Consider the following 111,883-nt stretch of genomic DNA (forward strand, 5'->3'; position numbering starts at 1 on the left):
GCGCGGCATTTGAGCTTTCTCGAAACCGGCCGCGCGCGGCCGAGCCGCGACATGCTGCTGCATCTGGCCGAACTGCTCGATGTGCCCTTCCGCCAGCGCAACGAGCTGCTGCTCGCCGCCGGCTTCGCGCCGGTCTATTCCGAGGCCGGGCTCGACAGTCCGGATGCGGCCGCCGCGCGGCGCGCGGTCGATCTGGTGCTGAAGGGGAGCGAGCCCTATCCGGCGCTCGCCGTCGACCGGCACTGGAACCTCGTCGCCGCCAACGATGCCGCCGGTCTCTTCCTGCAAGGGGTCGATCCGGCACTCCTCGAAGCGCCGATCAATGTGCTGCGCCTCAGCCTCGACCCGCGCGGGCTGGCGCCGCGCATCGAAAATCTCGCCGGCTGGCGCAGCCATATCTTCATGCGGCTCGAACGCCAGGTGGCGCAGACGGCCGACGACGGACTGGCGGCATTGCTCGAAGAGTTGCAGGCGATGCCGGGCGGCACGGATGAAAGCGACGCGGACGAATATGGCGGGCTGATCGCACCGCTGAAGCTGCGGACGGAGGGGGGTACCCTGACTTTCTTTACCGCCACCACCGTTTTCGGCACGGCGGTCGATATTTCCTTCTCGGAACTGGTGATCGAGTCCTTCTTTCCGGGCGACGCCTTTACCGCCGCGGCAATGCGCGCGGCGATGGACGACGCCTGAACGACAGCAAAAGGGCCTCAAGACCCCCCCCTCTGTCACTAAACTGTCAAAAAACTGTCACAAATCTCCCACGGGACGACTTATCCCCGGGGGGCGGAGCCAGTTATCCCCGGGGCCGGCGGCAGATATCCCCGCCGGCAAAAAAACTTGTCCCCGGTTTTGGGGCCGCTTCGGACCTATTCAGCGGCCGCGACCGGCGTTCCGATGCCGTCGGCGTTGCCTTGCGCGCTCGCCGTCCGTGTACGGAGGTTGAACTCGGCGAAGTTCGGCCGCCGCACCCGCCACCAGTATTTGAAGGTGTAGTTGGCCCAGTTGTTGGTCACCTTGCCCGACGCCGTCTTGTACCAGCTCGTGCAGCCGCTCGCGAAAACCGAGTTGGCATTGTCGGCCTGCACGCTTTCGTTGGAGGCGCGCTGCACTTCCGGCTTCACGTCGAGATAAAGCAGGTCGTCGTTGCGCAGCTTCTTCACGCATTGCGTGATGTAGTTCGCCTGGCACTCGATCATGAAGATAATCGAGTTGTGACCGAGATTGGTGTTCGGTCCGTAGAGCATGAAGAAATTCGGGAAGCCCGCGACCGTCATGCCGTGATGGGCTTCGGCGCCGGTCTTCCAGGCATCTTTCAGGTCGCGGCCGGCCAGACCCTTCATCGTCATCGGCCCGAGGAAATGCGTCGTGTCGAAGCCGGTGCTGTAGATCACGACATCGAAGTCGCGTTGCGCGCCGTCCTTCGTGCGGATACCGGACGGCACGATTTCGTCGATTCCGTCGGTGACGACGTCGACATGATCCATGCCCATGGTCGGCCACCAGTCATTGGCGAACAACACGCGCTTGCAGCCGGGTTCGTAATCCGGCGTCAGTTTCCTCTGCTTTTCGGGATCGGAGAGGTAGAGCTTCATCTCGTCGATGCCCATCTGCTTCAGCTTGTCGCCGGAGGTGCGGAAGGAGCGAAACAGCAGCTCGCCGAACCAGTAGATCTTCCAGCGCTGAATGTTCATCGTCCAGGGCAGCGCCTTGTAGATGGCGCGTTCCCAACCGTAAAACTCGCGCTGCGGGCGCGGCAGCACCCAGCTCGCCGAACGCTGGAAGACAGTGACACTGCCCGCTTCCTTCGCGATCTCCGGTACGAACTGGATGGCGGAGGCGCCATTGCCGATGACGGCGATGCGCTTGCCCTTCAGGTCGACATTGTGGTTCCACTGCGCCGAATGCCAGCTGTCGCCGGCGAAGCTGTCGCGGCCCTTGATGTCGGGCCGGACCGGACGGTGCAACTGGCCGGTGCCCGCCGCCACGACATGGGCGGTGAAGCTGCGGTCGCCGGATTTCAATGTCCAGGCGCCGCTCGCCTCATCGAAACGCGCATCGTCGATTTCGGTGTTGAAGCGGATGTGACCGCGCAGACCGTATTTGTCGACGACGGATTCGAGATAGGCCTTGATGTCGGCTGAGAAGACGAACTTCTTCGTCCAGTCGGGCCGCATGTCGAAGGAGTATTGATACATGTGCAGCGGCACGTCGCAGGAACAGCCCGGATAGGTGTTGTCGCGCCAGGTACCGCCGATCTCGGCAGCCTTTTCATAGATGGTGAAATCGGTGAAGCCGGCCTGCTTCAGCTTGATCGCCGTGCAGATGCCGGCCACGCCCGCGCCGAGAATGGCGACCGTGGGGCCGGACGCCGGTTTTGCCTGAGCCAGTGCCATGGGTTCCTCCCGTCCGGTTCGGCAGCGGCTCCCTCAAACCCCTGCCATCCGGTGTTTTCCGATATTTGCGGCGGAAGCCTAGCGGGTTTCGGGCGCGCGCGGAACCGCCCGAAGGAAGGGCGACAAAGCCATGGCCTTCCGCCCCACCCTCTCGCTATAAGAGGCGCCGACATTGCCGCAAGGGAACCGCCACCGATGACGACCGCAGCCTCGCCCGCCACCACCGATCTTTCCGACGCCCATCCCGACCGCGTGCGCCACGCCGCGCCGGTCTTTCGCGACTATGGCGGACGGATCGCCTTTTCGGGACCGGTGGCGACGCTGCGCGTGCATAACGACAACGCGCTGGTGCGCAAGGCCGTCGAAGGCAAAGGCCACGGCCGCGTGCTGGTGGTCGACAATGCGGGATCGATGGAATGCGCGCTGTTCGGCGGCAATCTCGGCAAGCTTGCCGAAGAGAATGGCTGGGCCGGTGTTGTCGTCATCGGCTGCGTGCGCGACACGATGGAGTTGAAGGACTGTTCCATCGGCATCAAGGCGCTGGCCGCCCATCCGAAACGGAGCGCGCGTGCAGGGGCCGGCGAGGCCGATGTGCGGGTCGAAGCGGCCGGAACGGTCTTTGCGCCGGGCGATTGGCTTTATGCCGATGCCGACGGTATCATTCTTGCCGAAACAAAACTGACCTGAGGCCGGTCCGCGGACGGAGCATCTCCACCCGCTGCCGCGCCGGGCGACATTCCCAGGGGGCATGACATGTCGGACGCCGCAACCGCCGTCGAAATTCACGGCACCTGCGCCAGAGGTTTCGAGCCGGTGCGCGATACATTCGCCGCGCATTTCGTCGGCGCCGGCGAAGTGGGCGCGTCGGTTGCCGTCGTGCGCGACGGCGAGGTCGTGGTCGATCTCTGGGGCGGTGCGGCGGATCAGGCGCGCACGCGGCCCTGGAGGCGCGACACGCTGGCCAATGTGTGGTCGACGACCAAGGGAATGGGCGCGCTGGTCTGCGGCATGCTGGTCGAGCGCGGCCTCATTGCCTATTCGGACAAGGTGTCGAAGCACTGGCCGGAGTTTGCGGCGCAAGGCAAGGGCGACATCACCATCGGGCAGATGCTGTCGCATCAGGCCGGACTGTGCGGACCTGCCGTTCCGACCACGGCGGAAGAGATGTGCGATCACGCCTTGATGGCGCAGCGCCTTGCGGCACAGGCGCCGATCTGGGCGCCGGGTTCGCGGTCGGGGTATCACGCGCTCACCGTCGGCATTCTGGCCGGTGAACTCGTCAGCCGTGTCACCGGCAAGAGCATCGGCACCTGGTTTCGCGAGAATGTCGCGCAACCCTACAAGGTCGATTTTCACATCGGCCTGCCGGCCTCGGAGGATGTCCGCGTCGCCGAAATGATCCCGGCGGCAAAATCCAACATGCCGCCGCCCGAAACGCTCAACATTTCGCAGATCGCCGCTCTCGGCAATCCGGCGCCCGATGCGCGCGTTCCCAACGAGCGTTTCTGGCGCGGCGCCGAATTGTCGTCGGCCAACGGACAAGGCACGGCGGCGGCGATCGCGCGCGTCTATGGCGCACTGGCCGGCGACGGCCGGATCGACGGCAAAGTGCTGGTGAAACCGGAGACGATCCGTGCCATGACGGATCTGCAGATCGAGGGCCATGACGAGGTGCTGGCCATGCCGGCACGCTGGGGGGCGGGGTTCATTCTCAATGTCGGCGGACTTTACGGCCCCAATGACGCGGCCTTCGGCCATTCGGGCTGGGGCGGGTCGTTCGGGATGGCCGATCCCAAGACCGGCCTTGCCATCGCCTATGTCATGAACCAGATGGGACCCGATCTTGCCGGCGACGCGCGCGCCAATGCACTGATTGCAGCCAGCTACGCTGCGCTTTGAGGCCGGCTGGCAAAATCAGACGATAACCAGCTCGACCAGTTTCCAGAGGCCCAGCGCCGATATCGAGACCGAGGCGACGAGACCGGCACCGACGATCAGAAAATCGGATGTATACGGAGCTTCAACGGTGATGCGCGAGTCCTCCGACGGCCTCGCCTTCGACCGGTCGTAGCCGGTCGGATCGTTTCCGTCCCAAACCTGGGTCATCCTGCCCGAACTCCCTGTTTTAGTTGCCCGGCACACCCTCCGGACAAACGACGGGATTTATTGATCAGCGAATCATGGCTTGCCGATTCGTGCAAAAGAAAAATGGCACGAAGGGCATGACCGGTTACGCCGCCAGGCTCCATGCTGGCCGCAAGTCATTGCCAAAAGATGAATCGGGTTCAGGCGTTCTCGACCAGATCGAGCACATAACGCGGCAGCGCGAAAGCTGCCTTGTGCGTGTCGGGCGTGTAGTAGCGCGTTGCGAAGCCCGCAGCGGCAAAGCGTTTCGTCAACTCCTCGACCGTGAGCGCGGCAAGGCTCGCATCATCCGTACCCCAACCCATCGCCATCGGCCCGCCGACATAGGTCGGGATGGTGGCCATGTAGCAGGTGGCGACACGGAAGAGGCGGCGGAACTTGCCGATGGTGCTCGTCAGCTCGGCACCCTGCATGAAGGGCACGCCGTTCTGCGTGACGAGGACGCCGCCCGGCGTCAGGCGCGCCTTGATCGCGCGATAAAATTCCTCGCGGAACAGCACTTCGCCGGGGCCGATCGGGTCGGTCGAATCGACGATGACGACATCGTAGCTGTCGCCTGTTTGCTCAACGAATTTCGCGCCATCGGCGAAGATGAGTTCGAGGCGCGGGTCGTCGAAAGCGCCGGCCGAGACCTGCGGCATGTGCGCTTTCGCGAATTCGGTCACGGCCGGGTCGATCTCGACCATGGTGACTTTCCCGATGTCCTTGTGGCGCAGGACTTCACGCAGAATACCGCCGTCGCCGCCGCCGATGATCAGGACATGACGCGCGCGCCCATGGGCCAGGATCGGCACATGAGTCATCATCTCGTGATAGATGAATTCGTCGCGCGCCGTCACCTGGGTGATGCCGTCCAGCGTCATCATCCGGCCGAACAGCGCATTGTCGAAAATCACCAGATGCTGCTCGGCCGTGCGCTCTTCGTGCAGCACACGGTCGACGCGGAAGGCGCAGGTGAACCCTTCGCTCTTGTAAAGCGTTTCGGTCACCCAGCGCTCTTCCTTGTCGTCGCTCATCAGACCATGTCCTTGCCGCGCCGGTGCTCGCCGACACGGATGTCGGAGGGCGTGAAGGCCTCGCGCAGCACTTCGATGGCGTTGTGCGGTTCGGCTTCGCCGCACATGAAGATATCGAGCGCTGCATAATTGGCCTCCGGCCAGCTATGGATCGAGATATGGCTCTCCGACAGCACGGCAACGCCCGACACGCCGCCATTGGGTGTGAAATGATGCAGATGGATATGCAACAGCGTCGCCTTCGAGACCTCGACACAACGCCGGAGCGTTGCCTCGATATGCGCGAGATCGTCCAGGCGGCTGGCGCCGACCAGATCGATGATCAGATGCGTGCCGGCGAAACGCTCGCCGTCGCGCTCGATGAAAAAGTCCGTGCGTTCATCGGTCGAGGTGTAAGGCGCGGCCTTGACCTCTTTCGAATGGGCAATCGGGAACTCGAGTACTTCCGCCTGGGTGCTGCTTGAAACGCTGTTCAAGTCGATCCCCAATTGGAAGAGGGCATTGGATTCGGACATGTGCCTCTCCCCAACCAGTAGATGGACCGGGCGCCGGGTGCGGACAGTTTGTCCGCGGGTCCGAAGCCCCTGGATGTCATTGATACGTGAACTGAATATGCGAAGGCCCGAAGGCTTGCGCGCTCAAAGTGGCTGCCGATTGCGGGGCGATAGCTCGCCCGACATGCATGCGTTCGAATTTGCCTGGAAAGGCGCCTTCGCGACGTTGGCTCGGCTTGATCCGGGGCGTCAGCCCCTCGGACTAGAACCGGACATATGCAATCTCCCTCGAAACCCGGCGGAGGTACCTGAAACGATGTCCCGGGTGGGACATGCCGCCGAAATTGTCCAAAGAGACGCGTACGCCGTTACATAACCGGTTCGGCCAGTGGCACGTGCGATTGCGTTCGGGGCCGTGTGTAGAGGCCGCATTGCGGCATGTCAATAAAAACCAAGGCTTTCCGCGAAAATTTCACGTTCCCATAAGCCGGTACCCCGCCTCGGCCATTGTATTTTTTATTTGCGAGTCATTCGCATTTGCATCATCCTCCACTTCCGCAACTGTATTGCGATTGCCCGAGGACCATCATGAAACCAGCCGAAGCCGCCATTCCCGCCCGCTCCGTCTCCACCTACGCGCCCGACCAGCCGCTGGGCGAGCTCGGCTTTGCCGAGCAGTTCGTCGTCTGGTGCCTGCGGGTGCAGTGGCGCATCGCCGAGAACGGCGCGCCCCCTTCGCTGCTGGTGCAGCGGGCTTTCGACGCGCTGGAGCTGCCGGGCGGCGCCGAATTGGTGGCCGACCTCGCCGCGGCGCTGACGCGCAGCATCGGGCGGCCGCTCTCGATCCCCTGTCCGCATTGGCGCGTGCTGACCAATGACGAGGCGCGCATTCTCGACTTGATGGCCGGGTTGCAGGGCCAAACACCGATGGCGCCGGTCCGCTTCGGGCGCGGCGGGCACGCAGCACCCTGCGGTGCCTCGCCGGTCTGGGCGCCGGCGCAACGGCTGGCATTGGCGCTTTCCGCCGCCGGACTGACGCTCGGCAACGGCCTGCAGCCGGGCGCCGCCTTTCCCCAGGCGATGCCGCGGCTGCTGCATTGAGCTTCAGCCGAAATTCTTCGCCGTGCCGAGCGCGCCCATGCGCGCGGTGATGGCGAAGAATTCGGCCACCGTCTCCTCGATGATGTCCCTTGCCGATTTGATCGAGGTGATCAAGCCCGCCGTTTCGCCGGCCAGGCCGACGGCCGCTTCCATGTCGCCGCCGAAATAGAGATCGAGGATGCGCGCGAACGTATCCGGCGGCATCAGGCCTTCCTCGTGGATCGCCGCCGTGCGCTGTGTTTTCAACGCACGGATGCAGGGCGTCGACTTCTTGTTCAGCACATAGGTGCCGGTCTCTTTCGCGTCGACAATCGCCTGCTTGTAATTGATATGGACCGGGCTTTCGGCGCAGCTGACGAAGCGCGTTCCCATCTGCACCGCTTCGGCGCCGAGCGCAAAGGCGGCCGCCATGCCCTTGCCGTCACAGATGCCGCCGGCCGCGATCATCGGAATGTCGGATCTGGCGCGGATCGCCTGCAGCAGCACCAGCGTGCCGACTTCTTCGGGGTTCTTGAAGCCGCCGCCTTCCGTTCCCTCGACGACCAGACCGTCGATACCGGCATCGACGCATTTCATCGCCGCATCGACCGTCGGCACCGCGTGATAGACGGTGATGCCCGCATCGTGCAATGGCGCGATGAACTTCGCCGGGCTGCCGGCCGAGGTGGTGACGAATTTGACGCCGGCATCGCAGACGAAACGCAGCATCGCATCGTCCTTCAGGAAGCGGATCGGCAGGTTGACGCCGAAAGGCGCGTCGGTCAGCTCGCGCATCTTCAGGATTTCGGCCTTGCAGGCTTCGGTCTCACCCGAGGATGTCTCGATGATGCCGAGACCGCCGGCCTTGCAGACGGCGGATGCCAGTTGCGAGCGGGCAATCCAGCCCATCGGCGCCTGGACGATCGGATATTTCGCGCCGGTATGGGCGAGCACGCGGTTCATGGGTCACTCCCTGTTTGCGGTATTTCGGCAATAACGATGCCGGAAGTAGGCCCCAGCCGGTTGCCCGGCGCAAGAAGAGGGACAAGAAAAAGCGGCAAGAAAAAGGGCGGGCTCTCCTGCCCGCCCTCTGCCGAATTCGCAGCTCGATTATTTGAAGTGGCCGTAAGCCCGGACCACTGCGTCGGAGAGTTCCTTGTAGGCGCCTTCGACACCCGTCTTGATTTCGTCAAAGGCTCCCTCGCCCTGACGCGCGAGTTCGCCGGCACGCTTCACCAGACGGGCGCGATCGGTCTTCAACTGCTTCAACACGCCCGAATAGCGCTTCTCGGTTGCCTTGAGCGTCTTCTTTGCTTCCTTCTCGGCCTTGTCGACCTCGCGGGAAAGTGTGGCGATCTGCTTTTCGAGCTGTTTGCGCAAGGCTTCCCTTTCGGGTGTCAGTCCGGACGCCTTCTTCTTTTTGGCCGGGGCCTTTTTTGCAACCGCCTTGCGGGCAGGCGCCTTCCCTGCCGGGCGCGCGCTTGTCCGCCGCGCTGCGGCGCCGGCGCGGGGTGCCGATTTGCGGCCACCCGCCGTTCCACGTTTTCCAGTACTTCCTGCCATGATCCAGTGCCTCTCCATGAATATCGGCCAAATCGACCGCTTGCCGCCACAGCCCCTCGCCGATGCAGGGAGAGTGGCGCGATCGCCCGATCCGATCAAGGCCCTGCGTCGGCCGGCCGCCGGCTTCGTTATTGGTGATTTTGTAAGACCTTTGAGTGTTAATGCGAGACGGCGCCGCGGCGGGGCACAAGGCAACCGGCGCCACCTTCAGGGAGGCAGGGCCGTTTCGACAATGCGGATTTCAGACCATCAACAACCCATCGAGCGCGCGGCGGGCACCGTGATGCTCATTCACGGCATGTGGAGCCGGCCCCAGGTGTGGCAGGGTTTCAGGGAATTTCTCGAAGCACGCGGTTATCGCGTGTTGACGCCCGCGCTGCGCCACCATGACCGCGAACCGGGCGACGCGCCACATCCCGAGCTCGGGCAAACCAGCCTTGCCGACTATGTCGCCGATCTTGCCGCCGAAATCGCGACGCTCGGCCACAAGCCGCTCGCCGTCGGTCATTCGATGGGCGGCACGCTGGCACAGATGCTGGCTGCGCGCGGACTTGTCGAGGCCGCGGTCGCGCTGGCGCCGGCGCAATGTGCGGGTACATTCAATTTCGATCTGCGCTCAATCTGGATCTTCCGCCGCGAATTCGCACGCTACGGCTTCTGGCAGAAGCCGCAACTGCCCGCCTTCGATGCGATGCGCTTTGGCGTGTTGAACGGCTTGCCCGGCGACGAACAGGAACGGCTTTATGCGACGCTGGTCCCGGAATCGGGGCGGGCCGCCTTCGAGATCGGCTGGTGGTTTCTCGACCGCCAGCGGACCACGTGGATCAATCCGGCCGATGTCGCCTGCCCGATGCTGTTCCTGACCGGCGACCGCGACAAGCTGACGCCGCTCTGGCTGGCGCGCCGGACGGCCGCTATTTACGACGGCAAGGCCCGGTTCGAAGAACTGGGCGGCCACGCGCATTGGCTGATTTCCGAGCCCGGCTGGGAAGCTGTCGCCGAACGCTGCGCCGATTATTTCGAGCGCGAAGCCGGGGCCCATGCCACCGCGATCCGGGAGCGGCACGCCCCTTTCCGCGCCCCGTCCGTTCTCGCGCCCGCCGGCAACTAGAGCGGTTCATCGTTTCACGGAATCGATGAACCGCTCCAACCTTTTGTTTTTACGCAATTCCGGATGGAAAACCGGTTTCCACTTTTCCTGGAATTGCTCTAGGCGTCGATCTTCAATTCGCTTTTTGTGCGCTTGCCGGCCCAGTGGCTGGAAAAGTTCCGAAACTTTTCGGGCCTGTCGGTCAGGTGCGCGGTTTCGAGCCAGAGCCGCTTCAGATGGCGCTTGCGGTTGCGCTCGGGCCAATCCTCATAGGCCGTGCGCGCATGGAGCACGTGGTAGTTGTTGACGAACTGCATGTCGCCCGGCTCGAGATCCATATAGACATTGAAGTCGCGATCGGCACACATCGCATCGACGAGATCGAAGGCCTCGCGGGCCTTCGGGTTCAGGCGCGGCGCATCGGCATGGCGCTGGCTCGATTCGATGTAAGGGCGGATATAGCGCACGAACAGGCGGCCCGCATGTTCGGTGAAGACGGGCATGAAATAGAAAGGCTGACCGCCTTTCGGTTCCTCGCCGCGATAATCATAGGGCTGCGGTTCATAGAGAATTTCGGCCAGATCGGGCCTGGTGCGCACCAGCTCGTTGTGGATCGCCAGCGCATTGGCCACCGTCGAGATGCCGCCCGACTTCGCCTTGCGGAGACACATCAAGCCGACAAGGTCCGAGCCGTCGGAATGATAGGGGAAGGCAACGCCGCCGATTTCGTTGCCGCGCGAGGTCGGATCGGCGCCCGACTTTCCCTGATCGGTCACGTCGCCCAGAAGATGGCCGTGCCTGTTTTGCGGCCAGGGTTTGCCGAGATGCATGCCGATGCCCCAATAGATCAACGAGGCGTCGTCATCGGAATAGCGCTGCACCGGCAGGCCGCGAATGAGCGCGAAGCCGCGCCCGTCGATCAGTTGCGTTTCGACCTCGGCGAGCCGGGCGCCAAGCGTCGGCAGCGGAAAGTCCTCTTTCGTCACGTCGAGCAGATCGCCAGCGCGCGACTTCGCATGCGCCAGCGCCGCATCGAGTTCGGCGATGTCGCGCGGCGAAAGGCGAAGCGTCCAGGCACTTTCGTCGGCAATGTCGCCGGCGCGCCATTCACATCCAGGCTCCAGTACATGAACAGCCATATCCGGTCTCCCTATTCGGCGGCGGCGCGGACCGGCGCCCGCTGATGGCCGCGCACCAGTTTGCCCGGCAGCGCGCCTGTCGGCCGGCCGTCGCGATAGATCACCGCACCGCTGACGATGGTGGCGACGTAGCCCTCGGCTTCCTGCATCAACCGCCGCGCGCCGGCTGGCAGGTCGTAGACCATGCCCGGCGGCTTCAGGCGCAGGCGCTCGAAGTCGATCACGTTGACATCGGCCTTCATGCCCGGCGCGATCAACCCGCGATCGAGCAGGCCGATCGCCTCCGCCGTGTCGCGGGTCTGGCTCTTGACGACGAAAGGCAGATCCAGCCTTTCGCCGCGTGTGCGGTCGCGGCACCAATGGGTCAGCATGTAGGTCGGCACGCTGACATCGCAGATGACGCCGACATGTGCACCGCCATCCGACAGGCCGAACAATGTGTTCGGGTTTCTCAGCATGGTCAGCGCGTTGTCGAGATTGAAATCGTAATAGTTGTGGAGCGGGAAGAAGAGGAAGTTGCGGCCCTCGTTCGCGGTCAGCATGTCGTAGACGATTTCGTCAGGATTCCTGCCCTCGCGCTTTGCCCGCGCGCCGATGCTGTCCTCGGGCGCCGGCTCATAGTTCGGCGGATCGCCGAGCTCGAACATCTTGTGATAGGCGCCCGCGAGCGAATTGAGAAACGGATGACCGGGCTCAAGCTGTTCCGACAGCAACTTCGCGCGGAACGCGGGTTCGCGCATCAGCGCCACGCGCTCTGCGAGCGGTTTGTCGGCAATGGCGCGATAGCTCGGGCGTGTGAGAAAGGGATGCACCGAACCCTGAAGTCCGAGCATCAGGCCGACCGGCCGGCCCTGTACCTGCGCCTTGATCGGCAGGCCGCGGCCGGCGGCGCTGTCGAGACGGGTCAGCAGGTCGCGCCACTGGTCGGGGACCACGTCGGCCTGCACCAGCGAGAAGCTCAAGGGGCGGCCCGAGACCTCGACCAGCTTTTCGACCAGCGAGAATTCGTGATCGATGTCGCGGAAGTCGGAGACCCATTGCAGTACGCCGGCGCCCGCTTCCTTCAAGCCTTCGGCAATCGCGATCATTTCAGCATCGGCGGCGCCGATGGTCGGCGTCAGGTCGCCGTCGCTGGTGCGATGCGCCACCGTGCGCGAGGTCGAAAAGCCGATGGCGCCGGCCTTGATTGCATCGCGGACGATTTCACGCATCTCGGCGATCTCGGCATCGGTCGCCGCTTCGCGCTTCGCGCCGCGCTCGCCCATCACATAAACGCGCACCGCGCCATGCGGCACCTGCATGACGAGATCGATGTCGTGCGGCAGTGTTTCGACAGCGTCCATATAGTCGGCGAAGCTCTCCCACTTCCAGGACAGGCCTTCATGCAGCGCCGCCCCGGGAATGTCCTCGACGCCTTCCATCAGACGGATCAGACGATCGTGATCGGTCTTCTTCACCGGCGCGAAGCCGACGCCGCAATTGCCCATGACGACCGTCGTCGCGCCGTGGATCGAGGAGGGCGTCATGCGGCTGTCCCAGGTCACCTGGCCGTCGTAATGGGTGTGGATGTCGACCCAGCCCGGCGTGACCAGCAGGCCTTTCGCGTCGATCTCCTCGCGGCCGGATGCGGCGACCTTGCCGATCTCGACGATGACGCCCTTGTCGATCGCCACATCGGCTTCATAAGCCGCGCCGCCCGAACCGTCGACGATCGTGCCGCCGCGGATGACGAGATCCAGCTGTGCCATTCGTTTCCTCCCGATGTTCTGCATTTTCTGGTTGCAGGCATCCTAGCGCCGATAGCGGGCTTGCCAAACGGAAAGGTATTTTGCCACAGAATGCCGGGCGTTCCGCGCCTGTCGGGTCGCCCGGCGCGCGGTGCAGCACCTTGCCAAGGGTGCTGCGCTGCGCCAGTCTGTGCGCCCCTTCCGGACTGTCGCGGAGATTGGAATCGAAGGGCTGGGAAATCGAAGGGCTGGGGAATCGAGGGGCTGGATCGACGGATGACCGACACGACAACCGACACGAAGGATCTCTATCTCCTCATCCATCTGCCCAAATGCGCGGGCACAACCGCCGAGACCTATGTCCGGTCGACGTTTCCGGATGCTTTCGCATGGCCACTGCGGCGGCGCGCGCCGGGGCGTTATTTCAACCGACCCTATTACCGGATGACCGAAAACCCGGCACTCCAGACACAGCCGGCGGTGTTCGTGATCGGTCACTTTTTCGGGGAATCGATCGCAGCGAAATTTCCCGGGCGCCAGATCAAGCGCTCGGTGCTGCTGCGCGACCCGGTCGGATTTCTGCTGTCCTTCTACAATTTCCGGGTGCAGCGCTACATGGAGAAGGGCATGAAGTCCTTCCCGTTCGAGATGTGGTACAATTCCCAGGCATCCAATCCGATGAGCGACTTTCTGCTCAATCGCTATCTCGAACTGCCGTTCAGCCGTCTGCGCCTGATGCCGCCCGACGAACGGCTCGACATTCTCACCGAAACACTGCGCTCCTTCTGGCATGTCTCGTCCTACCGGGAATGCGGCAGCCTGATCGCCAAGATCGCGGCGGAGCGCAACGCGCCGGCCGACTTCGAGATTGCGAATGTGACGCGCACCCAGACGCTTGCCTTCGACGATCTCGCGCCGTCCATGCGCGAACGGATCGTCGCCGACAACCGGGTCGATGCGGCGCTGTTCGAGCGCTTCTGCGATGGCAACACGCAGCCGGTTTCGCTGCCCGACGACCGTCTGGCGAGTTTGCGCCGCGAAGTGCAGCGGCCGATCTATACGCTGCGCTACAGGGTCGCCCGGAGCTACGGCGTCTGAACCTCAGTCGGCCGAACGGTTGATCGCCGCTTCCTGCGCCAGCCGCAGATTGCGCCGCTCGATCAGCCCGCGCAGCCGCGCCTGTCGCGCCGCCGTCAGCGGATAGGTCCAGGTCAGCCAGAGCGCGGCGAGGAAGAAGATCGACGGGATCACCGCATAGCTGAAGGTCAGCCACCAGAATTCGTCGGGACCGTTGACGCCGGCCGCCCCTGTCGGGTTGAAGCCGAAAAAGGCCACGACGTTGAGCGAGATGCCGGTGCCGAAGGCGGTGGCGAGCTTGGTCGTCATGCCCGAGATGGCGAAGAAGGTGCCGGCGCGCTTGCCCTTGGAGCGCGCGGTGTCGACATCGACGACGTCGGCCAGCATGGCCAGCGGCAGAAACTGCAGGCCGCCGAAGCAAAGCCCCTTGGCAACGAACATGACCGTGAAAATCTGAGTCTGGCCAGGCTCAAGGAAGAAGGCGATGGTCGAGAGTGCGGCTGCCGCCGTCATGCAGACGGCGAAGGCCTTGTGCTTGCCCATCTGGCGGCCGAGCCAGAGCCAGCCCGGAATGGCCAGCAACCCGGCGCCGAAATAATAGAGATAGAGCATGCCGACGCCGGTGACGCCGATATAGTCGCGCATGAAGAAGAGCGAGAGCGCGTTGCGGAAGGCCTCGCCGCCGGTGACGATCAGCACGATCGCAAGCACGCGCACCATCGGCCCGTTGCGGCCGACATGGCGCAGGCCTTCAATCAGCGGCACCCGGCGCGCGACCTTCACATGCTCGGGCTCGGCGACGCGCCAGCAGACCAGCAGCACCAGCAGCGGCATCAGCAGGATGATCGCCCAGCCCATCGCCTCCAGCACCGGCTTGGGTCGTGCCGGCCCGTCGATGAAGAGCGGCAGCAGCGCCGGAATCAGCGCCGCCAGCATCAGCCCCACCAGCACATAGAATTCGCGCGAGGCGGTGATGCGGGAGCGCTCGTGATAGTCGGGCGACATTTCGGCGCCCCAAGCGAAATAGGGGATGTAGACCAGCGTCGAGCCGATGAACATGACGGCGAGCCAGGCCAGCAGATAGACGCTGCCGACGGACGAAAAGCCGAAAAGATACGGCATGAAGAGGAAGAGCACGCCGACCACCAGGATCGGCAGGCCGAGCAGCATGAAGGGTTTGCGGCGGCCGATGCGCGTATGGGTGTGGTCGGAGAGATAGCCGATCATCGGATCGGTGACGACATCGGTGAGGCGCGCCAGCATGATCATGGTGCCGACGGCCGCCAGCGAGACGCCGAGCTCGCCGGCATAGAAGGGCGGCAGCCAGACCGCCACCGGATAGCCGAACATCGCGATCGGCAGGCCGATCGAACCGTGAATATAGATCGAGGATCGCGATAGCGGCGCGGTCATGGTCTGATTTTCCCCCTGAGCGGCTTTCCCGTTTCGCGGAGAGGCCGCCCGTCGTTGTTCTTGTTCCGATGGCCCGCGAGTATAGAGACGGCGACCGCACGCCCAAGCGAAATCGGCCGCACATCAAGGTCTAAAAACGGAAGGTGAGTTTGCCGATCTCGTCGCGTTCTTCCGCCGTCATTTCCCATGTCCCGGCCTTGACGTTCTGCTCGACCTGTTCGGGCTTCGTCGCACCGGCGATCACGCTTGCCACATGATCCTGCGAGGCGAGCCAGCCGATGGCCGCGTCGAGCATCGTCTTGCCCTTCGCTTCGGCAAACGCCGTCACCTTGTCCACAAGGTCGAAATTGGCATCTGTCAGCAGGTTCTTGCCCATGGCGGCGGCGACCGTCAGCCGGCCATCCTCCGGGCCGTTGCCGCCGCGCCGGTATTTGCCGGTCAGCATGCCGCTCGCCAGCGGGAAATAGGGAAGGATGCTTGCGCCATACTTGTTTGCCGCCGGCACCAGTTCGAATTCGATCTTTCGGTCGAGCAGGTTGTAATGGTTCTGCGCGCTGACAAAGGGCGCAAGGCCGTGTTCCCGCGCGATGTAATGCGCCTCGACCAGCTGCCAGCCGGCGAAGTTCGAGCAGCCGACATAACGCACCTTGCCCGAACGGACGAGATCGTCGAGCGCCGAAATCGTTTCCTCGATCGGCGTTGCGGGGTCGGGGAAATGCATCTGGTAGAGGTCGATATAATCCGTGTTCAGACGTTTGAGGCTCGCCTCGACCGCCTGCATGATGTAGCGCCGCGAGCCGCCCTTCATGTATTCGCCGTCCTCCATCGCGAGGCCGAACTTGGTCGCCAGCACAATCTCCTTGCGCCGTCCGCCCAGCGCATGGCCGAGCATTCGCTCCGAACCGCCTTTGTTTCCATAAATATCGGCCGTATCGAACAGCGTGATGCCGAGGTCGAGCGCCTTGTGTACGACGGCATCGGCGGCGGCCTGATCGATCTTCATGCCGAAATTGTTGCAGCCGAGACCGACAACCGAAACCTTCAGGCCGGAATTTCCGAGTGTCTTGAAGCGCATGACGTCCTCCTGCCGGGTTCTGCTTTGAGCGTCACGATAAGTCGTTGCCGCGCCGCACGACAGCCCGGGCCTTTTACGCGACGTAACGTTTGCGTGAGACCGGCGAAATGGCTAGACTCCCTGCCTAGGGTGAACACCCTAAACAACGATGAGGGCCGGGCCGCCATGCAAGGGCGCGCCGAAAAGAGCCCCTTCCGGGAGGACCAAAATGAAATTCACCTGGTTCAATCTGATGCCGTGGCCCTATCTGCCGGACGATTTCCGGGAGAAGCATCGTTCGGTCTGGGTCGATATCGACTCGCGCCTGTTCGATCCGGCGAAAAGCCACGAAGTCTACAATTCCTACATGGACATGCTCGAATATGCGGGCACGCTGGGCTTCGACGGCATCGGCGTCAACGAGCATCACCAGAACGGCTACGGCATCATGCCGTCGCCCAACATCATCGCAGCGGGACTGGCGCGGCGCACGACCGATGTCGGGCTTGTCGTGCTCGGCAATTCGATCGCGCTCTACAACCCGCCGGTGCGCGTCGCCGAAGAATTTGCGATGCTCGACTGCATTTCGGGCGGGCGCCTGGTCGCCGGTTTCCCGGTCGGCACCTCGATGGACACCAATTACTGCTACGGGCAGATTCCGGCGCTGACGCGCGAGAAATACCAGGAGGCGCATGATTTGATCCGCCGCGCCTGGTCCGATCCCGATCCCTTCGCCTTCAACGGCCGCTACAACAAGCTGCGCCACGTCAATATCTGGCCGCGGCCGATCCAGGATCCGCCGCCGATCCATATTCCGGGCGGCGGCTCGGTCGAGACCTATGATTTCTGCATCGACAACACCTATTCCTATTCCTACCTCTCCTTCTCCGGTTACATCCGCGCCAAGGCGCTGTTGCAGGGCTATTGGGACCGCGTCGCCGAGCGCAATGCGCCCGACGAAAGCCCCTATCGTGCCGGCTTCGCGCAGACGATCTGCGTCGCCGACACCGACGAAGAGGCCGAACGTCTCTACTCGGAGCATGTCAGCTATTTCTACAATCGCTGCCTGCATGTCTATGGCGGCTTCGCCGACGCGCCCGGCTACCGCACCATCAAGACGATCCAGACCGGGGCGCTGTCGCAATATGCGCCGCCGATCGACGGCTACGGGCATCTGACCTGGAAGGACCTGACCGAACAGGGCCATGTGATCGCCGGCAGCCCGGAGACCGTGCGCCAGCGCATGGAAGAGCTGATCAAGGGGCTCAATGTCGGCAACATCTTCTGCCTGCTGCATGTCGGCAACATGCCGATGGACAAGTGCATGCACTCGACGAAGCTCTTCGCCGAAAAGGTGATGCCGCATCTGCGCGACATCTTCCCCGACTACAAGGACGACAACCGCTTCTGGTGCAAGCCGCTGGCCAAGCGCGTGACGCCGGGCAGCCTGCCGGCCGAGAAGGAAGTGGCAGCGATGGTCGGAGGCAAGGACTGATGGAAACGAAAACGATCAAGACCCACCACGTTCCGGTTCGCTATTTTGAAGGCGGAAAGGGAGAACCTCTCGTCTTCCTGCATGGCGCCGGCGGCGTCACGGCGGAAGACCCGCTGCTGACAAAGCTCGCCGAGACGCACCACGTCTATGCGCCGCTGCTGCCGGGCTATGGCGACTCGGAAGAATGCGGCGAACTTCGCGAGATGCTCGACATCACGCTCCACACCTGGGACGTGGTGGCGGCGCTCGGATTGAAAGACCCGATCCTCGCCGGTCATTCGATGGGCGGCATGATCGCCGCCGAGATGGCTGCCATCGCGCCCAACGACGTCAGCCGCCTCGGCCTGATCTGTCCGGCCGGCCTCTGGCTCGACGATCATCCGATCCCCGACATTTTCGCAATGCTGCCTTACGAGCTGCCGGCGGTTCTGTTCCACGATGTCGAAGCCGGCACCGCCTTGATGACGGCCGGCGTCGCGCTCAACGATCCGGAATGGCTGAAGGGCTTCCTCGTGCAGAATGCGCGGCAGATGGGGATGGCGGGCAAGATCCTGTTCCCCATCCCGGATCGCGGCCTCTCGCAACGGCTCTACCGCGTCAGGGCGAAGACGCTGCTGATCTGGGGCGACGGCGACAAGTTGATCGCGCCGGTCTATGCGCATGCATGGAAGAAGGCGATCACGGGCGCCGAACTCGTTTCGATCCCCGAGGCTGGCCATCTCGTAACAATGGAAAAACCCGGCCATGTGGCTGCCGCACTCGCGAAGCTCGGCTGACAACATTCAGGCATCGGCGTCCAACAACAAGAAACAGACGCGGATAGGAGCGAAGGGCCATTCCCGAAAGGGCGTGGCCCTTCTGCTTTTCGGGGACGACTGGCGCAACGGCGGGACTTCGCTCTATCCTGTGGCGAAAACCGGGAGGATGCGATGGAACTGGCGATCAACAAGGCCGACGAGACTTTCCGCGACGCGGTGCGGCAATTCCTGAAGGACAAGCTGCCGCGCGAGATCGCCGAGGCGAAATCGGTCGGCGTCTCGGTCGAGAAGCCCTTGCTGAAGAAATGGCATCGCGCGCTTTATGAACAGGGCTGGGTCGCACCGGCCTGGCCAAAGGAACATGGCGGCACCGGCTGGACCGCCACGCAGCGCCACATCTTCAACGAGGAAACGGCGCGCGCCGAAGCGCCGCGGCTGATGCCATTCGGCCTCGGCATGGTGGGGCCCGTCATCTACACATTCGGCAACGAGGCGCAGAAGGCCCAGCACCTGCCCGGCATCCTGACCGGCGACATCTGGTGGTGCCAGGGCTATTCGGAACCCGGCGCCGGCTCCGATCTCGCCGCGCTGAAGACGCGCGCGGTGCGCGACGGCGATCATTACGTCGTCAACGGCCAGAAGATCTGGACCTCCTATGCGCATGAGGCCGACTGGATCTTCTGCCTGGTGCGCACCGATGACACCTCGAAGCCGCAGGAAGGCATCTCCTTCCTGCTGATCGACATGAAGACGCCGGGCATCACGGTGCGGCCGCTGGTCTCGATCGATGAGCTGCATCACCTCAACGAAGTCTTTTTCGAGGATGTGCGCGTGCCGGTCGATAACCGCATCGGCGAAGAGAACAAGGGCTGGACCTATGCCAAGTTCCTGCTGACGCATGAGCGCACCGGCATTGCCGGCGTGCCGGAATCGAAAAAGGCGGTCGAGCGGCTGCACCGGATTTCGGAAGCGACGCAAGGAAGCGACGGCCGGCGTCTCGCCGACGACCCGGCGTTCCGCCGCAAGCTTGCCGAAATCGAGATCGATCTGGCCGGGCTCGAAATTACCAATGCGCGGATTCTGGCCGATGCGGCGGCGGGGCGGCAGGTCGGCGAGCGCTCCTCGATCCTGAAGATCGCCGGCACCGACATCCAGCAGGCCTTGCAGACGCTGGCGGTGGAAGCGATCGGCTATTACACGCTGCCTTCGCAGCGCGAGCGCCTCGAGGGCCTTCCCAATGCGCCGCGGGTCGGGCCCGATCATGCCGAAACGGTCTTCGCCAATTACGGTTTCGGCCGCGCCGCCACCATCTATGGCGGCTCGAACGAAATCCAGCGCAACGTGCTGGCGAAGGCGGTGCTGGGGCTTTAGCCCTCGCCCATCTTCTGGTCCGGGCGGCGATCGGCCAGCATCTTTTTCACAATCGGGCCGAGTTTCGCCGGATCGAAACGGGCCTCCTGTTCGACGGTCGGGCCGCGGTGCCAGCCTTCATAGACGCAGAGCCGGCCGCGCATCGATTCAAACACCTGGCCTGTCACCTCGCGCGCTTCGGCAGAGCCCAGCCAGACGACGATCGGCGCGACGTTCGAGGGATCGCGCGGGTTCCATTCGCCGGGCTTTAGCTCCTCCTGCGGCCCGAGATCTTCGGTCAGCCGCGTCAGCGCGCCGGGCGAGATCGCGTTCACCGTCACGCCGTAGCGGATCAGTTCCTTGGCCGCGATCAGCGACAGCGAGGCGATGCCGGCTTTCGCCGCGCCGTAATTGGTCTGCCCCGGATTGCAGAAAAGACCCGACACCGAAGTCGTGTTGATGATGCGCGCATCGTTCTGCTCGCCGGCCTTGGCGCGCTCGCGCCAATAGCCGACGGCATGGCGCATCGGGCAGAAGGTGCCGCGCAGATGCACCTTGATCACCGCGTCCCATTCGTCGATCGTCATGTTGAAAATCATGCGGTCGCGCAGGATGCCGGCATTGTTGACCAGCACGTCGAGCGTGCCGTAAGTCGAGATCGCCTGATCGATCATGCGCTTGGCGCCCTCCCAGTCGGAGACGTCGTCGCCGTTGGCCACCGCCTCGCCGCCCATCGCCTTGATCTCGTCGGCGACATCCTGCGCCGGCCCCGCCGAGCGGCCCTCGCCGTCGCGCGCGCCACCGAGATCGTTGACCACGACTTTCGCGCCCTGGCGCGCATATTCGAGGCAATATTCGCGGCCCAGCCCGCGCGCGCCGCCGGTGACGATCACCACGCGGCCTTCGCAAATGCCCGCCATTGTCTTCTCCCCTGTTCGTTTTCAGATTTTCTTGTCGCCCTGCCAATAGGCATCGCGGATCGTGCGCCTGAGCACCTTGCCGGACGGCATGCGCGGCAGCTCCTGCATGAAGTCCACCGAGCGCGGGCGCTGATAGCCCGGCAAATTGTCGGCGGCGAAGGCCAGCAGTTCCTTCGCCATCGCCGCGTCGGGCTTGTAGCCTTCGTTCAACTCGACGACGAGCTTCACTTCCTCGCCCCATTCCTCGTTGGGCACGCCGACGGCCGCCGCATCGGCCACCGCCGGATGTTTCAATATCTCCTGGTCGATTTCGGCCGGGTAGATGTTGACGCCGCCCGAGATGATCACCTCGGCGCTGCGGCCGGTTAGGAAGAGGAAGCCGTCCTCATCGATGAAGCCCATGTCGCCCATGGTGTAGAAGTCGCCGCGATAGGCGCCTTCGGTCTTTTCGGGCGCCTTGAAATATTCGAAGCGACCGCTGTCGGGCGCCTTGAAATAGATGGTGCCGACCTCGTTCGGCTTCACCGGCTTGCCGTCCTCGTCATGCACTTCGACGACGACGCCGGGCAGCGGCTTGCCGACCGTACCTTTCTTCTGCGGCCATTCATGGCTGTCGACGAAAATGCCGCCGCCTTCGGTCGCCGCGTAATATTCGAACACCACCGGTCCGAACCAGGCGATCGACCCTTCCTTCACATGCGCCGGGCAGGGCGCCGCGCCGTGCAATATCCAGCGCAGGGACGAGGTGTCGTATTTCGCCTTGGTCGTTTCCGGCAGTTGCAGCATCCGGTGCAGCATGGTCGGCACGACATGCGTATGCGTGATCTTGTATTCGGCGACAAGACGCAGCGTTTCTTCCGCGTCCCATTTGTCCATCAGCACGCAGCCGACGCCGGCATTGAGCGGGAAGCTCATGTTCAGCGCCAGGGGTGCGGCGTGATAGAGCGGGCCGGTGACCAGCGCCAGATCGCCGTCGCGGAAGGCGGCCGTCTCGGTCAGCTTCACGAGCAGCGGCGAGAGCGGTGCCGCCTGGCGGCGATAGACGCCTTTGGGATGGCCGGTCGTGCCCGAAGTGTACATCATCTGTGTACCGAGCACCGGGTCGGCGAGGTCGGCGCCGTCTTCCGCCGCAAGAGCGGTGTCATAGGAGGTGAAGCCCGGCAGCGCGCCGCCGACGGCGAGCTTTGCGACGAGGCCCGTCGCCTTGCCCGCCGCTTCGGCGGCCGAGGCCGGAAAGCGCGCATCGGCGACAAAGGCCTTCGCCTCGCAATTGTCGACGATATAGGCGACTTCCGAACCCTTCAGATGCCAGTTGACCGGCGTCAGGCGAAAGCCGCCGCGGGCGCAGGCCGCCACCGTCTCGACGAATTCCGGCCGGTTGGAACAGAGCAGCGCCACGGCGTCGCCCGCCTTCAGGCCTGCCCGCCGCAGCGCCCGCACCAGCCGGTTGGCCTGCGCGTTCAATTCGCCATAGGTCCGGTTGCCGGCCTCCGACACAATCGCCGGACGGTCCGGCGCCTGGCCTGCATGCCACGCCACCACCATGCCCGCTGCCGCCGCGTCCTCGCGGCTCCATGCGGACGCCGCTTGCGCCACCGCCATGATGTCTCCTCCCCGCCGGCGTCATTGCGCCATGTTTCTCTGTTCAGTCTTTGATAGTATTGGACAGGGGCAGGCTCCCCGGCGTCAAGCAGCTTCGCGGAGTTCATATCCGCATTTTAATGAAAGTCCGCCCGATGAAACTGCTCCCTGCCGTCCGACGCCTGCTGGCCGCGACGGCAATCGGCCTCTTCGCCCTCCCCGCCCATGCCGCGGACGAGGCCGTCGACAAGGCCTTCATCACTTTCCAGCTCGAGAACGACATGTTCGCCGGCTTCTCGAACACCGACCGCCACTACACCAACGGCCTGCAGGCGGCCTGGCTGTCGCGGCCGCGCAACGATCTGCCGAAATGGCTGGACGATTTTTCTTCGCCGCCCTTCTATTCGCTGTTCTTCCCGACCGGCAATTTCGACCAGAAGAACCACCGCGTCGGCATCGCGCTCGGTCACGCCATCTTCACGCCGGACAACACGGCCGCCGCCGCCTACCTGCCCAACGAGCGTCCTTACGCGGCCTGGCTGCATATGACCTTCGCGCTGCAGAGCGTGCGCTCGAGCACGATCACGGGCGAGGCGTGGCAGGACAACTGGAAGCTCGATCTGGGCGTCGTCGGCCCTGCGGCGCAGGGCGAATGGGTGCAGAACGAATGGCACGGCGTCATCGGCGCCGACAAGGCCAATGGCTGGCACAACCAAATTCGCGACGAGATCGGCGTCAATCTCAGCTTCGAGCGCGCCTGGCGCAGCCCGACCTTCGCGACCGAGCGGCTGTTCAGCATGGAAACCGATTTCATTCCCTACACGATCGTCTCGCTCGGCACCGTGCAGACCTATGCCGGCCTCGGCGGCACCTTCCGCATCGGCCCGGCGCTCCCCGACGATTTCGGCCCGACCCGCATCTATCCGGGCGTCGGCGGTTCGGAATGGTTCCGCCCGGCCGGTCCGGGCTGCAACTGCTATCTCTTTGCCGGGCTCGAAGGCCGCGGCATCGCGCGCGACATCTTTCTCGACGGCAACACGTTTCGCAGCAGCGTCAGCATCGACAAGGAATATTTCGTCTATGACGCCAAGCTCGGCGCCGTCGCCATCATCGGCCCGGCGCGGGTCAGCATCACCCATGTCTTCCGCAGCAAGGAATACAAGGGCCAGCCCAAGCCCGACCAGTTCGGCGCGCTGACGGTGACATTTGCTTACTGAGGCGCCTGTTGAGAGCGGCTTGCCTTCCGCCGCCCGCGCCGCATGATGGGCGCATTCGAATCGCGTGCTTCGGGGGAGCGCCATGGACCTGCCGCTGATTGCCGCCGACAACATGTTCGGCCTGATCTTCGCCTTTCTCGGCCTTGCCGCTTTCGGCTTCTGGTCGGAGCGCACGAAGCTCGGGCAATGGATATCCGGCGTCATCCTGACGATCTTCGCCGGCATGTTGCTGGCCAATCTGCGCATCGTGCCGTTCGCCTCGCCGTTTCACGACATGGTCTGGTCCTATGTCGTGCCGCTGGCGATCCCGCTGCTGCTCTTCAAGGCCGACCTCAAAAAGATCCTGCCCGAAAGCGGCAAGATGCTCGCGGCCTTCGTCATCGCCGTCATCGGCACGGTGGCGGGCGTCCTTGCGGGCTTCGCGCTGGTCGATATGGGCCCCTCGGGACATCTCGTCGCCGGCGCGCTCGGCGCCAGCTGGATCGGCGGCTCGATGAATTTCGCCGCCGTCTCGACCGCCAATGGCCTTGTTGCCGATGGCGCGCTGACGGCGGCCACCGCCGCGGCCGACAATGTGATGGCCGCCTTTTTCATCGCCTTCCTGCTGATGCTGCCGGGCCTTGCCTGGCTTGCGCGGCTGATCCCCTCGAAGATCATCGAGGCGGAGGTTCACGCCCATGAACATCCGGAAGAAGAAAAGAAGCCCGTGCTCGACATGGGGGCGCTGGCGCTGCAACTTTTCCTCGCCGCCGCCTGCTGCTTTGTCGGCTTCGAGATCGCCGCGCTTCTCGGCATCCCGAAATACGGCGTCCTCTTCGTCACCGTCAATGCGCTGCTGATCGCCAATCTCTTTCCGAAGCAGATGCACAGGCTCGAAGGCGGCTTCACGCTCGGCATGTTCTTCATGTATCTCTTCTTCGGCGTCATCGGGGCTGCCGCCGATATCGTGCTGATGGTCGAGACGGCGATGCCGATCTTCCTTTTCGTCTTCATCATGGCCGCCGTTCACATCGCCGTGGTGCTGGCGGGCGCCGCTCTTCCGCATCGACCTTGCCGAGGCGCTGGTCATCTCCAACACCGTCGCCGTCGGCCCGGCCACCGCCGCCGCCATGGCCGCCGGCAAGCGCTGGCACGGGCTTGTCACCCCCGGCGTCATGTTCGGCGTGCTCGGCTATGCGGTGGCGAATTTCATCGGCGTCGCGCTGACGCAATGGCTGGGGTGACGGGGCGGCGCCCATTTGCCCGCGCTTCCCGATCCCGATAGAACAGCGGCAACGCCATTCCATCGAGGAGAAACCCCATGTCCGAACCCGTCATTCTGGTCGAGAAAGCCGGCAGCATCGCCACCGTCACGCTGAACCGCCCCACCGCCATGAACGCGCTGTCGCGCGATCTGCGCCGCGCCATCGCCGAGACCTTCGAGGACCTCGAGGCGGACGAAAACATCCGCGTCGCGATCCTGACCGGCGCCGGCAAGGCTTTCTGCGCCGGGCTCGACCTCAAGGAACTGGGCGGCGATGCCAGCGCCGTCGGCGGCAGTGCGGGCGGCGTCAATTCGACCATCGGCGACAAGGACCCGGTCACCTCGATCGGCCGCTTCTCGGGCCCCGTCATCGGCGCGATCAACGGCGTCGCCATCACCGGCGGCTTCGAGCTCGCCATTGCCTGCGACGTGCTGATCTGTTCGGAAAATGCGCGCTTCGCCGATACCCATGCCCGCGTCGGCATCCTCCCCGGTTGGGGCCTCAGCCAGAAGCTCAGCCGCGCCATCGGCATCTACCGCGCCAAGGAACTCTCGCTGACCGGCAATTTCCTCTCGGCGCAACAGGCCTGCGACTGGGGCCTCGTCAACCGCGTGGTGCCGGCCGAGGAATTGCTGCCGACCGCGCGCAAGCTCGCAGACGACATGCTGTCGGTCGTGCCGCAATGCCTGCCGGCCTACAAGAAACTGATCGATGACGGCTTTGCGCAGGATTTCGGCAGCGCGCTGAAGACCGAGCGGCAGTTTTCCAACGCCGCCAACAAATCGGTCGCGCCGGAAGAAATCGCCGCGCGGCGCGAGGGGATACAGAACCGCGGCAAGCAGCAGACGGGGGGATGAATTTTTCAGCTGCAGTTTGGTAGCTCAAATCTCGTAACTTTAAGCGCGCGACTCTTCCGACCGATCGCCTCGAATGATCTCGATCAATCTTCTAAAGTTTTCATCTTCATCGTCGCACTTCCATCTATTGATAAAACGGCACACTATCTGAAGATTTCCCTCTTCGTAATGACGATCGCTATCGATGCGATCCAACGAAGGCAAGAATTCAACGTCATCATTCCTGCCGTCGAGTTGCAGAGGCAGGTCAGTCACGGCGCATAAATATTCCTGAGCTTTCAATAAATCTAAAAGATACTTCTCTAAAGCTTCTTTGGTGAAATGAACTTCCTTATTTTTTACCTTTCGACTGATGGCTTGGCCATTCGATTGGGACGCCGTCGCAAATGCCGCCATGGCCATTCTTACCGCTGCGCGTTGGGCAGCGTTGAAACTTGTGACTGGATGCCTCTTGGTAGTTTCAAGTTTTGTGCGCCACTGCGACCTACGATGCCAGGGCGAAAGATCATCACCGGCAACCAAAGCCCTTGCATAGTCAGCATTGTCATCACTGAGCTTCTGAAGAGTTCCCTCGGTAAACAGAAACTCTTGGGCTTTGGGATGTAACCCGTGCCACTCTAGTCGTCGCCCTTTCTTGCTGTGGTTAGACCACGACATGCAGGGCTTGTGACATATATATACCTGTTGTTCTCCCTCAGCTGTCGGTTCAACATCCAACGTTATATCGTGAGGTATATTGGTAGATTGAGTCCACCAAAGTTGATCTTTTTCGCGATGAATCCATATGTCTCCCTCAGTTTGAGTGATCACGGTCATTAGATTGAACCACCGCGAAGCAACAGGCCGCGTTACTACTAAACCTGTCGTTTTCTTTGCGTGCTCAATCTGGAATCTGATGAACCCCTCTCGGTCGTTGTTCACCCAAAATAGATGACTCGCTTCTGTGTTCATGGTCGCAACTGTTCCCTTTGCCAGGCATTGCGGCCACGCGTAGTTCTTGCGACCAAAATTGGCGATATAGACACGTTCCAAGATTGCCCCCGATTTATTTATTATCCATCGCCTCAGAATTATTTTTGATCTTGCATTATTTTAATTGATGCCAGTCCCGTGATCGATGTCGCCCATCAACGCAATTCAATCACAAGCTTCAGGTCAAAGCCCGTCTAAGCGCAAATATCTTCTGAGCAAACGGGGCGAAGAGTTGCAGATATACGTAAACTTGCTCCCGAGTCGGGCGCCCGGCGGTAGGGTGACCGGCTTGATTGCGCGCTACCCTAATAACGCCTTGGATAGTGTCAAAGTGCGCAGCCAAATCTTCAGTGACATGACGTGGCAGTTGGCTTTCGATGGGCGATAGCGCATTTCTGAAGCTTCGAATGGCTTCTGAAATTACTTTCTGTTTTCTGGCTGCATTGAAACGATGACCATGCGAGGGATGCTGGGCCGCAACATCGACTAGACGCAAGAACTCGGCCTCAGCACCAACTCCCAGCATAACGCTCGCAGCAAGAAGGTTGCCCGCATAGAAGGAGCTGACGGACTCGGCGAGATATTCGACTGTGATGTCGGAGACATCCGGCATTGCCGTTCTCACCATTTCTAAGTAGGTGGTACTGTCATGAAACCGCCACGGTTGCCCCGTCTCGATGAGGCGGCGACCCGCGATGCTAACCTTGAAAAACGGCCAATCAGGATTGCTATCGTTGATTCCAGGAATGATATAGCCTTGGCGGAACATGTCCCAGAACGCCTCTCTTACGATCTCCACATCGGCCGCCGGCAAGCCCCGTGCAATGGGTTGTGGGTCTCTTCCCGCGCGCCGATCGAGAGTGGTTTGCACAGCACCAAGGAGCGATAGCCATTGCTGTGGAAAGGGATTCGCTGCTTCCCTGCCCGAGAATATGTCGAAAATGACGTCTCTGGCCTCTTCGTAAGTTAATGCCATTGAATGCTCCCATGTATAGTCGATGACAGTGCCGCGAGAAGAAGCCTTTAGCTTTGAAGATAGCGGCTTAACTTCTACGAAAACAAAGTCTGCACATTCGCCTGTTCCAGCTCGTTGAGTTCGTCGCGCGTCGTCACGTGGCGAAAGCGCAGGCCCTCGCGCTCGTCGGGATCGAGCGGCGTCGCGCCGTCGGGCGCGTCCGCGGCGCCGCTCATTTCTCCGACCAGAAGCCCGGCGGCGGGTCTTCCATCAGCGCGCGGGCAACCCGCTCCACCTCCGCCCGGTTCTTCTTCTCCGGCAGCGCCTGGCGTTCGAGCGCCATATGGGTGCTGGCGCGCGCCACCAGCGCCTCCGCCTTCTTGCGCGCCTGCGCGGCGACGACGCCTTCGATGCGGCCTTCCGCCGGCACGATCGCATAGACGAAGCGGCAGCCCATGGCTTCGGCCATCGCCTGCATCGTCTTCAGGCTGACGCCGCCCTCGCGCTCGGCCTGTTCGGCCTGCGAAACGCGCGCCCGCGTCACGCCGAGGCGGCGCGCCAGTTCGGCGCCCGACATGCCGAGCGCCTTGCGCACCGTCGCGATCCAGCCCTCGCTCGGCAGGTCGATCTGTCGTCCGGGCGGCGCGGCGCGGTCGGCCAGGGCGCGATATTGCTTTGCTACAAGGCTTTTCATGGCTCTGTCGTCAGGCTGCGTGGTGATCGCAAGGATTTGTGTCAACTTTTTCATATACATCTATCTCATGTTTGTCAATATATTCATTTACGTTACTGCAAGCCCTCGCGCGCTGCCGCCGCTATGTCGGCACCGGCCCATTTCCGCTATCCTCTCTCCAAACGCCATTCAGAGCATTTCCGGGAGGGAGACCCCCAATGAGCCATTCAACGAGCAGCACGTCTCGCCAGCATGACATCGTGATCCGCGGCGGCACCGTTTATGACGGCACCGGCGCGGCCCCCTTCGCGGCCGATATCGCCATCGACGGCGGCGTCATCGCCGCGGTCGGCAAGGTCGCGGGCACGGGCGCCGAGGAGATCGACGCGACCGGGCAGATCGTCACGCCGGGCTTCATCGACGTCCACACCCATTACGACGGCCAGGTCACCTGGGATCCCTTCCTGCAGCCTTCGACCTTTCACGGCATCACCACCGCCGTGATGGGCAATTGCGGCGTCGGCTTTGCGCCCTGCAAGCCCGAGCAACGCGAATGGCTGCTGGGCCTCATGGAAGGCGTCGAGGATATTCCGGGTACGGCGCTTGCCGAAGGCATCAAGTGGAACTGGGAGAGCTTCGCCGAATATATGGATGCGGTCGCGGCCTCGCCGCTGGCGCTCGATGTCGGCTTGCAAATTCCCCATGCCGCCGTGCGCGCCTATGTGATGGGCGAACGCGCGCCGGCGCTGGAGCCCGCCACCGAAGCCGAAACGGAAGAGATGGGCCGCCTCGTCGTCGAGGCGCTCGAAGCCGGCGCGCTCGGCTTCTCGACCTCGCGCACGGTGAAACATAAAGACGTCAAGGGCGGTTCGACGCCGACCCTGAAAGCCGAAGCGATGGAGCTGCATGGCATTGCGCGTGCCATGGGCAAGGCCGGCAAGGGCGTCTTGCAGCTGATCGCCGACTTCAAGGATACCGACGCCGAATTCGCGATGCTCAGGCGCATGGTCGAGCTTTCGGGCCGGCCGATGTCGATCACCATCGAACAGGACGACCGCTGGCCCGATGTCTGGGCCCGCGTACTCGACAATATCGCGGCGGCCAATGCCGCCGGCCTGCCGATCAAGGGCCAGGTGCCGCCGCGCGCCACCGGCCTCCTGCTCGGGCTGACCGCCTCGCTCAATCCCTTCGTGATGCACCAGACCTTCCGGCAGATCTGGGGGGCGCCGCTCGAGACGCAATTGAAGGCGCTGCGCGACCCCGAGTTCCGCGCCAAATTGCTGGCCGAGGAACCGGAATATCCGGCCGGCGAAATCATCGAGATGATCTGCACCGCCTATCACAAGATGTTCGCGCTGGGCGAGAAGCCCGATTACGAACCGGCGCCCGAGACGAGCGCGAAAGCGGTTGCGACGCGCACCGGCAAAAACCCGCGCGAGGTCGTGCTCGACTGGATGCTCGAGCGCGACGGCAAGGCGCTGCTCTATTTCCCGCTGATGAACTATCACTGCGGCAGTCTCGCCGATGTCGAGAAAATGCTGACGCACCCGAACACCGCCTTCGGCCTGTCGGATGGTGGCGCCCATTGCGGCATCATCTGCGATGTCAGCTTCCCGACCACGCTGCTCACCCATTGGGGCCGCGACCGCACGCGCGGCGCCAAGCTGCCGCTCGAATGGCTGGTGCATGGGCTGACCGGCCGCAATGCCGATCTCGTGGGCTTGCACGATCGCGGCATCCTCGCGCCCGGCATGAAGGCCGATGTCAACGTGATCGACTTCGACCATCTGACGCTTTATTCGCCGCATATCGTCAACGACCTGCCGGCCGGCGGCAAACGCCTGATCCAGAAGACCGACGGCTACACGGCCAGCATCGTTTCGGGCGCCGTTGCCTTCCGCAATGGCGAGCCGACCGGCGTTCTGGGCGGCCGCCTGATCCGCGGCGCACAGCCGCGTCCGGCGGGGGCGCGCATCGCGGCCGATTGAGGGGGCCGCTCAAGCAGGCACCCCGAAAACAGCCTTCATTTGAACCCCCGCCGCGCATGACATAATTTCGTCACGGAACGGTCGGAAGAGAGGGGCGGCAAGCGCCCCCCGGGGCGCGTGACGCCTTTCTGCCGCTGTTTGCCTGGAATTTTCAATGGCCGATCCCGAGTTGCCGCCGCCTGCCCCCGAAGCCGCGCCCGAACCTGCCGCCGCCGATCCGCGCGCCTGGCACCGTTCGGCCTTTGTCCGCCAGGCGGCCTTCTTCTTCATCGTGCTGCCGCTGGTCATCGCCGGCAATCTGGCCGTCTGGGCGGCCTTCAACCAGCCCCATGACGCCGAGGCCTGGACCGGCGACATTGTCGGCTTTTCCTTCAGCCCCTACCGGCAGGGCCAGGACCCGACCAAGAACCGCCACCCCTCGGCGGCCCAGATCGAAGAGGACATCAAGCTGATCGCCGGCCGGGTGCAGGCGATCCGCACCTACAGCGTCATCAGCGGCCAGCAGCGCATTCCCGAAATCGCCGCCAAATACGGGCTCTCGGTCGCGGTCGGCGCCTGGATCGGCGACGACCTCGCGCGCAACGAGCGCGAACTCGCGGCGCTGATCGAACTGGCGCCCCGGCGCAATGTGGTGCGCGTGATGGTCGGCAACGAAGCCCTGTTGCGCCGCGACGTCACCGTCGACGAACTGATCGCCTATATCCGCCGCGCCAAGGAGAAGATCTGGAAGCCGGTATCGACCGCCGAGCCGCCGCATATCTGGCTCAACAATCCGCAGCTGGTGAAGGAAGTCGACTATATCGCCGTGCAGGTGCTGCCCTATTGGGAAGGCATCCCGGTCGACATCGCGGTCGATGCGGTTTTCGAGCGCCTCGCCTTGCTCAAGGAGACCTATCCCGGCAAGCCCATCGTTCTGTCCGAAGTCGGCTGGCCGAGCCGCGGCAAGGTCATTCCGCGCCGCCCCTATGTGGGTCTCGCCGAAGCCGAACTCAGCACCGAAGCCGTGCCCTCGCTGGTCAATCAGGCGACCTTCCTGCGCGAGTTCCTCAACCGCGCCAAGCATGAAGACATCACCTATTACGTCATCGAGGCCTTCGACCAGCCGTGGAAAGCCTCGGAAGAAGGGGCCGCCGGCGCCTTCTGGGGCATCTACAATGCCGACCGGCAGCCGAAATTTCCGATGGCGGGCGGCATCACCGAGGCGCCCGAATGGCGCTTCTGGGCCTCGCTGGCGGCCGGCCTCGCGCTCTTGCCGGCCATGCTCTTCATCCTGCGCCAGAGCCATGTCCGTCCGGCCGGCATCGTCTTCTTCGCCGTGCTGACGCAGGTGGCCGGCTCGGCCATCGCCTGGGCCGGGCTTTCGGTGACCGGCCTCTATTTCACCTGGGTCGGCGTCACCGTCTGGAGCTTCCTCTTTTTCGCGCAAGGTCTGCTCCTGATCGTGCTGCTGACCGAGGCGATCGAATTCGTCGAGGTGATCTGGACGCGCCATGGCGAGCGCCATTTCAAGCCTTTCGACGAGAAAGCGGTCAGCCCGACGGCCAAGGTCTCGATCCATGTGCCGATCCACAACGAGCCGCCGGAGATGGTCAAGGAGACGCTCGCCGCGCTCTCCCGCCTCAACTACGACAATTACGAAGTGCTGGTGCTCGACAACAACACCACCGATCCGGAGGTCTGGCAGCCGGTGCGCGACTATTGCGCGCTGCTCGGGCCGCGCTTCCGCTTCTTCCATCTCGAGAACTGGCCGGGCTTCAAGGCCGGCGCGCTCAATTTCGGTATGGAGAAGACCGCGCCCGACGCCGAAATCGTTGCCGTCATCGACAGCGACTACCAGATCGAGCCGAACTGGCTCAAAACCATGGTTCCCTATTTCGACAAGCGCGATGTCGGCTTCGTGCAGGCGCCGCAGGACTATCGCGATCGCCACGAAAGCGCCTTCAAGAACATGGCCTATTGGGAATATGCTGGCTTCTTCCATATCGGCATGGTCCAGCGCAACAATTTCAACGCCGTCATCCAGCACGGCACGATGACGCTGGTGCGCAAGTCGGCGCTCGAGAAAGTCGGCGGCTGGGCGGAGTGGTGCATTTGCGAGGATGCCGAGCTCGGCATCAAGCTCTACCGCGCCGGCTATGACAGCGTCTACGTCAACCATTCCTTCGGCCGGGGTCTCACGCCCGACACGCTGGCCGGCTACATCACGCAGCGTTTCCGCTGGGCTTATGGCGCGGTGCAGATCGTCAAGCATCACTGGGATGCGCTGGCGCCCTGGGCCGGCAAGAAAACCGGGCTTTCCAGCGCGCAGCGCTATTATTTCCTGGCCGGCTGGCTGCCCTGGTTCGCCGACGGGCTGGCACTGCTCTTCACCACCGCCAGCATCGTGCTGTCGGTCTGGGCGCTTTACCAGCCGCATCTGGTCTATCTGCCGGTTGCCGCCTTCCTCATTCCGACCATCGGCAGCTTCGTCTTCAAAGTCGTCCGCTCGCTCTGGCTCTATGCCGTGCGCATCCGCGACTGTTCCTTCCTCGAAAGTCTCGGCGCCGGCGTCGCCGCGCTCGGTCTCACGCACACGGTCGCCAAGGCCATGCTCAACGGCATGATCACCACCAGCAAGCCCTTCATCCGCACGCCGAAATGCGAGGACAAGCCGCCGCTGGCCGCCGCCTTCATCCAGGTGCGCGAGGAAGCGCTGATGCTGGTGGTGCTCTGGGGGCTGACGATCGCCTTCCTGCTGAGTCCGGACTTCGCCGACAGCCATTCCAGGCTCTGGGTCGCCGTGTTGCTGGTGCAGTCGGTGCCCTATGCCTCGGCCGTGATGTTATCGCTGATTAACGTCATGCCCTCGCTCCGCCGCCGCAAGCCGAAGGCGGAGACGGCGGGCGTGCTTTCGCCGGCCGAGTGAACAGGCTCAGAACCACACCCTGACGCCGAAGCGCAGGGAGGTTTCCTCGACATTGCCGCCGCCGGCGCGCGTGATCGAGGCCGTTTCGCCGAGATCGCGTTCCCACACAAGATCGGCATAGGGCGCGAATTTCCGCGTGATCTCGTAGCGAAGCTGCACACCGGCCTCGATGCTGCTGAAGCCCGCGCCAACGCCGCGTTCCGGCACATCCTGCGCGAACGCATTCAACTCGACATGCGGTTCGGCAATCAGTTTCTGCGTGATCGGAATGTCGAGGCTCTGTTCGAGACGAAACGAGAGGTCGCCCTCGGTCGAGAGAAAGGCGGTCGCATCGGTCTCGAAGAAATAGGGCGCGAGGCCGGTCACGCCGGCGGCGAGATAGGTCTCGCCGCGCGGTTCGAAATCCTGACGAACGCCCAGAAGCACGTCCCGGAAGGGATGCACGTTCCAGCCGTAGAGAAGCTGCAGTTCCGCCTCTTCGGCGCGGCCGTCCTCGATCTTGCCTTCCGACCTGACCCAGAGGCGTTCGCTGTCGGCGGCGGTTCGGGCGAAAGCCCCTGCGGTGCAAAGACTGTTTCGAGATGGGCCGGGCGCGGCGATTCGAATCGGTCAAAATCCCACACGCCGAAAACGGGGATAAGTTTTCTGCAATTTTCGCTTCGACAGGCCGCCCGGCCATGCCCCTGGACATGCTTATCCCCGCCCCGGCATGGTCCCGCGCGGGGGGCAAAATCCGTTTGTGACAGTTTTGTGACAGTTTTTTGACAGAGGGGGGGGTCAGCAGTGCTTTTCGCTGCCCCGAACCACCCTTCCGGGCCTCAGATCGGGCCGCCGCCGTCGATGTTGATCTTCTGACCGTTCGCATACGGATTGGCGTCCGAAACGAGATAGACCACCGCCGCCGCCACCTCTTCGGGACCGCAGACATGGCCGAACGGGTAGCGATCGTCCAGCTCGTGAATGTCCATTTCCTTCTTGCCCATCCGCGCTGCGGCGAGACGGCGACCCATATCGGTGTCGGTCAGGCCCGGCGCCACGATATTGGTCCGTATGCCGAATTTCCGCTCTTCCTTGGCCAGCGTCAGCGCCAGCGCTTCGGCCGCCGCCTTGCCCATATTGTAGGGCCCGCCATTGGCCGAATGACTGAGCGTCGCCACGCTCGAGATGATGATGATGTCGCCGCGCTTCTGTTCGCGCATCTGCGGGATCACCAGCTTCGAGACGAAATGCGGCGCCATCGCATGCACGCGCAGCACGCGTTCCAGCTCCAGCGGATCGGTGTCGGCCACCGTCTGGCCGCGCGAAGCGATGCCGGCATTGTTGATCAGAATGCCGATCGAGCCGAAATCCTTCAGCACATCGGCGACCATTTTCTGGTCCTCGTCGAAATTCTCGACCGAGGCCGAATAGGCTTTCGCCTTGCGCCCGAGCTTTTGAATGGCAGCGACGGTTTCCTGCGCGGCCTCCTCGTCGCGGCGGTAATTGACCGCCACGTCGGCGCCGGCTTCGGCCAGCGCAATGGCAATGGCGCGGCCGATGCCGCGGCTGCCGCCCGTGACAAGCGCCACGCGGCCTTCAAGAGACAGGTTCATTGTCGTCCTCCCCGCGCGCGGTTCACGCCGCGCGATAGCCTTCATATTTCTTCATGTCTTCGCGCAGCACCGTTTTCAGGATCTTGCCGTTCGGATTGCGCGGCAGCGGTTCGTGACGGAGCTCGATCTTGATCGGCACCTTGAAGGCGGCGAGCAGCTTGCCGACATGGGCGCGCAATTCGGCTTCCGTCACCTGTTTGCCCGGCGCGACCTGCACGATGGCGCCCACTTCTTCGCCGAGCACCTTGTGCGGAATGGCGACGACGGCGGCATCCATCACGGCGGGATGCGCGTAAAGCGCGTCTTCGACCTCGACGCAGTAGATGTTTTCGCCGCCGCGGATCAGCATGTCCTTGGCGCGGTCGAGAATATAGGCAAAGCCTTCCTCGTCCATGCGCACGAGGTCGCCGGAATGGAACCAGCCGCCCTCGGTGATCGCGGCCGCCGTCGCTTCCGGCTTGTTCCAGTAGCCCTTGACGATGTTGGGGCCCCTGATCCAGAGCTCGCCGATCTGGCCGCGCGGCAATTCGTTGCCCTGTTCATCGACAACCTTGATGTCGCAGACCGGCACGGCCGGACCGGCGCTGTCGGGTTTCGCGACATAATCTTCGGCGAGGTTCTGCGTCGTGATGGCGGAGGTTTCGGTCAACCCGTAACCGTTCGAGGGGTGCACTTTCGGGAACTGCTTCTTGATGCGGGCGACGAGATCGGGTGCCGAGGGCGCACCGCCATAACCGATCGATTCAACCGTCTCGGTGTTCCAGTTGTCGAACTCGGGCGATTCCAGCACCTGCCAGACCATCGCCGGCACGCCGCCGAATGCCGTCACGCCTTCGCGGTCGATCAGTTCGAGAGCGCGTTCGGGCTGCCATTTATGGATGATGACGAGCTTGCCGCCGCTCGCATAGGTCGAGACGAGGATCGAGTGGCAACCGGTCACATGGAAGAGCGGCACCGAGAGCAGCATCACGCGCGGCGGCGCCGTGGGATCGGGCGCCGGCGGCATTTCACCCCGGCGCATGAAGGCGCGCGCACCGCCCAGCATCGCGTTCATCAGATTGGTGCAGATGTTGCGCTGTGTACCGAGCGCGCCTTTCGGCTTGCCGGTCGTGCCCGAGGTATAAAAGATCGTCGCGTCGTCTTCCGGATGCATGCCGGGATCGGCGATTGCCTCTGCCGGAAGCTTCGCATAGCCGTCCGGCGTTGCGACCAGCGTTTCGAAAGCTTCGGCGACGCCCAGTTCGTCGGCCGGCGTGCGGACGGCGACGAGGCCGTCGAGACCCAGCGCCTTCAGATGCGGACGGATACGGTCGAGGCGCTCGTGGTCGACGATCAGCACCTTCGAGCCCGAATCCGAAATGCCGTATTCGAGTTCGGGGCCGGTGCCCCAGGCGTTCAGCGGCACGATGACGCCGCCGATCGCGGCGACCGCCCAGAATACGATCGACCATTCGGGGAAGTTGCGCATGATCAGCGCCACGCGGTCGCCCTTCTTGACGCCGTATTTGTCCTTCAGCACGCGGGCGAAGGCCGTCGCCGCGCGATAGTGGTTCTCGTAGGACAGGCGCTCGCCTTCATAGATGATGAATTCGCGTTCGCCCCAGGCGCGGCCGAGATCGAAAATCGCGCGCAAGCTTGGCGGCGTTCCCTTGTAGGTGCGGATCGGATTGCCGCGGATCTCAACCGTCTCCATCTCGAAGGGCGAGCCCGGCGAGGTCAGGAAGGCATGCGCCTCCTCGATGGTCATGGCGGGCCATTTGGCGGCGTTGTCGGCCATAGTCGTTCTCCCTGTGGGCGCGGTAGCGCGCCTTCGCTGTTCTTGTTGGCCTAGAGATACCGCGTTTGGCGGCGGATTTGAAGCCGCGCCCTGCCGCTTCCCGTCAGAGACCGAACTTCTTGAGGAGGGCCGTTTCCTCCGCGATGCAGGCCGCAAAGCTCGGCCGGGCAAGGATCGCGGCGAGATAGCGCGTCAGGTTCGGATAAGTACCCGCATCGGGCCTGAAGCCCGCATGGGCGAGGTTGACGAACTGGGTCCCGATCGAAATGTCGGCGATGGAGAAGCTATTGCCCGCGGCAAACGCCTTCGCGCCGATTTCCTTTTCGAGCCAGGCAAAATTGCCCTGCAATTTTTCGGTGAAGGTTTTTTCGGCAGTGGCCTTGTCGGGCTCCTTGCCCATCAGGCGGCTGACAACCATCGGGCGGAAGACACCCATGCCGACGGCGCCGGCCAGATCGCTGTCGGTATATTCCTCGTACCAGAGCGCCTTGCCGCAGGCGAAGGCGTCGGCCGGATAGAGCGCAGGCGCCGGGAATTTGCGCTCGAGATAGCCGCAGATCGCCGAGCTGTCAGGCAGCGTCGCATCCGCGCCGATGCTGTCGTCGCGCAGCACCGGAATGCGCTTCAGCGGCGAGATTTCGAGAAACCAGTCGGGCGGCGGGAAAATATTGACCTGCTCCAGCGTGTAGTCCTGACCCTTCTCGGCCAGGAACACGCGCACCTTGCGCACGAAGGGCGAGAGGCTCGCCCCGTAAACGGTCAATGTCATGATCGGATTCCTCTGGCCGGCGGTTCAAGCCGCGCGGCGTCTGCATTTTGCGATGGGAGAGCAAAGCATTGCAGGGCCGATATGCGCAAGCGCGAAGTCGTCATCCGGCGATGACGAGTTCGACCGAGGCGGCGGCGAGCGTTTCGGCAATCTCGGGCGGCGGCGCGGCATCCGTCACCAGCAGATGGATCGCCTCCGGTCCGGCAAGGCGGATCGGCGCGCGGCGGCCGAACTTGGTTGCATCTGCCGCGACCAGCGTCTTGTCGGCGCGGGCCATGATCTCGCGCGAGAATTCGGCTTCCTGCAGATCGAACAGCATGAAGCCCGTCGCCGCATCGATGGCGGCGGCCGACAGCACGGCATATTGAACCGAGAACTGGCGGACAAAGGCCAGCGCCTCGCGGCCGAAGGCGCCGGCGTCATGCGAACGCAATTCGCCGCCCGCCATGAAGACGCGATTGTCGTTGCGCGTTGCCAGCGTATGCGCCACCGCGACCGAATTGGTGACGACCAGCAGGTCGCGATGGTTGCGCAGCGCCTGGGCGACATAGGCCGTGGTCGAACCAATATCGAGGAACAGGGAATCGCCGTCACGAATGATGCCGGCCACGGCATCGGCGACGCGGCGCTTGGCATCCGGGTTCTCGTCCATCCGCTGATGGAAGGTCAGCTCCTGGACCGTGTCGGGCAGATAGACCCCGCCATGGACCTTCCGCACCAGCCCGTTATCCGCAAGTTTGCGCACATTGCGCCGTATCGTCTCCTCCGACACATCGAGCCGCCGCGCCAGCTCGTGAATACGGCAGGAACCCGAGCGCCGGAGCGCGTCAAGAATTTCCATTTCGCGATGGGTCGCATGCATCGAGCCACTGACGCCTTTTTTTTGGCGGCCTTCCCGCGCGCGCGGCAGACCGCATCGTTTCTTCCTTTTCGCAACATAAGCCACCAAAAACAACAAAACCAAACGCTTTGTGTTGACAAATATTGGATTGACGCATGAACATTAACGCTTGAACGGGATCGGGGAGGCTGGCGGGCGTATGACCGCCGTACTGACCGGGTCGGCATCAGCAACAACAGAAGGGGATGACCATGCGGAGTTCAGGAGTTGTCGGAGCCCTGGCGGGCGCCGTCGCATGCCTGGCGGTAGCGGGGACCGCCATGGCCGAGCCGGAGTCGAAAGATCCGATCAAGCTGACCCTGCACGACTGGTCGGGGCAGCTCATCACCACCAACATCATGGCCGAGGTGCTGAAGAAGGGCGGCTACAATGTGGAACTTGTGCAGGCCGACTATCTGGCGCAGTTCACCGGCCTGAAGACCGGCGACGTGCATGTCGCGATGGAAATGTGGGAGACCACCGGCCGCGAAGCGATGGACGAAGCCATTGCAACCGGCACCGTCGAGAATTTCGGCGAGACCGGGATGGAAGCCGTCGAGGAGTGGTGGTACCCGGCCTATGTAAAAGAAAAATGTCCGGGCCTGCCCAACTGGGAAGCGCTGAACGATTGCGCCGATGTTTTCGCCACCGCTGAAACCGCACCGAAGGGCCGCTATCTCGGTGCGCCGGTGACATGGGGCGGGTTCGACGATGAACGCGTCGAGGCGCTGGGCCTCAACTACGAAGTCGTTCATGCCGGCACCGATGCCGCGCTCTTTGCCGAACTCCAGTCGGCCTATGACCGCAAGGCGCCGATCCTGCTCTGGGTCTATGCGCCGCATTGGGCACAGATCAAGTTCGAAGGCGAGTGGATCGAATTCCCGACCTATACGCCGGAGTGTTACAGCGACCCGGCCTGGGGCTCCAATCCCGATATGGCCTATGACTGCGGCAAGCCGCGCGGGCCGATCTGGAAGGTCGGCTGGGCCGGCGTGAAGGACAAGTGGCCGGGCGCCTACAACGCCATCAAGGCGTTCAACATTTCCAATGACGAAATGGCTGCCATGATCGCTGCCGTCGACCTCGACGGTGCCGCGCTCGATGCGGTCGTCGCCGACTGGATGAGCGAGAATGAGGAGCGCTGGTCGGCCTGGCTCGAATAGGCCGATCTGCAACCGAACAAGACGGCGGGCCAGCAGCGATTTGCTGGCCCGCTCTCGCTTCGCTGCCAGTGCAAGCCGGATGGGTTGCCGGTGCGACGGTCATCCCTCCCATTGAGAGCGTCAATGTCCGAAAAGCCCGTCAAGCTCGCCTGCCGCAATCTGTGGAAACTGTTCGGCGATGGCGCCGCCCGGTTTGTCGCGCGGCACGGCGCGGGCGCCGACGCGGCCGCCATCCAGGCGGCCGGCCTGATCGGCGCGGTGCGCAATGTCAATATCGACGTCCGGCAGGACGAAATCTTCGTCATCATGGGACTTTCCGGCTCCGGCAAGTCGACGCTGGTGCGCTGTCTGTCGCGCCTGATCGAGCCGACCTCCGGCCAGATTCTTTTCGACGGCCGCGACCTTCTGCGCGCCAGCACGCGCGAGATGATCGAGATCCGGCGCCACAAGATGGGCATGGTGTTCCAGCACTTCGCGCTGCTGCCGCATCTCAACGTGTTGCAGAATGTCGCCTTCCCGCTCGAGGTCCAGGGCGTGCCGCGCGACAAACGCGAGGCGCGCGCGCGCGAGATCATCGAACTGGTGGGACTGGGCGGCCGCGAGAGCTATTTTCCGCGCGAGTTGTCGGGCGGCCAGCAGCAGCGCGTCGGTATTGCCCGCTCGCTTGCCGTTGAGCCGGATATCTGGTTTCTCGACGAGCCCTTCTCCGCGCTCGATCCGCTGATCCGGCGCGAAATGCAGGATGAGTTCCTGCGCCTGCAGAACATGCTGCACAAGACCATCGTCTTCATCACGCATGATTTCGACGAGGCGATCCGGCTTGCCGACCGCATCGCCATCATGAAGGACGGCGAAATGGTGCAGGTGGCAACACCCGAGGAACTGGTCCTGAACCCCGCCACCGACTATGTGGCCGAATTCACCCGCGACGTCTCGCGCGCCAAGGTGCTGACGGCGGGCACGGTGATGGGACCGGTGCTGCGGGAGAGCGAGACCGCCGGCACGGTGCCCCAGCGTGCGCGCGTGGCGCAGATCGCCCACCAGGTCGAGGCCGCGGACAAGCCGTTCGCCGTCGTCGATGCCGAAGGCCGCATTGTCGGCAGCATCGACCGCCGGCGCGTGGTCAATGTCCTGATCGGACGGGACGCCGGCGCATGACGATCGCGGGCCGCAGACTGACACCCTGGGCCGCGTTCTGGCTGGCGGCGGCGATCGCGTCGTTCTTTCTTGCCGCGCATGGTGCAAGCATGACCGCGGCCATCGACGCCGGATGGGCAATGCAATATCCGGCCGCATGGCGCTGGCCGCTCAATGCGCAAATCTCGGCCGCGATGAAATGGCTGGTCGAAGAGGTCCATTTCCACTTCTTCACCTTCACCGAGATGACGCGCGGCCTCGCTTGGCTTCTGAAACAGCCTTACGACTTCATCCGCTCGCTGCTGGTGGGCGGCTTCGTGCGCGGCCTCGGCCGGGACGCCGTTCAGCTTCTGCCGTCGCTCAGCTGGCTCGCCGTCGTCTTCATCGTCGCGGCCATGGGCTATTACGCGCGCAGCTGGCGCCTCGCCTTGCTGGTGGCCGGCTGCTTCCTCTATCTCGCCGTTTTCGGCAAATGGAACAGCGCGATGGTGACGCTGTCCTCGATCCTGATCGCCGTGCCGCTGGGCGTGGTCGGCGGGCTGCTGCTGGGGATCGCCGGCTATCGCTGGCGCACATTCGACCGGGTGCTGACGCCGGCGCTCGACCTGATGCAGACGGTGCCGATCTTTGCCTATCTGGTGCCGATCCTGTTTCTGTTCGGCTTCGGTCCCGTTTCGGCGCTGATCGCAACCGTCATCTATGCGATGCCGCCGATGGTGCGCGTCACAACACTGGCACTGCGTGCGGTCCCGTCCGAAATTCGCGACTTTGCGGTGATGGTCGGCTGCAGCCGCCGCCAGATGACGTGGAAGGTGCTCGTTCCGGCCGCGACGCCCAGCCTGATGGTCGGCGTCAACCAGGTCATCATGCTGTCGCTCAACATGGTGATCATCGCCTCGATGATCGGCGCGGGCGGGCTCGGCTTCGAAGTGCTGAGTTCGTTGCGCCGCCTCGATATCGGCGCGGGCCTCGAAGCCGGCATCGCTATTGTCGTGCTCGCCATCGCGCTCGACCGGCTGAGCCAGGCCTTTGCCCAGCGCAGCGGCTACAGGCACAGCGAGAGCAGCAACTACCTGACGCGCCATCCCTGGCTCGTCACCACGGCGCTGGTCGTGCTCGGGACCGGTCTTGCCGGGCTTTTCGTTCCGGCCCTGCAGGATTATCCGGCCAGCGCCACCGTCACGACGGCGCCGTTCTGGTCGGATCTGGTGCGGAGCATCAATATCGCCTTCTTCGATCAGTTCGAAGCGGCGAAGGTCTTCATGCTGGTCAACATCCTGATGCCGGTGAAGCGCTTCATGCTGGCGCTGCCCTGGCCATGGCTCGTGCTGCTGGCCACGATTGCGGGCTGGCAGCTGGGCGGATGGCGGCTCGCCACGCTCTGTCTCGGCCTTTCGGTTTTCATTGCCGTCAACGGTCTCTGGGAACTGGCCATGGTGACGATCTATCTCTGCGGCATCTCGGTCGCCATTGCTGCGATGATCGGTATTCCACTGGGCATACTGGCGACCGAAAATGCGCATGCCCAGCGGATCGTCGGCGCCGTCATCGATACGCTGCAGACGCTGCCAAGCTTCGTCTATCTGATTCCAGTGGTGATGTTGTTCCGGGTCGGCGACTTTGCCGCGATGATCGCGGTTATTCTCTATGCGCTCGCCCCCGCCGTGCGCTACACCGCACATGGCATCCGCAACATCGACCCGCAACTGATCGAAGCCGGCATCGTGTCGGGTTGCACGCGGCGCCAGCTTCTGTGGCGGATCAAGATGCCGCTCGCAATGCCCGAGATCATGCTCGGCATCAATCAGACGATCATGCTGGCGCTGTCGATGCTGGTCATTACCGCGCTTGTCGGCACGCGCGATCTCGGACAGGAGGTCTATATCGCGCTGACAAAGGCCGATGTCGGGCGCGGACTCGTGGCCGGCGCCGCCATCGCCTTTATCGCCATCATTGCCGATCGCCTGATCTCGGCCGGTGCGGCTCGAACCCGCCAGAGACTGGGACTCGCATGATCTGGAAACGGAAAAACAATCCCCTCCGCCGGGCCGCCACCCTTCCCTGCTGGAAGAGCCGGGTCAACCCGGTGCCGCTCAAGGGCGGGATCACCAATGTCAATTTCGTGGTCGAGGATCGCGGCCGCAAATATGTCGCGCGGATCGGCGACGACCTGCCGGTTCACCAGGTGATGCGCTTCAACGAACTGGCGGCGGCACGGGCCGCGGCCGATGCCGGTATATCGCCGGCCGTGATCCATCACGAACCGGGCGCGCTGGTCATCGACTTCATCGAAGGAAAAACGCTGACAGCTGCCGATGTGCGCGACCCGGCCATGCTGGCACGCATCGTGCCCCTGCTGAAAAAATGCCACCGCGAGATTCCGAAATTTCTGCGCGGGCCGGTCCTCGCCTTCTGGGTGTTCCATGTGGTGCGCGATTACGGCTGGACGCTGAAGGCCGGCCGGAGCCGCCACCTCACACGGCTGCCCGACTTTCTGGCGGCGGCCGACAAGCTCGAACGGGCCGTCGGGCCGGTCGAGATGGTGTTCGGCCACAATGACCTGCTGCCGGCCAATTTTCTCGACGATGGCGAGCGGCTCTGGCTGATCGACTGGGACTATGCCGGCTTCAACAGTCCGTTGTTCGACCTTGGCGGGCTTGCCTCCAACAACGAGTTGACGCCGGCCCAGGAAACATGGCTGCTCGAAACCTATTTCGAGACGCCCGCGACCGACGATCTCCGCCGCCGCTATGCGGCGATGAAATGCGCGTCGCTGCTGCGCGAGACCATGTGGAGCATGGTCTCCGAGCTCCATTCCAAGATCGACTTCGATTATGCCGCCTATACGGCCGAAAACCTGTCGCGCTTCGACGCGGCCTATAGCGCCTTCAACAGGACCTGAAAGACATGCACGCGTTACCCGGCACGGCCAAGGCGGTCATCATCGGCGGCGGAATCGTCGGCTGCTCGACGGCCTATCATCTGGGAAAGCTGGGCTGGACCGACACCGTTCTGCTTGAGCGCAAGAAACTGACCTCCGGCACGACGTTCCACGCGGCCGGCCTTGTCGGCCAGTTGCGGACCAGCGCCAACATCACGCAGCTGCTGGGCAACTCGGTCGCGCTCTACAATACGCTCGAAGAGGAGACCGGTCTCGGTACGGGCTGGAAGATGAATGGCGGGTTGCGGCTTGCCTGCAACGCCGAGCGCTGGACGGAGGTCAAGCGACAGGCGACGACTGCGCGCTCCTTCGGTCTCGAAATGCATCTGCTGAGCCCGAAAGAAGCGCAGGATCTCTGGCCGCTGATGCAGATCGACGACGTGGTGGGGGCCGCCTTCCTGCCGACCGACGGCCAGGCCAATCCCTCCGACGTGACGCAGGCCCTTGCCAAGGGCGCGCGCATGTCGGGCGTCCGGATTTTCGAGGATACCGCGGTCGTCTCGATCGATGTCGAGGACGGGCGCATTCGCGGCGTCGTGACCGAGCATGGCCGGATCGATTGCGAGATCGTGATCTGCTGCGCCGGGCAGTGGACGCGCGTGCTTGCGGCCACGGTCGGCGTCAATGTGCCGCTGGTGTCGGTCGAGCATCAATACATGATCACCGAGAAGATCGAGGGCGTGAAATCGAACCTGCCGACACTGCGCGATCCCGACCGGCTGACCTACTACAAGGAGGAAGTTGGCGGATTGGTGATGGGTGGATATGAGCCCAATCCGATTCCCTGGGCCATGGACGGCATTCCCGACGGCTTTCACTACACGCTGCTCAGCTCCAATTTCGATCATTTCGAGCCGATCATGGAACTGGCCCTGGGGCGGGTGCCGGCGCTGCAGACCGCCGGCATCAAGACGCTGATCAACGGACCCGAAAGCTTCACGCCGGACGGCAATTTCATTCTCGGCGAAGCGCCGGAGCTGAAGAACTTCTTTGTCGGCGCCGGGTTCAATGCCTTCGGCATTGCCTCCGGCGGCGGCGCCGGCCAGGCGCTGGCCGAATGGGTCGTCAAGGGCGAGGCGCCCTACGATTTGTGGCCGGTCGACATCCGGCGTTTCGGGCGACCGCATTTCGACACCGACTGGGTCCGGACGCGAACGCTCGAGGCCTATGGCAAGCACTACACGATCGCCTGGCCCTTCGAGGAACACTTAAGCGGACGCCCCTGCCGGCGCTCGCCGCTCTATGCCCATCTGAAGGAGCAGCAGGCCTGTTTCGGCGAAAAGCTGGGCTGGGAGCGCCCCAACTGGTTCGCCGATCCGGCGGCCGGCGAAACGCCGGAAGATCGCTACAGCTATGGCCGGCAGAACTGGTTTGCCGCGGTCGGGCGCGAGCACAAGGCAACGCGCGAAGGCGTGACGATTTTCGACCAGACGTCGTTTGCCAAGTTCACGGTGAAGGGGCCCGATGCCGAAGCGGCGCTGACATGGATCTGTGCCAATGACGTCGCCAAGGCGCCGGGCAGCCTGACCTATACGCAAATGCTCAACGACCGGGGCGGCATCGAATGCGACCTGACCGTGGCGCGCGTTGCGCCTGACGAATTCTACATCGTGACCGGCACCGGCTTTGCGACGCATGATTTCGACTGGATTTCACGCAACATTCCGGCCGGCATGAACGCACAGATCGTCGACGTCACCTCGTCGAACGCGGTGCTGGCGCTGATGGGGCCGAAGGCACGCGACGTGTTGGCAGCCGTCACGCGCGACGATGTGTCGAACACGGCCTTCCCCTTCGGCCAGGCGCGACGCATCGGTATTGCCGGCTGCCCAGTTCTGGCGCTCCGCGTCACCTATGTCGGCGAGCTAGGTTGGGAACTGCATCTGCCGGTCGAATATGCGGTCAATGTCTATGAGGCGCTGATGCGGGCGGGCGCGGCGCATGGCATTTCGAATGCCGGCTACCGCGCCATCGAGTCGCTGCGGCTCGAAAAGGGTTATCGCGCCTGGGGTTCGGATATTGGTCCCGATCACACGCCGCTCGAGGCGGGGCTGGGCTGGGCCGTCAAGCTGCGCAAGAACGTGCCGTTCAAGGGACGCGAGGCGATGCTGGCCCAGAAGGAAGCGGGCGTGAAAAAGATGCTGGCCTGCTTCACGGTCGACGATCCCGAGACGATCCTGCTCGGCCGCGAAACGATCTACCGCAATGGCGAACGCGTGGGCTGGCTGACCAGCGGCGGCTATGGCTACACGGTCGGCAAGTCGATCGGTTATGGCTATGTGCGCCATCCGGCCGGCGTGACCGCGGATTATGTGATGGCGGGCCGCTATGAGCTGGAGGTCGCGACCGTCCGCATTCCGGCCGAGGTCCATCTCGAACCGCTGCACGATCCGAAAATGGCGCGAATCAAGGCTTGAACGCGAAGCGGCGATGCGCGTGCCAGAAGGAAACACCTCCCGGGCGCCTGACGCAAGCGACGGTCAGCTTCCGTTAACCGGCCGGTGAGAGACTAACGAAAGGTCACCGACGGATTCGCGGGAGAGCACGACCTTGTCTTCATTCACCTCGCAGGCCGCGCCGCGCCGGATCGACACCGCATCGCCGGTGACGCTTCTGGACGCGCCGGAGAATACCGACGCCATAGCGCTCCACGACTACTGGCAGTCCAGGCGCGGCGAACGGCCGATACCCGACCGCGCCGACATCCGGCCATCGGACTTCACACGCATGCTGCCTTCGGTCGCCATCATCGAGGTGATCGATGGCGGTCGCGATTTCCGTTTCCGGCTTTTCGGCAGCGAGCTTGCCACTTGGATGGGCTGCGATCGTACCGACCAACGCTTTACGCAAATGCAGCCCGCGCCGGGCTCCGACCTTTCGCCGGAGCAGGTTCGGAAGCGGTGGATCGATGTCGCGAGCGGCGCTCTTGCGGCGGCGCGGCCGATCTTCCTCAAGGCGCCGGTTCTCACCGCCAGCGCCGTTCTCACAATGCATGCGGTGATTATGCCACTGACCGCGGGCGGCTCGGAAATCGAGCAGCTCTTCGGCGGCGCTTTTGTCACCTCAACGCCAGCCAAGAGCTGATTTCCGGAAGAATGGTACAGCCGCCCCGGATCGAACGGGGGACCTCTAGATCCACAATCTAGCGCTCTAACCAGCTGAGCTACGGCTGCACAAATCAGGCGGAGGCACCCAAAAGAGGATGCCCGCGAATGGCCGGGAACTTAATTCGGCGCCACGCCGATGACAAGGGCCGAGAAAGACCTATCCGGGCCTACATCAGCACATTGGCCACAAAGATCGAAACCACGCCCAGCGGGGCCACATAACGCAGCGAAAAGCGCCAGAGCGGGAGCCAGCGGCGGCCGTGCACGCCCAAAGCCTCCTCAACGGACTCCCGGGTCAGCACCCAGCCGGCGAAGAGCGACACCATCGCACCGACCGTCGGCATCAGGATGTTCAACGCCACATAGTCAAGCGTGTCGAAGAAGGTCTTGTCGGCAAGTATCCCGAGAGGCGCCAGCGGGCGGTAGTCGGCCCAGAGGTTGAACGACAGAACCGTGCCGATGCCGAGCAGCCAGACCAGAATACCGGTAATGACGGCGAGCTTGCGGCGCGACATGTCGACCACTTCCTCGGCCCAGGCGACCACCGGCTCGAGCAGCGAGATTGCCGAGGTGACGGCGGCAATCGAAAGCAGCAGGAAGAAGACCGAGCCGATCAGCACGCCGCCGCCGATCGTGCCGAAAGCAATCGGCAGCGTGATGAAGGTGAGGCCCGGCCCGGCCGTCGGTTCAAGCCCGTAGGTGAAGACCAGAGGAAATATGGCGATGCCGGCCATGATCGCGATGCCGGTGTCGGCAACCGCGATAATGACGGCTGAACGTCCGATCGATACGTCTTTGTCGAGATAGGCGCCGTAGGTCATCATTGCGCCGAGAGCGACGCTCACGGAGAAAAAGCCCTGACCGATCGCCGCCAGAACTGTGTCGGGCTTCACATCCTCGAATTTGAAGGCGAACATGAAGTCCATTGCGGCGCCAAATCCCTGCGTTGTCGTCGCGTAGATTGCCATGGCCGCCACGAGAAAAAACAGAGCCGGCATCAGCGAAACGACCGCGCGCTCGATGCCCGACGTCACGCCAACGGCAACGATTCCCACCACGAGCAGCAGGAAGAGCGTCTGCCAGAAGCTCAATGCATAGGGGTCGGCAATGAAGCTTTCAAAATGCGCCAGCGTCGCCGCATGATCGTCGCCGGCAAAGGCGCCGGTGAGCGCCAGCTCGACATATTTCAGCGCCCAGCCACCGATGACGGCGTAGTAAGAGAGAACGACAAAGGCGCCGATGGTACCGCCCCAACCGATTATCATCCAGATACGCGCGGCGCGGTTTTCGGCGACCAACTTGCGCATGGTGTTGATCGGACTCAACCGGCCCATGCGGCCCAACATGATCTCGGCGACCAGAATGGGTAGCGCGATCGCCAGCATCGTCAGGCCGTAAATCGCGATGAAGGCGCCGCCGCCGTTCTCACCGGCGATGTAGGGGAAGCGCCAGATATTGCCGAGCCCCACGGCGCTGCCAATGGCAGCCATTAAAAAAGCAAAGCGCGAAGACCATCGCCGCGGCGCAAACGGTGTCGTCATTTCCGGTATCCCCCAACTGCCAGACGTCCGATCTTCCCCGACCTGCTCGGACCCAAGCCTAGCCCGGGGTGGCCTGCCGCGCCAAGCACCCGGCGCTCGCGGCGGCAAGGGAATCGCCTATAGTCGCCCGCGACGCGCATCCGGCACACCGGGAGACCCGCATGAATGCCCATCCGATCCGCACCGCCTATATAGAGGCCAATGGGCTGGCCTTCGAAGTCGATATTTGCGGCGATGGCCAGAAATTCGCGCTGCTGCTGCATGGCTTTCCGGAAAGCAAGTTTTCGTGGCGGCATCAGATGCCGCTCTTTGCCGAACTCGGCTACACAGTCTGGGCGCCAAATCTTCGTGGTTATGGCGGGACGTCGCGGCCGAAGGATCGGGCGGCCTATGCAATGTCGTATCTCCTCGACGACGTCGCCGGGTTGATCGACGCGGCGCGGGCGCGCGGCATTTCCGGCCCGACGACACTCGTTTCGCATGACTGGGGCGGCGTCATTGCATGGACGTTTGCGCTTGCCGGCATCCGCCCGCTCGAACGCTTCATCGTGATGAACCTGCCGCATCCGGCGTTGATGGCGAAGCGCATCCGGACATGGGCGCAATTGAAGAAGAGCTGGTACATCTTCTTCTTCCAGATTCCGTGGCTGCCGGAGAAGCTGCTGCTGGCGCGCAACGCGCGCGCCATCGGCGAGGCATTCCGCGGCATGGCCGTCGACAAGTCGCGCTTTCCCGACGAGGTGCTCGATCACTATCGCAAGAATGCGCAGATTCCGGGCGCGATGACGGCGATGATCAATTATTACCGCGCCGGTTTCCGCGGTCCGCAGCCCGAAGTGTGGAGCGACCCGCCGATCCTCGAAACGCCGACGCTGATGATCTGGGGCGAGGAGGACTCCGCTCTCGGCAAGGAACTTACTTACGGCACGGACGAACTCGTCAGCGATTTCACCATCCGCTATCTGCCACAGGTGTCGCATTGGGTGCAGCAGGAAGCGCCCGAGACCGTCAACGCGATGGTCCGAGCATGGATCGAGGGCCGGCATGTGCCGCAGGCCGGGCTCGGCGGACGGTTGCTCATCGCCGACTGAACAACCGCCCATTGCGCCAATACGGCAAGATCCGGCATCATGTTGCGGTCACATTCGGCCCGCAATCTGCCGAGACCTCATTCCCGGAGCGCTCCCCATGTCCCGCCTGTTCGCAATTTTCATCGGTATTCTGCTGCTTCTCGTCGTCGTGGCGGTCGCGGTGCCGATGCTGATCCCGATGGCGACCTACAAGGCGCAGGTCGCTGAGGCCGTGAAAGCGCAAACGGGACGGGATATCAGGATCGACGGCGAAGTCGGCCTTTCGTTTTTCCCCAACATTGCGGTTTCCATCGAAGATGTCGGGTTTTCCAACGCAAGTTGGGCGAAAGAGCGCGAAATGGCCTCGATGAAGGAGATGCGCGCAACGCTGAAGCTGATGCCGCTCTTCCGGGGTGCCGTCGAAATCGACAGTTTCGTGCTGGTCGATCCTGCAATCCATCTGGAGGTTCGGCGCGACGGAACGCCCAACTGGCAATTCGAGACAGCAAGCGCGCCGGCAGGCGGCAGCGGGGGCTCGTCGTCAAACGGCATGACCGTGAGCGAGATCAGCCTCGGCGAAATCTCGATCCAGAATGGCCGCGCCAGCTACGCCAATGCCCAGACCGGCGCCAGCTACGCCGCGGAGAAGGTCAACGTAAGCCTCGCCCTGCCGCGGCTTGACGATCCGTTCGTGGCCGATGGATCGCTGGTCTGGAACGGCGACGAAATTCGTTTCGATCTCAAAGCCGACCGTCCCCGCGCCTTCACCGAAGGTGGCCAGACGCCCGTCGCGCTGACGATTTCCGCGCCCAAGGTCAAGGCGTCCTATGGCGGCACACTGAAAGCACTCGACGGCCTCGCCTTTGCGGGCGACGTCGATCTTGCCGTGCCCTCCGTGCGAGCGCTGGCAGCATGGGCGGGCAGCCCGATGCCGGCCGGCAAGGGCTTCGGCCCGCTTTCAATCCAGGGGAAAGCCAGCGGCAGCGGCGAGACCTACAGTTTTTCCGACGCCATCATCGGCTTTGACGGGATGAATGCGACAGGCACGCTCTCGGTTCGAACCGGCGGAACACGACCCCATGTCAAGGGCGACCTGACTGTCGATCGTGTCGACGTCAACGCTTATCTTGAAAACGACGGTAGCACCGCGCGCAGCGGCGGCGGCGGAGCAAGCGATCCGGGCTGGAGCACCGACCCGATCGATCTTTCGGGTCTCAAGGCTGTTGATGCCGACTTTGCCCTGCGGGCAGGGCAAGTCCTCTTTCAGCAGATCGAGATCGGCGAGAGCGCGCTCAATCTCAAACTGGCGGGTGGCGTCCTGACCGCGACGCTTGGCAAACTCGGACTTTACGGCGGTTCGGGCGCGGGCGCGCTGACCGTCAATGGCGCCAGCGCGACGCCGCAGATCAACGCGAATTTCAAGCTGGCCGGGCTTGCTGCCGAGCCCTTCCTCACCGACGCCGCCGACTTCAAGCGGCTGCAGGGCACCACGGCTGTCGACATCGCCGTCAGCGCCTCGGGCCGCTCGCAGCGCGCCATGGTGTCGGCGCTCAACGGTAATGGCAGTGTCAAGTTCACCGACGGCAAGATCAAGGGCATCAATCTCGCACAACTGGCGCGCACGGCGCTCGGTGCCGCAACCAGCGGCTGGCAATCGGGCGGCACGCAGGACACCGACTTTTCCGAAATGGGCGGCACGTTCACGATCACCAACGGGGTGCTTGCCAATAGCGATCTCCGGCTGCTGTCGCCGCTGATCCGCGTCAACGGCGCGGGAACCGCCAACATCCTCGAAAAGACACTCAACTACAGGGTGGAACCGAGGCTCGCGGCCTCGCTCGAAGGACAGGGCGGTCAGGCGGATGTCAAAGGCATCGAGGTGCCGATCCTGATCACCGGCGCGTGGTCGAACCCGCGCTTTGCGCCCGACCTCGCATCCATGATCCAGAACCGCGAGAATATCGAGAGCACGATCAAATCGATCCGCGAGGACCGCGGCAAAGGCCTGATCGACAGCCTGATGGGCCGCCCGCCGGCCGCGCAGGAGCAAGCACCGGCAAATGACGGCGGTAGCGGGGGCAGCCAGGAAGCGCCCGCGAGCGACGAGACGGAGCCGGCCGCAAAACCCAGACCCGAGGACGCGCTGCGGCAGCTTTTCGGGCGGTAGTCCGGTCAGACCTTCTTGAAATCGTCGAGCGCGGCGAATTCCTTCATGCCGTCGACGCGGTACATGCGGCGCTTGAGGCGCGGATAGGTGCAGATGTCGATGGGCGACCGCGTGCCGCCCATCAGATAGACGAGGTCTTCGGTTGCATCGTCTGGCACCCGCATCGAATGGGCCGGTGAATTTTTCGGGAAGGCCATGAAATCGCCAGGGCCGACGCGGAAGCTTTCATCGCCGATGGTCGCTTCGCCCTGCCCCGAAAGGACGTAGAGAAATTCCTCGTCCTGGCCGTGGAAGTGGTGCTCGGTCGTTTCGCGGCCCGGCTCAACGCGAACCAGATGGACACCGACATCCGAAAGCCCAAGCAGGTCGCCGATCGAGCGCGTGTTGCGGACGGCATTGGCGTTGAACTGGTGGACATGCCGCTTTTCCGGCAAAGCCGCGATCTGCGCAGCGCCAAGAAGGCAGGCCGCGCCGTCAGGGTCTTTCGATGTCACCGGGTCTCTCCTTTTCGCAGTTTTCGGCGGTCGTGCTCCGGATTTTGTGCCTTTTGCGTCTGCCGTCTAGACTTATTCAGACTGATTCGTCGGGGCCAGTCTGAATGGGACGGGCGGCAATTTCATGATCCAACACGCCTTTTCAGTACTGATAAAGTTCTTCATCGGAGCGGTGGCTGTCGGCGCGCTTCTCAATGCGTTCGACATCACGGCCGAGCAGGTGCTGCAGGACTTCGGATTCACGCCTGAGGCGATCCTCACTTTTGTGCGCGAGGGGTTTGGCTGGGCGCTGCCGCATTTCCTGCTCGGCGCGATGGTGCTCATTCCGGTCTGGCTGATCATCTTTCTGCTGAAACCGCCAAGTTTCCGCGGCTGACATCCACCTGTTGCACGAGAACGCAAGCTATGTAGAGTCGCTTGGTTAACGGCGGCGGGGCACAAAGTTCCCGGGCCGGACAGGGGTATAAATTGGGAGGATATCCATGAAGAAGACGATTTTCGCCGCGGCTCTGGCCGTTTCCGCCGTCGCGCTGGCCGCGCCTGCAACGGCCGATGTTGGTGCCGGGCTCGTCGGCAATACCGTTACGCTGACGGCTGCCGACGGCGCGGTGACCAAGATTTTCTATCCCGATACGTCGAGCATTGTCGTCAAGGCGGCCGACGGCTCGGAAATCAGCGGCAGCTGGCGTGTTGCCGACAACACGATCTGCACGACGATGGGTGAGGCACCTGAAAATTGCACCGCCCCGATCGAAGATGCGCCGACCGTTGGCGGCTCGGGCACCATCGAAGGCGAGCAGGGCAACGTGAATTGGTCGGTCACAGCCGGCAAGGATTTCTGACCCAACACCCTCTTCCGTCTGTTCCCCGGCGTTCGCTTTTACTAGAGTCCCCGAGATGAAATTCGGCGATTCGAGGGAGTGGCGATCATGGGACGACTTTCGGGAAAACGCGCCATTGTGACGGGCGCTGGCAGTGGCATCGGCCGCGCCAGCGCCCGTCTCTTTGCGGCGGAGGGCGCCAAGGTCGTCGCCATCGATCTCGTGGAAGCGGCAGTCGACGAGACGGCCGACATGATCCGCAAGGAAGGCGGCGCAGTTTCCTCCGTCGCCGCCGATGTCAGCAACGAGACCGCCGTCAAGGACTTTGTCGAGCATTGTGCGGCACAGTATGGCGGCGTCGACGTGCTCTACGCCAATGCGGGCATCAGCGGCGGTATGGTCCCGCTACAAGAACAAACTGTCGCTTATTGGCAGCAAATTCTTGCGGTCAATCTCATTGGCCCATTTCTCGCGATCAAATATGCGAGCCCCTACATGCTCAAACAGGGCAAGGGTTCGATCATCTGCACCGCTTCGGTGGCGGGCCTCAGGGCCAACGCCGGCGCGACCGCCTACAGCGCCAGCAAGGCCGGCGTCATCAGCCTCGTGCAAACGGTCGCCAACGAGTTCTACGGTTCGGGCGTGCGCGTCAACGCGATCTGTCCGGGCCTGATCGAGACCGGCATGACGAAGCCGATTTTCGATGGCGCGCGCGCGCGCGGCAGCGACGACAAGATCGGTCAGCTCAATCCGATGAAGCGCTACGGATTACCGCCGGAAATCGCGCATGCGGCGCTTTTCCTCGCCAGCGACGATGCTTCCTATGTCAACGGGCAGGCGATCGCCGTCGATGGCGGGCTTTCAAGCACGCATCCATTTGCGGGCAGGCGCTGAATCGCTGCACGACACGGCACCCGACGGTACATAGATCGCGACGACGTTTGGCAGATCGCGCAAGGCCGATGGACCTAGGTAGTTTCCGAGTCTGACGCCTTTATGTACCGCCGGTTACGGTCCGAACGACAGATTCACGGGGGCCACAGACGGGACAGTCGCGGCACTCACGCCGTCTCCAGAGGAGCGACCGCCATGCTCGGTACTATTCTACTGATCGTCCTGATTTTGTTTCTGGTCGGATCGCTGCCGACATGGCCACATAGTTCGGGTTGGGGTTATTACCCGAGCGGTGGACTGGGTATCGTCCTGGTCGTGGTCCTCATTCTTTTGCTCATGGGACGGATCTGACCCGCGACGATCTCCGAGAGCCGATCCCGACACAGATGCAGGCGGTTTTCAACACCGCTTGCAGGCGCCCCTCGGGCCTGAAGCCGGGTATGAATAAATGGACAGCATGATCGCCCCCGCTGCGCGCAGGGACGATCGGCTGCTTGTTTATTTGTTCCGTTCCGCGCTGCTCTCGATGTTGTCGCCGGTCTTGGAAATATCCCTGCCGGCCCCGGCAACGGTATTGCACCCGCCCAAGATCGAAACGGCACTGAAAAGAAGTAACAGGGTGAAGGTTAGCATCGTCGATTTCATGCTCATGGCACTGCCTTTGGCTGAGCGGTTTCGGAACGCCCTGCGAAAGGCGGAGCGGAGGTGCATGCATGCACATGCGATTTGACTTTGCATCGCGATACCGGCGACGCATCCGGGTCAGATTCGTTGTGTGAGTATCAGCACGTGGATGACGACCATGACGACCGACAGCCCACCGCTCGGGTAGTAACCCCAGTTCACGCTGTGCGGCCATCTTGGCAAGGCGCCAATCAGAAGAAGAAGCAGGATGAAAAGCAGGATCGTGCCGGTGCCCATGTCCATATGCGCCTCCCGAAAAGGGGATGAAAAAGGACAGGGTGCAGAGTATCGGCAGACAGGTTGGGTCCACAGACTCGGAATGTACTCAGCAAAATACCCTCGAAGACGGGCCGGCGTTATGCGTCAGCCGGCGGTTCGTCCAATCGGCTTGCCGCGGCAAGGGCCAGCCGGGCGAGCGCAGGCAGAGACTTCGAACCGGTCTTTTTCATGATCGCGGCACGATGGCTCTCGACGGTGCGCTGACTGATCTTCAGATCGGCCGCGATATTCTTGCTGGGGTCTCCGGCGAGGACCATCTCCATGATCTGACGCTGCCGGGGCGTCAGGCCCGCAACATGCTTGGCCGCTTCTTCGTGCCATGCGAGCAGCTTGTTTTTATCCCGGGACCGTTCGAGCGCCCGCCGGACGCTTGCAAGCAATTCGGCACTCTCGACCGGCTTTTCGATAAAATCTGCGACCCCCGCCTTCATTGCCTGGACGGCCATCGGCACGTCGCCATTGCCCGTAATCATGATTGCCGGAAATTGATGGTTGATCTCGTCCAGACGTTGCAGCAATCCGAGCCCGTCCATTCCCGGCAGCTTCTCATCGATCAAAAGACATGCCTCACGTCCCGGACGATAGGCATTGAGGAAAGCCTCGGCATCCGCGTAGACCTCGACGGCAAAGCCCTCCGCCTCAAGCAGCTCACGAAAGGCGTCACGTATCTGGCCGTCATCGTCGACGACAAAAATGATCGGCGTATCCGGTTCGTCGAGCGCGATTTTTGTACCCGCCCGGCGTGGTTCCGACGCGGCAGGAGCGACCGTCTTCAGAACGCGCTGGAGTGCATTGGCCAACTCCTCGGGTTTGACCGGCTTGTTGAGCTGCAGGCAGTCCTGGAAAGCGATGGCCCGCAGGACATCGGTCGATATGTCACCGGTCAGAATGAAAACCGGTAACCGGGCACCAAACCTCTCCCTCAGCTTCGCTGTCGCCTCAAGTCCATTCAGGCCGTTCGGCAGATTGTAGTCAGCAATGACGATGTCGGGCTGAATGTTGTCGCGTGCAACCAGGTGCAGCGCGGTGACACCATCCGGTGCCGTGACGACACGGTGGCCGTCACTGGCGAGAAAGAGCTCGAGAAGCTCACGCACTTCCGAATCGTCCTCGATGACCAGAATGGTGCCGGTGTGCCGAACCTCGATGTCTGTGCGGCTGCCCACATCGCGCCGACGCGACTGAGCCGGATGCGGCGCTTCGACTGGAGCGCGCGGGACATCGATGCAGAACATGGATCCTTTTCCCGGACTCGACCAGACCCGGACCGGGTGCTTGAGCAACTTGCCCAGGTGACGCACGATCGAGAGGCCAAGACCGAGTCCCCGATTGCGTTCGCGTGCAGCGTTGTCGACCTGGTAGTATTCATTGAAGATTTTGGAGATATCGCTCTCGGCGATACCTATGCCGGTATCCAGAACCTCGATGCTGAGCCTTTCGCCGCGCCGGCGACAACCGAGAAGCACCTCGCCGTGCATCGTATATTTGAATGCATTTGACAGAAGATTGCGGATCATCTGCTCAAGCAGTTGCGGATCGCTGTGTACCCAAAGACTGCAAGGAACCAAGCGAAAATTGATGTCCTGCGCCTTTGCGATGTAGGAGAACTCCTCCTGAATACGGCTGAAGAGATCGTCGATCCTGACGTTTACCGCTACGGGGCGGACAGTGCCGGCCTCAATCTGGTTCAGATCGAGCAATGTATTCAACATACTTGACATGGAAGTGATCGTTGCATCCAGGCGTGCGATCAGCTTTTTCTCGCTCTCTCCCTTGACTTTTTTTGCCAGCAGTCCCTGAAGCAGCGCGAGCGTTTGCAGTGGCTGGCGGAGATCGTGGCTCGCGGCGGCAAGAAATCTCGACTTCGCGACATTGGCAAGATCGGCCTGCCGCCTGGCGTCTTCGAGTGCCTTTGCCGTAAGCCTCTGGGCGGTGATATCGACGAAGGTGATCACCACACCCTCAACTCTGTTGTCGCTTGTACGGTAGGGCAATATCCGGCGGATAAACCAGACATCGTTCTGCGCCTCGACCTCTCGCTCGATTGAGGCGAAGCTTTCAAGCACCGTACGAGCGTCCGCTGGAAGCGTATTGTCGATCGCCAGAGAGTTGATGTCCGAAAGTGGCCGCCCAATATCACTCGGGATGACGCTGAAGAGCGATTTGGTCGCCGGGGTGAAAAAACGAATTTTGAGATCGGTATCAAGAAAGAGCGTCGCGACATCGGTGCTGTAGAGGACATTCTGCAAATCGTTGGCGGTCGTCCGATGCTGCTCCAGCGTTTCCTGAAGCTGGCTGTTGAGAGCGGTCAGTTCCTCGTTGAGCGACTGTAATTCTTCCTTGGCGGTCAACAGTTCCTCGTTGGTGGACTGGAACTCTTCATTGACCGACATCGCTTCTTCATTGATTGCCTTCTGCTCCTCGCCCGACACCTCCAGATCGCGGATGGCCGCCTGAAGCTCGGCTCTTGTGGACGCGAGATCCTGCTCGAGCTCGCTCACACGCGAGACGTCTTCGGGCCTCGTCGCGCGGCTTTGCGCCGGCTCCGGCCTTGGCTCGTCAATGAAGCAAACCAGCAGATGTTCTTCACCCTCGTTCAGAACCGGTTGAACTTCGATGCTGAACGTATGTGTGTCGCCGTTGTGCGCCGTGCTGCCGCCGCGGACCGAAATGCGCTTGTTTTCCCGTTTTGCCTTTTGAATCGCTGAGCGAATCTTGATTCGCAAGTCCTCCGGCGCCATGGCGAGCAGATTGTGCGTGGGTGGCCCCGACGGGACGCGCAGGTAGCGGTCCGTCGGCCCCAGCGAAAAAAGCCATTCGTACTTGCTGTTGATCAAAACGGCCGCCGGTGCATAGGATTCCATTACCAGTTGCCGGCAGAGGTCAGCGAGAACCGTCTGTCGTGACGGCGCGAGATTCTGCCATGTTCGGGTGGGAACTCTCACAGCGCTGTCGGCGCTGATCAGTCGCCCCAATTCGCCTGGACTGCCTCGGCCGACTTGCCGATAGATGCGCTCGGGTTTGGATATGACTTCAAAGCGGCCGTCATCGTGTCCGATCGTCTCCGCGTTGCCGAGAAGCAAAATGCCGTTCTCGCGCAAGGCAAAGCCGAATACGGCGATGGCTTTCGCTTGCGCTTCCGGACTCAGATAGATCAAAAGATTCCGGCATGAAATCATATCAATGCGCGAGAAAGGAGGGTCAGTCAGCACATCCTGCACCGTAAAGACGACCGACGAGCGCAGCGCCGGCGAAATCCTGTAATTGTCATCTTCCCTGGAGAAGAAGCGCTCAAGGCGGGCCGGCGACACACCCGCCTCGATCGAATGAGGATAGAGGCCGTCCCGTGCAGTCGCCACTGCATCCCCGTCAACATCCGAAGCGAATATTTCCAGCTTGATGTTGCGTTTGGCCGCCGTGATCTGCTCCTGGATCAGTATTGCAAGAGAATAGGCCTCCTCGCCGGTGCTGCACCCAACGACCCATATACGAAGAGGGCGATCGAGCGAGTGGTTCTGAACCAGGCCGGGGATGATCTTCTCAGCCAGATATTCAAATACCTTCGGGTCGCGAAAGAAGCTGGTGACGTTGATGAGCAAATCCTTGGCGAGACGTTCGAGCTCCGCGGCGTCGTTCTGCAGGATTTCGAAATAGCGGTTCATTTCGCTGCTCTCGATCGCCTCCAACGCCATGCGGCGTTCGATCCGACGCTGCAGCGTGCCTCGTTTGTAGAGCCTGAAGTCGTGTCCCGAACTTGTACGCAGCAGTTCGACGATCGCCGGCAGGCAATCCTCTGTGCTGGCCGCCGACCGCGCGTCCGGAGCCCGCTCCGGGGCGGTGATCTGCAGGCCATATGCGACCAGCGCATCCGGGATGTCCGCCACGGGCAACACCTGATCCGTTGCGCCGGTCATGATGGCGCTGCGCGGCATGCCATCGTAAGCGGCCTCGTCCGGGTCTTGCACAATGACCAACCCACCTTTTTGCTTCACGGATTTCAGTCCGAGACTGCCGTCCGCACCTGTTCCCGAGAGAACCACGCAAACAGCGCGTGGGCCGCAGTCCTCCGCCATAGAGTGAAGCAAAAAATCGAACGGCAATCGGGCGCCGTGACGTGCCTGCGGATGAGAAAGGTGCAAAACACCATCGCCCACAGAGAGATAAGTTCCCGGCGGAATGACGTAGAGGTGATCGCGTTCGATCGGCATCCCGTTCGTCGCCTGCTGCACACGCATTTTGGTATGTTCGGCCAGCAGTCCGACCATCATGCTTTCGTGGGTCGGGTCGAGATGCTGAACCAGAATGAAGGCCATGCCGATGTCGGCAGGCAGAGCACTGACAAGTTTCTTGCATGCCTCGAGACCTCCCGCCGAGGCGCCGATGCCGACAACCGGAAAATCATCCGGCACCTGAGAAACCGATTGCGATGGCGGCGCGCGGCCTGCCGGTTGCGACCGGGCCGTTCCATCCTGGGGTGAACGGCTTCCTGGCATGCTCATGCTTTCGCGTTGCAGCCCCGCAGCGCGGGGCAGAATTTAATTCTATCACATTTCCCATATCGGGGCGAGATCGAGATTCTATTGTCGCCGCCCGGGCAAAAAGCGCGGCAAACTGCGCGCGCATCGAGCGACATGTCCGGATATGCAGGTCTACGTAGTATCCGAGTCTGTTCGCAACAGACCCTGACGGGCTAGCTTCACACTACCCAAACCGTGGAGTGGTTCGCGGCACCTTTTCAGTTGCCGCACAGGGGTTGTTTTGCGCGTGTCTGCCGGCCGCCAGGCCAGCTACCAGACAAGCGCCCGGCAACGTAATCGATCTGTAAATCCCGGATGGCAAGTATATCCGAATATGCGAGAGCCCTGCCTTGTGGCGGTTAGCGATCGGATTGGCGAGCGACCCGGCTTTCCGGCGCCGGCGTCTCTGACTTGTCAAAAAACAAGATGCGCACACGGATCGACCGCAAGCACTCACGACACCGTGCTTGCGTCACTCTTGAAACAGGAATGCCAAAATGATCAATATCCGAACCCTTTTCCTGGTGAGTTTTCTCGCCATCCCGGCCTTCATGATGGTTGGCGCGTTTGACCGCGCCGCTGCCGCGACGACGGAGGATCTCCACCGGGACGCCGATCAGGCCCTGAAAACTCTCTACAAGACCAACCCGACCGCGCTGCAGATTTCAAAGCAAGCCAAGGCCGTTCTCGTTTTCCCCAACGTGGTCAAGGCCGGCCTCATATTCGGTGGCGCCTATGGTGAAGGCGTCCTGATGAAGGGATCGACCATCGACGGGTATTTCAACTCGTTCACCGGTTCCTGGGGTCTGCAGGCAGGCGCACAGTCATATTCGTATGCCGTCTTCCTCATGACCGATGAAGCCGTGGAATATCTCGACAAATCACAGGGATGGGAAGTCGGCGTTGGACCGACGGTCGTTGTCATGGACGAAGGCGTCGCCACGAACCTGTCGACGTCGACGTTGAAGGATGCCGCATATGCCTTCATCTTCGACCAGCAAGGTCTGATGGCTGGCGTCAGCATCGAGGGAACGAAGATTTCCAGAATCAAGAACTGAACGACGACATCAAAGAAATGCGAGCGGCAACGCCATCCCTCGGAAACGACGGGTGGCGTTTCCGTATTGCAGATCGGCCAGCCCAAACGCGACCTCGCAGGGGAAGCAACTCGTTCCGGCGCACAGAGATCGAAAGGAAGTGGTGCCCAGGGGCGGAATCGAACCACCGACACTGCGATTTTCAGTCGCATGCTCTACCAACTGAGCTACCTGGGCGGAAGCTCCGAGGCGGGGCAATCAGGCCCGGCCGCGGCGAGGTTCGCGGGTTATAGGAGATCGAATCCGGACTGTCCAGAGGGGTAAGAAAACAAACACTGCCAATGGCTTAGCGCTGTTCTTCGTCGTCCCCCGCCGCCTCTGCATCCCAATCGTCCGGCGGCTCGACGGCCGGAATTGCATAGGCGCCTTTCAGCCAGCGGTTGAGATCGACGTCGGCACAGTGCTTGGAGCAGAAAGGATGGAAGTCGGGCGCCGATTTTTTGGCGCAAACCGGGCATGGGCGCGGGCTGCGCAGCTTCACGACGTTGGACTTGTCCCCGGTTTCTGTCATCGAACTGTCAAAAATCTGTCACTGAACTGTCATAACGTCGATCCGCTCGCGCGGAAATCCTCCCTCGCCCACCAGGCTGATTTCGACAGCCACCTTCCGGCGAAGCCGATCGATCAAATAGGGGTTGCCGCGCTCGAGCCAGTCGACGACTTCGGCAGCGGCGCGGGCGACCAGCGGGCGGCCGGGCGTCACTTGCGCGACATGGGCGATGCGGCGCAGCAGGTCGTTGGCCATCGTCGCGCAAGTCTTGCGGCGCGGGCGGCCGCAGGTATAGGCGGGTTCGGTCAACAATTTGTCGAGCGGCTCGCGGACGCGCTTGCGCGTCATTTCGACAAGGCCGAATTCCGACATGCCTGAAATCTGCGTCGGCACACGGTCTTTCGCGAAGCCCGTGTTGAGCGCGTCGAGCACTTTCTGGATGTTGGCCGGATCGTTCAGGTGAATGAAGTCGATGACAATGAGGCCGCCGGTGCCGCGCAGGCGCAGCTGGTAGACGATTTCGTCGACCGCTTCGAGATTGATCTTGGCGCTGGTTTCCTCAAGACCGGTCGCCGCCGTGTAGCGGCCCGAATTGACGTCGATGGCGGTGAGCGCCTCCGTTGTCTCGATCGTGATCCAGCCACCGGAAGGCAGCTCGGCGCGCGGATCGAGCGCCGCCTCGATTTCTCCGTCCACGTCATACAGTGAAAAAAGAGAGCCCGGGCCGTTGAAGAGCTGCACACGCTCGATCATTTCGGGCATGGCGCGGCGGCAATAGCGCTGCGCCTCGCCGAAGGCATCGGCATCGTCGATCAGCACGCGCGACGTGTCGGCGCTGACGCAATCGCGCAAGGTCTTCGAGACGGGGTCGAGATCGTGGAAGACGACGCAAGGCGCCGTGGAGCGCTTTTCGATTTCGCGCACCTTCCGCCATTCTTCGGCGAGCTGGCGCGCATCGGCGGCGATGTCTTCGGTCGTCGCGCCGATGGCGGCGGTGCGGACGATGAAGCCCGCTGGCTCGCCGGTGACGCCCATGGGGTTGAAGCGTTCGACCATTTCCTCGACCAGCGCCGTCAGCCTTTCGCGCTCGGCCTCGTCCTCGATGCGGCGCGACAGCGCGACGCCGGACTGGTTGGGCACCAGCACCAGAAGACGGCCCGGAATGGTGACATTGGCCGACAGCCGCGCGCCCTTGTCGCTGATCGGATCCTTGACGGCCTGGACAAGGATCGCCTGGCCTTCCTGCACGCAGGCGCTGATCGGCGGTAGCACGCCCTCGTCGAGCCCGGTCAGCTCGCAGAGACAGCGCGCCTCGCGCGCGCCGAGAAAGCCGGCGCGCTCGAGGCCGACTTCGACGAATGCCGCCTGCATGCCCGGCAACACGCGCTGAACGCGGCCGAGAAAGATGTTGCCGATCAGCGAATGGCCGGCGCGGCCGGTCTTCGCCTTCAGGTCGTCCTCCATGGTGCGCTCCAGAAAGAGCTCCACGGGCCGACCGTCCTCAATGACCGCGACGCGTGTTTCGCCGGGGCCAACATTGATCAAGACTTCTTCGGACATCAACTTCCCGATTTGCACCGCCCGCGCCCCCACGCGGCCGATACCCCCAATTTCACCTTCAATTCTGTAGATTCAATCCTAGCACTGTTGCGCGCGATGAGGCCAGTCAGGGAATGGGCCTGATTCTGTCGACGAGCGGGCAATGTGCAGCCGCCGCCGATGACATCCTGTCAATGCAGGCCGGGTGACCCTTCCGTGCCGGGGCGACTAGGCGGCCCTGGCGTCCGCCCTCTGCGATTTCACCAGTGCGATGGCGTCGGGGGCGATCCAGCGGGGAAGCGCGCGGCGCGCCCATGCGGGACCATGTGTCTCGAGGCGCTTCTCGGCCAGCGCGCGGGCAAGCGGCAGATCGCCACGATAGATGTAGATCATGTCGCGCAATGTCGAAGTCAGATAGAGATCGACATCGAAGCCCGGCTCCTCGAAGCACATCTCGGCGCGGCCCTCCTCATTGACGAACCACCAGTTGCGCCGCGCGAGCTGCATGTCGGTGAAGGTCAGTTGCACGACGCAGCGCCGCGCGCCGAAGGCTTCGGGCTTCACATGGGTTTCGAGGCCCCATAGAAGCAGCGTCACGTCGGCTTCGTGTTTCGCCAGTTCGCGGCGCGTCCATTTCTGGCCCCAGACGCCGAGCGCCTCGACGATGGGGGCGAATTCTTCGCCGGCCGGGGTCAGATGATAGGTCCAGCTTCGTCCGGTTTCGGAACGGCGGCGCTCGATAATGCCTTCGGCCTCGAGCTGCTTCAGGCGGCGCGACAGCAGCGTGGGCGAGGCCAGCGGAACGCCGCGCCGCAACTGCGAAAAGCGCGTCGCGCCGAAGGTCAGGTCACGGATGATGAGCGCGGTCCAGCGCTCGCAAAAAAGCTCCGCCGCCTTGGCGACGGGACAGAACTGGCCGTAGCTGCGCATGGTGCGTCCTCCTGAACTTTCCGGAAGCTTAGAAAATGCGGGGGCGTGCGAATAGTACATTCAATGGACTATTTCCGGCGGCCGGAACGCGCGAAAGATGCGCCCGCCGCGGCCAAGGCCGGCGGCGCGAAGGGCGGAAATGCACCCAAAACCCTCACTGAAAGAGACCCCTCCCATGAGCCTCAATTCTCTCCTCAAACACCCGGATGCCGGTAACCCCGATCTCGCGGCGCTGAAAGCGCGCCAACAGGGCGCCTGGTCGTCGGGCGACTATTCCGTGGTCGGCACGACGCTGCAGATCGTCGGCGAAGATCTCTGCGAAGCACTCGACATTCGCCCCGGCCAAAAGGTGCTCGACGTCGCTGCCGGCAACGGCAATGTGTCGCTCGCGGCGGCACGGCGTTGGTGCGACGTGGTTTCGACCGACTATGTGCCGGCATTGCTGGAACGTGGCCGGGAGCGTGCGGCGGCCGAGCGGCTGCCGATGAACTTCCAGGAGGCCGACGCCGAGGCGCTGCCTTTCGGCGATGCAAGCTTCGATGCGGTGGTTTCGACCTTCGGCGTGATGTTCGCACCAGACCACGACAAGGCGGCGGCCGAGATGATCCGCGTCTGCCGCTCCGGCGGCAAGATCGGCCTCGCCAACTGGACGCCGGAAGGTTTCATCGGCCAGCTCTTCAAGACCATCGGCCGGCATCTGCCGCCGCCGGCCGGTGCGAAGTCGCCGGCACTGTGGGGCACGCGGGCGCGCATCGCCGAGATGTTCGGCGCACAGGCTTCCGCCATCGACATCGAGGCGCGCAATTTCGTTTTCCGCTATCGCTCGACGGCGCATTGGCTTGACGTCTTCAAGTCGTGGTACGGGCCGGTGCTGAAAGCTTTTGCGGCGCTCGACCCGGCGGCTCAGGCCAAGCTTGCCGACGATCTGACGGCGCTCGCCGAAAAGTTCAACCGCTCGGGCGACGCGACGATGATCGTGCCGAGCGAATATCTCGAGATCGTCGTGACGCGGCGATAGGACAGGACGACGCCCCGGCGATGCGCGCCGGGGCGTCGCTTTTATTTTCCGGCGGACTCCGTCCACAACGGATAGCCGGCGCCGACCAAGAGGTTTGCCGTCTCGTAGAGCGGCAGGCCGACAACGGCGGAGTGCGAACCGATCAGGGAGCGGACAAAGATCGCGGCGTGGCCCTGGATCGCGTAGCCGCCGGCCTTGCCCCGCCACTCGCCCGAAGCGACATAACCTTCGATTTCGGTTTCAGAGAGACGCTTGAAGGCAACGCGGGTTTCGACCGCGCGCGCGCTTTCGCCTCGTGGCGATTTCAGATGGACCGCCGTCCAGACGCGGTGCGCACGACCCGACAGCAGTGCGAGACAGGCGCGGGCTTCAGCTTCGGTTTCGGCTTTCGGGAGAATGCGGCGACCGCAGGCCACCACCGTGTCGGCGGCGAGCACCAGCGCTTGCGGATGGAGTGCGGCGACGGCTTCGGCCTTTTCGCGCGCGAGGCGCTCGGCATGGGCGCGCGGTACTTCGCCCTTCAGGGGCGTTTCGTCGATTTCGGCCGGGACGATGGCTGCGGGTTCGATGCCGATGCGCGCGAGGAGTTCGAGGCGGCGCGGCGAGGCGCTGGCAAGGACGAGGCGGGGAACGGTCACTTGAAACGGTAGGTGATCCGGCCCTTGGTCAGATCGTAGGGCGTCATCTCGACAAGCACCTTGTCGCCCGCCAGCACGCGGATGCGGTTCTTGCGCATCTTGCCGGCCGTGTGGGCGATGATCTCGTGTTCGTTCTCGAGCTTGACGCGAAACGTGGCGTTGGGCAGCAGTTCCGTAACGGTGCCCGGAAACTCGAGCAGTTCTTCCTTCGACATTCAGCATCCTTTGGAGATTTGCCGGGAGAATGGTCAGAAAGCGCCGGAAAATCAAGTGGCGCGGGCGCGGAATCGCGCCGCCCGGGACGGCAAAGCGTTGATTTCTCGCGCAAATTCAGCCGGAAGGGCCCCAGATCAGTCGACCAGCAGATATTCGATGGTCGAGACGACACGGACCGTCTTCATCACCTGCTCGGCTTCCTGGGTGCCGGGGGTGGCGTCACGGGGCAGGATTTCGAACTGGCCCTGCCAGGCGCGGCGGATGCCGCCAAGGCCGGAACCCGAATCGGCAGCGAAGGTTTCGGCCGCCTCGCGGGCACGCTTTGTCGCTTCCTCGATCATCTCCGGCTTCAAGGCGGCGATTCCGGTGAAGAGATAGGAGGGGCGAACGGGCCCGTATTCGTTGGAGAGCACGACGCCCTGATCGACCAGCGTGCTCGATTCGCTGTTGGCCTTGACCACGCGGTCGATATCGGTCGAACGCAGCACGATCTGCTGGGCGATGATGAAACGGCTTTCGACCTGGCCGCTGCTCCAGTTCTGCGCCAGACGGTCGGTGACCTGGGGCGCCTGACGCTCGATGTCGTCCTCGCTGAAACCATGCGATGTCAGGAAGCGGATCACATTGTCGGCGTTGCGCTTGATTTCGACCTGGGTCTCCTTGAGGTCGTTGCCGGTGGCGACGAAGCGCAGGCCCCAGAGCGCCAGGTCGGCTTTCACCTCACGTTCGGAGAGGCCCTTGACCGAGACCGAACGGTCGCCGAGGCGGGACTGGACGAGGCCCTGACCGCCGAACCAGCCGCCCAGTGCAAGACCGAGGGCAAGGATGACAGCGGCGACAATAGCGGCGACGGGATTCATAGGCGGGCTCCCCCAGGGCGTGGCAATAATGGCGGCGACTATAGCATAGCGATTGCGACGATTTCAGGGCTTTTGCGGCGACTTATCCCCGGGAGTCGCTGCCTGGGGTATGATTGGGCTTCATGGAAAAGACCGCCCTCAGGCTCCGCCCTGCCACCGACGACGATGACGACGCCATCTGGGCGATCATGGCGCCCGTGATCCGGGCGGGCGAGACCTATCCCCTGCCGCGCGACCTCGACCGGACGGGGGCGCTGGCCTATTGGCGGGCGGCGGGGAATACGGTGTTCGTCGCCGAGGACGGCGGCCGTGTCGCGGGCTCGTATAACCTGCGCGCCAATGCGGGCGGCGGCGGCGCGCATGTCGCCAATTGTGGCTACATGGTCGCCCCGCAAGCGCGGGGGCGCGGGGTGGCACGGGCCATGTGCCTGCACTCGCTCGGAGAGGCGAAGGCACGGGGTTTTCGCGCCATGCAATTCAACTTCGTGATCTCGACCAACGCTGCGGCGGTGCATCTGTGGCGGTCATGCGGGTTCGAGATTGTCGGGCGGTTGCCGGGGGCGTTTCTGCATCCGGCGGAGGGTTATGTCGATGCGCTGGTGATGTACCGGACGATTTGAGTGCGGAGCGGACTTGCGTTGGCGTTCCCCTTCCCGCCTTCGGCGGGGAGAAGGAGAGATGACCTAACCCGCCGCGCTTTCCTTGCAGGGGAAGCGGGTTTCGATGGCGCGGCGGAGCTGGTTGCGGAGCTCCCGGTAGGCGGCCAGCCGCCGTTCGCGATTGCCGCCGGTGGGGGATGCCAGGGGATCGGCGATCGCCCAGAACTCAACCTCGGTCGCCGAGGCGCGGGTCAGTTTCTCGGCCATGTCGCGCGCCTCGGGCGTCAGGGCGACGATGAGGTCGAAGCTCGTTTCCTCAAGGTCGTCAAAACCCTTCGGGCCGCTCGCGGGCGGCGCCATGCCGTCTTCGCGCAGCACTTCGGCCGTGAAGGGATCAGCTTCTTCGGCGGGCCGAACGCCGGCGGAATCCACGAAGATACTGTTGCCATGAAGCTTCTTCAGGATGGCCTCGGCCATGGTCGAGCGGATCGAATTGAGATTGCAGGCGAAGAGCACGGAGGCCGGCATGGTTTCCTTGCGTTCGGGTTTTGCCGTTCCGGTCGCCATCATCATCCCTTGATGTGCAGCACGCAGATGAGCGTGAAGAGACGGCGGGCAGTATCGAAATCCATGTCGATCTTGCCGGCGAGACGCTCCTTCAGCAGTTCGGAGCCTTCGTTGTGAAGGCCGCGGCGACCCATGTCGATCGCCTCGATCTGGGCGGGAGCGGCCGTCTTGATGGCGTCGTAATAGCTCTCGCAGATCATGAAGTAGTCCTTCACGATGCGGCGGAACGGCGTCAGCGAGAGCAGAACCTTGCCATGCGGCTCGGTGCTTTCGAGGCGGATGTCGAAGACGAGGCGGTTGTCCTCGATGGCCAGATGCAGCACGTAAGGCCCGCCATCGCTGCCGACCGGCGCAAAAACATTTTCCTCCAGCAGGTCGAAGATCGCGACTTTCCGCTCATGCTCGACGTCCGGGCTGCGGCGCACGACCGTGTGCTCGTCGAGGACGAGGTCAACGATCCGGAACGCCGCGCCTTCGGGAGGCGCAGGGCTCGATTCGCTTCCGTCGCTGGCGCTCTGGTCGGGCATGGTGCGGTACTTTACGCCGATTTGGGAGGCGGATGCGAGGGGCGAGAGGGCCGCGTCAGATGTTGAGGCGGATCGCGACCGAGCGGGCATGGGCGTCGAGGCCTTCGGCTTCGGCAAGCGCGACGGCGGCCGGGCCGATGGCACGCAGTGCATCGGCGTCGCAGCGGACGATGGAGGTGCGTTTCATGAAGTCGAGCACGTTGAGGCCTGAGGAAAAACGCGCCGAGCGAGCGGTGGGCAGTACGTGGTTCGAGCCCGCCACATAGTCGCCGATGGCTTCGGGCGTGAAGCGGCCGAGAAAGATTGCGCCGGCATTGGAGACAGCGGCAGCCAGCGGTTCGGGATCGCCGACCGCAATTTCGAGATGTTCGGGGGCCAGACGGTCAACCAGCGGCACGGCGTCGGCGAGGCTCTTCACGACGATGACGGCGCCGAAATCGGCCCAGCTTTTCGTCGCGGTGGTTTCACGCGGCAGCACCTGCAGCTGGCGGGCAACAGCCTCTTCGACGCGGATGGCAAAGTCCGCATCGTCGGTGATCAGAATCGACTGCGCGCTTGCATCATGTTCGGCCTGGGAGAGCAGATCGGCGGCGATCCATTCCGGGTCGTTCTCGCCGTCGGCCAGCACCAGAATTTCGGAGGGGCCGGCGATCATGTCGATGCCGACGGTGCCGAAGACCTGTCGTTTGGCTTCGGCGACATATGCATTGCCGGGGCCGACGATCTTGTCGACCGGGGCGATGGTGGCGGTGCCGTAGGCGAGCGCGGCGACGGCCTGCGCGCCGCCAACACAGTAGACCTCGTCGACACCGGCGATCTTCGCGGCGGCCAGCACCAGCGGATTGACGACGCCATCGGGCGTGGGGACGACCATGACGAGGCGGGCGACGCCGGCGACTTTCGCCGGGATCGCGTTCATCAGGACGGAGCTTGGATAGTTGGCGGTGCCGCCCGGCACATAGAGGCCGACGGCGGCAACCGGCGTCCAGCGGTGGCCGAGCTCGACGCCAGCCTCATCGGTGAAGCGCTCGTCCTTCGGCTTCTGACGCTGGTGATAGGCGCGGATGCGGGCGGCAGCGAGCTTCAACGCGTCGAGCGTTTTCGCATCGCAGGCGGCGGTGGCCGCGTCGATGTCGGCTTGCGGGATGGCAAGGGCTTCCGGCGTCAGCTTTTCGAGGCGATCGAAACGCTTCGTGTATTCGATCAGCGCCGCGTCGCCGCGCGCACGGATATCGGCAATGATTTTCGTCACCGTGTCGGCGACGTCGACCGACGTCTCGCGCTTGCCGGCGAGGAGCGCGGCGAAGGCGGCTTCAAAATTTGCGTCGGCGGTGTTGAGACGAACGGGCATTGATCTATCGCTCAATTCTATCGCTTTCCCCTCCCCAAACGGGCTTCGCCCGTTTGACCCTCCCTCAGGGGGAGGGTGGAAGAGAGGGATTGACTATAGCTCAGTCCAGCTTGTGTTCGGGCACGTTGGGCGTTTGCCAAATCGGGCCGAGATCGGAGAGATGGACCTCCAGCGCTTCGATCTCAAGGCGCAATTCGCCGCCACCCGAAAAAACCAGCGTGACGATGCCGGATGGCGGGTTCAGCTCCTCGAAGCGGACCGCCAGAAGATTGAGCACGCCATGATGACGGTCCTGCGCGATGTTGCGGGCCTGGGCCGACAGCACATGCTCGAAGTGAAGGCCGGCGCGGGCACGGGCGCCACTGTCGCGGCGCGCAGACACATCTTCCCAGCGGAAGCGGTTGACCACCATGGCGAAGCGGCGCGTCGAGGGCAGGAAAGCGAGATCGGCGACTTTCGTCACCGCGTCCTGCAGCGCGGCGGAAATGACGGCGAGATCGTCGGCATCCTCGGCCTGGAGACGCAGATCGCTCATCGTCTCAGGCCTTTTCGCGCCAGATTTCGGCACCGCAGGCGCCGAGCTTCGCTTCGATCCGCTCGAAACCGCGGTCGAGGTGATAGACGCGGTTGATGACGGTTTCGCCTTCGGCTGCCAGTCCCGCGATGATGAGCGCGGCGGAAGCGCGCAGATCGCTCGCCATGACAGGGGCGCCCTTCAGCTTGTCGACGCCGCGGACCAGCGCCTTGTCGCCATGCAGCGAAATGTCGGCGCCGAAACGGGCCAGCTCCTGCACATGCATGAAGCGGTTTTCGAAAATCGTCTCGGTGATTTCGGATTCGCCATCGGCCGTCGTCATCAGCGCCATGAATTGCGCCTGAAGATCGGTGGGGAAGCCGGGGAAGACCTGGGTTACGACATTGGTCGCCTGCAGGCGCTCGCCGTTGCGGTAGATGCGGACCGCGCCCTGCTCGGCCTCGACGCCGGCGCCCGCGGCGCGGAGCACCGAGAGCGCCGCCTCGAAGGTTTCAGCCTCGACACCTTCAAGCGTCACTTCGCCACCGGTCATGGCGGCGGCGATCGCATAGGTGCCGGCCTCGATGCGGTCGGCGATGACACGGTGCGTGGCGCCATGCAGTTTTTCGACACCTTCGATGCGAAGCGTCGAGCTGCCGATGCCCTCGATCTTCGCGCCCATGGCGACGAGACATTTTGCAACATCGCCTATTTCCGGTTCGCGGGCGGCGTTTTCGAGCACGGTCACGCCGTCGGCCAGCGTTGCCGCCATCATCAATGTGTGGGTGGCGCCGACGGAGACGATGGGCGAGCGGATGACGGCGCCCTTGAGGCCGCCCGGCGCCTTGGCCAGCACATAGCCTTCGACGAGGTCGATCTCGGCGCCCATCTTCTGGAGGCCCTTGATATAGAGATCGACCGGGCGCGCGCCGATGGCGCAGCCGCCCGGCAGCGAGACCTTGGCCTCGTGGCAGCGGGCGAGCAGCGGGCCCAGAACCCAGAAGCTGGCGCGAATCTGCGAGACGATTTCATAAGGCGCGGTGGTGGAGGCGATGTCGGCGACGCGGATCGTCATCACGTCGGCATCGGCACCCTCATCGACCGAGACCTCGCCACCCAGCGCGCCGAGAAGTTTGGTCAGCGTGCGCACATCGGCGAGGCGCGGCATGTTGGACAGCCGCAGCGGCTCGTCCGTCAAGAGCGCCGCCGTCATCAGCGGCAGAGCGGCGTTCTTGGCGCCGCTGACCGGGATTGCGCCCTTGAGACGGCGGCCGCCGCGAATGTGAATGGTGTCCATGGAATAAGCGTCCGATCCGGTTTCCGCGCGTTATAGAGGAAAGGGGCCCCGGGTGTCACGCAAGGGGCGTCCCACCGCCTTGTCAGGGATCAATCGGGCCGTTTTCGGACGATTTCGCGGCTTATTTCGACTTTTTGGACTTGGCCTTCGCCTTGGCCGCGGGCTTGCCCTTGGGCTCGACCTTGCTCTTTGCCGCCGGCTTGGTCTTGGCGGCGGGTTTGGCCGCGCTCTTGCCCTTGGCCGCGGGTTTTGCCGCCGCTTTCGGCGCGGATTTCGGGGCAGCCTTGGCTGCGGCTTTGGGCGCCGGTTTGGGTTCGACCTTGGGCGCAGCCTTGGCTGTGGCTTTGGGCGCCGACTTGGGTTCGACCTTGGGTGCCGGCATTGGCGCGGCTTTGGCGGCGGGCTGGGGCGCCGGTTTTGCGGCGGGTTCGGCGGCGATGCTCGCGGCGACGGGCTTCGGCGCTTCGGCGGCCTGAGACGCCGGCGCCTCGGCGGCACCGGGGTTGCGGGCCTTGGTCTGCGCCTTGCGCTTGCGCAGGTTCTCGCGCAAGGCCTCGGCCAGGCGGGCCTGACGGGCACGGGCTTCCTGCGTCTGCGAGGCGCGGTCGGTTCCCTTGCCGCCGGGCTCACGCGGATTGAACTGGCTCGGGGTCTTTTTCATGGGGGGCGCTTTCAGTTGCAGGAATGGGTGCGGACAAGCCTGCCCGCCGCATTGATTTTGGGCGCGGGGCCGGGGTCCGTCAACACAGGCGGCGTCCGGAACCCAGGGCGGGTGCGGGCGGCTTGCATGCGGTGGGACCCTGTGGCACTTTCCGCGCGTTTTCGGGCGGCCCCTCATCCCTCTTTTACCATTCGGGGCGAGACTTCAGGCCGGTTCTTGCGCCGCGCGGCGCGCCCTGAACCCCGGACGCTGTGGTAGCTCAGTGGTAGAGCACTCCCTTGGTAAGGGAGAGGTCGAGAGTTCAATCCTCTCTCACAGCACCATCTCCCCAGCCGCAAGCCACCCATATCGCCGCAACGCCTGCTGCATCCGGCCGTCCATCGGGGTCCGGAAAGCCGCGGAAACGCGCGGTTTTTCGGTCAAATTGCGATGGCCCATCACAGACTCCCTTAACAAGCTGGTCATAAATTCAAGGCATGGGCGGCGATGCCCATCATGTTCATGGCGACCCATGCCGGAGGAACCAAAAAGAAATGCGGCCATCCGAAGCCAATGCCTCAAAAAGCCCGCACCGGATTGTCCGGTGTCTCGGCACGCTGGCGCGCGATTCTCGCGGCGCGTCGGTCATTGCTTTCGCGCTTGCGCTGCCGGTCATGATCGGGCTCAGCGGGCTCAGTATCGACGCGGCGAGCTGGTACAATGGCAAGCGCCAGCTTCAGTCCGCGACCGACTACGCGGCGCTTGCCGGCGCCGTCGACAGGAGCGCGAGCGGCGGCGGCGCGATCTCCGCGCATGTCAGCGCGGTTCTCGCCCGCAACGGCGTCGATGTCAGCGCGCTCGATCAACTGACCGTCAACACACCCCCGGCGACGGGCGCCCATGCGGGCGATCCCGATGCAGTTGAGGTCATCGCCACCGAGCGCGTCTCGATCATCTTTTCGGGTATCTTCATCCAGGACGCACCGATCGTTCGGACGCGGGCGGTCGCGACCATTACCGGCGCGGGGCTGAGCTGCGTCCTTGCGCTCAACGCATCGGTGTCGAATGCCGTCTCTTTCGGCGGCGCCTCGATCGCGAATCTGTCGGGCTGCGGCATCGCCTCGAACTCGTCGCATAACCGCTCGATCGCAACGACCGGCGCGGCGAATATCAACGCGACCTCGGTCTATTCGGCAGGTGGCGTCTTCGGCAATGGCTTCTCGACGACGACGGGCATCAAGACCGACCAGGAACCCCTTGCCGATCCCTATGGCGACATCGAGGTCCCCGCCTTCAGCGGCTGCGCGCAAAACAACCTGGCGATCTCCGGCACGGCGAAGCTCAATCCGGGCGTCTATTGCGGTGGCATCGCCTTCAATTCCGGATCCAATGTCTGGCTCAATCCGGGCGTCTACATCATGGACCGCGGCAGTTTCGACGCGACATCGAACTCGACGATACGCGGAAATGACGTGACGATCATCTTCACCAGCAGCACAGGCACCAACTACGGCACGTTCGCCGGCCATGGCGGTGCGACTCTGGAGCTTTCCGCGCCGTCGGACGGCTCCTTTGCGGGCGTTCTGATGTTCGGCGACCGCAACGTGCCGGCCTCTGTCGGGGTATCGATCAACGGCAACCAGCATTCGCGCTTTCACGGGGCGCTCTATTTTCCGAGCCAGCCAATCAACTACAGCGGCAACTTCACCTTTCCCGGCGGCTGCATCCAGCTTATCGCCAACACCGTCACCTTCGCCGGCAGCTCAAGCATTACCGTTCCCTCGCGCTGCACGGATGACTCACTGAGGACGATCGGCACACTTTCGGCCGTACTCGTCGAATGACGCAAAGCATGGAACAGATCAAGAAATCACACCACGAACGCCGCAACGCCCAGCGCTTCGTGTCGGACGACGCCGGCGTTTCGGCGCTCGAGTTCGCGCTGATCCTGCCTATCATGATGGTGATGGTCCTCGGCCTTGCGGAAACGGCCCTTTACATCGATGCGCGGGCGAAAGTCGCCACCGGCGTCGATGCGGCGCTACGTCATACGATGTTCGACCGGGCTGATGTCGACGGCATCACCAACACGGCGTTGGCGGCGGGCGGATTCGACGCGGATACCGCGACGGTCACCGTGACGAGCTTCACCGAATGCAGCGACGGCACGGCTGTTTCCGACGAGACGCCCTGCGAAGCGCCCCTGCACCGCCGCACCTATGTTTCGGTCCGGGTCGAGAAGGTGCACACGACGCTCTTTCCCGTTACGGGGATCAGCGACGAGCCAATCGTCATCAGCCGGACGGGGGTTGCACAACTGCCATGAAACGCGATGCCGCCTATTCCTGCTTTCGCCGCTTTCTCGCCGCCCGCGCGGGCACGTCGGCGGTCGAGTTCGCCATCATCGCCCTGCCGCTGATGGTCGCGATCATCGGCACGATCGAAACAGGACGCGCCTTGTGGACGTGGAGCCTCATCAGCCATGAAACGGACAATGCCGTGCGCCGCGTCATCATCGCCAATACGGCCACCGCCGGCGCCGTCGAGAGCGATATCCGGACGGCGCTCTCGCGCCTAAAGCAGGATGACCTTGCCGTGAATGTCGCGGTCACCGCGGCGAGCGCGGGCGCACCGGGTTCGCTCAGCGTGACCGTGGTCTTTTCGTTCCGGACAGCGCTTTCCTTCGTCTGGCCGACGCCGATACCGATCTCGCAGAGCGTGCAATATCCAATCGTCAATTCGACGGCGGGATGAGCTGACGCCGGCGAAGATCGTTCAAATTCGAGCTATTCGATTAGGCTGGCGTTGATAGATGACTGAGAGGTTTGGGGTGTTGCGTTTCATCCTCACAGCCCGGTGCCGGTCATGCGTTCCAACGACCTACGCGGGCAGGCTATGCCTGCCAAACCTCTTTCATTCGGCGCCCATCAAGCCCGCCGAAAGGCAGCGGCCCGCAGCGTGCGACGTGCCGCGCCGGTGGCAGAGGCCTTTTGCAAGGTCCGCCGGCATATCCGCTTCATGCTGCTGTTTTGCGGCGCCGTTTTTGCGGTGGGATCGTATCTTCAAGAGCCCGCCGCCGTGCACCGGCCAGCCGACCTCCGCGTTCCAGCCGGCTTCAGCGCACCCGCCGACAGCTTCCGCTCCTCGGTGCCCGCGATTGACGTTTATGACGGCGACACCATACGCATCGGTTCGGAACGAATCCGCCTTCTGGGCTTCGATACGCCGGAACTCGGCCACAATTCCCGATGCGCCCGCGAGGCTCACGACGCCATTCGCGCGCGCGACTATCTCGAGGCAGAGATTGCGAGGGGCCGGGACATTCGCATCGAGCGCAGCGGAACCGACCGTTATGGCCGGACGCTGGCGCAGCTCTATATCGACGGGACCGATGTGTCCGACACGATGATCGGCCGAGGTCTTGGCCGCAGCTATTCGGGCGGGCGGCGCGACGGCTGGTGCTGATCGGCAAGCCGCAGGCTACGCCAGACTCTCATAGATCGCCTCGATCAGGGCGCGGTTGCGCGGGTTCTGCCAGCGCGGGCCCATGTCGTTGGTGACATAGGCGAAGGCGACGCGGGCCTGCGGATCGCAGAAGCCCAATGAGCCGCCGGCACCGAAATGGCCGAAGGCGACATCGTTGGGGCCGAGGCGGCGTTCGGCCTGGGGCAGTTGAAAGCCAAGCGCGAAACGCGACTCGCGATCGAGGATGCGGTCGCGGCCGAAGGATTGTTCGGTGGTCGCTTCGGTCAACATGGCGGGCGAGAGGATTTCGACGCCGTCGATGGCGCCGCCATTGGCGAGCGCCGCATAGATGCGGGCGATGCCGCGCGCCGTGCCGTGGCCGTTGGTGGAGGGGATTTCGGCGGTGCGCCATTCGCTACTGTTGACCCAGCCGGCGCCCGAAATGCCGGGCGGGTTCCAGTAGGTGTTCCACTTCATCAACGCATCGTCGTCGAGCGAGGTTTCGGGACGCGGGATCTCGACGGACGGCCAGAGGAACTCGGCGCAGCGCGAATGCTCCGTCTGCGGAAGGCCGATATGGATGTCGGCGCCGAGCGGGCCCGCCACTTCGTCGCGCAGGATCTGGCCGAGGGTCCGGCCGCCGGCGCGGCGCACCAGCTCGCCCGCGAGATAGCCGAACGTGTTGACGTGATAGCCATGGGCGGTGCCGGGCTCCCACCAGGGCGTTTGCGCGGCCAGTGCCGCCGTCATGCGCGGCCAGTCGAACATGGCGCCATCGGGCAGCGGTTCGCGGATCGCGGGCAGGCCTGCCTGATGAGCGAGGATGTGGCGCAGCGTGATGCGCTCCTTGCCGGCAGCGGCGAATTCCGGCCAATGCGTCGCGGCCGGCGCATCGAGATCGAGAAGTCCGCGCTCGACGAGACGCAGCGCGACCAGCGACGTGAAGGCCTTGCCGACGGAGAAGAAGTTGACCAACGTGTCGCGCGCCCAGGGATTTTGCCGCGCGGCGTCGCGCCAGCCGCCCCAGAGATCGGCGACGAGGCGGCCCTCGACCATCAGCGCGACGGCCCCGCCCGGCTCGCTGCGTTCGCGGAAATTGCCGATGAAGGCTTCGCGGACTGGCGCAAAACGCGGGTCGCAAGTGCCGCCGATGGGGATTTCGTCCTTCACCGCAGCAAGGCCAGCAGACTCAGGCCCATCAGCGCCTGCCCCGCATAATAGGTCGTCCAGACGATGAGACCGCGAAAAGGGATCGGACGGCCGAACTTGTCGGCGGCGATGACGCCGTCCGATATGACGAAGAGAACGGCGCCGAGGCCGAGCCATGGTTGCGCGGCCGGAATGGCGAGCGCGGCCAGCGCCATGAACAGGATCGTCACCAGATAAACGGCGACAGGGAGTTGGCTCGACCCGAGATTTGGCCGCAGCCAGAAATAGAGCGCGAGCGCACCTGCCGCGGTCAGCAGCGAGGCGGCACCTGCGACAAGGCCTTCGGGGCGGCTTGCCAGCGGCAGAATGATCGCCAGATAAAAGAGGTGCGTGGCGAGGAAGGCGAGAAGACCGCGCTGGAAATTGCGCGGATTGTCCTTCATCGCCAGGAAAAGATCACCGGCGCTCGACAGCAGAAAGGCCAGCGCCAGAAGGGCCAGCGGCAGCGCTATCGCACCGGGCAACGCCAGGAGCGGCAGCGGCACCCAAAGGCCGATGGCGGCCGTCTTGAGGCCGGTGCGCAGGGTCGAGGGCGGGCGGCTCTCGATCAGGAGGTAGCCGAGCGCGGCTGCCAGCGACAGCAGAACAAGGAGAAGGCGTAGCCCGTCAAGCCCGTCGCCCCGCATCAATGCCGCTTCGAACATTTGTCCCCCCGTCCCGGTTCTTATCCGCCTATGATCGGCGCCTGTTTTGTTTGCCCATGATCGGCGACCGGCGCACATCTTCACAAGGACCAAATATGACCGGCGGCAGCCTGCGCCTTATCGAGAGCCCGCAAAACCCGCGGGTGAAGCTCTGGACGGCGCTCAGCGAGACGCGCGGCATCAAGAAGCATGGCGCCTTTCTGCTAGCCGGGCGCAAGACCGTTCCCGAAGCGCTGAAGCGGCACGCGGCGCAATTCAGCGCCGTGCTGGCGTCGCGCGAGGCCGACATCGCGGCGCTGAAACCGCCGGCGGGGCTCGAATGTTTCGTGCTCTCGAGGGCGCTGTTCGAAACACTCGACAGCAATGGCACCGGCTTTCCGCTGCTGGTCGGACGGGTGCCGGACATGCCGGCGGCCGATTTGACGCGGGTGCCGAAAGGGCTCGAACTTGTGTGTGCGCTAGGCGATCCGGCCAATCTCGGCGCCGTGTTGCGCAGCGCAGCGGCCTTCGGCGCCCGGCGCATCGTCCTGATGGAAGCGGCCGCTCACCCTTTCCACCCCAAGGCGCTCCGAGCGGCGGCCAATGCGCAATTCGAGCTGCAGTTCCTCAAGGGGCCCGGCTGGCCGGCGCTCAACACGGCCCGGGGACCGCTGGCTGCACTCGATGGCGAGGGCGAGGACATCGGCGCCTTTCACTGGCCGCGCGACATCCGGCTGGTGCTGGGCGAGGAGGGGCTCGGCCTGCCGGCGGGCCTGAAGGCCCGGCGGCTCGCCATTCCGACCACGGGGGCGGTCGAATCGCTCAATGCGACGGTCGCGGCGAGCCTCGCGATGCAGGCGCATTTCGGGGCGATGCGAAAAGAGTGATCCGGTCAGGCGCGAGGGCCGTAACAAAAGGGTGAGAGCCGGAACCGAACCGGCGTGACACCCTCGAAAGGCCCCTCGGTCGTGAAATTGCCCGTTCTCAGAGTTGCGGCTCTCACATTGCTGTTGCTTGCCCCCGGCCTCGGCGCGGGCGCGACGCCGCCGGTATCTTCCCCCGAGCCGGCGGGCGCCCCTGCGTTCGCGTTCCGCGTCGAGCGCGGGGGGACGCCCATCGGCACACACCAAATTTCATTTTCGCAGGCCGGCGATGCGCTGCAGGTCGATATCGAGATCCAACTCGCCGTCACGTTCGGGCCGATTACCCTTTTCCGATACGAGCACCGTAACCGCGAAGTCTGGCGCGACGGCAGGCTCGTTGCGCTTGATACCGAGACGAATGACGACGGCCAGACCTATACCGTCAGCGCCCGTGCAAGCGATGCGGGGCTCGAAGTAACCAGCTCGGCCAATGGCACATTCGTGGCGCCTGCCGATATCATTTCAACCAGCTACTGGAACCCGGCAACGGTGACGCAGACGCAGCTTCTCGACACGCAGCGCGGGCGTATCGTCGAGGTTGCGGTGACGCCGCGCGCGACGCGCGAGGTTACGGTCGATGGCGCGGCAGTGGCGGCGCGGGAATATGAAATGACCGGCGATCTGAAACTCCGCCTGCTCTATTCGCTGAAGAACGAATGGCTCAACGTCGCCTTCATGGCACGGGGCACGGAAGTCGACTACACGATCGAGCGGCTCGACCGGCCGCTGGTGCAAGAGGTGGCTTCGCGATGACGCAGGAGATCAAGGAGGTCGTCTGGATCACCGGCGCCAGTTCCGGCATCGGGCGAGCGCTGGCGCTGCGCATGGCGAAAGCCGGCTATCGCGTGGCGGCGACGGCGCGGCGACAAGGCGAACTCGAAGCGCTGGCGCGCGAGGCCGACGGACATGTGACGCCGGTTGCCGCCGACACGACCGACGCGGCAAGCCTCCAAGCAGCCGTGACACGGATCGAGGAGACGCTGGGGCCCATTGGCATCGCGGTTTTCTGCGCCGGCACCTACCAGGCGCTGATGGGCGCCGAGCTGACGGCGGCGAAAGCGCGGCCGCTGTTCGAACTCAACTTCATGGGCACAGTCAATTCACTCGAAGCGGTTCTGCCGGGCATGCTTCGGCGCGGCAAGGGACGGATCGCGATGGTGGCGTCGCTCGCCGGATATTTCGGGTTGCCAACATCGGCCGTTTACGGCGCGAGCAAGGCAGCACTGATCAACATGGCCGAAGCCTTGCGGCCCGACCTCGCGCGCAGCGGCATCGCGGTGCAGATCGTCAATCCGGGCTTCGTCAAAACACCGCTGACCGACAAGAACGAATTTCCGATGCCGTTCCTGATGGACCCTGCGGACGCGGCGGAAGCCTTTTACCGGGGCCTGCACTCCGACCGTTTCGAAATTACCTTTCCGCGCCGCTTCTCGCTGTTCTTGCGGGTGCTGCAGATGCTGCCCTACCGGCTTTCGCTGGCGCTGACGCGGCTGACCGTACCGAAAGAGAAACCGGACAGCGCGACGCGGGTCAGCCGGGTCGCCTGATCGCCGCATAGGCCGCGAGCGCGCGGGCACGGGCCTTTGCGTGATCGACCATCGGACGGGCATAGTTGCCGCCGAGCGCGACACCCGCCTTCGTCAATGCTTCGGGCGGCGCGGCCCATGGCTTATGAATGTAACGTGCATCGAGGCCCGCGAGTTCCGGCAGATGGGCGCGGACATAGGCGCCGTCCGTATCGAACTTTTCGCCCTGCAGCACCGGATTGAAAATGCGGAAGTAGGGCGCGGCATCGGCGCCCGAGCCCGCCACCCATTGCCAGCTCGCGCGATTGACCGCGAGGTCGGCATCAACCAGCGTGTCCTCGAACCATTCGGCGCCGCGCCGCCAGTCGATCAGCAGATGCTTGACGAGGAACGAGGCGGCGATCATGCGCACGCGGTTGTGCATGAAGCCAGTCTTCCAGAGTTCGCGCATGCCGGCATCGACAATCGGGTAACCGGTCTCGCCTCGGGTCCAGCGGCGGAAAGCGGCGTCGTCGATCTCCCAAGGGAAGGCGTCGAATTCCGACTTCCAGTTTTCGGTGACAACCTGCGGCCAGTGAAACATCAAATGATAGGCGAAGTCGCGCCAGCCAAGCTCGCGCAGGAAGGCGGCGACACCTGACCCGGCCTCCGGATGTGCGATAGCGGCGGCTTCGGCGGCCGACCATACCTGGCGCGGCGAAATTTCGCCCCAGTGCAGATGCGGCGAGAGGCGCGAGGTGGCGTCGATGGCCGGCATGTTGCGCGCCTCGCCGTAGGAGCGGATCGCATTGTCGAGAAATCCGGCCAGTCGTTTCGCCGCCTGTTTCTCGCCGGGCGCCCATGCGTCGTGAAGGCCCGCCGCCCAGTCGGGCCGCGTGGGCCGCAGGTTCCAGCTGTCAAGATTTTCGGAGGGAAGGCCGACAAGACCCGTGAGGCGCGTCGGCGCAGGCAGCGGCGCGGGCATTTGAGCGCGGGACAACGCACGCCAGAAAGGCGTGAAGACCTTGAAGGGCGTGTCCGCCCCGGTGCGAACTTCCCAAGGTTCCGCGAGCAACGTGGCGGCGAAACTCTGCACCTCGAAAGCATCGGCGGCGAGCGCCGCTTTCAACGCCTTGTCGCGGGCGATGGCGGCGGGTTCGTAGAGCCGGTTCCAGTAAACGGCGCCGGCGCCCGCCTCGCGCGCGATCTTGGGGATCAGGCGCGCCGGATCGCCGTGGCGCAGGACGAGCGGGGCGCCGAGACGGGCGAGATTGGCCGACAATGCCACGAGGCTGCCGTGGAGCCACCAGGCAGAGGCACCGCCGAGCGGCTCCGCCGGGTCGAGGATGAAGACCGGCACAACCAAGCCGCCCCGTGCGATCGCGGCAGCCAAGGCCGGATTGTCGGCCAGCCGCAGGTCGCGGCGAAACCAGACAAGGATCGGAGCGGCTTTAGATGTGGGACGGGACATGGAGCGGCGCCAAAAGAGGAACAATTACATGTAGATACGAAGGCCATTCCCTTGCGGATCAGCAGCGGCGGATGGTCCATCTGGATCATTCCCCATTTGTGCCTATTTACGGTATTGTCTGTAACGAACCGGCCTTTCGGGAGGAAGCCGGCGGCACCTTGAGGAGGCCCGCGCCATGACGACACGCGTTTCGACCGACATCACCAAGGACAGCGCCTATAACGCCGTCGCCCCCGACGATTTTCCGGCGATGATGGAAGTCGAGCGTTACGGCCAGCGCTCCACCGCCTTCGACAAGATCATCTCGGCAACGCACGACCATTTCTGGGATCCGCTCGACACGAAATATATCGACTTCTCGGCACCTTTCGACATGAAGACGCAGACTGTCGTGCCGATGGAATTCGTGCTCGAATTGCAGACGCCAATTGCCGACCGACTTTCCGACGAACAGAAGATCGCGCTGTCGAATGAAAGCGCGCGCTGGATGCTGTCATCGATCCTGCATGGCGAGGCCGGCGCGCTGGCGCTGTCGGCGAGCCTCTGCCACATCTTGAAAGATCCGGGCGCACAGGAATATGCCGCCAACCAGGCGCGCGAAGAGGCGCGACATGTGACCGGCTTCTCGAAATATATCGAAGCGCGCTGGGGCAAGCCGCTGCCGGTGGGCCCGACGCTCGGCAATCTCCTGACCCAGATGGTCAATGCGCCTGAGGTCTACAAGAAGGTCGTCGGCATGCAGATGCTGGTCGAAGGGCTCGCGATGGGCGCCTTCGCCTCGCTTTATTCCTATTCCAACGATCCGGTGCTGCGCCACCTCTGCCAGCTGGTGATGACCGACGAGGCGTTCCATCACAAGTTCGGGAAAATCTGGGCCGACCGTACGGTGCCGCACCTGACCGAGCAGGAGCGCAATACGATCGAGGACTGGGCGGCGGAATGTTTCCAGACGCTTCTGTTCAACCTCGCCAACCCGGAACAGAAGAAAGTGATCTATGCGCAGTTCGACCTCGACTGGGAGGAAGTGCTGCACGAGGTCGTCAAGAGCCGCACCGACGACAAGCGGCGTAAAGCGATGTCGAACCAGACCAATATCTTCCGGGTGCTGATCAAGACGCTGCTAAAGGCCGGCATCATCACCGACCGTACCAAGGCCTTCTACGCGACCTATGTCGACATGGACGAGCTGCGGCGCGAGGGCGACGAAATGGTCGGCGATGCGATTGCCGAGGACGGCATCGAATATCTGAAGCGGATCAACTTTTCCGGTGGCGGGCGCGCGGCGAACGCAGCGGAGTAGTCAGTCGGTGCGGGCGACGGGGAGCACGAAGCGCTCACCCTCGCCGCCGACGATGGCGCGGATGCGGTAGACTTCTTCGAGATTGGCGGGCGTCAGGACTTCATCCGGACGCCCGTCGGCTTTCACAATCCCTTTGTCGAGCAGCACCAGCCGGTCGCAATAGCGCGCGGCGAGCGAGAGGTCGTGCAGGACGGCGATCACCGTGCGGCCTTCGTTTGCATAGGCACGCAGTACTTCCATGATGCCGAGTTGATGGTAGGGATCGAGCGAGGCGACCGGCTCGTCGACCAGCAGCAGCGGCGCCTCGACGGCCAGCGCACGGGCCAGCAGCACGCGGGCGCGCTCGCCGCCCGACAGCGTCAGCACATCGCGGCCACGGAAATTTTCAACATCGGCGAGATGCATGGCGCGGGCGATGGCGGCCTCATCCGCGGGCGCGGGCTGGCGGAATGGTGCCAGATGCGGCAGGCGGCCGAGCGCAACGAGGCGCGACACCTCAAGCGGCCAATGACTTCCGGCGCCCTGCGCCAGATAGGCAATAGCGCGAGCGCGGGCGCGCGGCTCCATCGCGGCAACCGCCTGCCCGTCGAGCTCGATCAGTCCGTCATGCGGAATCAGTGCCGCGACGGCGCGCACCAACGTCGTCTTGCCAGCGCCGTTGGGACCGATCAGGCCGATGAAGGCGCTATCGCGCGCCGCAAGCGAGACATCGCGGATGACGCGGGTGCCGCCGAGCGATGCGTGGACGTGAGTGAGCGAAAGATGCATCACGGGTGCTCCCTTCGCGTTTTCAGGATCAACCAGAGAAAGAACGGGGCGCCAATGAGCGCAGTGACGACGCCCAGCTTCGGCTCCGGCCCGCCTGTCGGCAGGCGCACCAGCAGGTCGGCGGCGAGAACCAGTGCCGCACCGGCAAGCGCACTCGGCAACAACAATGAGGCAGGGCGGGGACCGACCAGCGAACGCATCAGATGCGGCACGACGAGGCCGACGAAGCCGATGACGCCGGTGACGGAAACGGCGGCGCCGACCGCAAGCCCGGTGCCGGCGATCGCGCGCAGCGTGACCGAGCGGCGCGAGAAGCCGAGCGTCGATGCCGTGTCCTCACCCAGCGACAGCGCGTCGAGTGCGCGGGCGGTGGAGAGGACGAGCAGCCAGCCGACGAACATGAAGGGCAGCACAAACCAGACCTGAGCCATGCTGCGGTCGGTCAGCGAACCCAGCATCCAGAAGACGATTTCGAGCGCCGCATAGGGGCTGGGCGAGAGATTGAGTGCCAGCGACGTCAAGGCGCCGCAGAAGGCGGAGATCGCGACGCCGGCAAGGATGATGGTGACGATGGACGGGTTGCGTCCGGCCAGCAGGTAAAGCGTCGCCAGCGCCGCCAGCGCCCCGGCAATGCCACCGAGCGGCACCAGCATGGCCGAGCCAACAGCCATGCCAAAATAGAAGACCAGCACCGCGCCGAGCGCCGCGCCGCTCGATGCGCCGATCAAGCCGGGTTCGGCCAGCGGGTTGCGCAGCAGGCCCTGCAGCCCGGCGCCTGTGAGGCCGAGCGTCGCGCCGACCAGCAGGCCGAGCAGCGCGCGCGGCAGGCGCACTTCGGTCAGCACCAGCCAGGCAAGTTCGCGGTCGATTTCCACCATGGTGCGGAATTTATCCGTCAGGAGTTCGCCGCCGCGGCCGACATAGATGGAGGCAGCGAGCAGCGCGAGTGTGAGCGCCATGAGGGTGAGGTTGACGAGCCAGGCGTTGAGGGGGCGGATCATTTGGCGCGCTCCCACGCCAGCATCTCGTCATGCATTGCAGCCAGGCGGGCGGCGATGGCGGTGACATAGCGGGTGCTGCAGTTCCAGTCACGCGCCGGAAGATCGACTTCATGGGCGTAGCGGGTGCGGTAGAGGCGGAGCGCGGGGTGCTGCAGCAGGGCGCTTGCCTGCGAGGGCTGGCCCGGGCGGTAGATGCCGATGGCGACGAGTTCCGGCCGCATCGCAATCACCTCCTCGATGCCCGGATAGACAAGGCCGAAAGGATTTTCATTGTCGATCACGTTGCGGAAGCCGGTATGCGCGACGATGTGGCCAAGGATGCTGTCGGGTGTCACGGCGCCGCCGAGATCCTGGTAGAGAATGGCGGTGGGGGCGCGCAGGCCGTCGCGGCGCGCGGCGTCCATCTCGGCATCAAAACGGGCGATCAGCGCCCTGCCCTCCGCCTCGCGGCCAAGAGCGGATGCCACCGTTTCGATGTTGGCGCGGATGTCGGCGAAGCTGCGGGCGTCATTGACCGTGACGACGGGAACACCGATGCGGCGCAGCAGGTCGAGCGTGAAGGGCGAGGTATAGCGATGCGCCAGCACGAGGTCGGGCGCGAAGGGCAGAATGTCCTCGATGCGGCCGTCATTGGGCGGCACATCCTGAAGGAGATGCGCGACGGCGGAATCGTGCGGGTCGCGGCCAAGGCGGAAGACCGACTTCAGGGTGCCGGGCGCGGCAAGGTCGGCGGCCAGGATGTCGGAACAGAGATTGATCGAGACGATGCGCTGGGGGATGTATGACGGCCCTTCACTGGCGCGTGCAGTGAGGCCCGTCAGCAGACAGGACAGCAGCATCGTCAGTCCGAAAGTTCGCCACATTGCCACGCTCCGCCGTATCCCGAAGATATCGCCGCGCGCGGAATCCCGCTCCCTCCCGGCACACCCCGGCCCGGAGACGGACGACAGCCGAGGCAGGTTTCCTGGCTTGCGGGTCTTCGCCCTCCCCTGCCTTCCCGGACATATCCAGTGGCGCTTGAGAAGAGAGCTCGCCGCCTACAGTTGCGGGGGCAGCCGCCTTGACATCGCAAGGATGTACGGGCGTTCCCTTTCAACCCCGGCATTGCTGCCGGGGCACCTTCGGCGGAGCGGAGTGTAGACGCTCAAGGGCTGCACGAAAAGAGCGGCGCATGGTCGATCCGCGGCAAGACAAGACGCGCAAAGAGATCGCATTCCGCCAAATGGGGATAACCAGAGAAGATGAAGGCATCAAGACCAAGGGCCCGATAGGTCTCGATCTTCTTCAGCACCTGGTCGGGATCTCCAACGATGGCGGCACCGCAGCCCGAACGGGCACGGCCAATGCCGGTCCAGAGGTTGTCCTCGACAAAACCTTCGTCATCGGCCTCGTCGCGCATTTCGGCCTGGCGACGGACGCCGAAAGAGGATGCGTCGAGGGACTTCTTCCGGATTTCCTCACCTTTGCTGTCGTCGAGCCTAGACATCAGACGACGGGCCGCCGCGCGGGCCTCAGCCTCCGTTTCACGAACGATGACGTGAACACGATAGCCGAAACGCAATTTTCGATGGTAGGTGGCAGCGCGAGCGCGCATATCGTCAAGCACCACACGAATATTCTCGATGCGATCCGGCCACATCAAAAAGACATCCGCTGCGCGAGCAGCGACATCGCGTGCGTCGTCCGAGAGTCCCCCGAAATAGAAGGGCGGTGCGCTAGCACGTTGTTGCGCTATGCGAGGTGCTTCCAATTCCAGATTGTAGAACTCACCCTTGTGAACAAGCGGGCGCCCGGCGAGCAGCGTCCGCAAGATATTCATCACTTCGAGCGTGCGCGCGTAGCGTGGGGCACTGGCGAGCGTCTCTCCAGGCAGGTCAGAGGAAATGATGTTGATGGTGAGGCGGCCCCGCAGCATATGGTCGAGCGTGGCAAGCTGGCGCGCCAGTTGGGGCGGCCACATCTCGCCACAGCGCACGGCGACGAGGAGCTGCATATGTTTCAGGAGCGGCGCAAGGGCGCCTGCAATGGCAATGCTGTCAATGCCGAGCGCATAGCCGGACGGCAGAAGGACGTTGTCGAATCCGCCCTTCTCCGCCGCCAAGACGATGTCGTGGCAATGAGAAAAAGAACTTTGCAATGCAGGATCCGGTACGCCCATGAATTCATAGTCGTCATCGCAAAGCGCGGAGAACCAGGAAATTTCGGCGGGCTGAATCATGGCAGGCGCGTGCCCATCGAGGTTTGCAGAATGTCGTACCAGTCGGCGCGAGAGAGTTTCACACGCAACGCATCGCCGGCGCGCGTGATGCGGTCCGGCGTCTGCGTGCCGACGATGGGGACGATGCGCGCCGGATGCGCCAGCACAAAGGCGAGTGCCACCGCTTCGCGCGAGACGCCCTCGCGCTCCGCCAGCTCGTCGAGTTTCGCGATGAGATTGCCGATACGGGCGCCGTCGGGTCCTTTCGCGGCCTCTGCCGGGCAAAGGCCCAAACGGCCACCGGCCAACGGGGACCAAGCCAGTACGCCGATGTCCCGCTCCATGCACTGGTCGAGCGTACCGTCAAAAAGGGGTGCCGTCGCCCAAGCCGAAAATTCCGGCTGCTGGGTCGCGATCGGGAAATCAAGGTGAGCCTGCAGAGCCGCGACCTGCGCCGGCGTATGATTGGACACGCCGACATGGCCGATCTTGCCCTCGGCACGCAGCGCGGTAAGCGTCTCGGCCACCATCGCAGGATGCGCCAGCAGATCGGGCCGGTGAATCTGGTAGAGCTCCACGTGCTCGACCTTCATGCGCGCCAGCGAGGCCTCGCAGGCCGAACGCAGATAGGCTGCGCTCGAATCGTATGGAACACCCGGATCGATGCCGCCCTTGGTGGCGAGGACGAAGCGGTCGCGGAGCGCAGGCGCCTCCTGCAGCACCTCACCCAGCAAGGCCTCGGCAGCGCCGAAGGGGCTGGATTTGCCAAAGCCATAGATGTCGGCCGTATCAAAAAGTGTGATCCCGGCGTCCAGTGCCGCCTCGACGCGGGTGCGCGCCGTCTTTACATCGACACCGGCAAAACGCCACATGCCCCAAGCAATCGGATATACATGCAGGCCGCTCTTGCCGAGGGGGCGCGGCTCGGGCGAAATGGGCAGCAGATTCATGGCATGAGCGGGCATGGGCGGGAACGCGGTGATGAACGGACAAGGGCCAGTCTAGACGTTCATCCGGCCAAGGGATACGGGAGAGACATGTGAGTGAAACGATCCGCTACGGGATCATCGGGTCCGGCATGATGGGGATCGAGCACATCATGAACATCAATATCATCCCCGGCGCCCGCGTCGTAGCGATCGCCGACCCGCATCAGGGCTCGCGCGACTGGGGCCGCGCGACGGCCGAGGGCGAGATCGCGGTCCATGAAGATTATCGCGAAATGCTGGATTCAGACGCGCTCGATGCCGTGATCGTGGCAACACCCAACTACACCCATGCGGCGGTGCTGGACGACATATTCGAGACCTCTCTGCATGTGCTTTGCGAGAAGCCGCTTTGCACGACCCTGGAAGATGCGCAGAAGGCCGCTGCACGCGCAAAAAAGCACAAAGGCGTCTTCTGGGTGGGCATGGAATATCGCTACATGCCGCCCGTGATGCGCTTCGTCGAGGAAGTGCATGGCGGACGGGCCGGCCGCCTCCGGATGTTCGCCATCCGCGAGCACCGATTTCCCTTTCTCCGAAAAGTCGGCGACTGGAATCGCTTCAGCCGCAATACAGGCGGTACGCTGGTCGAAAAGAGCTGTCACTATTTCGACATGATGCGATATGTGGTGCAGTCAGAGCCGGTACGCATCTATGCCAGCGGCGGTCAGAACGTGAACCATCTCGACGAGCGTTATGACGGAAAAACGCCCGACATTCTGGACAACGCATATGTGATCGTCGATTTTGCCAACGGCGTCCGCGCCATGCACGATCTGTGCATGTTTGCCGAGGGATCGCGCAATCAGGAAGAGATGTCGGCCGTCGGCGACGCAGGGAAGATCGAATGCCTGATCCCGGAGAGCAATCTCGTCTTCGGTACGCGGAAACCGAAGAAGGTGGAGGTGGAGCATGTAGCCGTGCGGGAAGAGCTGCTGAAGGCCGGCCATCACCATGGCGCCTCCTACTATCAGCATCTGGCATTCCAGCATACGATCCGCGAGGACGGACCGGCACAAGTGACCGCAGATGATGGATTGAAGGCCGTGGCGATGGGCCTTGCGGCGCATCAGTCGATCGACGAGGGGCGGCCAGTGCACATGAGCGAATTCGGATTATAAAAACAAACGGACGACAGGGAACCGACATATGCTGACGCTTTATCATTGCAACGGCGCGCGCTCGATGCGCTCGCTCTGGCTGCTTTGCGAAATGGGTATCGAATTCGAGTTGAAGGAACTTCCTTTCAGCATGGAGGGTTTGCGGACGCCGGAATATCTGGCGATCTCGCCCTTGGGGCGCGTGCCCTGCCTTGTCGATGACGGCGTATCCGTTTTCGAGTCGGGCGCCATCGCGCAATATCTCGGCGAACATTACGACCCGGAAGGCAAACTGCACCGGGCGCCGGGGACGCCTGAGCGCACCGAATGGCTGATCTGGCTTCACTACGCGGAAACGATGGCGGTGCATGGTGCGAGCCTTGTGCAGCAGAAGGTTTTCATTGCCAAGGAAGAGCGCTCGCCAGTGGTACAGAAGCTTGAATCGCGGCGGCTCGAAAAGGCGCTCGAGGTTGTCGACAAGCATCTCGCCGGCCGTGACTATCTGCTCAAAAGCGGCTTCAGCGCCGTCGACACCAATGTCGGCTACAGCGTGCATCTGGCGAAGGGCTTTGTGCCGCTCGATCCGTTCCCGAATGTCGTTGCTTATTACGAACGGATTTCGACGCGACCGGCATTCAAAAGGGCAGCGGCCAGCGTGCCGCTTACGGAGCAGGCGCCGAAATCGGCGTGAGGTCGTCCATCACACGCTTGGGCGCGCGCGTCTCGGTGAAGAGGCCCCAATGTGCTTCTTCAGGATGCTCGCCCGGCACCGGGTTGAAGTCGTAAACGCGCCAAGGCGCGTCGAAAGCGGAAAAGAAGGCGAAGGCGCGGGCGCGCGATGGCGGCAGCACCTTTTGAAGCTCCCCGTAAAAGGCCGCCTGCTTCGCCTCGTCGAAGCCCTTTTCGGCGGGGCCGGTCGGAACGCCGGTCTCCTTCACGAGTATGGGACCGCAAAAAGCCTCGTCAGCGAGGCGTCTGCTGACCTGGACAACAAAATCCGCCCAATTGAAGGGCGGCGCTTCTGAAAACCACGGCTCGAAAACGGGGTGGATGTTCACCGCCATGAAGTCGAGCCCGGCGAGAAGCGGCCGCGCCGCCGGCGTCAGAAATTCAGCGAAGGGCTCGGTGACGGAGAGCGGCAATCCGGGCGCGCGGGTGCGGACATGCGCGACGGCGGATTCGAGGGCGGCCCAATCGCCGCGCTGACCGAAGACGACTTCATTGCCGAGCGAGAGGCCGACAACGATTTCGGGATGCGTCTCCCAAGCGGCCAGTGAGGCGGCGAGCTCCGTCTCGTCCGAAGGATCCCACACACCGACGATGACGGCACGAAAGCCCAGCTCCGCGGCGATAGCCGGCACCTTCTCAGCACCGCTATGCGCGCCATAGGTGATCAATCCGTCGAACCAGGGGCGCAGGGCGGCCAGGTCGGCGCGGATGCTCTCCTCGCCGGCGGCGACGGGATTGCCGTCCCAGACCTTCAGCGCGGTCGGCTGATAGGCGACGAAGCGGCCTTCGGCCATGGCGTCCTGAAGCCGTGTGAGCGTGGGTGCGGCTTCGTCGCGCTGGGCGCAGCCGGGAGCCGCCTGCGCGGGTAGCCCCGCGACAAGGGGAAAAGCAATGGCAAGCAGAAGGACAATCCGGGCACGCATATACCCAAGGATAGTGCGGCTGCAAAACGAAAACACCCCACACGCGGGAATTTCCCGTGCGTGGGGCGCTTTTTCGCTACTCTATGAAGCAGAGAGCCTTAGACGGCTTCCTTGAGGTCCTTCGCGACGCGGAAGGCGACCTTCTTGGAGGCTTTGATCTTGATGGCTTCGCCGGTCGCCGGGTTGCGGCCCATGCGGGCAGCGCGCTTGCGAACCTGAAGAATGCCGAGGCCCGTGAGGCGGACCTTGTTGCCCTTTTTCAGGTTCTTGACCGTCAGTTCAACGAAGTCGCTGAACAGTTCGGTCGCGGCCTTCTTGGACATGCTGTGCTTCTCGGCCAGTTCGGCGATCAGCTTCGACATCGGAACGGTTGGCGCAGTCGGCGCCTTCTTGGCGGCGGCAGGAGCCTTCTTGGCAGCGGGTTTAGTGGCCATAATTTAAATTCCCTCGGATAAGTTCGGGACGATATTCACTGAGTCGCGCGATTCGTCCAAGCAATAAGTGCATATTTGACGGGCATCGGAGCGAAAAACTGTTGATAACACGGGCTCGGATGCGCGCCTGTCCGAAAAAACCCTTATTCGAAGGCCTCATCCCATGTGCCGCGCGTCGATGCCTTGGAATATTCGGTGGCGCGGTTTTCGAAGAAGTTGGTGTGTTCGATGCCGTTCAGCATCTCGTCCATCCAGGGCAGCGGGTTCTTGTCCGTGCGGTACATCGGCTGCAGGTTGAGCTGCACCAGGCGGCGGTCGGCAATGTAGCGGATATATTGCTTCACTTCTTCCGCATTGAGGCCCTCGACACCGCCCATTTCGAAGGCGAGATCGATGAACGCATCTTCGTGATGGATGATGGTTTCACAAGCCTTGTAGATGTCGCGACGCAGTTCCTCGGTCCAGATTTCCGGATTCTCGTCAATAAACGTGCGGAAGAGCTTGACGATCGAATTCGTATGCAGCGACTCGTCGCGCGCCGACCATGTGATGATCTGGCCCATGCCCTTCATCTTGTTGAAGCGCGGGAAGTTCATCAGGATGGCGAAGGATGCGAAGAGCTGGACGCCCTCGGTGAACGCGCCGAATACGGCGAGCGTCTTGGCGATGTCCGCCTTCGAGCCCATGCCCCATTCGCGCATGTAGTCGAACTTGTCCTTCATTTCCTTGTATTTCATGAAGGCTTCGTATTCGGCTTCCGGAATGCCGATCGTGTCGAGCAGATGGCTGTAGGCGGAAATATGGACCGTCTCCATGTTGGAGAAGGCACTGAGCATCATGGCCACTTCGGTTGGTTTGAAGACGCCCGAATAATGCTTCATGTAGCAATTGTTGACTTCAACGTCGGCCTGCACGAAGAAGCGGAAAATCTGGGTCAGCAGATTGCGCTCGCCGGGCGTCAGCTTCTTCGCCCAGTCCTTGACGTCGTCAGCCAGCGGCACTTCCTCGGGCAGCCAATGGATGCGCTGCTGCGTCAGCCAGGCGTCGTAGGCCCATGGGTAGCGGAAGGGCTTGTAGACGAGACGTTCTTCGAGGAGGGACATGGTGGTTCTCGTTGCCGAATGGGTTAGAGACACGAATGGCCCGGTTTGACACCGGGCCATGCTGTTAACGCGTTACTGACAGGCGAGGCATTCTTCGTAGTCGTTGGACTGCGCTTCGGCCGCCACCTGATCGAGCGTCAGCACGTCGAGCTTCTTTGCCGGCACCAGCGAAACGACTTCGGCCTTTTCGGCGCGCTGGATCGAAAGCGAGCGACAGTAATAGAGGCTCTTCACGCCCTGCTTCCAGGCCAGGATATGGAGCTTGTTGAGGTCGCGCTTGTGGACGTCGGCGGCCAGGAAGAGGTTGACCGATTGCGCCTGGTCGATCAGCGGCGCGCGGTCGCCCGCATGTTCGACGACCCAGCGCTGGTCGAGTTCGAAGGCGGTTTTGAAGACGTCCTTCTCTTCGTCCGTCAGAAAATCGAGATGCTGCACCGATCCGCCATTCGTCACGATGGACGACCAGGTGTCGTCGTCGTTGCGGCCCTTCTGCTCCAGCAGTTTCGTCAGATGCCGGTTGCGGACGTTGAAGGAGCCCGACAGCGTCTTGTGCGTGAAGGAATTGGCCGCGATCGGCTCAATGCCCGGCGAGGTGCCGCCGGTGATAATCGAGATCGAGGCCGTCGGTGCGATCGCCGTCTTGTTGGAGAAGCGCTCGTTGAAGCCGTATTCGGCGGCGTCCGGGCAGGCACCGCGTTCATCAGCGAGCTTTTTCGAGGCGGCGTCGACGCCTTCCTTGATACGGGTGAACATGCGCTTGTTCCAGACCTTCGCCATGACGCCCTCAAAGGGGACCATGTTGGCCTGCAGATAGGAGTGGAAGCCCATGACGCCGAGGCCGACCGAACGTTCGCGCATGGCGGCGTATTTGGCGCGGGCCATTTCGCCGGGGGCGCGGTCGATGAAATCCTGCAGTACATTGTCGAGGAAGCGCATCACGTCCTCGACGATCGTCGGGTGGTCCTGCCATTCGTTGTAGGTTTCGAGATTGAGCGAGGAGAGGCAGCAGACGGCCGTGCGCTGTTCGCCATGCTGGTCGATGCCGGTCGGCAGCGTGATCTCGGCGCAGAGGTTCGAGGTTTTGACCTCGAGGCCGGCGAGCTTGTGGTGCTCGGGGCGCGCGTTGTTCACGGTGTCCTTGTAGATGATGTAGGGCTCGCCGGTTTCGATGCGTGAGGTCAGCAGGCGGATCCAGAGCGAACGGGCAGAGACGGCTTTCTGGACCGTCTTGTCCTTGGGGCTGCGCAAATCCCATTCCTCGTCGGCCTCGACGGCGCGCATGAAGGCGTCGGATACCAGCACACCGTGATGCAAGTTCAATGCCTTGCGGTTCGGGTCGCCGCCGGTCGGGCGGCGCATTTCCATGAATTCCTCGATCTCGGGATGATCGATCGGCAGATAGACGGCCGCCGAGCCGCGGCGCAGCGAGCCCTGGCTGATGGCGAGCGTCAGCGAATCCATGACGCGGATGAAGGGGATGATGCCCGAGGTCTTGCCATTGCCGCCGACCGTTTCGCCGATCGAGCGCAGATTGCCCCAATAAGAGCCGATGCCGCCGCCCTTGGCCGCCAGCCAGACATTCTCGTTCCAGAGACCGACAATGCCGTCGAGACTGTCGGAGGCCTCGTTGAGGAAGCAGGAGATCGGCAGGCCGCGCTGGGTGCCGCCATTCGACAGCACCGGCGTCGCCGGCATGAACCAAAGGCGCGAAATATAATCGTAGAGGCGCTGCGCATGGGCCGTATCGCCCTTGTCGGCATAGAAGGAGGCGACGCGGGCGAACATGTCCTGATAGGACTCGCCCGGCATCAGGTAACGGTCGCGCAGGGTCGCTTTGCCGAATTCGGTCAGCAGCGCGTCGCGCGCGTGATCGACCTTCACCCGGGGGCGGCCATCCAACTGGACGGCCTGATATTGCTCGCCGAAAACCATTTCCGGTTCGGCCTGGATGCGCGAACCGGCGCGTACACGGCGCACCTGCGCATCACCCGTAATCATTGCCGACAGGCCGGCCTCGACCTCACTCATATCCACCGCTTTCGACGTGTCGTTCAGCATTTTGGTCCCCCGATTTGCCCTTATCGGCCGCACCCGAAAAGGCACAAAGTCACCGCGCCGGCGGCTGGATAAACCATCGCCGTCTCCCTGCCCCATACAGCGGGCAGAACTCAAAAGGTTCATGATTGCGCCGCCGCCTCGGTTCGATCCCCTATTGGGCGGAGCGCGTCCAGATATAGTAGCTCGCCTTGCCGCGAGGTCAATCAGTAGTATGAGCTACGCAGCAAAAAAATGGTAAACGGCGCCGGGCCGGGGTGGCGGCCGGGGAAATTTCCGTTGCATATTCAACAGGTTGATTCCGCCCTTCGCTATCCGAGGACAGGACCCCATGCCCGACGCGACACCCGAAGCGATGAGCCGCCGGACGCTCTATCCCGAGATTGAACCCTACCGGACGGGGACGCTGAAAGTGTCCGATTTGCACAGCATCTATTTCGAGGAGTGCGGCAACCCGAAGGGCAAACCCGTCGTCATCGTGCATGGGGGGCCCGGCGGCGGCACCAACCCGACGATGCGGCGCACGCACAATCCGGATGCCTATCGAATCATTCTGTTCGACCAGCGCGGCTGCGGGAAGTCGACGCCGCACGCCGAGCTCGCCGAGAACACGACGTGGGATCTCGTCGCCGACATGGAGCGCCTGCGCGAACATCTCGGCATCGAGCGCTGGCAGCTCTGTGGCGGCTCCTGGGGCTCAACGCTGGCGCTCGCCTATGCCGAAACGCATCCGGCCCGTGTGACCGAAATCATCCTGCGTGGCATCTTCACGCTCCGGCCTCGCGAGCTCCACTGGTTCTACCAGGAAGGCACGGATGCGCTCTTCCCCGACGCCTGGGAGGAATTCGTCGCGCCGATCCCTGCGGCCGAGCGCGGCGACCTGATGGCCGCCTATTACAAGCGACTGACCGGCGACAACGAGGCCGAGAAGCTCGCCTGCGCGCGGGCATGGAGCATCTGGGAGGGGACGACATTGTCGCTCCATTCCGACCCCGAGCGCGTCAAACGCTTCGCCGACGGGCACTTCGCCCTCGCCTTCGCGCGGATCGAATGCCACTACTTCATGAACAAGGGCTTTTTCGAGCCGCAGGACCAGTTGATCCGCGACGCCGGCCGGCTTGCCGGCATCCCCGGCGTCATCGCGCAGGGGCGCTACGACGTGGTGACGCCGATGTTCACGGCCTGGGAGCTCTCGAAGGCCTGGCCGGGCGTCGAACTCAACATCGTGGCCGATGCCGGCCACACGGCGACCGAGCCCGGCATTGTCGATGTGATGGTGAGAGCGAGCGACCGGTTTGCGGCGGCAAAGGGTTGATTGCGACCAGATGCATATTCTCTATCTCGTCAACGCGCTCGATTCCGGGCCCGGTGTTCTGCTGGATGAGGCAGCGCGGGCGGGGGCTGAAGCGACGCTGATCCATGCACCCGAAGCGCGGAACCTGACGACCGGCGAGGCCTGCGACGTCCCGGCGACGGCAGACGGGTTCGACGGACTCGTGGTGCTTGGCGGCGTCATGGGCGTCTATGAGTCGGACCGCCATCCCTTCATTGAGGAGAGCGCGCAGCTCGTCCGGCGCTTTCACGCGGAAGGCAAGCCCGTGATGGGCGTCTGCCTCGGCTCGCAGATCGTGGCGAGCGCATTCGGTGCACCGGTCTACCGGATGCGCGACAGGCTCGATACGCATGAGGAATGGGGATTCCTGCCTCAGACATGGGAAGCGGCGGCTGCCGAAGATCCCCTGCTGCGGGAGGCACCGCAGGGCCTTTCGATCATGCATTGGCACGGCGACACGTTCGACCTGCCTGACGGCGCGGTAAGGCTCGCGACGCGCCAAAACTGCCCCAATCAGGCCTACCGGATCGGCACGCGCATTTATGGCTTCCAGTTCCATCTCGAAACGACGCGCGACATCCTCGAGGGCTGGACCAGCCTGCGCGCCGTCGCGCTTGGCCGCCCGCGCGCCGAGATCGCCGCGATTGCCGAACCGCAGATCGCATCGCATCTCGGCGCTCAGGAAGACTTCGCACGGGCCGTCATGCGACGCTGGATGGCCCTGACCGGCTGAGAATCAGAAATTCACACGGCGCGAAATCGCGCCGTCGACCACGAGATTGGTACCGGTGGTGAAGGACGAGGCCGGGCTCGCGAGGAAGACGGTCGCGTTGGCAATGTCCTGCGGCGTCGCCATGCGGCCGGTCGGATTGCGTTCCATCGCCTGCTTGAAGGTGTCGGGCATGTGCTGCTCGATCATGTCCCAGACGCCGCCCTTGAAATAGACCGTGCCGGGCGAGATCGTGTTGACGCGCACATGCGCGCCCGCATGTTGGCGGGCGAGCCCCTTGGCGTGATGGATCTGCGCCGCCTTCAATGCGCCGTAGGAATTGGCGCCGTCGCTTTCGGCCGCCGAGATCGAAGAGATGAACGTTGCCGAAGCGTCGCCCGACTTCTTCGCCGCTTCGGCGAGGAACGGCAGCGCTGCCTCGAAGGCGTTGACAGCACCAAGCACGTCGATCTCGAAACAGGCCCGCCACGACTTCTCGTCATTGCCGTTCTGAAGCGCACTTGCATTGGCAACCAGAATGTCGAGACCGCCCAACGCCTTCGCCGTGTCGGCGATCCACTCTTTCAGCGCCGCACCATCCGCGATATCGGCCGTGCCGCCCAGCGCCTTGACACCCGACTCCGAAAGAGCGGCAACCGCTTCCTTCACCTGATCGGCATTGCGGGCGCATATGGCAACATCGCAGCCTTCCGCCGCCAGCGTTTCAGCGATGGCGCGGCCGATGCCGCGCGTGCCGCCGGTGACGATTGCCTTCTTGCCTTTCAGACCGAGATCCATGACCTGCTTCTCCCTGTGATTTCATTGCAGATGGCTTCTTGCCGGGCACTCTAGCGGGCTCGGCTCGACCGACCAAGCGCGTCAGGAACGGCTGCCATCCGCAATAAACTGCTCACGGAGAAAGCGCAGCGTATCGGCAAGCCGCGCGCGCAGCGTCGTCAGCGTGGTCTCCAGCGGCGGCGGATCGAGATCAAGACCGACCTGATGTACAACGCCCTCGCTCACCTGCATGGCCACCAGTTCGACACCGCCGACCCGGGCGCGGGCACCCTCCTTGATGTCCTTGCCGAGGCGGGAGCGCATGAATTCTTCCAGCGTCAGCGGCCGCTCCTCGGGCTCGAACGCCAGACCATAGATATCGGCGACCGATGCGGCACCGGCGCTCGCCTCCAGCACGAAGTCGACCATGCCGGCATCCTTTGCCTTTGCGCGGGATTTGCGGACACCGAACAGGCGATCGAGCGTCGCCACCGCATCGGCGGTCGTCAGCATCATCACGACATCGCCGGGCCTGACACCCTCATTGAGCCCTTCGGTGCGGACGACCCCATCGCGCATCACCGAAATGACGGTGGTGCCGGCCGGCAGGGGCAATCGCGTCATCTGGCGGAGCGCCAGAATGCTCATCGGATCGACCGTATAGGCAACGACGCTCTTGCCCTTGCCTGCCGGCAGGTCCAGTTCGACGCGGCGGCGCGGTGCGGCGCGCGGCGGCAGCTCGACCTCGGCCAGGCGGGCAGCCCAGGACACCGTCCAGCCCTGCAGAATCAGCGAAGCGAGCACGATCACATAGACCACGCTGAACATCGTGTGGGCACCCTCGACACCCGAAAGAATCGGAATGGTGCCGAGGAAGATCGGCACGGCACCGCGCAAACCGACCCAGGAGACAAAGGCCGTCTCGCGCGCCGCGAAGCGATAGGGCAGGAGACACAGGACAACCGCGACCGGGCGGGCGACAGCAATCAATACCAGTGCCACACCAAGCGCCGGCAGGAGCACCGGCAGAAGCGCCGAGGGCGTGACCAGCAGGCCCATCATCAGGAACATACCGATCTGGGCCAGCCAGGCCATACCGTCGGAGAAGCGCGCAATCTCGCTGGTTGCCCGGTGCGGATTGTTGCCGAGGGTGAAGCCAACCAGATAAACCGCCAGAAAGCCGCTGGCCCCCGCACTCTGCGTCAACGCGAAAACCAATAGCGCCAGCGCGCCGGCAAGGATCGGATAGAGCCCCGCCGAGAGTTCCAGCCGGTTGACCGCGCGCAGCACGAAAGCGCCGCCCAGAAGGCCGAATATGATGCCGCCCGCCATCTGCCAGAGGAAATCCCAGAAGAAGTCGACAGCCGAATCCCAGCTGGCGATGGCCTGACCGTCGACAATAATCGTGACCAGCGCCAGAGTCAGAAAGATCGCCATCGGATCGTTGACGCCCGACTCGACTTCGAGTGTGGCGGCAACACGCGATTTCAGGCGCAAGCCCCGCAGATGCAGCAGGAAGAACACTGCGGCCGCGTCGGTCGACCCGACAATGGCGCCGAGCAACATCGCCTCGGCCCAACCGAGCCCGAACAGGAACTTCGCCGCAAGACCGGTGATCGCCGCCGTCAGCACGACGCCAACGGTCGCCAGCAGCACGGCAGGGCCGAAGGCCCGGGTCAGGGCCTCCCGGCTCGTTCGCAATCCGCCATCAAACAGAATCAGCGCCAGTGCAAAGGAGCCGACCAGATAGGCGACCGAAAAGTCGTGAAAAATGATGCCGCCCGGGCCGTCTTCGCCCGCCAGCATACCGAAGGCCAGGAAGACCAGCAGCAAGGGGGCCCCGATCCGCGAGGACAGGACGCCCGCAAAGATCGAAAAGGTGATCAGCGCTGCGGAAACCAGAATGATCTGGTTGGCGAAATCCATCGGCGGAACAACCTGGCCCCGGCCCTTTGCCGCTGTCGGGCCCGAGATGCTTCGCTCAAGGTTCCCCTACGTCAGACAATCGCCCGGAAAAATGTGATGACGGGTTCGTGCTCGGCTATAGTGTAAAACAAATAACAAACGGACCGCTGACAAAAAAGGGCGGGGAACCGACTAAAATAGGAGGATGGGATGGATCTCGCCATGCGGGCTGAAGATGTCGCGTTTCGCGACGAAGTCAGGGCCTTTCTCGCCGAGAACCTGACCGACGATCTGAAGGCCCATGCACGGCTAACGCCCGGCATTCTGGCCGACCAGGATCTGCGCGTCGAATGGCTGAAGCGGCTCCACAAGCGCGGCTGGGCCGCACCCGCCTGGCCCAAGCAATATGGCGGCGCGGGCTGGAACGTGATGCAGCGCTTCATCTGGTCATCGGAATGTGCGGCGGCAGGCGCGCCTGTGAGTTCCAACATGGGACTCTCGATGGTGGGTCCGACGCTGATGGGGCACGGCACGGATGAGCAGAAGGCCCATTACCTGCCGCGCATCCTCAATGGCGAGGACTGGTGGTGCCAGGGCTATTCGGAGCCTGGCTCGGGTTCGGACCTCGCGAGCCTGCAATGCCGCGCGGATTCAGACGGCGACGACTACATCGTCAACGGCACCAAGCTCTGGACGACGGGCGCGCATCAGTCGAACAAGATGTTCTGTCTCGTGCGGACCGATCCCAACGCCGCGAAGAAGCAGGAAGGTATTTCCTTCATTCTGATCGACGACTTCCATGCCAAGGGCATCAAGGTCGATCCGATCATCACGCTGGCGGGCGACCATGAAGTGAACCAGGTTTTCTTCGACGATGTGCGCGTGCCGAAGAAAAACCGTGTCGGCGCAGAGAACAACGGCTGGACGGTGGCAAAGTACCTGCTGGAATTCGAACGCGGCGGCGCGGCGCATGGCGCCAATCTGCGCAATGCGCTCAACAAGCTGCGCGTGGTGGCGGGCACCGAGCATAGTGGCGACGGCTCGAAACTGATCGACGACCCGGCCTTCCGTCGCAAGCTCGACGAAACCGAAGTCGAAGTGACGGCAGTGGAATTCACCGAGCACCGCATCATGTCGCAACTGTCCAACGGACAGAATCCGGGTGCCGCCGCCTCCATCATCAAGCTGCGCGGTGCCGACACCAACCAGAAGATCACCGAGCTCGGCGTGGAGGCGATTGCCTATTACGTGCAGCCGGATGTGATCGAGGCCCGCACCTGGGGCGCGAACGTACCGCCAGTGGGACCTGACCATACGCTGATGGTGATGCCGAAATATCTGAACACGCGGGCGCAAACGATTTTCGGCGGCTCGAACGAGGTTCAGCGCAACATCATGGCGAAGGCGGTGCTGGGGCTTTGAGCCCAATTGTACCGGCGGTACACGGAGACACCGATGCCACTTGAGAGCGAGGCGATCGTGAAGCGCAGCGACGCCGACGCGAAACCGCGCGACTACAGCAGCCCCATACCGCATCTCGACTTCGCGAAACCCGAGGGCGATCCGGGCCTGCTCGGGCCGGGCTCGATGGGCTGGAAGGTGAGCGCCAATCCGATCGTGAGCGCGGTTGGCGGCATTGCGGCCGTGATCCTCGAACTGGCCGAGAAACATGTGCGCGCAGGCGTGTGGGATCACTCGACCTTCAAGGTCGATCCGATCCGCCGCATGGAGCGCACCGGCATGGCGGCGGCAGCCGTGACCTATGGGCCGGCCAAGATGGCGCAGCAGACATTCGACCGCGTGACGCGGATGCATCAGCGCGTGACGGGGACGACGCATGACGGCGACAACTACCGCGCGATGGACCCGAAGCTTCTGACATGGGTGCATGTGACGGCAGCCTGGGGCTTTCTCAATGCCTACAAGCGCTACGCCAATCCGAATCTCTCACGCGAGGACGAAGACCGCTACTACCGCGAGGGCGAAATCATCGGCAAGGGCTTCGGCGCGGAATGGGTGCCGACATCCGCCGCCGAGATGGATGTCTATATGACGGAGATGACACCAAAGCTCTATGCGAACGATACGGTGCAGGAGTTCCTCGAACTGGTGCGCAATGCGACGCCGCTCGGGCAAGCGGGCAAGCCGATCCAGCGCCTCATTACGCAGGCGGCAATCGACCTGCTGCCGAAGCATCTGCAGGAACAATGCGGCGTTGCGGTTTCCGCAGCGGCAAGGCCGATGGTGCGGCCCGCTGTACGCGCACTCGCGAATACCGGTGGTTTCGCGATGCGATTTGCGAGTACATCGCCGTCGCATCAGGCTTGCCGCCGCATGGGAGTGTCGACAGACTGTCTGCGCTGACACCGACACGGAAAGCAGAAGAAAAATGAATCTCGATCTGACGCCGGCCGATGCCGCCTTTCGCGACGACGTGCGCGCCTTTCTCGACGAGAGCCTGACGCCGGAACTGCGCGAAGCGGGGAGCCTCACGACTTCGGTCTTCACCGACAAGGAGTGGAATCTCGCCTGGCAGAAAATTCTCTACAAGAAAGGCTGGGTGGCGCCGAGCTGGCCGGTCGAATATGGCGGCACCGGCTGGAGCGAGATGCAGAAATATATCTGGACCTCGGAATGCACACGCGCCGGCACGCCGGGCCTGTCGCCGATGGGGCTCCGCATGTGCGGGCCGATGCTGATGAAATTCGGCACCCCCGAGCAGAAAGCATTCTACCTGCCGCGCATTCTTTCCGGTGACGACTACTGGTGCCAGGGCTATTCGGAACCGGGCTCGGGCTCCGATCTCGCCTCGCTGCAACTGAAAGCGGTCAGCGACGGCGAGGACTATGTGCTGAACGGCACCAAGATATGGACCACGCATGCGCATTTCGCCAATCGCATGTTCTGTCTCGTGCGCACCGATGCGAGCGGCAAACCGCAGCAAGGCATCACCTTTCTGCTGCTCGATATGGACACGCCCGGCATCAAGGTCGAGCCGATCATCACGCTGGCCGGCGAGCATGAGGTCAACCAGGTATTCTTCGACGATGTGCGCGTGCCGAAGAAGAACATCGTCGGCGAAGAGAACCAGGGCTGGACTGTCGCCAAATATCTGCTCGAATTCGAACGGGGCGGCGCCTTCGCAGCTTCACTCGAAGTCGGCATCGAGAAAATCCGTGAGGTGGCGGCGCGCGAGCGGTCTGGCGATGGCAAGCGGCTGATCGACGACGCAACATTCGCGCGCAAGATCGCCGAGGCCGAAATCGAGGTGAAGGCGATGGAGATGACCGAGCATCGCGTGATGGCGGAACTGGCCGGCGGCAAGAACCCCGGCCCCGCGTCGTCGATGCTGAAAACGCGCGGCACCGAAATGCGCCAGCGCCTCGATGAGATCGCCGTCGAGACTATCGCCTATTATGCCGGCGTCGAGCAGCGCGATGCACGCGCACCGGGATCGAATGTCGAGCCCGTGGGCCCGGCCAACGGCATGGTCTTCATGCCGACCTATCTCAACAACCGCGCGGCTTCGATCTATGGCGGCTCGAACGAGGTTCAGCGCGGCATCATGGCGAAGCTGGTGCTGGGGCTCTAGAGACGCGCGAGGCCGCTGCGTCTAGGCCTTGAGCCTGGCCATGATGACCGGCAGTCGAAAGACGATCCAGGCGGCGGTGATGACATTGCCGAAAAGAACAATGGCGGCGCCCCACAACACGCCGTTCCTTCGTTCCGGTTCAAGCAGGACAACAAGCCCTGCCACCAGCACGAAGCCGAGATAGAGATCGGCCAGCGTTACCGCGCCCCATGGTTCCGCCAACATCAACGCCAGGACAGGCACGACGGAGCCGCCCGCGACAAATCCCCAGACGATGGATCCCGCGAAAGCGAGGCCGAGAACGGCCGACAGGATGCGCATGGCGATCATCTAGGTATCTCCTTTCAAGGCGCGGGCAATCAGCAGCGTTGTCGTCTGGGTGAAAACCGTCTCGCCCGACTGGTTCATCAGGATGTGCCGGTTCTTGACGACACCACGATCCGGCTTCGATGACGAAGGTTTCGTCTCGATGCACTCAATGACAAGGCGGAGCGTGTCGCCGAGTTTTGCAGCCTTATGAAACCGCACCTCATCATAGCCGAGCGCGCCGATTACCGCCGTCTCTTCCGGCAGTCTTGCGGCGAGGAAGAGCACGACCGCCTGAATATGCGTGCCGCAAGCCGTCAACGTGCCATAGACGGATTTCGCGGCGGCGGCTTCGTCGACATGGAAGGGTTGCGGGTCCCACTTCGTCGCGAAGGAGACGATCTCGCCCTTCGTCATCTCGTAGGTTGCCGGAATATCGTGACGTTCGCCGACAACAAAATCGTCGAAGTAGCGCATCTATCTTCTCCAAAGCAAAAGGCCCGCACGTTTCCGCGCGGGCCCAAAGCATACGCCGCGAAGACGCTTACGCGAACTCGAACAGACCCGCAGCGCCCATGCCGCCACCGATGCACATGGTGACGACGCCGTATTTGACGTTCTGGCCGGCCTGCTTGCGGCGGCGGCCTTCGAGCAGGATGTGGCCGGTGCAGCGCGCGCCGGTCATGCCGAAGGGATGACCGATGGCGATGGAGCCACCATTGACGTTGTACTTTTCGGGGTCGATGCCAAGGCGATCGCGGCTGTAGAGGCACTGGCTGGCAAAGGCTTCATTGAGCTCCCAGAGGTCGATGTCGTCGACCTTGAGGCCGTGACGCTCCAGGAGGCGCGGCACCGCGAAGACCGGGCCGATGCCCATTTCATCGGGCTCGCAGCCGGCGACCGCGAAGCCGCGGAAGACGCCGAGAATGTCGGAGCCGTTCTTTTCGGCTTCCTTGCGCTCCATCAGCACGACGGCGGCAGCGCCGTCGGAAAGCTGCGAGGCGTTGCCGGCGGTGACGTATTTGCCTTCCTTCACCTTCTGGCCGTTCTTGAAAACGGGCTTCAGCGAGGAGAGGCCTTCAAGCGTCGTCTCGGGGCGGTTGCACTCGTCCTTGTCGACCGTGTAGTCGACGACCGATTCCTCGCCCGTCTCCTTGTTGACGACCTTCATCTTGGTCTGCATCGGGACGATCTCGTCCTTGAAGAGGCCGCCCTGCTGCGCAGCGGCGATGCGCTGCTGGCTGCGGAACGAATACTCGTCCTGATATTCGCGCGAGACGTTGTAGCGCTCGGCAACGAGCTCGGCGGTCTCAATCATCGCCATCCAGAGCTCTGGTTTTTCCTGCATCAGCTTTTCTTCGGTCAGGCGGTTGTAGTTCTGGCCGCCCATCTGCACGAGCGAGATCGACTCGACGCCCGCGCCGACCATGACCGGCACGCCTTCATTGACGATGCGGCCCGCGGCCATCGCGATCGTCTGCAGGCCCGAGGAGCAGAAGCGGTTGACGGTCGTACCCGAGGTGGTGACGGGGCAGCCGGCCCAGATCGCCGCGAGGCGGCCGACATTCATGCCGGTCGCGCCTTCCGGGGCGCCGCAGCCCATGATGACGTCTTCGACGGCGGCCGGGTCGATCTTCGCGCGCTCGATCGCGTGCTTGATCGCGTGGCCGGCCATCGCCGCGCCATGGGTGTTGTTGAAACCGCCGCGGCCGGCCTTGGCGAGGCCGGTGCGGGCGGTGGACACGATGACTGCTTCTCTGGACATGGACGGTCTCCCGAGTGGGTTGAATAGGCTTTACTGAATGCCCGGTTGCGTTATTGCGGCCGGCCCGGCGGTTGCTTCGCCTTTTTTGGGGGCGGTTCCGGCGCTTTGAGGCGCACCATAAACGCCTTGCTGGACCCTTCAAAGCGGAATCTCGGGCCGATTCCGTAGCGTTTGTGAGGCTTTCCTGTCGGATTTTGAACAGGCGCACGGTGTGGCGTCTGCCTCATTCCCGCCTTTAAATTTCCCCGTAACCGCCTCTTGAGCACCCGCATCGGGTCACATTCGTGGGCCATGTTGTTCGCATCGGAACGGGCCGTCTTCTCGGCCCCACGCGGAAGGGGACGCGACAATGAAACGGATGCTGATCGTCACTGCCCTCGGTTTCACCACCGCCATTGGCGCGGCGCTTGCCGCGAAGACGGCGGTTGCCGCCGATCCGCTGCCGATGCCGCGCCCTGCGACCGAAGATGTTGTGTCCGGCGCCGCGCTCGATATTGAGAGCCGCATGATCCTTGTCAGCGCCATCGACCCCGCCGCGTCGCGCACGTCCGGCTATGGCATCGACGATGCCAAGCACGTCACCTTCCCGGTCTATTTTGCCGATGGCCGGACCGCGCCCGGCGCCGAGGCACAGAAGGTGCTGCGCGCACTGGCCGAAGAAATCACCTATCGCGGCCTGACCAACATCACCGTCATGCCGTCACCAGCCGCCATGGCTGCCGACTATGAAACACAGGTTGCGGCCGAGCGCCGCGCCGCCGCCGTCGCCGCAACGCTGATGGAGAACGGCGTGCCCGAGCGCTGGATCGCCGTTCAGCCCGGCCTTGCATCCGACGTCTAACGAAGTTCCTCCGCGGCGGTTTGCTCCTCACAAGCCACCGCACCCTCGAAAGGTCCGGCGGCGCCCTTCCCTCACCCCACCCCCACCGGGGGGCGGCGCCGGGCCCTTCACCCCTCCCCTCGAACATTTGCGGCGACTCCCCGAACAGGCGAGCCGCCGTTCTTGTTTCCGCGCGCCCGAGCGTCTAGATAATGCGCCATTGGCATCCCTCACCTTCCGGTCGTTTTCATGAACCCTTCCCCCGTCGACACAAGCGGCTTCGGCGCCTATGCCGGACCCGTGCTGCGCGCCGCAGACGGCGGTGCCTTCCTGTTCGAGATCGAGGAGCACCATCTCAACGGAGCCGAGCGCCTGCATGGCGGGATGATGATGGCGCTGGCCTCAATCGTGCTCGGACAGGTGGCAAACGAGACCGCGCGCGCCAAGTCACCCGACGCGCAGGTCAAACCGCTGTCGCTCAATTGCGACTTTGTCAGCGCGGGCGAAAAGGGCGACAAGGTCGAAGGACGCGCCGATGTTACGCGGGCGACGCGGACCGTGCTTTTCATTTCAGGGGAACTGCGCGTCGGGACCCGCATCCTGATGACGGCAACCGGCGTCTACGCGATCAAGGAACAGGACGCGGCGTGAGCGAACCTCTGGCCTCACCCGTGAGCGTGGCGCCGCCTGAAGGCTGGAGCGTTTCGGCGCTGCACGATCCATTCGAGGCTTATGTCGGACCCCTGTTCGAACGGACCGAAGCGGACGGTTCGCGCATATTTTCTTTCATCGCCGACGCGCGTCATGTCGATGAAACGGGCGCCGTGCATGAAGGCATGCTGATGACCTTTGCCGATGCGTTTCTCGGCGGAGCGGCCAATCGCGCGGCCCAGGGCGACTGCGTGACTCTGAGCATGCAGGCGAGTTTTCTCGCCGACGCGCATGTGGGCGACATCATCGAATGCCGGACGCAGATCGACCGCATCACGCGCACCATCGTTTTCGTGTCCGGCCGTTTTTCGGTGCACGACGCCGACGTGATGACGGCGACCAGTCTCTGGAAAGTGCTCGGCGCACGCTGAGGCCGGTTTCGGCTGGATTTCAGACCGCCGTCGCCGCAGGATATTCTCCCGGCGGATCACGGGGGATGCCATGACAAAAGACTTTCGCATTCTGTCGCTTGATGGCGGCGGTACCTGGGCTGCGATCCAGGTGAAGGCCCTGATTGAAATGTACGGGCCGGACAGGCGTGGACACGACGTCCTCAAGCAATTCGATCTCGTTGCCGGCAATTCGGGCGGCAGCATTGTGCTTGCCGGCCTCGCCATCGACATGCGGCTCCGCGACATCGACGCGCTGTTTGCCGATGCCGGCCAGCGCGGGAAGATCTTTGCAAAGCGGGATTTCACGTTGCGCCCCGGCGGCAAAGGCGGACGCAACAGCGGCCCGATCGTCGACCAGAGCGGCTTTCCGCGTTACAGCACGACCGGCAAGCACAACGGGCTCGCCGAATTGATGGGCGCCGACGGCCAGAAGACGCTGGCCGAGATCGCCATGAATGTTCAGCAGCGGAACGGGCGGCGCACCGACTTCCTTGTCGTCAGCTTCGACTATGACCGTGAGCGGGCGCACTTCTTTCGTTCGATGCCCGATCCGGCTCACACAATCGGATCGCCGTCGATCGCTTCACTTTGCGACGCGGTTCACGCCTCTTCGACGGCGCCGATCCTCTATTTCGACAAGCCTGCCGAGGTTGACGGGCGGCGTCTCTGGGATGGCGCCATTACCGGTTACAACAATCCCGTTCTGGCGGCGGTCGCCGATACGCTCGCGACCCACAGACCGGCCGACGACATTGCGGTGCTTTCGATCGGCACCGGCACTGTTCGCCTTGCCGAAAGCGACAGCGGCCTGGCCGGTGAGAAAACGTTGATGCAGAAGCGCGATCCGCAGTCGCTGCTCAACGATGTCAAGAAGATGGCGCGCAGCGTGCTGGCCGAACCGCCGTCCTCGGCGAGCTACATCGCACATACACTGCTGGGCGGGCGCATGCCGGCATCGGGTGCGGTGATCGATGGACCGGTCGTTCGCCTCAATCCGATGGTTCAGCCGCAACTCAACAAGAACGGGACCGGATGGAAGCTGCCCGAGGGGCTGAGTGGTGCCGAATTCGCGGCGCTCGTTCGTCTCGATATGGATGCGGTCAAACAGCGCGAATACGAGCTCATCGCGGCGTTGGCCAAAGCCTGGATCGCCGACGGGGTCGTCAATCAGGCCCTGCGCTGCAACCCGCTGACGCTGGAGCCGTTGATCGGGAACGACACTTTCAGCGGCGCCTGCGACGCCTGGAAGGCGCTGGCCCCCATGCGCTGAGCCCGCTTTGCGGCTGGACAATGCGTCCGCGAGAGGCTTTGCTGGAGTTAACAGAACCACAAAAAACTCAAGGGAGGAGCCAGAAATGGCGATCAACTACGACGTGCTGATGGGGCTGAAGACTTCGGGTCAGGAGTTCAGCTATGGCGACCGCGAGACGATGCTTTATGCGCTTGGCGTCGGTTTCGGGCGCGACCCGATGGACGAGAAGGAACTTGCCTTCGTCTACGAGAAGAATCTCAAGACCGTGCCGACACTTGCGACCGTCATCGCCTGGGGCGCCGGCGCCATCGGCAACAGCGGCATCAATTATGCGATGGTCGTGCACGGCGAACAAAAGCTGAAGCTTTACAAGCCCTTGCCGGTCGCAGCTCAGATTGTGACAGACAGCCGCGTCGTCGGTGCCTGGGACAAGGGCGAGGGCAAGGGCGCCATTATTGTCACCGAAACCAACATCAACGAGAAGAAAAGCGGCGACAAGCTCTGTACACTGACATCGACCATCTTCGCGCGTGGCGATGGCGGCTTCGGCGGTCCGCGCGAGGGCGCGCCGCAACCGCACGCCCTGCCCGAGCGCGAACCGGACATGAGCATCGACGCAGAAACCCTTGCAGGACAGGCACTTCTCTATCGCCTGTCGGGCGACCGCAACCCGCTGCATTCCGATCCCGAATTCGCCAAGGCGGTCGGATTCCCCAAGCCGATCCTGCATGGGTTGTGCACCTACGGCACCTGCTGCCGCGCGATCATCTCGAAAGCGCTGGATTACGATCCGACCAAAATCACCGGTTTCGACGTGCGCTTCTCGGCCCCGGTCTTCCCCGGGGATACGATCACGGTCGATCTCTGGAAAGACAAGGGAATCATATCGTTCCGGGCGCGCGTTAAGGCGCGGGACGCCGTCGTCATCAACAACGGCAAGTGCAGCGTGAAAGACTGAAGACCCCCCTCTGTCACGAAACTGTCAAAAAACTGTCACAAATCCCGGCGGCGCCACTTGCAGGTGCCACCGGAGGGGCGCATAAAGCCGGTCGCCGGGCGGGGATAACTCCGTCCGGCGTTTTCGTGAGTGCAGCCAAAAAAGATGTCCCCGCTTTTCGACGGCCCCGCCGACCGGGATACCCTCGCCGATGCCGCCCCGCCAGGGACCGCGGCAGCGGGGGATTATCCGTCAACGGATGATCCGCTGGCCGAGATGGAACGGCTCATCGCCAGCGGCGCGCGGGAAGCAGCGTTCGCCCATGCCGCGGCCGAAGCGGCGACATGGACCGCCGGCCGCCGCACGCCCGGCCTCGCGGCGGCGCTTGGCCGCTGCCTGATCGACATGGGAGAGCCGGCGCGGGCCGCCGCGCTGATCGAGCCGCTGGTGGCCGAGGGAAGCGCCGGCACGGGTGCGCTGACCACGATGGCGCGGGCGCTCGGACTTTGCGGCCGGCACCAGGAAGCCCTGTCGCTTCTCAATGAGGCGAGCTTTCTCGACGGGCGTTCGACGGAGGTCTTGCTGGCGCTCGGGCTGGCGCGCCTCACCGCCGACGACATTCCGCGCGCCATCGGCGATTTCGAACGCGTGCTGCGGCTGGCGACCGGCGAGAGCGATACCGACATCAACGCCCGCGCCGAAGCGCATTTCCGCCTCGGCGAATGCTGGGCGTCGATGGACGAGGTGGCGCGGGCGGCACGGCATTTCGAGGCCGCGCAGGCGCACGACCCCGCCGACCTGCGCGGCGCGACGATCCGGCTTGCCGAGATAGCCGCGGCCGGTCCGCCGAAGCGCGCGAGTGCGGCCTATGTGCGGGCCCTGTTCGACGGCTATGCGCCGCGTTACGACACACATATGACGGGGGCGCTTGCCTACAGGGGGCCTGACATATTGCGCGACGTGGCGACGCGCGCCGGCCTTTCCGCCAGCGAACAATATGCGGGCATCGATCTGGGTTGCGGCACGGGCCTTTCGGGAGCGGCGTTCCGCGCCTTCTGCGCGACACTGACCGGTGTCGATCTCAGCCCGCGCATGGTGGCGGTGGCCGAAGCGAGCGGGCATTACGACCGCGTCATCGCCGGCGACCTGCTTGCCTTTCTGGCTGCCGAGACCGAAAGCAGCTGCACACTCGCCATTGCCTGCGACACGCTGATCTATCTCGGCGATCTCGCGGCGCTTTTTTCCGGGCTTGCCCGCGTGCTGGCGCGCGGGGGATGGTTCGTTTTCTCGACCGAGAAATCGGACGCGGCGGAAGGCGGCTACGCGATCGGGCCGACGCGGCGCTTCCGGCATACCGCGGCCTATCTGCAAGACATGGCCGCGGCACATGGTTTCGAGATCGGGGCAATTGAAACGGCGATTCTGAGAACCGAGAAACGCGTCGCTGTCGAAAGTTTCGTCGGGGTGGCAAGAAGACGCTGAGCTTCTGCATCCGCGTCTTTCGCTGCGGGGACTTCCGACCTATTGTGGCGCGTGGAATGCCGGGACAAAACGGGGGAACGAATGCGGCGATTGGCGGCTCTTGTTGTGCTCACCCTAATGGGCGGCGCCGATGCGGCGCGGGCCGAATGCGGCGGCGTGCTGGCGCTCTGCGCGGAAGACACGCCGATCGAGCGGCCGGGCGCGGCGGCGGAAGATGAATATCAGCGCCTCGACGGCGGCGGCTTCGGCGGGCGGCCGGAGGCGAGCAAACCGCGGCAATTCACCATCGGCGACACGACCGTGACGCTGGGCGAGACGCCCGACAATGCGCCGGCATGGCAGAACAGCGCCCCGCCGCCCGGCTCCGGCGATTCCAAGTTCCGGCCCGAGAGCAACGCCCGAAGCGGCAATCTCGATCCCCTCAACCAGGTCTGCGGCGCCGATGGCTGCCGCTAGGAGAGGCGCGGCCCTGCTGGCGGCGGCGTTTTGCGCGGCCTTGACGATTGCCGCCTTGCCAGCGCAAGGCGTGCCGGTGTGGGAGCCGGGCGATCCGCTGCCCGATCTCGGCCCTGATCTGGCGCCGGTGCGCGCCGCCCGTGAGGCGCCGACGGATGCCATCATGACGCCGATGCCAGCGCCGGTCCGGCCTGCCGCGACGACGGCACCAACCAAGGCCGCCGCAGCGCCCGAGGATGCGAGCGATTTTCTCTGCGCCAACGCCCCGGAAGGCACGACGGCCGCCGTCCCATCGCCTTTCGATCGCTGGCTGGTCAGGGTCTGCGCGCCGCAGGGTCAGGCGCTGGTGCCGGTGGAGGGACAGGCGTGGGTGGCCTTTGGCTCGGCCGATCCGGTGTCGATCCTGGCGCTGGTGCCCGGCGCGACACCACCGGGCGGCGCGGAAGCCGATCCGCGCTACGATATTCGCTTCAACGAATTCGCCGGCGTCGAGGCGACCGGCGCGCGGCGGGCGCGCGCGACCGCGCTGCTGGTGGCGGCAACGCCAAACGGTGCCGGGCCGCCGCCGCATGACGCGGTGTGGCAGCTCGACGCGCAGAGCAATATCGCGCTGCCGGGCGAGACCGAGGGCGCGCGCTACAATCTCTTTTTCTATGTCGCCAACGGGCGGCCGACGCGCATGATCGCCTGTCTCGACGCATGCCGGCAGGCGCTGCATCTCGAGGTGCTGTCGGGCGTGGAAGCGGCGGAGGTGCTGGGCCGTAAGGCGGGCAACATAAATTGACATGATTTATGCCGATAGTTAGAAGGACCCCCGCCCCGGAAAATTCGTGCACGAATTTTTCGACCCGCCCCCAGGGGCGGGTGGGCCATGATCGGCAGGCCGCATACAGGGAAACGTCCGCATGACGCAAGGCTATGAACTTTACGGCGCAGAGGTCAGCTATTTCACCGGCAAGGTGCGCGCCTATCTGCGCTACAAGCGCATTCCCTTTTCGGAAGTGCTGGCAACGCGCGAGGTCTACCGGGACATCATCATGCCGCGGGTCGGCTGGCCGGTGATCCCGGTGGTGGTGACGCCGGAGGACGATATCTGGCAGGACTCATCCGAGATCATCGATCATTTCGAGGCGCGCTTTCCGGAAGGCCCGGTCTATCCGCAAGGTCCGCGGCAAAGGCTCGCCGCCCTTCTGATCGAGGCCTGGGCCGACGAGTGGCTGAAAATCCCGGCCATGCATTATCGCTGGACCAAGAATCGCGACTGGGTGATCGGTGAATTCGGCAAGCTGTCGCGGCCCGATCTCGACGCGGCGGGCCAGCGCGAAATCGGCGAACAGACGGCCAGACCCTTTGCCGGCGCGTTGCCGGCGCTTGGCGCAACGCCGGAGACCGGCCCGGCGATCGAAAAATCCTATGAGGGCCTGCTCGGCGAGCTCGACGCACATTTCGCCGCCCATGACTATCTTTTCGGCAGCAAGCCCTCGATCGGCGATTTCGGACTCTATGGACCCCTCTATGCGCATCAGTATCGCGACCCGGCTTCGGGCGAGTTGATGAAGCGGATTGCGCCCCATGTCGCGCGCTGGGTGGAGCGGATGTCGAAACCGCCGACGCCCAAGGGCGGCGCCTTTCTCGCCCATGACGAGGTGCCCGCGACGCTGAAGCCGGTGTTCGAACGGATCATGCGCGAATGGCTGCCGGTGCTGATTGCCACCGCCGCAGCCTTCAACGCGCATGTGGCGGCACGCGACCCGGCCGATGCCGGGAAACCGCTGCCCCGTGCACTCGGCATGCACGCATTCACGCTGGAAGGCGCGACAGGCCAGCGCGCCATTTTCACCTTCGATCTCTGGATGCTGCAACGGGCGCTCGATTTCCTGCGCTCCCTCGAGGGCGAGACGCGCGAAAAGGCGGCCCTTGTGCTAAAAGAAGCGGGCGGGGAGCGGCTTGCCGAATTCCCGGCGTTCCCGCGCCTTGCCCGGCGCCATTTTCAGTTGGTCCTTGAATGAGCGAAGGCGGTTTTTTCTCGCGGTTCTTCCGGCGGCGCCCGACCACCGCCATCATCCCGGAAGCAGCACAGGAAGCACCGCCCGAATTTTCGAAGCGCAAAGGAGCCCCCATGTCGAGCGAAGGCCTGCACGAAGAAAACCTGTCCGCGGAAGCGCTCAACCTGCACCGCGCCATCGTCTCGCTGATGGAAGAGCTCGAGGCCGTCGACTGGTACAACCAGCGCGCCGAAGCCTGCAGCGATGCCGACCTCAAGAAGATCCTCGAACATAATCGCGACGAGGAAATCGAGCATGCGGTGATGGTGCTCGAATGGCTGCGGCGCAACAACAAGGTGTTCGACAAGGAATTGCGCGAACGGCTGTTCAAGGACGGGACGATCGGGAAGGACTAGGAAGCATTCGCTTTCTCTGCTTCGTAAT

At 63.5% G+C, this 111,883-nt stretch carries 110 protein-coding genes, 3 tRNA genes, 1 pseudogene and 1 riboswitch (2 of these 115 cut by a window edge); of the genes and pseudogenes, 56 read left to right on the top strand and 58 right to left on the bottom strand.

Going from position 1 to position 111,883, the window contains the following annotated elements; all coding sequences use genetic code 11:
• A protein-coding gene (locus tag Q7V31_RS07890) for a helix-turn-helix domain-containing protein (protein WP_304733518.1) crosses the window boundary here: on the top strand, window positions 1-693 show its 3' portion. 99 nt of this gene lie to the left of the window's left edge; the window shows 693 of its 792 coding nt (coding positions 100-792); its start codon lies off the left edge, out of view; it ends in the stop codon at window positions 691-693.
• 176 nt (window positions 694-869) lie between these two features.
• On the opposite strand, the gene Q7V31_RS07895 is transcribed toward Q7V31_RS07890, so the two are convergent.
• Entirely contained in the window at window positions 870-2,396 is a 1,527-nt protein-coding gene (locus tag Q7V31_RS07895; RefSeq protein WP_304733519.1) for an NAD(P)/FAD-dependent oxidoreductase, read from the bottom strand.
• Between the two features lie 195 nt (window positions 2,397-2,591).
• On the opposite strand from Q7V31_RS07895, the gene rraA reads away from it, so the two are divergent.
• Together rraA and Q7V31_RS07905 are read left to right on the top strand one after the other, a co-directional pair.
• Window positions 2,592-3,083 (top strand): ribonuclease E activity regulator RraA, encoded by a 492-nt coding sequence (gene rraA, locus Q7V31_RS07900; RefSeq protein ID WP_304733521.1) that lies wholly within the window; start codon window positions 2,592-2,594, stop codon window positions 3,081-3,083.
• A 66-nt stretch (window positions 3,084-3,149) separates the two neighbouring features.
• The gene (locus tag Q7V31_RS07905; protein WP_304733523.1) at window positions 3,150-4,295 is read left to right on the top strand and encodes a serine hydrolase domain-containing protein; all 1,146 of its coding nucleotides are present in this window, start codon (window positions 3,150-3,152) and stop codon (window positions 4,293-4,295) included.
• A gap of 15 nt (window positions 4,296-4,310) precedes the next feature.
• Here the strand turns inward: Q7V31_RS07905 and Q7V31_RS07910 are convergent, their stop codons facing one another.
• The 3 genes from Q7V31_RS07910 to speD form a co-directional block, all read right to left on the bottom strand.
• Window positions 4,311-4,502 (bottom strand): hypothetical protein, encoded by a 192-nt coding sequence (locus Q7V31_RS07910; protein WP_304733525.1) that lies wholly within the window; start codon window positions 4,500-4,502, stop codon window positions 4,311-4,313.
• Between the two features lie 179 nt (window positions 4,503-4,681).
• Entirely contained in the window at window positions 4,682-5,557 is an 876-nt protein-coding gene (gene speE / locus Q7V31_RS07915; protein WP_304733526.1) for a polyamine aminopropyltransferase, read from the bottom strand.
• On the bottom strand, window positions 5,557-6,072 hold the full coding sequence (gene speD, locus Q7V31_RS07920) for an adenosylmethionine decarboxylase (protein ID WP_304733528.1): 516 nt from the start codon (window positions 6,070-6,072) through the stop codon (window positions 5,557-5,559). The genes speE and speD overlap by 1 nt, the downstream gene beginning before the upstream one ends.
• Before the next feature lie 567 nt (window positions 6,073-6,639).
• Between speD and Q7V31_RS07925 the strand changes: the two genes are divergently transcribed.
• Complete coding sequence (locus tag Q7V31_RS07925; protein WP_304733529.1) at window positions 6,640-7,152, top strand: hypothetical protein; 513 nt, start codon at window positions 6,640-6,642, stop codon at window positions 7,150-7,152.
• Between the two features lie 3 nt (window positions 7,153-7,155).
• On the opposite strand, the gene Q7V31_RS07930 is transcribed toward Q7V31_RS07925, so the two are convergent.
• Together Q7V31_RS07930 and Q7V31_RS07935 are read right to left on the bottom strand one after the other, a co-directional pair.
• Window positions 7,156-8,094: a nitronate monooxygenase family protein gene (locus Q7V31_RS07930; RefSeq protein ID WP_304733531.1), complete on the bottom strand. Its 939-nt coding sequence runs from the start codon at window positions 8,092-8,094 to the stop codon at window positions 7,156-7,158.
• Between the two features lie 147 nt (window positions 8,095-8,241).
• A complete protein-coding gene (locus Q7V31_RS07935) occupies window positions 8,242-8,694 on the bottom strand; it encodes a hypothetical protein (protein ID WP_304733533.1) in 453 nt (150 codons plus the stop codon).
• Window positions 8,695-8,926: 232 nt separating this feature from the next.
• On the opposite strand from Q7V31_RS07935, the gene Q7V31_RS07940 reads away from it, so the two are divergent.
• The gene (locus tag Q7V31_RS07940) at window positions 8,927-9,805 is read left to right on the top strand and encodes an alpha/beta hydrolase (RefSeq protein ID WP_304733535.1); all 879 of its coding nucleotides are present in this window, start codon (window positions 8,927-8,929) and stop codon (window positions 9,803-9,805) included.
• Window positions 9,806-9,903: 98 nt separating this feature from the next.
• On the opposite strand, the gene Q7V31_RS07945 is transcribed toward Q7V31_RS07940, so the two are convergent.
• Together Q7V31_RS07945 and Q7V31_RS07950 are read right to left on the bottom strand one after the other, a co-directional pair.
• Window positions 9,904-10,923, bottom strand: coding sequence for a TauD/TfdA family dioxygenase (locus tag Q7V31_RS07945; protein WP_304733536.1), 1,020 nt, complete (start codon window positions 10,921-10,923; stop codon window positions 9,904-9,906).
• An 11-nt stretch (window positions 10,924-10,934) separates the two neighbouring features.
• Complete coding sequence (locus Q7V31_RS07950; protein ID WP_304733538.1) at window positions 10,935-12,671, bottom strand: amidohydrolase family protein; 1,737 nt, start codon at window positions 12,669-12,671, stop codon at window positions 10,935-10,937.
• Between the two features lie 255 nt (window positions 12,672-12,926).
• On the opposite strand from Q7V31_RS07950, the gene Q7V31_RS07955 reads away from it, so the two are divergent.
• Window positions 12,927-13,748, top strand: a complete 822-nt coding sequence (locus Q7V31_RS07955; RefSeq protein WP_304733539.1) for a hypothetical protein — start codon at window positions 12,927-12,929, stop codon at window positions 13,746-13,748.
• Window positions 13,749-13,751: 3 nt separating this feature from the next.
• Here Q7V31_RS07955 and Q7V31_RS07960 read toward each other — a convergent pair whose 3' ends face one another.
• Window positions 13,752-15,140: an MFS transporter gene (locus tag Q7V31_RS07960; RefSeq protein WP_304733540.1), complete on the bottom strand. Its 1,389-nt coding sequence runs from the start codon at window positions 15,138-15,140 to the stop codon at window positions 13,752-13,754.
• 130 nt (window positions 15,141-15,270) lie between these two features.
• Entirely contained in the window at window positions 15,271-16,215 is a 945-nt protein-coding gene (locus Q7V31_RS07965; protein ID WP_304733541.1) for an aldo/keto reductase, read from the bottom strand.
• Between the two features lie 208 nt (window positions 16,216-16,423).
• On the opposite strand from Q7V31_RS07965, the gene Q7V31_RS07970 reads away from it, so the two are divergent.
• From Q7V31_RS07970 to Q7V31_RS07980, 3 genes are all read left to right on the top strand, one after another.
• Window positions 16,424-17,689: an LLM class flavin-dependent oxidoreductase gene (locus Q7V31_RS07970; RefSeq protein ID WP_304733542.1), complete on the top strand. Its 1,266-nt coding sequence runs from the start codon at window positions 16,424-16,426 to the stop codon at window positions 17,687-17,689.
• Window positions 17,689-18,465, top strand: a complete 777-nt coding sequence (locus Q7V31_RS07975; RefSeq protein ID WP_304733543.1) for an alpha/beta fold hydrolase — start codon at window positions 17,689-17,691, stop codon at window positions 18,463-18,465. Before Q7V31_RS07970 ends, Q7V31_RS07975 begins: the two co-directional genes overlap by 1 nt.
• 153 nt (window positions 18,466-18,618) lie before the next feature.
• The gene (locus Q7V31_RS07980) at window positions 18,619-19,818 is read left to right on the top strand and encodes an acyl-CoA dehydrogenase family protein (protein ID WP_304733544.1); all 1,200 of its coding nucleotides are present in this window, start codon (window positions 18,619-18,621) and stop codon (window positions 19,816-19,818) included.
• On the opposite strand, the gene Q7V31_RS07985 is transcribed toward Q7V31_RS07980, so the two are convergent.
• Together Q7V31_RS07985 and Q7V31_RS07990 are read right to left on the bottom strand one after the other, a co-directional pair.
• Window positions 19,815-20,717 carry an SDR family oxidoreductase gene (locus Q7V31_RS07985; protein WP_304733545.1) on the bottom strand — a complete coding sequence of 301 codons (903 nt, stop codon included), beginning with the start codon at window positions 20,715-20,717 and terminating at the stop codon, window positions 19,815-19,817. The genes Q7V31_RS07980 and Q7V31_RS07985 overlap by 4 nt on opposite strands.
• Window positions 20,718-20,738: 21 nt before the next feature.
• Window positions 20,739-22,319 (bottom strand): AMP-binding protein, encoded by a 1,581-nt coding sequence (locus Q7V31_RS07990; protein ID WP_304733546.1) that lies wholly within the window; start codon window positions 22,317-22,319, stop codon window positions 20,739-20,741.
• A gap of 134 nt (window positions 22,320-22,453) precedes the next feature.
• Here Q7V31_RS07990 and Q7V31_RS07995 point away from each other — a divergent pair, with 134 nt between their 5' ends.
• The 4 genes and pseudogenes from Q7V31_RS07995 (at window position 22,454) to Q7V31_RS08005 (ending at window position 25,616) form a co-directional block, all read left to right on the top strand.
• Window positions 22,454-23,515: a lipid A deacylase LpxR family protein gene (locus Q7V31_RS07995; RefSeq protein ID WP_304733547.1), complete on the top strand. Its 1,062-nt coding sequence runs from the start codon at window positions 22,454-22,456 to the stop codon at window positions 23,513-23,515.
• A gap of 112 nt (window positions 23,516-23,627) precedes the next feature.
• Window positions 23,628-24,536 (top strand): annotated as a pseudogene (locus Q7V31_RS08000) (DUF819 family protein); the annotation flags it as partial.
• 46 nt (window positions 24,537-24,582) lie between these two features.
• Window positions 24,583-24,738, top strand: a complete 156-nt coding sequence (locus tag Q7V31_RS17350; RefSeq protein WP_370690645.1) for a DUF819 family protein — start codon at window positions 24,583-24,585, stop codon at window positions 24,736-24,738.
• Between the two features lie 77 nt (window positions 24,739-24,815).
• Entirely contained in the window at window positions 24,816-25,616 is an 801-nt protein-coding gene (locus Q7V31_RS08005; protein WP_304733549.1) for an enoyl-CoA hydratase, read from the top strand.
• A gap of 39 nt (window positions 25,617-25,655) precedes the next feature.
• Here the strand turns inward: Q7V31_RS08005 and Q7V31_RS08010 are convergent, their stop codons facing one another.
• From Q7V31_RS08010 to Q7V31_RS08025, 4 genes are all read right to left on the bottom strand, one after another.
• Window positions 25,656-26,648: a hypothetical protein gene (locus tag Q7V31_RS08010; protein WP_304733550.1), complete on the bottom strand. Its 993-nt coding sequence runs from the start codon at window positions 26,646-26,648 to the stop codon at window positions 25,656-25,658.
• 118 nt (window positions 26,649-26,766) lie between these two features.
• Window positions 26,767-27,564 (bottom strand): hypothetical protein, encoded by a 798-nt coding sequence (locus tag Q7V31_RS08015; RefSeq protein WP_304733551.1) that lies wholly within the window; start codon window positions 27,562-27,564, stop codon window positions 26,767-26,769.
• 74 nt (window positions 27,565-27,638) lie between these two features.
• Window positions 27,639-27,779, bottom strand: coding sequence for a hypothetical protein (locus tag Q7V31_RS08020; RefSeq protein WP_304733552.1), 141 nt, complete (start codon window positions 27,777-27,779; stop codon window positions 27,639-27,641).
• Window positions 27,776-28,291, bottom strand: a complete 516-nt coding sequence (locus Q7V31_RS08025; RefSeq protein ID WP_304733553.1) for a mobile mystery protein A — start codon at window positions 28,289-28,291, stop codon at window positions 27,776-27,778. The genes Q7V31_RS08020 and Q7V31_RS08025 overlap by 4 nt, the downstream gene beginning before the upstream one ends.
• Before the next feature lie 143 nt (window positions 28,292-28,434).
• Here Q7V31_RS08025 and Q7V31_RS08030 point away from each other — a divergent pair, with 143 nt between their 5' ends.
• A complete protein-coding gene (locus tag Q7V31_RS08030) occupies window positions 28,435-30,204 on the top strand; it encodes an amidohydrolase family protein (protein WP_304733554.1) in 1,770 nt (589 codons plus the stop codon).
• 154 nt (window positions 30,205-30,358) lie between these two features.
• Window positions 30,359-33,109 (top strand): glycosyltransferase, encoded by a 2,751-nt coding sequence (locus Q7V31_RS08035; protein WP_304733555.1) that lies wholly within the window; start codon window positions 30,359-30,361, stop codon window positions 33,107-33,109.
• Between the two features lie 6 nt (window positions 33,110-33,115).
• Here the strand turns inward: Q7V31_RS08035 and Q7V31_RS08040 are convergent, their stop codons facing one another.
• From Q7V31_RS08040 to Q7V31_RS08060, 5 genes are all read right to left on the bottom strand, one after another.
• Window positions 33,116-33,715 carry a copper resistance protein B gene (locus Q7V31_RS08040; protein WP_370690646.1) on the bottom strand — a complete coding sequence of 200 codons (600 nt, stop codon included), beginning with the start codon at window positions 33,713-33,715 and terminating at the stop codon, window positions 33,116-33,118.
• A gap of 212 nt (window positions 33,716-33,927) precedes the next feature.
• Window positions 33,928-34,701 (bottom strand): SDR family NAD(P)-dependent oxidoreductase, encoded by a 774-nt coding sequence (locus tag Q7V31_RS08045; protein ID WP_304733556.1) that lies wholly within the window; start codon window positions 34,699-34,701, stop codon window positions 33,928-33,930.
• A gap of 22 nt (window positions 34,702-34,723) precedes the next feature.
• Window positions 34,724-36,478 carry a class I adenylate-forming enzyme family protein gene (locus Q7V31_RS08050; RefSeq protein ID WP_304733557.1) on the bottom strand — a complete coding sequence of 585 codons (1,755 nt, stop codon included), beginning with the start codon at window positions 36,476-36,478 and terminating at the stop codon, window positions 34,724-34,726.
• Window positions 36,479-36,581: 103 nt separating this feature from the next.
• Window positions 36,582-37,247, bottom strand: coding sequence for a glutathione S-transferase family protein (locus tag Q7V31_RS08055; protein WP_304733558.1), 666 nt, complete (start codon window positions 37,245-37,247; stop codon window positions 36,582-36,584).
• A gap of 100 nt (window positions 37,248-37,347) precedes the next feature.
• On the bottom strand, window positions 37,348-38,109 hold the full coding sequence (locus tag Q7V31_RS08060) for a DeoR/GlpR family DNA-binding transcription regulator (RefSeq protein WP_304733559.1): 762 nt from the start codon (window positions 38,107-38,109) through the stop codon (window positions 37,348-37,350).
• A 299-nt stretch (window positions 38,110-38,408) separates the two neighbouring features.
• On the opposite strand from Q7V31_RS08060, the gene Q7V31_RS08065 reads away from it, so the two are divergent.
• From Q7V31_RS08065 to Q7V31_RS08090, 6 genes are all read left to right on the top strand, one after another.
• A complete protein-coding gene (locus Q7V31_RS08065; RefSeq protein ID WP_304733560.1) occupies window positions 38,409-39,290 on the top strand; it encodes an ABC transporter substrate-binding protein in 882 nt (293 codons plus the stop codon).
• A 123-nt stretch (window positions 39,291-39,413) separates the two neighbouring features.
• A complete protein-coding gene (locus Q7V31_RS08070) occupies window positions 39,414-40,448 on the top strand; it encodes a glycine betaine/L-proline ABC transporter ATP-binding protein (RefSeq protein ID WP_304733561.1) in 1,035 nt (344 codons plus the stop codon).
• The gene (locus tag Q7V31_RS08075) at window positions 40,445-42,442 is read left to right on the top strand and encodes a proline/glycine betaine ABC transporter permease (protein ID WP_304733562.1); all 1,998 of its coding nucleotides are present in this window, start codon (window positions 40,445-40,447) and stop codon (window positions 42,440-42,442) included. Before Q7V31_RS08070 ends, Q7V31_RS08075 begins: the two co-directional genes overlap by 4 nt.
• Window positions 42,439-43,329: a choline kinase family protein gene (locus Q7V31_RS08080; RefSeq protein WP_304733563.1), complete on the top strand. Its 891-nt coding sequence runs from the start codon at window positions 42,439-42,441 to the stop codon at window positions 43,327-43,329. Before Q7V31_RS08075 ends, Q7V31_RS08080 begins: the two co-directional genes overlap by 4 nt.
• 5 nt (window positions 43,330-43,334) lie before the next feature.
• A complete protein-coding gene (locus Q7V31_RS08085; protein ID WP_304733564.1) occupies window positions 43,335-45,785 on the top strand; it encodes an FAD-dependent oxidoreductase in 2,451 nt (816 codons plus the stop codon).
• Between the two features lie 133 nt (window positions 45,786-45,918).
• Window positions 45,919-46,452, top strand: coding sequence for a PAS domain-containing protein (locus Q7V31_RS08090; RefSeq protein WP_304733565.1), 534 nt, complete (start codon window positions 45,919-45,921; stop codon window positions 46,450-46,452).
• Window positions 46,453-46,464: 12 nt separating this feature from the next.
• On the opposite strand, the gene Q7V31_RS08095 is transcribed toward Q7V31_RS08090, so the two are convergent.
• Both Q7V31_RS08095 and Q7V31_RS08100 read right to left on the bottom strand, forming a co-directional pair.
• Window positions 46,465-46,541 (bottom strand) — tRNA-His (locus Q7V31_RS08095).
• A 101-nt stretch (window positions 46,542-46,642) separates the two neighbouring features.
• Window positions 46,643-48,016: a sodium-dependent transporter gene (locus Q7V31_RS08100; protein ID WP_304733566.1), complete on the bottom strand. Its 1,374-nt coding sequence runs from the start codon at window positions 48,014-48,016 to the stop codon at window positions 46,643-46,645.
• Window positions 48,017-48,177: 161 nt separating this feature from the next.
• Between Q7V31_RS08100 and Q7V31_RS08105 the strand changes: the two genes are divergently transcribed.
• Entirely contained in the window at window positions 48,178-49,107 is a 930-nt protein-coding gene (locus Q7V31_RS08105) for an alpha/beta fold hydrolase (protein WP_304733567.1), read from the top strand.
• 97 nt (window positions 49,108-49,204) lie between these two features.
• Window positions 49,205-51,253: an AsmA family protein gene (locus Q7V31_RS08110; protein ID WP_304733568.1), complete on the top strand. Its 2,049-nt coding sequence runs from the start codon at window positions 49,205-49,207 to the stop codon at window positions 51,251-51,253.
• A 5-nt stretch (window positions 51,254-51,258) separates the two neighbouring features.
• On the opposite strand, the gene Q7V31_RS08115 is transcribed toward Q7V31_RS08110, so the two are convergent.
• On the bottom strand, window positions 51,259-51,747 hold the full coding sequence (locus tag Q7V31_RS08115) for a cupin domain-containing protein (RefSeq protein WP_304733569.1): 489 nt from the start codon (window positions 51,745-51,747) through the stop codon (window positions 51,259-51,261).
• Between the two features lie 124 nt (window positions 51,748-51,871).
• Here Q7V31_RS08115 and Q7V31_RS08120 point away from each other — a divergent pair, with 124 nt between their 5' ends.
• The 4 genes from Q7V31_RS08120 (at window position 51,872) to Q7V31_RS08135 (ending at window position 53,813) form a co-directional block, all read left to right on the top strand.
• Window positions 51,872-52,123 (top strand): DUF6460 domain-containing protein, encoded by a 252-nt coding sequence (locus Q7V31_RS08120; protein WP_304733570.1) that lies wholly within the window; start codon window positions 51,872-51,874, stop codon window positions 52,121-52,123.
• Window positions 52,124-52,229: 106 nt separating this feature from the next.
• On the top strand, window positions 52,230-52,589 hold the full coding sequence (locus Q7V31_RS08125) for a hypothetical protein (protein ID WP_304733571.1): 360 nt from the start codon (window positions 52,230-52,232) through the stop codon (window positions 52,587-52,589).
• A gap of 87 nt (window positions 52,590-52,676) precedes the next feature.
• A complete protein-coding gene (locus tag Q7V31_RS08130; protein WP_304733572.1) occupies window positions 52,677-53,462 on the top strand; it encodes an SDR family NAD(P)-dependent oxidoreductase in 786 nt (261 codons plus the stop codon).
• A gap of 195 nt (window positions 53,463-53,657) precedes the next feature.
• Entirely contained in the window at window positions 53,658-53,813 is a 156-nt protein-coding gene (locus Q7V31_RS08135; protein WP_304733573.1) for a DUF3309 family protein, read from the top strand.
• 147 nt (window positions 53,814-53,960) lie between these two features.
• On the opposite strand, the gene Q7V31_RS17355 is transcribed toward Q7V31_RS08135, so the two are convergent.
• The 3 genes from Q7V31_RS17355 to Q7V31_RS08150 form a co-directional block, all read right to left on the bottom strand.
• Window positions 53,961-54,200 (bottom strand): entericidin A/B family lipoprotein, encoded by a 240-nt coding sequence (locus tag Q7V31_RS17355; RefSeq protein WP_370690638.1) that lies wholly within the window; start codon window positions 54,198-54,200, stop codon window positions 53,961-53,963.
• Between the two features lie 24 nt (window positions 54,201-54,224).
• Window positions 54,225-54,383 carry a DUF3309 domain-containing protein gene (locus Q7V31_RS08145; RefSeq protein ID WP_304733965.1) on the bottom strand — a complete coding sequence of 53 codons (159 nt, stop codon included), beginning with the start codon at window positions 54,381-54,383 and terminating at the stop codon, window positions 54,225-54,227.
• Between the two features lie 119 nt (window positions 54,384-54,502).
• Window positions 54,503-58,924 (bottom strand): chemotaxis protein CheB, encoded by a 4,422-nt coding sequence (locus Q7V31_RS08150; protein ID WP_304733574.1) that lies wholly within the window; start codon window positions 58,922-58,924, stop codon window positions 54,503-54,505.
• A 515-nt stretch (window positions 58,925-59,439) separates the two neighbouring features.
• Between Q7V31_RS08150 and Q7V31_RS08155 the strand changes: the two genes are divergently transcribed.
• Complete coding sequence (locus tag Q7V31_RS08155) at window positions 59,440-60,000, top strand: lipid-binding SYLF domain-containing protein (RefSeq protein ID WP_304733575.1); 561 nt, start codon at window positions 59,440-59,442, stop codon at window positions 59,998-60,000.
• Between the two features lie 140 nt (window positions 60,001-60,140).
• Here the strand turns inward: Q7V31_RS08155 and Q7V31_RS08160 are convergent.
• The 4 genes from Q7V31_RS08160 to Q7V31_RS08175 form a co-directional block, all read right to left on the bottom strand.
• Window positions 60,141-60,216, bottom strand: a tRNA-Phe gene (locus tag Q7V31_RS08160).
• 109 nt (window positions 60,217-60,325) lie between these two features.
• The gene (gene yacG / locus Q7V31_RS08165; RefSeq protein ID WP_304733576.1) at window positions 60,326-60,550 is read right to left on the bottom strand and encodes a DNA gyrase inhibitor YacG; all 225 of its coding nucleotides are present in this window, start codon (window positions 60,548-60,550) and stop codon (window positions 60,326-60,328) included.
• Between the two features lie 18 nt (window positions 60,551-60,568).
• Complete coding sequence (locus tag Q7V31_RS08170; protein WP_304733577.1) at window positions 60,569-62,089, bottom strand: Rne/Rng family ribonuclease; 1,521 nt, start codon at window positions 62,087-62,089, stop codon at window positions 60,569-60,571.
• Between the two features lie 207 nt (window positions 62,090-62,296).
• The gene (locus tag Q7V31_RS08175) at window positions 62,297-62,998 is read right to left on the bottom strand and encodes a helix-turn-helix domain-containing protein (RefSeq protein WP_304733578.1); all 702 of its coding nucleotides are present in this window, start codon (window positions 62,996-62,998) and stop codon (window positions 62,297-62,299) included.
• Between the two features lie 175 nt (window positions 62,999-63,173).
• Here Q7V31_RS08175 and Q7V31_RS08180 point away from each other — a divergent pair, with 175 nt between their 5' ends.
• Window positions 63,174-64,016: a class I SAM-dependent methyltransferase gene (locus Q7V31_RS08180; protein WP_304733579.1), complete on the top strand. Its 843-nt coding sequence runs from the start codon at window positions 63,174-63,176 to the stop codon at window positions 64,014-64,016.
• Between the two features lie 41 nt (window positions 64,017-64,057).
• On the opposite strand, the gene Q7V31_RS08185 is transcribed toward Q7V31_RS08180, so the two are convergent.
• The 3 genes from Q7V31_RS08185 to Q7V31_RS08195 all read right to left on the bottom strand — a co-directional run bounded on the left by Q7V31_RS08185 (window position 64,058) and on the right by Q7V31_RS08195 (window position 65,730).
• Window positions 64,058-64,654, bottom strand: a complete 597-nt coding sequence (locus tag Q7V31_RS08185) for a nucleoside triphosphate pyrophosphatase (RefSeq protein WP_304733580.1) — start codon at window positions 64,652-64,654, stop codon at window positions 64,058-64,060.
• Window positions 64,651-64,869 (bottom strand): translation initiation factor IF-1, encoded by a 219-nt coding sequence (infA, locus tag Q7V31_RS08190; protein ID WP_293509117.1) that lies wholly within the window; start codon window positions 64,867-64,869, stop codon window positions 64,651-64,653. Before infA ends, Q7V31_RS08185 begins: the two co-directional genes overlap by 4 nt.
• Before the next feature lie 135 nt (window positions 64,870-65,004).
• On the bottom strand, window positions 65,005-65,730 hold the full coding sequence (locus Q7V31_RS08195) for an SIMPL domain-containing protein (RefSeq protein ID WP_304733581.1): 726 nt from the start codon (window positions 65,728-65,730) through the stop codon (window positions 65,005-65,007).
• Between the two features lie 122 nt (window positions 65,731-65,852).
• Here Q7V31_RS08195 and Q7V31_RS08200 point away from each other — a divergent pair, with 122 nt between their 5' ends.
• Window positions 65,853-66,350, top strand: coding sequence for a GNAT family N-acetyltransferase (locus Q7V31_RS08200; protein ID WP_304733582.1), 498 nt, complete (start codon window positions 65,853-65,855; stop codon window positions 66,348-66,350).
• A gap of 63 nt (window positions 66,351-66,413) precedes the next feature.
• On the opposite strand, the gene Q7V31_RS08205 is transcribed toward Q7V31_RS08200, so the two are convergent.
• The 6 genes from Q7V31_RS08205 to Q7V31_RS08230 all read right to left on the bottom strand — a co-directional run bounded on the left by Q7V31_RS08205 (window position 66,414) and on the right by Q7V31_RS08230 (window position 71,246).
• Entirely contained in the window at window positions 66,414-66,896 is a 483-nt protein-coding gene (locus tag Q7V31_RS08205) for a low molecular weight phosphatase family protein (RefSeq protein WP_304733583.1), read from the bottom strand.
• A gap of 2 nt (window positions 66,897-66,898) precedes the next feature.
• Window positions 66,899-67,423, bottom strand: coding sequence for a UPF0262 family protein (locus Q7V31_RS08210; protein WP_304733584.1), 525 nt, complete (start codon window positions 67,421-67,423; stop codon window positions 66,899-66,901).
• 55 nt (window positions 67,424-67,478) lie between these two features.
• Complete coding sequence (gene hisD, locus Q7V31_RS08215; protein ID WP_304733966.1) at window positions 67,479-68,774, bottom strand: histidinol dehydrogenase; 1,296 nt, start codon at window positions 68,772-68,774, stop codon at window positions 67,479-67,481.
• Between the two features lie 100 nt (window positions 68,775-68,874).
• Complete coding sequence (locus tag Q7V31_RS08220; protein WP_304733585.1) at window positions 68,875-69,309, bottom strand: DUF2948 family protein; 435 nt, start codon at window positions 69,307-69,309, stop codon at window positions 68,875-68,877.
• Between the two features lie 4 nt (window positions 69,310-69,313).
• Complete coding sequence (murA, locus tag Q7V31_RS08225) at window positions 69,314-70,585, bottom strand: UDP-N-acetylglucosamine 1-carboxyvinyltransferase (protein WP_304733586.1); 1,272 nt, start codon at window positions 70,583-70,585, stop codon at window positions 69,314-69,316.
• 121 nt (window positions 70,586-70,706) lie between these two features.
• Window positions 70,707-71,246, bottom strand: coding sequence for a hypothetical protein (locus Q7V31_RS08230; protein WP_304733587.1), 540 nt, complete (start codon window positions 71,244-71,246; stop codon window positions 70,707-70,709).
• A 248-nt stretch (window positions 71,247-71,494) separates the two neighbouring features.
• On the opposite strand from Q7V31_RS08230, the gene Q7V31_RS08235 reads away from it, so the two are divergent.
• The 5 genes from Q7V31_RS08235 to Q7V31_RS08255 all read left to right on the top strand — a co-directional run bounded on the left by Q7V31_RS08235 (window position 71,495) and on the right by Q7V31_RS08255 (window position 74,690).
• A tRNA-Thr gene (locus tag Q7V31_RS08235) sits at window positions 71,495-71,569 on the top strand.
• 210 nt (window positions 71,570-71,779) lie between these two features.
• Window positions 71,780-73,069 (top strand): TadE/TadG family type IV pilus assembly protein, encoded by a 1,290-nt coding sequence (locus tag Q7V31_RS08240; protein WP_304733588.1) that lies wholly within the window; start codon window positions 71,780-71,782, stop codon window positions 73,067-73,069.
• 8 nt (window positions 73,070-73,077) lie between these two features.
• Complete coding sequence (locus Q7V31_RS08245; RefSeq protein WP_304733589.1) at window positions 73,078-73,551, top strand: TadE/TadG family type IV pilus assembly protein; 474 nt, start codon at window positions 73,078-73,080, stop codon at window positions 73,549-73,551.
• Window positions 73,548-73,979, top strand: coding sequence for a TadE/TadG family type IV pilus assembly protein (locus tag Q7V31_RS08250; RefSeq protein WP_304733590.1), 432 nt, complete (start codon window positions 73,548-73,550; stop codon window positions 73,977-73,979). The genes Q7V31_RS08245 and Q7V31_RS08250 overlap by 4 nt, the downstream gene beginning before the upstream one ends.
• 204 nt (window positions 73,980-74,183) lie before the next feature.
• On the top strand, window positions 74,184-74,690 hold the full coding sequence (locus tag Q7V31_RS08255; RefSeq protein ID WP_304733591.1) for a thermonuclease family protein: 507 nt from the start codon (window positions 74,184-74,186) through the stop codon (window positions 74,688-74,690).
• A 15-nt stretch (window positions 74,691-74,705) separates the two neighbouring features.
• Here Q7V31_RS08255 and Q7V31_RS08260 read toward each other — a convergent pair whose 3' ends face one another.
• On the bottom strand, window positions 74,706-75,860 hold the full coding sequence (locus tag Q7V31_RS08260; protein ID WP_304733592.1) for a serine hydrolase: 1,155 nt from the start codon (window positions 75,858-75,860) through the stop codon (window positions 74,706-74,708).
• A complete protein-coding gene (locus tag Q7V31_RS08265) occupies window positions 75,857-76,543 on the bottom strand; it encodes a lysoplasmalogenase (protein ID WP_304733593.1) in 687 nt (228 codons plus the stop codon). Before Q7V31_RS08265 ends, Q7V31_RS08260 begins: the two co-directional genes overlap by 4 nt.
• Window positions 76,544-76,638: 95 nt before the next feature.
• On the opposite strand from Q7V31_RS08265, the gene Q7V31_RS08270 reads away from it, so the two are divergent.
• From Q7V31_RS08270 to Q7V31_RS08280, 3 genes are read left to right on the top strand one after another with little or no spacing between them, the layout of a single operon-like run.
• Window positions 76,639-77,409 carry an RNA methyltransferase gene (locus tag Q7V31_RS08270; protein WP_304733594.1) on the top strand — a complete coding sequence of 257 codons (771 nt, stop codon included), beginning with the start codon at window positions 76,639-76,641 and terminating at the stop codon, window positions 77,407-77,409.
• A 54-nt stretch (window positions 77,410-77,463) separates the two neighbouring features.
• Window positions 77,464-78,198, top strand: a complete 735-nt coding sequence (locus Q7V31_RS08275; protein ID WP_304733595.1) for a DUF6134 family protein — start codon at window positions 77,464-77,466, stop codon at window positions 78,196-78,198.
• The gene (locus Q7V31_RS08280; protein ID WP_304733596.1) at window positions 78,195-78,992 is read left to right on the top strand and encodes an SDR family oxidoreductase; all 798 of its coding nucleotides are present in this window, start codon (window positions 78,195-78,197) and stop codon (window positions 78,990-78,992) included. The genes Q7V31_RS08275 and Q7V31_RS08280 overlap by 4 nt, the downstream gene beginning before the upstream one ends.
• On the opposite strand, the gene Q7V31_RS08285 is transcribed toward Q7V31_RS08280, so the two are convergent.
• Window positions 78,976-80,421, bottom strand: a complete 1,446-nt coding sequence (locus Q7V31_RS08285) for a deoxyribodipyrimidine photo-lyase (protein ID WP_304733597.1) — start codon at window positions 80,419-80,421, stop codon at window positions 78,976-78,978. The two genes, Q7V31_RS08280 and Q7V31_RS08285, sit on opposite strands and share 17 nt — an antisense overlap.
• 175 nt (window positions 80,422-80,596) lie before the next feature.
• Between Q7V31_RS08285 and Q7V31_RS08290 the strand changes: the two genes are divergently transcribed.
• On the top strand, window positions 80,597-81,721 hold the full coding sequence (locus tag Q7V31_RS08290) for a diiron oxygenase (RefSeq protein WP_304733598.1): 1,125 nt from the start codon (window positions 80,597-80,599) through the stop codon (window positions 81,719-81,721).
• On the opposite strand, the gene Q7V31_RS08295 is transcribed toward Q7V31_RS08290, so the two are convergent.
• From Q7V31_RS08295 to Q7V31_RS08315, 5 genes are all read right to left on the bottom strand, one after another.
• Entirely contained in the window at window positions 81,722-82,489 is a 768-nt protein-coding gene (locus Q7V31_RS08295; RefSeq protein ID WP_304733599.1) for an ABC transporter ATP-binding protein, read from the bottom strand.
• Window positions 82,489-83,490 (bottom strand): iron ABC transporter permease, encoded by a 1,002-nt coding sequence (locus Q7V31_RS08300; protein ID WP_304733600.1) that lies wholly within the window; start codon window positions 83,488-83,490, stop codon window positions 82,489-82,491. The genes Q7V31_RS08295 and Q7V31_RS08300 overlap by 1 nt, the downstream gene beginning before the upstream one ends.
• Window positions 83,487-84,353, bottom strand: a complete 867-nt coding sequence (locus tag Q7V31_RS08305; RefSeq protein WP_304733601.1) for an ABC transporter substrate-binding protein — start codon at window positions 84,351-84,353, stop codon at window positions 83,487-83,489. Before Q7V31_RS08305 ends, Q7V31_RS08300 begins: the two co-directional genes overlap by 4 nt.
• Window positions 84,354-84,426: 73 nt before the next feature.
• Window positions 84,427-84,628, bottom strand: a riboswitch (cobalamin riboswitch).
• Window positions 84,629-84,634: 6 nt separating this feature from the next.
• Window positions 84,635-85,708 (bottom strand): LLM class flavin-dependent oxidoreductase, encoded by a 1,074-nt coding sequence (locus tag Q7V31_RS08310; RefSeq protein ID WP_304733602.1) that lies wholly within the window; start codon window positions 85,706-85,708, stop codon window positions 84,635-84,637.
• Window positions 85,705-86,652, bottom strand: coding sequence for an aldo/keto reductase family oxidoreductase (locus tag Q7V31_RS08315; protein ID WP_304733603.1), 948 nt, complete (start codon window positions 86,650-86,652; stop codon window positions 85,705-85,707). The genes Q7V31_RS08310 and Q7V31_RS08315 overlap by 4 nt, the downstream gene beginning before the upstream one ends.
• A 74-nt stretch (window positions 86,653-86,726) precedes the next feature.
• Between Q7V31_RS08315 and Q7V31_RS08320 the strand changes: the two genes are divergently transcribed.
• A complete protein-coding gene (locus Q7V31_RS08320; RefSeq protein WP_304733604.1) occupies window positions 86,727-87,794 on the top strand; it encodes a Gfo/Idh/MocA family protein in 1,068 nt (355 codons plus the stop codon).
• 28 nt (window positions 87,795-87,822) lie between these two features.
• Window positions 87,823-88,464 carry a glutathione S-transferase family protein gene (locus Q7V31_RS08325; protein WP_304733605.1) on the top strand — a complete coding sequence of 214 codons (642 nt, stop codon included), beginning with the start codon at window positions 87,823-87,825 and terminating at the stop codon, window positions 88,462-88,464.
• Here the strand turns inward: Q7V31_RS08325 and Q7V31_RS08330 are convergent.
• The 4 genes from Q7V31_RS08330 to Q7V31_RS08345 all read right to left on the bottom strand — a co-directional run bounded on the left by Q7V31_RS08330 (window position 88,436) and on the right by Q7V31_RS08345 (window position 93,020).
• Entirely contained in the window at window positions 88,436-89,425 is a 990-nt protein-coding gene (locus Q7V31_RS08330) for a hypothetical protein (protein WP_304733606.1), read from the bottom strand. The two genes, Q7V31_RS08325 and Q7V31_RS08330, sit on opposite strands and share 29 nt — an antisense overlap.
• 98 nt (window positions 89,426-89,523) lie before the next feature.
• On the bottom strand, window positions 89,524-89,859 hold the full coding sequence (locus Q7V31_RS08335) for an HU family DNA-binding protein (RefSeq protein WP_304733607.1): 336 nt from the start codon (window positions 89,857-89,859) through the stop codon (window positions 89,524-89,526).
• A 143-nt stretch (window positions 89,860-90,002) separates the two neighbouring features.
• Window positions 90,003-90,962: a ribonucleotide-diphosphate reductase subunit beta gene (locus Q7V31_RS08340; RefSeq protein WP_304733608.1), complete on the bottom strand. Its 960-nt coding sequence runs from the start codon at window positions 90,960-90,962 to the stop codon at window positions 90,003-90,005.
• Window positions 90,963-91,034: 72 nt separating this feature from the next.
• Complete coding sequence (locus Q7V31_RS08345; RefSeq protein ID WP_304733609.1) at window positions 91,035-93,020, bottom strand: ribonucleoside-diphosphate reductase subunit alpha; 1,986 nt, start codon at window positions 93,018-93,020, stop codon at window positions 91,035-91,037.
• A gap of 352 nt (window positions 93,021-93,372) precedes the next feature.
• Here Q7V31_RS08345 and pip point away from each other — a divergent pair, with 352 nt between their 5' ends.
• Together pip and Q7V31_RS08355 are read left to right on the top strand one after the other, a co-directional pair.
• On the top strand, window positions 93,373-94,332 hold the full coding sequence (pip, locus tag Q7V31_RS08350) for a prolyl aminopeptidase (protein ID WP_304733968.1): 960 nt from the start codon (window positions 93,373-93,375) through the stop codon (window positions 94,330-94,332).
• Between the two features lie 10 nt (window positions 94,333-94,342).
• On the top strand, window positions 94,343-95,083 hold the full coding sequence (locus Q7V31_RS08355) for a type 1 glutamine amidotransferase (RefSeq protein WP_304733610.1): 741 nt from the start codon (window positions 94,343-94,345) through the stop codon (window positions 95,081-95,083).
• A gap of 3 nt (window positions 95,084-95,086) precedes the next feature.
• Here the strand turns inward: Q7V31_RS08355 and Q7V31_RS08360 are convergent, their stop codons facing one another.
• Together Q7V31_RS08360 and Q7V31_RS08365 are read right to left on the bottom strand one after the other, a co-directional pair.
• Window positions 95,087-95,857 (bottom strand): SDR family NAD(P)-dependent oxidoreductase, encoded by a 771-nt coding sequence (locus Q7V31_RS08360; RefSeq protein ID WP_304733611.1) that lies wholly within the window; start codon window positions 95,855-95,857, stop codon window positions 95,087-95,089.
• 81 nt (window positions 95,858-95,938) lie between these two features.
• Entirely contained in the window at window positions 95,939-97,762 is a 1,824-nt protein-coding gene (locus tag Q7V31_RS08365) for a potassium/proton antiporter (RefSeq protein WP_304733612.1), read from the bottom strand.
• A gap of 189 nt (window positions 97,763-97,951) precedes the next feature.
• Between Q7V31_RS08365 and Q7V31_RS08370 the strand changes: the two genes are divergently transcribed.
• From Q7V31_RS08370 to Q7V31_RS08380, 3 genes are read left to right on the top strand one after another with little or no spacing between them, the layout of a single operon-like run.
• Window positions 97,952-99,163 carry an acyl-CoA dehydrogenase family protein gene (locus Q7V31_RS08370; protein ID WP_304733613.1) on the top strand — a complete coding sequence of 404 codons (1,212 nt, stop codon included), beginning with the start codon at window positions 97,952-97,954 and terminating at the stop codon, window positions 99,161-99,163.
• Window positions 99,164-99,196: 33 nt separating this feature from the next.
• Window positions 99,197-100,105 (top strand): oxygenase MpaB family protein, encoded by a 909-nt coding sequence (locus Q7V31_RS08375; protein WP_304733614.1) that lies wholly within the window; start codon window positions 99,197-99,199, stop codon window positions 100,103-100,105.
• A 25-nt stretch (window positions 100,106-100,130) separates the two neighbouring features.
• Complete coding sequence (locus Q7V31_RS08380) at window positions 100,131-101,333, top strand: acyl-CoA dehydrogenase family protein (RefSeq protein WP_304733615.1); 1,203 nt, start codon at window positions 100,131-100,133, stop codon at window positions 101,331-101,333.
• A 21-nt stretch (window positions 101,334-101,354) separates the two neighbouring features.
• On the opposite strand, the gene Q7V31_RS08385 is transcribed toward Q7V31_RS08380, so the two are convergent.
• From Q7V31_RS08385 to Q7V31_RS08395, 3 genes are all read right to left on the bottom strand, one after another.
• Window positions 101,355-101,663: a DUF1475 family protein gene (locus tag Q7V31_RS08385; RefSeq protein ID WP_304733616.1), complete on the bottom strand. Its 309-nt coding sequence runs from the start codon at window positions 101,661-101,663 to the stop codon at window positions 101,355-101,357.
• Window positions 101,664-102,116, bottom strand: coding sequence for a MaoC/PaaZ C-terminal domain-containing protein (locus Q7V31_RS08390; RefSeq protein WP_304733617.1), 453 nt, complete (start codon window positions 102,114-102,116; stop codon window positions 101,664-101,666). It lies immediately after the preceding gene.
• A gap of 67 nt (window positions 102,117-102,183) precedes the next feature.
• Complete coding sequence (locus tag Q7V31_RS08395) at window positions 102,184-103,404, bottom strand: acetyl-CoA C-acyltransferase (RefSeq protein WP_304733618.1); 1,221 nt, start codon at window positions 103,402-103,404, stop codon at window positions 102,184-102,186.
• Between the two features lie 349 nt (window positions 103,405-103,753).
• On the opposite strand from Q7V31_RS08395, the gene Q7V31_RS08400 reads away from it, so the two are divergent.
• The 10 genes from Q7V31_RS08400 to Q7V31_RS08445 all read left to right on the top strand — a co-directional run bounded on the left by Q7V31_RS08400 (window position 103,754) and on the right by Q7V31_RS08445 (window position 111,855).
• Window positions 103,754-104,245 (top strand): hypothetical protein, encoded by a 492-nt coding sequence (locus Q7V31_RS08400; protein ID WP_304733619.1) that lies wholly within the window; start codon window positions 103,754-103,756, stop codon window positions 104,243-104,245.
• A 228-nt stretch (window positions 104,246-104,473) separates the two neighbouring features.
• A complete protein-coding gene (locus Q7V31_RS08405) occupies window positions 104,474-104,875 on the top strand; it encodes a PaaI family thioesterase (RefSeq protein ID WP_304733620.1) in 402 nt (133 codons plus the stop codon).
• The gene (locus Q7V31_RS08410; protein ID WP_304733621.1) at window positions 104,872-105,306 is read left to right on the top strand and encodes a PaaI family thioesterase; all 435 of its coding nucleotides are present in this window, start codon (window positions 104,872-104,874) and stop codon (window positions 105,304-105,306) included. Before Q7V31_RS08405 ends, Q7V31_RS08410 begins: the two co-directional genes overlap by 4 nt.
• Window positions 105,307-105,376: 70 nt before the next feature.
• Window positions 105,377-106,597, top strand: a complete 1,221-nt coding sequence (locus Q7V31_RS08415) for a patatin-like phospholipase family protein (RefSeq protein WP_304733622.1) — start codon at window positions 105,377-105,379, stop codon at window positions 106,595-106,597.
• A gap of 85 nt (window positions 106,598-106,682) precedes the next feature.
• Window positions 106,683-107,537, top strand: coding sequence for a MaoC/PaaZ C-terminal domain-containing protein (locus Q7V31_RS08420; RefSeq protein ID WP_304733623.1), 855 nt, complete (start codon window positions 106,683-106,685; stop codon window positions 107,535-107,537).
• 144 nt (window positions 107,538-107,681) lie between these two features.
• Entirely contained in the window at window positions 107,682-108,998 is a 1,317-nt protein-coding gene (locus Q7V31_RS08425) for a methyltransferase domain-containing protein (protein ID WP_304733624.1), read from the top strand.
• Window positions 108,999-109,079: 81 nt separating this feature from the next.
• The gene (locus Q7V31_RS08430; protein WP_304733625.1) at window positions 109,080-109,454 is read left to right on the top strand and encodes a hypothetical protein; all 375 of its coding nucleotides are present in this window, start codon (window positions 109,080-109,082) and stop codon (window positions 109,452-109,454) included.
• The gene (locus Q7V31_RS08435; protein WP_304733626.1) at window positions 109,441-110,238 is read left to right on the top strand and encodes a hypothetical protein; all 798 of its coding nucleotides are present in this window, start codon (window positions 109,441-109,443) and stop codon (window positions 110,236-110,238) included. Before Q7V31_RS08430 ends, Q7V31_RS08435 begins: the two co-directional genes overlap by 14 nt.
• A gap of 121 nt (window positions 110,239-110,359) precedes the next feature.
• Entirely contained in the window at window positions 110,360-111,463 is a 1,104-nt protein-coding gene (locus tag Q7V31_RS08440) for a glutathione S-transferase family protein (RefSeq protein WP_304733627.1), read from the top strand.
• 110 nt (window positions 111,464-111,573) lie between these two features.
• Window positions 111,574-111,855, top strand: a complete 282-nt coding sequence (locus Q7V31_RS08445) for a ferritin (RefSeq protein ID WP_304733628.1) — start codon at window positions 111,574-111,576, stop codon at window positions 111,853-111,855.
• Here the strand turns inward: Q7V31_RS08445 and Q7V31_RS08450 are convergent.
• Window positions 111,852-111,883: the 3' portion of a hypothetical protein gene (locus Q7V31_RS08450; RefSeq protein ID WP_304733629.1), read on the bottom strand. It continues 433 nt past the right edge of the window; the window shows 32 of its 465 coding nt (coding positions 434-465); its start codon lies off the right edge, out of view; its stop codon occupies window positions 111,852-111,854. The genes Q7V31_RS08445 and Q7V31_RS08450 overlap by 4 nt on opposite strands.

Source organism: Parvibaculum sp. (assembly GCF_030651915.1).
Classification (GTDB): Bacteria; Pseudomonadota; Alphaproteobacteria; order Parvibaculales; family Parvibaculaceae; genus Parvibaculum.

Coding starts and splice junctions, on each gene's coding strand:
- Q7V31_RS08395 (WP_304733618.1), bottom strand. CDS start 103,404: ATGTCCAGAGAAGCAGTCATCGTGTCCACCGCCCGCACCGGCCTCGCC.
- Q7V31_RS08285 (WP_304733597.1), bottom strand. CDS start 80,421: ATGTCCCGTCCCACATCTAAAGCCGCTCCGATCCTTGTCTGGTTTCGC.
- Q7V31_RS08430 (WP_304733625.1), top strand. CDS start 109,080: ATGCGGCGATTGGCGGCTCTTGTTGTGCTCACCCTAATGGGCGGCGCC.
- Q7V31_RS07980 (WP_304733544.1), top strand. CDS start 18,619: ATGGAACTGGCGATCAACAAGGCCGACGAGACTTTCCGCGACGCGGTG.
- Q7V31_RS07910 (WP_304733525.1), bottom strand. CDS start 4,502: ATGACCCAGGTTTGGGACGGAAACGATCCGACCGGCTACGACCGGTCG.
- Q7V31_RS08145 (WP_304733965.1), bottom strand. CDS start 54,383: ATGGGCACCGGCACGATCCTGCTTTTCATCCTGCTTCTTCTTCTGATT.
- Q7V31_RS08075 (WP_304733562.1), top strand. CDS start 40,445: ATGACGATCGCGGGCCGCAGACTGACACCCTGGGCCGCGTTCTGGCTG.
- Q7V31_RS08385 (WP_304733616.1), bottom strand. CDS start 101,663: ATGATCGCCATGCGCATCCTGTCGGCCGTTCTCGGCCTCGCTTTCGCG.
- Q7V31_RS08100 (WP_304733566.1), bottom strand. CDS start 48,016: ATGACGACACCGTTTGCGCCGCGGCGATGGTCTTCGCGCTTTGCTTTT.
- Q7V31_RS07925 (WP_304733529.1), top strand. CDS start 6,640: ATGAAACCAGCCGAAGCCGCCATTCCCGCCCGCTCCGTCTCCACCTAC.
- Q7V31_RS07945 (WP_304733536.1), bottom strand. CDS start 10,923: ATGGCTGTTCATGTACTGGAGCCTGGATGTGAATGGCGCGCCGGCGAC.
- hisD (WP_304733966.1), bottom strand. CDS start 68,774: ATGCCCGTTCGTCTCAACACCGCCGACGCAAATTTTGAAGCCGCCTTC.
- Q7V31_RS08390 (WP_304733617.1), bottom strand. CDS start 102,116: ATGCGCTACTTCGACGATTTTGTTGTCGGCGAACGTCACGATATTCCG.
- Q7V31_RS08070 (WP_304733561.1), top strand. CDS start 39,414: ATGTCCGAAAAGCCCGTCAAGCTCGCCTGCCGCAATCTGTGGAAACTG.
- Q7V31_RS07935 (WP_304733533.1), bottom strand. CDS start 8,694: ATGGCAGGAAGTACTGGAAAACGTGGAACGGCGGGTGGCCGCAAATCG.
- Q7V31_RS08210 (WP_304733584.1), bottom strand. CDS start 67,423: ATGCCCGACCAGAGCGCCAGCGACGGAAGCGAATCGAGCCCTGCGCCT.
- Q7V31_RS08130 (WP_304733572.1), top strand. CDS start 52,677: ATGGGACGACTTTCGGGAAAACGCGCCATTGTGACGGGCGCTGGCAGT.
- Q7V31_RS08330 (WP_304733606.1), bottom strand. CDS start 89,425: ATGCGTGCCCGGATTGTCCTTCTGCTTGCCATTGCTTTTCCCCTTGTC.
- Q7V31_RS08445 (WP_304733628.1), top strand. CDS start 111,574: ATGTCGAGCGAAGGCCTGCACGAAGAAAACCTGTCCGCGGAAGCGCTC.
- Q7V31_RS07950 (WP_304733538.1), bottom strand. CDS start 12,671: ATGGCACAGCTGGATCTCGTCATCCGCGGCGGCACGATCGTCGACGGT.
- Q7V31_RS07905 (WP_304733523.1), top strand. CDS start 3,150: ATGTCGGACGCCGCAACCGCCGTCGAAATTCACGGCACCTGCGCCAGA.
- Q7V31_RS07970 (WP_304733542.1), top strand. CDS start 16,424: ATGAAATTCACCTGGTTCAATCTGATGCCGTGGCCCTATCTGCCGGAC.
- Q7V31_RS08230 (WP_304733587.1), bottom strand. CDS start 71,246: ATGAAAAAGACCCCGAGCCAGTTCAATCCGCGTGAGCCCGGCGGCAAG.
- Q7V31_RS08195 (WP_304733581.1), bottom strand. CDS start 65,730: ATGAATCCCGTCGCCGCTATTGTCGCCGCTGTCATCCTTGCCCTCGGT.
- Q7V31_RS08295 (WP_304733599.1), bottom strand. CDS start 82,489: ATGCATCTTTCGCTCACTCACGTCCACGCATCGCTCGGCGGCACCCGC.
- Q7V31_RS08415 (WP_304733622.1), top strand. CDS start 105,377: ATGACAAAAGACTTTCGCATTCTGTCGCTTGATGGCGGCGGTACCTGG.
- Q7V31_RS08015 (WP_304733551.1), bottom strand. CDS start 27,564: ATGGCATTAACTTACGAAGAGGCCAGAGACGTCATTTTCGACATATTC.
- Q7V31_RS08025 (WP_304733553.1), bottom strand. CDS start 28,291: ATGAAAAAGTTGACACAAATCCTTGCGATCACCACGCAGCCTGACGAC.
- Q7V31_RS08085 (WP_304733564.1), top strand. CDS start 43,335: ATGCACGCGTTACCCGGCACGGCCAAGGCGGTCATCATCGGCGGCGGA.
- Q7V31_RS07995 (WP_304733547.1), top strand. CDS start 22,454: ATGAAACTGCTCCCTGCCGTCCGACGCCTGCTGGCCGCGACGGCAATC.
- Q7V31_RS08440 (WP_304733627.1), top strand. CDS start 110,360: ATGACGCAAGGCTATGAACTTTACGGCGCAGAGGTCAGCTATTTCACC.
- Q7V31_RS08020 (WP_304733552.1), bottom strand. CDS start 27,779: ATGAGCGGCGCCGCGGACGCGCCCGACGGCGCGACGCCGCTCGATCCC.
- Q7V31_RS08315 (WP_304733603.1), bottom strand. CDS start 86,652: ATGCCCGCTCATGCCATGAATCTGCTGCCCATTTCGCCCGAGCCGCGC.
- Q7V31_RS08335 (WP_304733607.1), bottom strand. CDS start 89,859: ATGGCCACTAAACCCGCTGCCAAGAAGGCTCCTGCCGCCGCCAAGAAG.
- Q7V31_RS07930 (WP_304733531.1), bottom strand. CDS start 8,094: ATGAACCGCGTGCTCGCCCATACCGGCGCGAAATATCCGATCGTCCAG.
- Q7V31_RS08080 (WP_304733563.1), top strand. CDS start 42,439: ATGATCTGGAAACGGAAAAACAATCCCCTCCGCCGGGCCGCCACCCTT.
- Q7V31_RS08170 (WP_304733577.1), bottom strand. CDS start 62,089: ATGTCCGAAGAAGTCTTGATCAATGTTGGCCCCGGCGAAACACGCGTC.
- Q7V31_RS08155 (WP_304733575.1), top strand. CDS start 59,440: ATGATCAATATCCGAACCCTTTTCCTGGTGAGTTTTCTCGCCATCCCG.
- Q7V31_RS08250 (WP_304733590.1), top strand. CDS start 73,548: ATGAAACGCGATGCCGCCTATTCCTGCTTTCGCCGCTTTCTCGCCGCC.
- Q7V31_RS08180 (WP_304733579.1), top strand. CDS start 63,174: ATGAGCCTCAATTCTCTCCTCAAACACCCGGATGCCGGTAACCCCGAT.
- Q7V31_RS08365 (WP_304733612.1), bottom strand. CDS start 97,762: ATGGATTTCGCCAACCAGATCATTCTGGTTTCCGCAGCGCTGATCACC.
- Q7V31_RS08325 (WP_304733605.1), top strand. CDS start 87,823: ATGCTGACGCTTTATCATTGCAACGGCGCGCGCTCGATGCGCTCGCTC.
- Q7V31_RS07895 (WP_304733519.1), bottom strand. CDS start 2,396: ATGGCACTGGCTCAGGCAAAACCGGCGTCCGGCCCCACGGTCGCCATT.
- Q7V31_RS08030 (WP_304733554.1), top strand. CDS start 28,435: ATGAGCCATTCAACGAGCAGCACGTCTCGCCAGCATGACATCGTGATC.
- Q7V31_RS07955 (WP_304733539.1), top strand. CDS start 12,927: ATGACCGACACGACAACCGACACGAAGGATCTCTATCTCCTCATCCAT.
- Q7V31_RS08105 (WP_304733567.1), top strand. CDS start 48,178: ATGAATGCCCATCCGATCCGCACCGCCTATATAGAGGCCAATGGGCTG.
- Q7V31_RS08345 (WP_304733609.1), bottom strand. CDS start 93,020: ATGCTGAACGACACGTCGAAAGCGGTGGATATGAGTGAGGTCGAGGCC.
- yacG (WP_304733576.1), bottom strand. CDS start 60,550: ATGACAGAAACCGGGGACAAGTCCAACGTCGTGAAGCTGCGCAGCCCG.
- Q7V31_RS07990 (WP_304733546.1), bottom strand. CDS start 22,319: ATGGCGGTGGCGCAAGCGGCGTCCGCATGGAGCCGCGAGGACGCGGCG.
- Q7V31_RS08200 (WP_304733582.1), top strand. CDS start 65,853: ATGGAAAAGACCGCCCTCAGGCTCCGCCCTGCCACCGACGACGATGAC.
- Q7V31_RS08360 (WP_304733611.1), bottom strand. CDS start 95,857: ATGGATCTCGGTCTGAAAGGCAAGAAGGCAATCGTCACCGGCGGCACG.
- Q7V31_RS08270 (WP_304733594.1), top strand. CDS start 76,639: ATGACCGGCGGCAGCCTGCGCCTTATCGAGAGCCCGCAAAACCCGCGG.
- rraA (WP_304733521.1), top strand. CDS start 2,592: ATGACGACCGCAGCCTCGCCCGCCACCACCGATCTTTCCGACGCCCAT.
- Q7V31_RS07975 (WP_304733543.1), top strand. CDS start 17,689: ATGGAAACGAAAACGATCAAGACCCACCACGTTCCGGTTCGCTATTTT.
- Q7V31_RS08205 (WP_304733583.1), bottom strand. CDS start 66,896: ATGGCGACCGGAACGGCAAAACCCGAACGCAAGGAAACCATGCCGGCC.
- Q7V31_RS07985 (WP_304733545.1), bottom strand. CDS start 20,717: ATGGCGGGCATTTGCGAAGGCCGCGTGGTGATCGTCACCGGCGGCGCG.
- Q7V31_RS08420 (WP_304733623.1), top strand. CDS start 106,683: ATGGCGATCAACTACGACGTGCTGATGGGGCTGAAGACTTCGGGTCAG.
- speD (WP_304733528.1), bottom strand. CDS start 6,072: ATGTCCGAATCCAATGCCCTCTTCCAATTGGGGATCGACTTGAACAGC.
- Q7V31_RS08065 (WP_304733560.1), top strand. CDS start 38,409: ATGGCCGAGCCGGAGTCGAAAGATCCGATCAAGCTGACCCTGCACGAC.
- Q7V31_RS08005 (WP_304733549.1), top strand. CDS start 24,816: ATGTCCGAACCCGTCATTCTGGTCGAGAAAGCCGGCAGCATCGCCACC.
- Q7V31_RS08120 (WP_304733570.1), top strand. CDS start 51,872: ATGATCCAACACGCCTTTTCAGTACTGATAAAGTTCTTCATCGGAGCG.
- Q7V31_RS07940 (WP_304733535.1), top strand. CDS start 8,927: ATGCGGATTTCAGACCATCAACAACCCATCGAGCGCGCGGCGGGCACC.
- Q7V31_RS08110 (WP_304733568.1), top strand. CDS start 49,205: ATGTCCCGCCTGTTCGCAATTTTCATCGGTATTCTGCTGCTTCTCGTC.
- Q7V31_RS08425 (WP_304733624.1), top strand. CDS start 107,682: ATGTCCCCGCTTTTCGACGGCCCCGCCGACCGGGATACCCTCGCCGAT.
- Q7V31_RS08405 (WP_304733620.1), top strand. CDS start 104,474: ATGAACCCTTCCCCCGTCGACACAAGCGGCTTCGGCGCCTATGCCGGA.
- Q7V31_RS07965 (WP_304733541.1), bottom strand. CDS start 16,215: ATGCGCTTCAAGACACTCGGAAATTCCGGCCTGAAGGTTTCGGTTGTC.
- Q7V31_RS08305 (WP_304733601.1), bottom strand. CDS start 84,353: ATGTGGCGAACTTTCGGACTGACGATGCTGCTGTCCTGTCTGCTGACG.
- murA (WP_304733586.1), bottom strand. CDS start 70,585: ATGGACACCATTCACATTCGCGGCGGCCGCCGTCTCAAGGGCGCAATC.
- Q7V31_RS08300 (WP_304733600.1), bottom strand. CDS start 83,490: ATGATCCGCCCCCTCAACGCCTGGCTCGTCAACCTCACCCTCATGGCG.
- Q7V31_RS08125 (WP_304733571.1), top strand. CDS start 52,230: ATGAAGAAGACGATTTTCGCCGCGGCTCTGGCCGTTTCCGCCGTCGCG.
- Q7V31_RS08045 (WP_304733556.1), bottom strand. CDS start 34,701: ATGAACCTGTCTCTTGAAGGCCGCGTGGCGCTTGTCACGGGCGGCAGC.
- Q7V31_RS08150 (WP_304733574.1), bottom strand. CDS start 58,924: ATGAGCATGCCAGGAAGCCGTTCACCCCAGGATGGAACGGCCCGGTCG.
- Q7V31_RS08055 (WP_304733558.1), bottom strand. CDS start 37,247: ATGACATTGACCGTTTACGGGGCGAGCCTCTCGCCCTTCGTGCGCAAG.
- speE (WP_304733526.1), bottom strand. CDS start 5,557: ATGAGCGACGACAAGGAAGAGCGCTGGGTGACCGAAACGCTTTACAAG.
- Q7V31_RS08060 (WP_304733559.1), bottom strand. CDS start 38,109: ATGCATGCGACCCATCGCGAAATGGAAATTCTTGACGCGCTCCGGCGC.
- Q7V31_RS07960 (WP_304733540.1), bottom strand. CDS start 15,140: ATGACCGCGCCGCTATCGCGATCCTCGATCTATATTCACGGTTCGATC.
- infA (WP_293509117.1), bottom strand. CDS start 64,869: ATGTCGAAGGAAGAACTGCTCGAGTTTCCGGGCACCGTTACGGAACTG.
- Q7V31_RS08240 (WP_304733588.1), top strand. CDS start 71,780: ATGCGGCCATCCGAAGCCAATGCCTCAAAAAGCCCGCACCGGATTGTC.
- Q7V31_RS08245 (WP_304733589.1), top strand. CDS start 73,078: ATGGAACAGATCAAGAAATCACACCACGAACGCCGCAACGCCCAGCGC.
- Q7V31_RS08380 (WP_304733615.1), top strand. CDS start 100,131: ATGAATCTCGATCTGACGCCGGCCGATGCCGCCTTTCGCGACGACGTG.
- Q7V31_RS08375 (WP_304733614.1), top strand. CDS start 99,197: ATGCCACTTGAGAGCGAGGCGATCGTGAAGCGCAGCGACGCCGACGCG.
- Q7V31_RS08355 (WP_304733610.1), top strand. CDS start 94,343: ATGCATATTCTCTATCTCGTCAACGCGCTCGATTCCGGGCCCGGTGTT.
- Q7V31_RS08220 (WP_304733585.1), bottom strand. CDS start 69,309: ATGAGCGATCTGCGTCTCCAGGCCGAGGATGCCGACGATCTCGCCGTC.
- Q7V31_RS08280 (WP_304733596.1), top strand. CDS start 78,195: ATGACGCAGGAGATCAAGGAGGTCGTCTGGATCACCGGCGCCAGTTCC.
- Q7V31_RS08340 (WP_304733608.1), bottom strand. CDS start 90,962: ATGTCCCTCCTCGAAGAACGTCTCGTCTACAAGCCCTTCCGCTACCCA.
- Q7V31_RS08135 (WP_304733573.1), top strand. CDS start 53,658: ATGCTCGGTACTATTCTACTGATCGTCCTGATTTTGTTTCTGGTCGGA.
- Q7V31_RS17355 (WP_370690638.1), bottom strand. CDS start 54,200: ATGCAAAGTCAAATCGCATGTGCATGCATGCACCTCCGCTCCGCCTTT.
- Q7V31_RS08435 (WP_304733626.1), top strand. CDS start 109,441: ATGGCTGCCGCTAGGAGAGGCGCGGCCCTGCTGGCGGCGGCGTTTTGC.
- Q7V31_RS08310 (WP_304733602.1), bottom strand. CDS start 85,708: ATGATTCAGCCCGCCGAAATTTCCTGGTTCTCCGCGCTTTGCGATGAC.
- Q7V31_RS08035 (WP_304733555.1), top strand. CDS start 30,359: ATGGCCGATCCCGAGTTGCCGCCGCCTGCCCCCGAAGCCGCGCCCGAA.
- Q7V31_RS08050 (WP_304733557.1), bottom strand. CDS start 36,478: ATGGCCGACAACGCCGCCAAATGGCCCGCCATGACCATCGAGGAGGCG.
- pip (WP_304733968.1), top strand. CDS start 93,373: ATGAGCCGCCGGACGCTCTATCCCGAGATTGAACCCTACCGGACGGGG.
- Q7V31_RS08290 (WP_304733598.1), top strand. CDS start 80,597: ATGACGACACGCGTTTCGACCGACATCACCAAGGACAGCGCCTATAAC.
- Q7V31_RS08370 (WP_304733613.1), top strand. CDS start 97,952: ATGGATCTCGCCATGCGGGCTGAAGATGTCGCGTTTCGCGACGAAGTC.
- Q7V31_RS08265 (WP_304733593.1), bottom strand. CDS start 76,543: ATGTTCGAAGCGGCATTGATGCGGGGCGACGGGCTTGACGGGCTACGC.
- Q7V31_RS08400 (WP_304733619.1), top strand. CDS start 103,754: ATGAAACGGATGCTGATCGTCACTGCCCTCGGTTTCACCACCGCCATT.
- Q7V31_RS08175 (WP_304733578.1), bottom strand. CDS start 62,998: ATGCGCAGCTACGGCCAGTTCTGTCCCGTCGCCAAGGCGGCGGAGCTT.